This window comes from uncultured Roseobacter sp., assembly GCF_947499265.1.
GTDB lineage: Bacteria > Pseudomonadota > Alphaproteobacteria > Rhodobacterales > Rhodobacteraceae > Roseobacter.
In genome coordinates, this window is the sequence record NZ_CANMNK010000008.1 from 111,984 (window position 1) to 213,772 (window position 101,789).

At 59.4% G+C, this 101,789-nt stretch carries 96 protein-coding genes, 1 tRNA gene and 1 other RNA gene (1 of these 98 only partly in view); 60 read left to right on the plus strand and 38 right to left on the minus strand.

The annotated features are described in order from the left end of the window. From purC to Q1A63_RS21160, 6 genes are all read left to right on the plus strand, one after another. A protein-coding gene (gene purC, locus Q1A63_RS21135) for a phosphoribosylaminoimidazolesuccinocarboxamide synthase (protein ID WP_298975628.1) crosses the window boundary here: on the plus strand, positions 1-667 show its 3' portion. 95 nt of this gene lie to the left of the window's left edge; only the last 667 of its 762 coding nucleotides appear in the window; the start codon falls outside the window, past its left edge; its stop codon occupies positions 665-667. A 36-nt stretch (positions 668-703) separates the two neighbouring features. Next, the gene (gene purS / locus Q1A63_RS21140; protein WP_298975625.1) at positions 704-934 is read left to right on the plus strand and encodes a phosphoribosylformylglycinamidine synthase subunit PurS; all 231 of its coding nucleotides are present in this window, start codon (positions 704-706) and stop codon (positions 932-934) included. Beyond that, complete coding sequence (gene purQ / locus Q1A63_RS21145) at positions 934-1,602, plus strand: phosphoribosylformylglycinamidine synthase subunit PurQ (protein WP_298975621.1); 669 nt, start codon at positions 934-936, stop codon at positions 1,600-1,602. Before purS ends, purQ begins: the two co-directional genes overlap by 1 nt. Before the next feature lie 37 nt (positions 1,603-1,639). Continuing rightward, positions 1,640-3,400 (plus strand): ATP-binding protein, encoded by a 1,761-nt coding sequence (locus Q1A63_RS21150; RefSeq protein WP_298975619.1) that lies wholly within the window; start codon positions 1,640-1,642, stop codon positions 3,398-3,400. Positions 3,401-3,403: 3 nt separating this feature from the next. After that, positions 3,404-4,738 carry a sigma-54 dependent transcriptional regulator gene (locus Q1A63_RS21155; RefSeq protein ID WP_298975618.1) on the plus strand — a complete coding sequence of 445 codons (1,335 nt, stop codon included), beginning with the start codon at positions 3,404-3,406 and terminating at the stop codon, positions 4,736-4,738. A 478-nt stretch (positions 4,739-5,216) separates the two neighbouring features. Continuing rightward, positions 5,217-7,934 (plus strand): ribonuclease E/G, encoded by a 2,718-nt coding sequence (locus tag Q1A63_RS21160; protein ID WP_298975616.1) that lies wholly within the window; start codon positions 5,217-5,219, stop codon positions 7,932-7,934. Positions 7,935-7,991: 57 nt separating this feature from the next. Here Q1A63_RS21160 and Q1A63_RS21165 read toward each other — a convergent pair whose 3' ends face one another. Next, positions 7,992-8,222 carry a sulfurtransferase TusA family protein gene (locus Q1A63_RS21165; protein ID WP_298975613.1) on the minus strand — a complete coding sequence of 77 codons (231 nt, stop codon included), beginning with the start codon at positions 8,220-8,222 and terminating at the stop codon, positions 7,992-7,994. A gap of 92 nt (positions 8,223-8,314) precedes the next feature. On the opposite strand from Q1A63_RS21165, the gene Q1A63_RS21170 reads away from it, so the two are divergent. From Q1A63_RS21170 to Q1A63_RS21185, 4 genes are all read left to right on the plus strand, one after another. Continuing rightward, positions 8,315-9,067 carry a cytochrome c biogenesis protein CcdA gene (locus Q1A63_RS21170; RefSeq protein WP_298975610.1) on the plus strand — a complete coding sequence of 251 codons (753 nt, stop codon included), beginning with the start codon at positions 8,315-8,317 and terminating at the stop codon, positions 9,065-9,067. Positions 9,068-9,123: 56 nt separating this feature from the next. Continuing rightward, positions 9,124-10,362, plus strand: a complete 1,239-nt coding sequence (locus Q1A63_RS21175; RefSeq protein WP_299632440.1) for a hypothetical protein — start codon at positions 9,124-9,126, stop codon at positions 10,360-10,362. Continuing rightward, a complete protein-coding gene (locus Q1A63_RS21180) occupies positions 10,359-11,711 on the plus strand; it encodes a cytochrome P450 (protein WP_299632441.1) in 1,353 nt (450 codons plus the stop codon). Before Q1A63_RS21175 ends, Q1A63_RS21180 begins: the two co-directional genes overlap by 4 nt. A 69-nt stretch (positions 11,712-11,780) precedes the next feature. Next, positions 11,781-12,671 carry a fructose bisphosphate aldolase gene (locus Q1A63_RS21185; RefSeq protein ID WP_299632443.1) on the plus strand — a complete coding sequence of 297 codons (891 nt, stop codon included), beginning with the start codon at positions 11,781-11,783 and terminating at the stop codon, positions 12,669-12,671. On the opposite strand, the gene Q1A63_RS21190 is transcribed toward Q1A63_RS21185, so the two are convergent. The 3 genes from Q1A63_RS21190 to fumC are packed head-to-tail and all read right to left on the minus strand — an operon-like array spanning position 12,653 to position 14,459. Beyond that, the gene (locus tag Q1A63_RS21190; protein WP_299504991.1) at positions 12,653-12,898 is read right to left on the minus strand and encodes a ribbon-helix-helix domain-containing protein; all 246 of its coding nucleotides are present in this window, start codon (positions 12,896-12,898) and stop codon (positions 12,653-12,655) included. The genes Q1A63_RS21185 and Q1A63_RS21190 overlap by 19 nt on opposite strands. After that, on the minus strand, positions 12,895-13,071 hold the full coding sequence (locus Q1A63_RS21195) for a DUF4169 family protein (protein ID WP_298975597.1): 177 nt from the start codon (positions 13,069-13,071) through the stop codon (positions 12,895-12,897). The genes Q1A63_RS21190 and Q1A63_RS21195 overlap by 4 nt, the downstream gene beginning before the upstream one ends. Beyond that, on the minus strand, positions 13,068-14,459 hold the full coding sequence (gene fumC, locus Q1A63_RS21200) for a class II fumarate hydratase (RefSeq protein ID WP_298975595.1): 1,392 nt from the start codon (positions 14,457-14,459) through the stop codon (positions 13,068-13,070). Before fumC ends, Q1A63_RS21195 begins: the two co-directional genes overlap by 4 nt. A gap of 244 nt (positions 14,460-14,703) precedes the next feature. On the opposite strand from fumC, the gene Q1A63_RS21205 reads away from it, so the two are divergent. After that, a complete protein-coding gene (locus Q1A63_RS21205; RefSeq protein ID WP_298975592.1) occupies positions 14,704-15,240 on the plus strand; it encodes a hypothetical protein in 537 nt (178 codons plus the stop codon). A gap of 40 nt (positions 15,241-15,280) precedes the next feature. Here the strand turns inward: Q1A63_RS21205 and Q1A63_RS21210 are convergent, their stop codons facing one another. The 8 genes from Q1A63_RS21210 to Q1A63_RS21245 form a co-directional block, all read right to left on the minus strand. Further along, complete coding sequence (locus Q1A63_RS21210; protein ID WP_298975590.1) at positions 15,281-15,796, minus strand: ClpXP protease specificity-enhancing factor SspB; 516 nt, start codon at positions 15,794-15,796, stop codon at positions 15,281-15,283. Positions 15,797-15,888: 92 nt separating this feature from the next. Next, positions 15,889-17,136, minus strand: a complete 1,248-nt coding sequence (gene chrA, locus Q1A63_RS21215; RefSeq protein WP_298975587.1) for a chromate efflux transporter — start codon at positions 17,134-17,136, stop codon at positions 15,889-15,891. Next, entirely contained in the window at positions 17,133-17,939 is an 807-nt protein-coding gene (locus Q1A63_RS21220) for a chromate resistance protein ChrB domain-containing protein (RefSeq protein WP_298975584.1), read from the minus strand. Before Q1A63_RS21220 ends, chrA begins: the two co-directional genes overlap by 4 nt. A 126-nt stretch (positions 17,940-18,065) precedes the next feature. Further along, a complete protein-coding gene (locus tag Q1A63_RS21225; RefSeq protein WP_298975581.1) occupies positions 18,066-18,509 on the minus strand; it encodes an ester cyclase in 444 nt (147 codons plus the stop codon). 70 nt (positions 18,510-18,579) lie between these two features. Continuing rightward, positions 18,580-18,927: a transfer-messenger RNA gene (gene ssrA / locus Q1A63_RS21230) on the minus strand. 156 nt (positions 18,928-19,083) lie between these two features. Next, positions 19,084-19,437 carry a DUF4345 family protein gene (locus Q1A63_RS21235; RefSeq protein ID WP_298975578.1) on the minus strand — a complete coding sequence of 118 codons (354 nt, stop codon included), beginning with the start codon at positions 19,435-19,437 and terminating at the stop codon, positions 19,084-19,086. A 55-nt stretch (positions 19,438-19,492) separates the two neighbouring features. Next, entirely contained in the window at positions 19,493-20,227 is a 735-nt protein-coding gene (locus Q1A63_RS21240; RefSeq protein WP_298975575.1) for a leishmanolysin-related zinc metalloendopeptidase, read from the minus strand. Between the two features lie 150 nt (positions 20,228-20,377). Beyond that, on the minus strand, positions 20,378-21,109 hold the full coding sequence (locus Q1A63_RS21245) for an FCD domain-containing protein (RefSeq protein WP_298975571.1): 732 nt from the start codon (positions 21,107-21,109) through the stop codon (positions 20,378-20,380). 85 nt (positions 21,110-21,194) lie between these two features. Here Q1A63_RS21245 and Q1A63_RS21250 point away from each other — a divergent pair, with 85 nt between their 5' ends. The 5 genes from Q1A63_RS21250 (at position 21,195) to acuI (ending at position 25,352) form a co-directional block, all read left to right on the plus strand. After that, positions 21,195-21,956: a DUF2182 domain-containing protein gene (locus tag Q1A63_RS21250; RefSeq protein WP_299632445.1), complete on the plus strand. Its 762-nt coding sequence runs from the start codon at positions 21,195-21,197 to the stop codon at positions 21,954-21,956. Between the two features lie 3 nt (positions 21,957-21,959). Beyond that, on the plus strand, positions 21,960-22,667 hold the full coding sequence (locus Q1A63_RS21255) for a DUF1326 domain-containing protein (protein WP_299409305.1): 708 nt from the start codon (positions 21,960-21,962) through the stop codon (positions 22,665-22,667). Continuing rightward, a complete protein-coding gene (locus Q1A63_RS21260; protein WP_299409302.1) occupies positions 22,664-23,173 on the plus strand; it encodes a DinB family protein in 510 nt (169 codons plus the stop codon). Before Q1A63_RS21255 ends, Q1A63_RS21260 begins: the two co-directional genes overlap by 4 nt. 1 nt (position 23,174) lies before the next feature. Continuing rightward, positions 23,175-24,278 carry a dimethylsulfoniopropionate demethylase gene (locus Q1A63_RS21265; protein WP_299409299.1) on the plus strand — a complete coding sequence of 368 codons (1,104 nt, stop codon included), beginning with the start codon at positions 23,175-23,177 and terminating at the stop codon, positions 24,276-24,278. An 81-nt stretch (positions 24,279-24,359) separates the two neighbouring features. Continuing rightward, the gene (gene acuI / locus Q1A63_RS21270) at positions 24,360-25,352 is read left to right on the plus strand and encodes an acryloyl-CoA reductase (RefSeq protein ID WP_298975557.1); all 993 of its coding nucleotides are present in this window, start codon (positions 24,360-24,362) and stop codon (positions 25,350-25,352) included. Positions 25,353-25,533: 181 nt separating this feature from the next. Here the strand turns inward: acuI and Q1A63_RS21275 are convergent, their stop codons facing one another. The 3 genes from Q1A63_RS21275 to Q1A63_RS21285 all read right to left on the minus strand — a co-directional run bounded on the left by Q1A63_RS21275 (position 25,534) and on the right by Q1A63_RS21285 (position 28,368). Further along, positions 25,534-26,919, minus strand: coding sequence for a PepSY domain-containing protein (locus tag Q1A63_RS21275; protein ID WP_298975556.1), 1,386 nt, complete (start codon positions 26,917-26,919; stop codon positions 25,534-25,536). Between the two features lie 71 nt (positions 26,920-26,990). Further along, entirely contained in the window at positions 26,991-27,350 is a 360-nt protein-coding gene (locus tag Q1A63_RS21280; RefSeq protein WP_298975555.1) for a hypothetical protein, read from the minus strand. A 145-nt stretch (positions 27,351-27,495) separates the two neighbouring features. Beyond that, complete coding sequence (locus Q1A63_RS21285; protein WP_298975553.1) at positions 27,496-28,368, minus strand: LysR family transcriptional regulator; 873 nt, start codon at positions 28,366-28,368, stop codon at positions 27,496-27,498. Positions 28,369-28,451: 83 nt separating this feature from the next. On the opposite strand from Q1A63_RS21285, the gene Q1A63_RS21290 reads away from it, so the two are divergent. Then, positions 28,452-28,748 carry a YciI family protein gene (locus Q1A63_RS21290; RefSeq protein ID WP_298975552.1) on the plus strand — a complete coding sequence of 99 codons (297 nt, stop codon included), beginning with the start codon at positions 28,452-28,454 and terminating at the stop codon, positions 28,746-28,748. A 167-nt stretch (positions 28,749-28,915) separates the two neighbouring features. On the opposite strand, the gene Q1A63_RS21295 is transcribed toward Q1A63_RS21290, so the two are convergent. After that, complete coding sequence (locus tag Q1A63_RS21295) at positions 28,916-30,757, minus strand: BCCT family transporter (protein WP_299632447.1); 1,842 nt, start codon at positions 30,755-30,757, stop codon at positions 28,916-28,918. Positions 30,758-31,041: 284 nt separating this feature from the next. On the opposite strand from Q1A63_RS21295, the gene Q1A63_RS21300 reads away from it, so the two are divergent. The 16 genes from Q1A63_RS21300 (at position 31,042) to Q1A63_RS21375 (ending at position 47,825) form a co-directional block, all read left to right on the plus strand. Then, positions 31,042-32,265, plus strand: coding sequence for an aminotransferase class V-fold PLP-dependent enzyme (locus tag Q1A63_RS21300; RefSeq protein ID WP_299632448.1), 1,224 nt, complete (start codon positions 31,042-31,044; stop codon positions 32,263-32,265). 68 nt (positions 32,266-32,333) lie between these two features. Then, positions 32,334-33,752 (plus strand): deoxyribodipyrimidine photo-lyase, encoded by a 1,419-nt coding sequence (locus Q1A63_RS21305; protein WP_299632449.1) that lies wholly within the window; start codon positions 32,334-32,336, stop codon positions 33,750-33,752. A gap of 73 nt (positions 33,753-33,825) precedes the next feature. Beyond that, the gene (locus tag Q1A63_RS21310; protein WP_298975546.1) at positions 33,826-35,034 is read left to right on the plus strand and encodes a cyclopropane-fatty-acyl-phospholipid synthase family protein; all 1,209 of its coding nucleotides are present in this window, start codon (positions 33,826-33,828) and stop codon (positions 35,032-35,034) included. Positions 35,035-35,059: 25 nt separating this feature from the next. Then, positions 35,060-35,500 (plus strand): TrgA family protein, encoded by a 441-nt coding sequence (locus Q1A63_RS21315; RefSeq protein ID WP_298975545.1) that lies wholly within the window; start codon positions 35,060-35,062, stop codon positions 35,498-35,500. Positions 35,501-35,516: 16 nt separating this feature from the next. Next, a complete protein-coding gene (locus Q1A63_RS21320; protein ID WP_298975544.1) occupies positions 35,517-36,623 on the plus strand; it encodes an NUDIX domain-containing protein in 1,107 nt (368 codons plus the stop codon). A gap of 55 nt (positions 36,624-36,678) precedes the next feature. After that, the gene (locus Q1A63_RS21325; RefSeq protein ID WP_298975543.1) at positions 36,679-37,716 is read left to right on the plus strand and encodes a cysteine synthase A; all 1,038 of its coding nucleotides are present in this window, start codon (positions 36,679-36,681) and stop codon (positions 37,714-37,716) included. Continuing rightward, positions 37,713-40,040, plus strand: coding sequence for a DUF3772 domain-containing protein (locus tag Q1A63_RS21330; RefSeq protein WP_298975542.1), 2,328 nt, complete (start codon positions 37,713-37,715; stop codon positions 40,038-40,040). Before Q1A63_RS21325 ends, Q1A63_RS21330 begins: the two co-directional genes overlap by 4 nt. Further along, positions 40,037-40,756: an alanyl-tRNA editing protein gene (locus tag Q1A63_RS21335; RefSeq protein WP_298975541.1), complete on the plus strand. Its 720-nt coding sequence runs from the start codon at positions 40,037-40,039 to the stop codon at positions 40,754-40,756. The genes Q1A63_RS21330 and Q1A63_RS21335 overlap by 4 nt, the downstream gene beginning before the upstream one ends. Before the next feature lie 70 nt (positions 40,757-40,826). Next, a tRNA-Ser gene (locus tag Q1A63_RS21340) sits at positions 40,827-40,916 on the plus strand. A gap of 149 nt (positions 40,917-41,065) precedes the next feature. Then, complete coding sequence (locus Q1A63_RS21345) at positions 41,066-41,326, plus strand: Arm DNA-binding domain-containing protein (protein ID WP_299632450.1); 261 nt, start codon at positions 41,066-41,068, stop codon at positions 41,324-41,326. Next, complete coding sequence (locus Q1A63_RS21350; protein WP_298975539.1) at positions 41,295-41,678, plus strand: hypothetical protein; 384 nt, start codon at positions 41,295-41,297, stop codon at positions 41,676-41,678. The genes Q1A63_RS21345 and Q1A63_RS21350 overlap by 32 nt, the downstream gene beginning before the upstream one ends. A gap of 12 nt (positions 41,679-41,690) precedes the next feature. Beyond that, the gene (locus tag Q1A63_RS21355; protein ID WP_299632451.1) at positions 41,691-43,268 is read left to right on the plus strand and encodes a GMC family oxidoreductase; all 1,578 of its coding nucleotides are present in this window, start codon (positions 41,691-41,693) and stop codon (positions 43,266-43,268) included. Between the two features lie 87 nt (positions 43,269-43,355). After that, the gene (locus Q1A63_RS21360; protein WP_299632452.1) at positions 43,356-43,952 is read left to right on the plus strand and encodes a VOC family protein; all 597 of its coding nucleotides are present in this window, start codon (positions 43,356-43,358) and stop codon (positions 43,950-43,952) included. A 56-nt stretch (positions 43,953-44,008) separates the two neighbouring features. After that, positions 44,009-45,256 (plus strand): HupE/UreJ family protein, encoded by a 1,248-nt coding sequence (locus Q1A63_RS21365; protein WP_299632453.1) that lies wholly within the window; start codon positions 44,009-44,011, stop codon positions 45,254-45,256. Between the two features lie 18 nt (positions 45,257-45,274). Beyond that, complete coding sequence (lpdA, locus tag Q1A63_RS21370) at positions 45,275-46,669, plus strand: dihydrolipoyl dehydrogenase (protein ID WP_299632454.1); 1,395 nt, start codon at positions 45,275-45,277, stop codon at positions 46,667-46,669. A gap of 103 nt (positions 46,670-46,772) precedes the next feature. After that, positions 46,773-47,825, plus strand: a complete 1,053-nt coding sequence (locus tag Q1A63_RS21375; RefSeq protein WP_298975534.1) for a 2,3-butanediol dehydrogenase — start codon at positions 46,773-46,775, stop codon at positions 47,823-47,825. Positions 47,826-48,172: 347 nt separating this feature from the next. On the opposite strand, the gene Q1A63_RS21380 is transcribed toward Q1A63_RS21375, so the two are convergent. From Q1A63_RS21380 to Q1A63_RS21390, 3 genes are all read right to left on the minus strand, one after another. Continuing rightward, positions 48,173-50,059, minus strand: a complete 1,887-nt coding sequence (locus Q1A63_RS21380; RefSeq protein ID WP_299632455.1) for a sigma 54-interacting transcriptional regulator — start codon at positions 50,057-50,059, stop codon at positions 48,173-48,175. 44 nt (positions 50,060-50,103) lie between these two features. After that, positions 50,104-50,901 carry an SDR family NAD(P)-dependent oxidoreductase gene (locus Q1A63_RS21385; protein WP_298975532.1) on the minus strand — a complete coding sequence of 266 codons (798 nt, stop codon included), beginning with the start codon at positions 50,899-50,901 and terminating at the stop codon, positions 50,104-50,106. Positions 50,902-50,962: 61 nt separating this feature from the next. Further along, positions 50,963-51,739, minus strand: a complete 777-nt coding sequence (locus tag Q1A63_RS21390; protein WP_299632456.1) for a CmcJ/NvfI family oxidoreductase — start codon at positions 51,737-51,739, stop codon at positions 50,963-50,965. Between the two features lie 108 nt (positions 51,740-51,847). Between Q1A63_RS21390 and Q1A63_RS21395 the strand changes: the two genes are divergently transcribed. Then, positions 51,848-52,753 (plus strand): LysR family transcriptional regulator, encoded by a 906-nt coding sequence (locus tag Q1A63_RS21395; RefSeq protein WP_299632457.1) that lies wholly within the window; start codon positions 51,848-51,850, stop codon positions 52,751-52,753. Positions 52,754-53,045: 292 nt separating this feature from the next. Here the strand turns inward: Q1A63_RS21395 and Q1A63_RS21400 are convergent, their stop codons facing one another. Next, entirely contained in the window at positions 53,046-55,346 is a 2,301-nt protein-coding gene (locus Q1A63_RS21400) for a SulP family inorganic anion transporter (RefSeq protein WP_298975530.1), read from the minus strand. A gap of 643 nt (positions 55,347-55,989) precedes the next feature. Here Q1A63_RS21400 and Q1A63_RS21405 point away from each other — a divergent pair. Next, positions 55,990-57,771, plus strand: a complete 1,782-nt coding sequence (locus Q1A63_RS21405) for a helix-turn-helix domain-containing protein (protein ID WP_298975528.1) — start codon at positions 55,990-55,992, stop codon at positions 57,769-57,771. 128 nt (positions 57,772-57,899) lie between these two features. Here Q1A63_RS21405 and Q1A63_RS21410 read toward each other — a convergent pair whose 3' ends face one another. The 4 genes from Q1A63_RS21410 to Q1A63_RS21425 form a co-directional block, all read right to left on the minus strand. Continuing rightward, positions 57,900-58,178: a hypothetical protein gene (locus Q1A63_RS21410; RefSeq protein WP_299632458.1), complete on the minus strand. Its 279-nt coding sequence runs from the start codon at positions 58,176-58,178 to the stop codon at positions 57,900-57,902. Positions 58,179-58,391: 213 nt separating this feature from the next. Next, positions 58,392-58,691, minus strand: coding sequence for a hypothetical protein (locus tag Q1A63_RS21415; RefSeq protein WP_299409202.1), 300 nt, complete (start codon positions 58,689-58,691; stop codon positions 58,392-58,394). A 121-nt stretch (positions 58,692-58,812) separates the two neighbouring features. Next, complete coding sequence (locus Q1A63_RS21420; protein ID WP_299632459.1) at positions 58,813-59,292, minus strand: protein tyrosine phosphatase family protein; 480 nt, start codon at positions 59,290-59,292, stop codon at positions 58,813-58,815. 176 nt (positions 59,293-59,468) lie between these two features. After that, positions 59,469-59,939 (minus strand): DUF4231 domain-containing protein, encoded by a 471-nt coding sequence (locus Q1A63_RS21425; protein WP_298975521.1) that lies wholly within the window; start codon positions 59,937-59,939, stop codon positions 59,469-59,471. A 195-nt stretch (positions 59,940-60,134) separates the two neighbouring features. On the opposite strand from Q1A63_RS21425, the gene Q1A63_RS21430 reads away from it, so the two are divergent. The 6 genes from Q1A63_RS21430 to Q1A63_RS21455 all read left to right on the plus strand — a co-directional run bounded on the left by Q1A63_RS21430 (position 60,135) and on the right by Q1A63_RS21455 (position 67,166). Then, positions 60,135-61,007 (plus strand): DUF2189 domain-containing protein, encoded by an 873-nt coding sequence (locus Q1A63_RS21430; protein WP_299632460.1) that lies wholly within the window; start codon positions 60,135-60,137, stop codon positions 61,005-61,007. A 498-nt stretch (positions 61,008-61,505) separates the two neighbouring features. Next, positions 61,506-63,197, plus strand: a complete 1,692-nt coding sequence (locus tag Q1A63_RS21435) for a hypothetical protein (protein WP_298975518.1) — start codon at positions 61,506-61,508, stop codon at positions 63,195-63,197. 122 nt (positions 63,198-63,319) lie between these two features. Continuing rightward, positions 63,320-63,595 (plus strand): hypothetical protein, encoded by a 276-nt coding sequence (locus tag Q1A63_RS21440; protein ID WP_298975515.1) that lies wholly within the window; start codon positions 63,320-63,322, stop codon positions 63,593-63,595. 3 nt (positions 63,596-63,598) lie between these two features. Beyond that, a complete protein-coding gene (locus tag Q1A63_RS21445) occupies positions 63,599-64,672 on the plus strand; it encodes a hypothetical protein (protein WP_298975514.1) in 1,074 nt (357 codons plus the stop codon). Continuing rightward, entirely contained in the window at positions 64,669-66,735 is a 2,067-nt protein-coding gene (locus Q1A63_RS21450) for a glycosyltransferase (RefSeq protein WP_298975513.1), read from the plus strand. Before Q1A63_RS21445 ends, Q1A63_RS21450 begins: the two co-directional genes overlap by 4 nt. Then, complete coding sequence (locus tag Q1A63_RS21455) at positions 66,732-67,166, plus strand: hypothetical protein (RefSeq protein WP_298975512.1); 435 nt, start codon at positions 66,732-66,734, stop codon at positions 67,164-67,166. The genes Q1A63_RS21450 and Q1A63_RS21455 overlap by 4 nt, the downstream gene beginning before the upstream one ends. Before the next feature lie 199 nt (positions 67,167-67,365). Here the strand turns inward: Q1A63_RS21455 and Q1A63_RS21460 are convergent, their stop codons facing one another. Then, on the minus strand, positions 67,366-67,911 hold the full coding sequence (locus Q1A63_RS21460; protein WP_298975678.1) for a DUF882 domain-containing protein: 546 nt from the start codon (positions 67,909-67,911) through the stop codon (positions 67,366-67,368). Between the two features lie 326 nt (positions 67,912-68,237). Between Q1A63_RS21460 and Q1A63_RS21465 the strand changes: the two genes are divergently transcribed. The 4 genes from Q1A63_RS21465 to Q1A63_RS21480 are packed head-to-tail and all read left to right on the plus strand — an operon-like array spanning position 68,238 to position 72,493. Further along, positions 68,238-69,851, plus strand: coding sequence for a L,D-transpeptidase family protein (locus tag Q1A63_RS21465; RefSeq protein ID WP_299632461.1), 1,614 nt, complete (start codon positions 68,238-68,240; stop codon positions 69,849-69,851). Between the two features lie 34 nt (positions 69,852-69,885). Continuing rightward, a complete protein-coding gene (gene lpxD, locus Q1A63_RS21470) occupies positions 69,886-70,986 on the plus strand; it encodes a UDP-3-O-(3-hydroxymyristoyl)glucosamine N-acyltransferase (RefSeq protein ID WP_298975508.1) in 1,101 nt (366 codons plus the stop codon). 33 nt (positions 70,987-71,019) lie between these two features. Continuing rightward, on the plus strand, positions 71,020-71,277 hold the full coding sequence (locus Q1A63_RS21475) for an acyl carrier protein (protein ID WP_298975506.1): 258 nt from the start codon (positions 71,020-71,022) through the stop codon (positions 71,275-71,277). Between the two features lie 7 nt (positions 71,278-71,284). Continuing rightward, a complete protein-coding gene (locus Q1A63_RS21480; RefSeq protein WP_298975504.1) occupies positions 71,285-72,493 on the plus strand; it encodes a beta-ketoacyl-[acyl-carrier-protein] synthase family protein in 1,209 nt (402 codons plus the stop codon). A 47-nt stretch (positions 72,494-72,540) separates the two neighbouring features. Here the strand turns inward: Q1A63_RS21480 and Q1A63_RS21485 are convergent, their stop codons facing one another. Then, positions 72,541-73,164 (minus strand): invasion associated locus B family protein, encoded by a 624-nt coding sequence (locus Q1A63_RS21485; RefSeq protein ID WP_298975503.1) that lies wholly within the window; start codon positions 73,162-73,164, stop codon positions 72,541-72,543. Between the two features lie 426 nt (positions 73,165-73,590). Between Q1A63_RS21485 and Q1A63_RS21490 the strand changes: the two genes are divergently transcribed. Further along, positions 73,591-75,138: a helicase HerA-like domain-containing protein gene (locus tag Q1A63_RS21490; protein WP_298975502.1), complete on the plus strand. Its 1,548-nt coding sequence runs from the start codon at positions 73,591-73,593 to the stop codon at positions 75,136-75,138. An 89-nt stretch (positions 75,139-75,227) separates the two neighbouring features. Here the strand turns inward: Q1A63_RS21490 and Q1A63_RS21495 are convergent, their stop codons facing one another. The 6 genes from Q1A63_RS21495 to Q1A63_RS21520 form a co-directional block, all read right to left on the minus strand. Next, a complete protein-coding gene (locus Q1A63_RS21495) occupies positions 75,228-76,532 on the minus strand; it encodes a branched-chain amino acid ABC transporter permease (RefSeq protein WP_298975501.1) in 1,305 nt (434 codons plus the stop codon). Then, positions 76,529-77,539, minus strand: a complete 1,011-nt coding sequence (locus tag Q1A63_RS21500) for a branched-chain amino acid ABC transporter permease (protein WP_299632462.1) — start codon at positions 77,537-77,539, stop codon at positions 76,529-76,531. Before Q1A63_RS21500 ends, Q1A63_RS21495 begins: the two co-directional genes overlap by 4 nt. Continuing rightward, positions 77,539-77,931 (minus strand): hypothetical protein, encoded by a 393-nt coding sequence (locus tag Q1A63_RS21505; protein WP_299632463.1) that lies wholly within the window; start codon positions 77,929-77,931, stop codon positions 77,539-77,541. The genes Q1A63_RS21500 and Q1A63_RS21505 overlap by 1 nt, the downstream gene beginning before the upstream one ends. A 113-nt stretch (positions 77,932-78,044) precedes the next feature. Continuing rightward, positions 78,045-78,869, minus strand: a complete 825-nt coding sequence (locus Q1A63_RS21510; protein WP_299409169.1) for an ABC transporter ATP-binding protein — start codon at positions 78,867-78,869, stop codon at positions 78,045-78,047. An 88-nt stretch (positions 78,870-78,957) separates the two neighbouring features. Beyond that, entirely contained in the window at positions 78,958-79,740 is a 783-nt protein-coding gene (locus tag Q1A63_RS21515; RefSeq protein ID WP_299409166.1) for an ABC transporter ATP-binding protein, read from the minus strand. Between the two features lie 94 nt (positions 79,741-79,834). Continuing rightward, positions 79,835-81,025: an ABC transporter substrate-binding protein gene (locus Q1A63_RS21520; RefSeq protein ID WP_298975494.1), complete on the minus strand. Its 1,191-nt coding sequence runs from the start codon at positions 81,023-81,025 to the stop codon at positions 79,835-79,837. A gap of 192 nt (positions 81,026-81,217) precedes the next feature. Between Q1A63_RS21520 and Q1A63_RS21525 the strand changes: the two genes are divergently transcribed. Next, positions 81,218-82,291: a PQQ-dependent sugar dehydrogenase gene (locus Q1A63_RS21525; protein ID WP_298975676.1), complete on the plus strand. Its 1,074-nt coding sequence runs from the start codon at positions 81,218-81,220 to the stop codon at positions 82,289-82,291. On the opposite strand, the gene Q1A63_RS21530 is transcribed toward Q1A63_RS21525, so the two are convergent. Beyond that, positions 82,288-83,292, minus strand: a complete 1,005-nt coding sequence (locus Q1A63_RS21530) for a GlxA family transcriptional regulator (protein ID WP_298975492.1) — start codon at positions 83,290-83,292, stop codon at positions 82,288-82,290. The two genes, Q1A63_RS21525 and Q1A63_RS21530, sit on opposite strands and share 4 nt — an antisense overlap. A 191-nt stretch (positions 83,293-83,483) precedes the next feature. Here Q1A63_RS21530 and Q1A63_RS21535 point away from each other — a divergent pair, with 191 nt between their 5' ends. After that, positions 83,484-84,854 (plus strand): class II 3-deoxy-7-phosphoheptulonate synthase, encoded by a 1,371-nt coding sequence (locus Q1A63_RS21535; RefSeq protein WP_298975490.1) that lies wholly within the window; start codon positions 83,484-83,486, stop codon positions 84,852-84,854. A gap of 138 nt (positions 84,855-84,992) precedes the next feature. On the opposite strand, the gene Q1A63_RS21540 is transcribed toward Q1A63_RS21535, so the two are convergent. Next, entirely contained in the window at positions 84,993-85,694 is a 702-nt protein-coding gene (locus Q1A63_RS21540) for a PAS domain-containing protein (protein WP_299632464.1), read from the minus strand. Between the two features lie 259 nt (positions 85,695-85,953). Between Q1A63_RS21540 and Q1A63_RS21545 the strand changes: the two genes are divergently transcribed. From Q1A63_RS21545 to phoB, 11 genes are all read left to right on the plus strand, one after another. Next, positions 85,954-86,844, plus strand: coding sequence for a YicC/YloC family endoribonuclease (locus Q1A63_RS21545; protein ID WP_298975486.1), 891 nt, complete (start codon positions 85,954-85,956; stop codon positions 86,842-86,844). A 3-nt stretch (positions 86,845-86,847) separates the two neighbouring features. Beyond that, positions 86,848-87,492, plus strand: coding sequence for a guanylate kinase (gene gmk, locus Q1A63_RS21550; protein WP_298975483.1), 645 nt, complete (start codon positions 86,848-86,850; stop codon positions 87,490-87,492). After that, positions 87,489-88,016: a gamma carbonic anhydrase family protein gene (locus Q1A63_RS21555; RefSeq protein WP_298975482.1), complete on the plus strand. Its 528-nt coding sequence runs from the start codon at positions 87,489-87,491 to the stop codon at positions 88,014-88,016. The genes gmk and Q1A63_RS21555 overlap by 4 nt, the downstream gene beginning before the upstream one ends. A 1-nt stretch (position 88,017) precedes the next feature. Beyond that, entirely contained in the window at positions 88,018-89,205 is a 1,188-nt protein-coding gene (locus Q1A63_RS21560; RefSeq protein WP_298975481.1) for an aminotransferase class I/II-fold pyridoxal phosphate-dependent enzyme, read from the plus strand. Positions 89,206-89,218: 13 nt separating this feature from the next. After that, positions 89,219-90,268 (plus strand): ATP-binding protein, encoded by a 1,050-nt coding sequence (locus Q1A63_RS21565; RefSeq protein WP_298975480.1) that lies wholly within the window; start codon positions 89,219-89,221, stop codon positions 90,266-90,268. A gap of 229 nt (positions 90,269-90,497) precedes the next feature. Next, the gene (locus Q1A63_RS21570; protein ID WP_298975479.1) at positions 90,498-91,538 is read left to right on the plus strand and encodes a substrate-binding domain-containing protein; all 1,041 of its coding nucleotides are present in this window, start codon (positions 90,498-90,500) and stop codon (positions 91,536-91,538) included. A 105-nt stretch (positions 91,539-91,643) separates the two neighbouring features. After that, positions 91,644-93,116 carry a phosphate ABC transporter permease subunit PstC gene (gene pstC / locus Q1A63_RS21575; protein ID WP_298975478.1) on the plus strand — a complete coding sequence of 491 codons (1,473 nt, stop codon included), beginning with the start codon at positions 91,644-91,646 and terminating at the stop codon, positions 93,114-93,116. Then, positions 93,113-94,468 (plus strand): phosphate ABC transporter permease PstA, encoded by a 1,356-nt coding sequence (gene pstA, locus Q1A63_RS21580; protein WP_299632466.1) that lies wholly within the window; start codon positions 93,113-93,115, stop codon positions 94,466-94,468. The genes pstC and pstA overlap by 4 nt, the downstream gene beginning before the upstream one ends. Before the next feature lie 15 nt (positions 94,469-94,483). Continuing rightward, complete coding sequence (gene pstB / locus Q1A63_RS21585; protein ID WP_299409138.1) at positions 94,484-95,281, plus strand: phosphate ABC transporter ATP-binding protein PstB; 798 nt, start codon at positions 94,484-94,486, stop codon at positions 95,279-95,281. Between the two features lie 5 nt (positions 95,282-95,286). Next, a complete protein-coding gene (gene phoU, locus Q1A63_RS21590; protein WP_298975474.1) occupies positions 95,287-95,994 on the plus strand; it encodes a phosphate signaling complex protein PhoU in 708 nt (235 codons plus the stop codon). Positions 95,995-96,000: 6 nt separating this feature from the next. Further along, entirely contained in the window at positions 96,001-96,690 is a 690-nt protein-coding gene (gene phoB, locus Q1A63_RS21595) for a phosphate regulon transcriptional regulator PhoB (protein ID WP_299632467.1), read from the plus strand. A 7-nt stretch (positions 96,691-96,697) separates the two neighbouring features. Here the strand turns inward: phoB and Q1A63_RS21600 are convergent, their stop codons facing one another. The 4 genes from Q1A63_RS21600 to Q1A63_RS21615 all read right to left on the minus strand — a co-directional run bounded on the left by Q1A63_RS21600 (position 96,698) and on the right by Q1A63_RS21615 (position 100,535). Next, complete coding sequence (locus Q1A63_RS21600; RefSeq protein ID WP_298975472.1) at positions 96,698-97,534, minus strand: 3-keto-5-aminohexanoate cleavage protein; 837 nt, start codon at positions 97,532-97,534, stop codon at positions 96,698-96,700. Then, a complete protein-coding gene (pcaG, locus tag Q1A63_RS21605; RefSeq protein ID WP_298975471.1) occupies positions 97,527-98,117 on the minus strand; it encodes a protocatechuate 3,4-dioxygenase subunit alpha in 591 nt (196 codons plus the stop codon). The genes Q1A63_RS21600 and pcaG overlap by 8 nt, the downstream gene beginning before the upstream one ends. Beyond that, positions 98,117-98,851 carry a protocatechuate 3,4-dioxygenase subunit beta gene (pcaH, locus tag Q1A63_RS21610; RefSeq protein WP_298975469.1) on the minus strand — a complete coding sequence of 245 codons (735 nt, stop codon included), beginning with the start codon at positions 98,849-98,851 and terminating at the stop codon, positions 98,117-98,119. The genes pcaG and pcaH overlap by 1 nt, the downstream gene beginning before the upstream one ends. 826 nt (positions 98,852-99,677) lie before the next feature. Next, positions 99,678-100,535 (minus strand): isocitrate lyase/phosphoenolpyruvate mutase family protein, encoded by an 858-nt coding sequence (locus tag Q1A63_RS21615; protein ID WP_366524389.1) that lies wholly within the window; start codon positions 100,533-100,535, stop codon positions 99,678-99,680. A gap of 352 nt (positions 100,536-100,887) precedes the next feature. On the opposite strand from Q1A63_RS21615, the gene Q1A63_RS21620 reads away from it, so the two are divergent. Continuing rightward, positions 100,888-101,538: a LysE family translocator gene (locus Q1A63_RS21620; protein WP_298975465.1), complete on the plus strand. Its 651-nt coding sequence runs from the start codon at positions 100,888-100,890 to the stop codon at positions 101,536-101,538. The last annotated feature ends 251 nt before the right edge of the window (positions 101,539-101,789 follow it).

Here is a 101,789-nt window from a genome sequence, read left to right on the forward strand (position 1 = left end):
AACGGCCTTCAACGCCGAGAAAAAAGCCGTGATCGAGGGCAAGGGTGTGCTGAACAACCGCCTGTCGGAGTTTTTCATGACCGGTCTGGGACAGATCGGCGTGCCCAACCATTTCATCAAACGGCTCAACATGCGCGAGCAACTGGTGCGGCAGGTGGAAATCGTGCCGCTTGAGATCATCGTGCGCAACTACGCGGCGGGCACCATGTCCAAACGGCTCGGCATTGAGGAAGGCACCCAGCTGCCGCGCCCGATTGTCGAATATTGCTACAAGGATGACGCCTTGGGTGATCCGCTGGTGACCGAAGAGCATATCGCGGCCTTTGGCTGGGCCAGCCAGCAGGATATGGACGATATCCTGAGCCTGGCGCTGCGGGTGAATGATTTTCTGTCCGGTGTGATGATGGCCGTGGGCATTCGTCTGGTCGATTTCAAAATCGAGGTCGGGCGGATTTTCGACGGTGATTTCCAGCGTCTGATCATCGCGGATGAGATCAGCCCGGACAGTTGCCGGCTTTGGGACATCGAAACCGGGCAAAAGCTGGACAAGGACGTCTTTCGCCGCGATCTCGGCGATCTCAAGGACGCCTATACCGAGGTTGCGCGCCGTTTGGGGGTCATGCCCAAGAACGCGCAGCCTATGACGAAACCAACATTGATCAACTGAGGCGCAAGCCGCTTTCGAAGGGGTGAGGGAAACAGCATGAAAGCACGGGTGCATGTGATGCTGAAAAACGGCGTATTGGACCCGCAGGGTGAGGCCGTGCGCCACGCCTTAGGCGCGCTGGGGTTTGACGGGGTCAACGGGGTGCGGCAGGGCAAGGTGATCGAACTGGACCTGGCCGAAGACGCGACAGAGGCCGATGTGACCGCGATGTGCGAGAAACTATTGGCCAATACGGTGATCGAATCCTATTCGGTGGAGCTGATCTGATGCACGCAGCGGTTGTCGTTTTTCCGGGATCGAACTGTGATCGGGACTTGGCTGTTGCATTTGAGGCAGCAGGCGCAAAGGTCAGTATGGTCTGGCACAAGGACAGCGCGCTGCCCTCTGGCGTCGATATTGTCGGCATTCCGGGCGGGTTTTCCTTTGGCGACTATCTGCGCTGTGGCGCGATTGCGGCCAACTCGCCGATCTGCCGGTCTGTGGCGGATCACGCAACGCGCGGCGGCTATGCTCTGGGCATTTGCAACGGCTTTCAGGTGTTGACGGAAACGGGTCTGTTGCCCGGCGCACTACTGCGCAATGCGGGCTTGAAGTACATCTGTCAAACCGTTGGATTGAAAACGGAAACCTCCGATTCAGTCTATACGCAAGGATACAATGCGGGCGATGTGATTGACATTCCAATCGCCCACCACGACGGCAACTATTATGCGGATGACGCAACGATTGCGCGCCTGCAGGGCGAAGATCGGATTGCCTTCACCTACACTCAGAACCCGAACGGCGCGCGGGCGAATATCGCGGGTATTCTGTCGGAAAACCGGCGCGTGCTCGGCATGATGCCGCACCCGGAACGGGCCGCGGATGTCGGCCATGGCGGCACGGACGGGCAGGCGCTCTTCCGCGCATTGGCAAATGCGCTCGTGACAGCGTGACTTGAGCAGGGCTTGCGCTTTCGCGTAGTCTCCGTCCATGGAAACCTCTGCCGATCCCAACAGCCAGACACCGCCGATCAACTGGCGCGTCCGTTTGGCGCTCGGGCTGCTGCTGGCCTTGGCGATTGTGGTTGTTTCCGTCACCAACAAGATGCTGACAGACCGGTTTACCGAAAGCACGCGCAATCGCGCGGAATTGCGGCTGGCGCTCTATAGTGGAAACCTGCTGTCAGAACTGCGCCAAAACGCGATTGTGCCGCAGCTTCTGGCCCGGGATGCAGAACTGATCGGCGCGCTGAATTCTGCCGATTACACGGCCTCGACCCGGCGATTGATTTCCTTTGTGGAAGAGATCGGGGCCGCCTCGCTGATGTTGTTTGATATTGACGGGCGTACCGTTGCGGCCACGGATCGCAACCGTCTGGGCGCCTCGCACCGTGCGGAATCCTATTTCGTTGATGCCATCCGGTCCAACGCAACGATCTTCACGGTGGCCGAAACCGAAGCCGGTGGATACCGCTTTGTCTATACGCGCCGGGTGCAATCCGGCTCGGATGTGCTGGGCGTGATCGCCGTCGAGGTTGATCTGCAGAAATTCGGACGCGCCTGGGCCGGGATTTCGGATGCGGTGATCGTGACCGACAGCACCGGCAACATCATTCTGACAACCGAGCCGCGGTGGCGCGGTCGGACCGAAGAAGAGGCACTGGTGCGACATACACCTGAAAACGCCATCCAGCGCGCCATTCAGGCGACAGCGGATTGGACAGCCCTGCCGCCCGACGCCTATTTGCAGGGCGAGGCGGTGATGCGGCTGGAAACGCGCATTCCCTTCCGCGGTTGGCGCATGGCCTCTTTCACCACCTATGCCTCGGTGCGCGAACGCGTGAACGCAGTTTTGGCACTCGAAATCATGGGTTTCGCAATTCTGCTGGCGCTTAGTTTTTATGCATTGAGCCGCCGCAATGCCCTACGCATGGCGTTGTTTCAGCGGGAATCCGCCGAGCTGCGTGCGTTGAATGTTGCGCTGCAGCGGGAAATCGCTGAGCGCAAACGGGTGCAGGAAACGCTCGCCGTCGCCGAGCAAACACTTGAGCAATCCAGCAAGCTGGCGGCTTTGGGCGAGATGTCTGCCGCTGTCTCTCACGAGCTGAACCAGCCGCTGGCGGCGATGAAAACCTACCTCGCGGGTGCGCGGCTTTTGCTGCGCCGCAACCGGCAGGAGGAGGCGTTGTCCTCCTTTGGCCGCATCGATGATCTGATCGAACGCATGGGGGGCATTACCCGCCAGCTGAAATCCTACGCCCGCAAGGGGCAGGAGGCGTTTTCCCCTGTAGATATGGGCGATGCGCTGGCTTCGGCCCTGTCTATGATGGAGCCGCAGCTGCGTCAGCGGCATGTGCAGATCAGCCGGATTGTGCCCGATAACCCGGTTCAGGTCATGGGGGACCGGCTGCGGATCGAGCAGGTTATGGTAAACCTCTTGCGCAACGCCCTTGATGCTACCAAATCAGAACGGAACCCCAAGGTGGATATTATGTTATCTGCAGGGGAGACGGCGACCCTGACGGTGCGCGACAATGGCCCTGGCATCGAAGATCTCGATCAATTGTTCGAGCCATTTTACACGACAAAACAGCCCGGAGACGGCGTCGGGCTGGGTCTTGCGATCTCTTCTGGTATCGTTAACGACCTAGGAGGACGGCTCACCGCACGGAACGGACAGGCGGGTGGCGCAGTTTTTGAAATGCAGCTGCCCATAATGGACAGCGACCAGAGTACTCAAGCGGCGGAGTAAGCCATGACCCAAGCAATGAAAATCGCAATCGTAGATGATGAACAGGATATGCGGCAATCGATCAGCCAATGGCTGGCCCTGTCCGGATATGACACTGAAACCTTTGGCAGCGCCGAGGATGCGCTCAAGGTTCTGGGGCCTGACTATCCCGGCATCGTCATTTCCGACATCAAGATGCCCGGCATGGATGGCATGCAGTTTCTCAAGAAGCTGATGGGCAATGACTCTGCACTGCCCGTCATCATGATCACCGGTCACGGCGATGTGCCCATGGCGGTGGAGGCGATGCGCGTCGGCGCCTTTGATTTCCTTGAAAAGCCGTTCAACCCCGACCGGATGAACGAATTGGCCAAGAAAGCCACCGGCGCGCGGCGCTTGGTGATGGACAACCGCGCGCTGCGCCGCGAGCTCAGCGACGGCGGTCAGCTGATGAAAAAGCTGATCGGCCAGAGCCCGGTCATGGAACGGCTGCGCGAAGATATCCTCGATCTGGGGCAGGCCGATGGTCACGTGCTGATTGATGGCGAGACCGGCACCGGCAAGACGCTGGTGGCGCATGCGCTGCATGCGGTGGGCTCCCGCGCGGGCAAGAAATTCGTGCTGGTGAGCTGCGGCGCCTATGAAGAGGAGGCGCTGAGCAAGCGGCTCTTTGGTCCGATGCAGCCCGAAGACGCCCAATTGCCCGCGATCGAAGAGGCGCGCGGGGGCACGCTGGTGCTCGAAGACATCGAAGCGCTGACAGAGACCCTGCAGGCCCGTCTGCTGAGCGTGATCAACGAGCAGGGGGCCCCGGCCGAAACCCGGATCGTTGCCATTTCCAACCTGCAGGAAGCGGGCCGCACCTCAGAGGATGCCTTGCGCGCCGATCTTTTCTACCGTCTGGCCGCGCTGCGCATCACCGTGCCACCGCTGCGGCAACGTGGTGAGGACATCCTGACGCTCTTCACCCGGCTGAGCGAGCAATTCTCCGATGAATATGGCTGTGACGCACCGCAGGTCTCTGCACAGGAGGCCGCACAGCTCTTGCAGGCGCCATGGCCGGGGAACGTGCGCCAGCTGATCAATGTGGCCGAACGCGCCGTACTGCAATCGCGCCGCGGCTCGGGCACCATCGCCTCGCTGCTGATGAACGATCATGAAGACATGCAGCCGGTGATGACCACCGAGGGCAAGCCCCTGAAAGAATATGTGGAAGCCTTTGAGCGCATGCTGATCGACAACACCATGCGCCGCCATCGCGGGTCCATTGCCTCCGTGATGGATGAACTCTGCCTGCCGCGACGCACGTTAAACGAGAAAATGGCGAAATACGGCCTGCAACGCTCGGACTATCTCTGAGCCCGGCCAAATTCCGCGCTCTTAACGAAAAATCGCGTAAAATCTTGAGGGTAGGGTCGTTTTGCGGCCCTATTTTCACATTCCCCATTGTGTTTTGGCGCGTGCTGGCCTTATTTAGGAGTGTGGAGACGCGTCACAGGCTGACGCACCCCTCCTTATGAGTTTCGCTGCCTTGGGCGCGGTGTGGGACGTATCACATCACCAAAGCAGACCGATTGGGCCGGAAACGGCCAACGAACCGCTGATGTGATCCAAGGCTCCGAGCCTGAGACACACAGTATATAATGGATACGAGGCCGCGAACCGCGCGCCCGTGTCGGAGAAGAAACGCGATGACGCGCGCCGATGCAATGAGCAGAACCACCATGGCCCCATCAGGCCGGGTGCGCCGTGCGTCTCAAATCGCCCTGACAAGACATATCCCGCATCTCTCTGATCCTCCGGGGTCGGGGCGACTGCGGCTGTGCAATTTGGAAATATGGCTAAGAAAATGCTTATCGATGCCACCCACGCGGAGGAAACCCGCGTCGTGGTGGTGGACGGAAACAAGGTCGAGGAGTTCGACTTTGAATCTGAAAACAAACGCCAGCTTGCTGGCAACATCTATCTCGCAAAAGTAACCCGGGTCGAGCCGTCGCTGCAGGCGGCCTTCGTAGATTATGGCGGCAATCGCCATGGGTTCCTCGCGTTTTCGGAAATCCACCCGGATTATTATCAGATCCCGGTCGCGGACCGCCAGGCGCTGATGGAAGAAGAACGTGCCTATGCCGAAGCGCAAAAGGCCAAGGAAGACGAAGACGAAAAGCCCAAGCGCCGCTCGCGCAGCCGTAGCCGGTCCAAGGCGAAGGCGGCAGAAGCGGCCAGCGAAGATGCAACCGCGTCGAAAGAGGTCGATACCGATCAAATTGATGGGATGCAGACCATCGATCTGGACGATGAGGAAGGCTCCTCGCCGATGGAGCGCGTGGCGGAAACGCCGGTCGAAGAACCCATTGATGAGCCCGACACCGATGCACCTGATGCGCCCGATGCGGCGGCGGAGACAGCAGCTGAGGAGGGGGCCAGTGACGACGCTCCTGAGGCGGCGGCTACCGAAGCAGAAGACGACTCTGACGATGATGGGGACGACGAAACCCCTCTGCGCAAGGCAGATGCCTCGGCCAAGGATGATACTATCGAATCCGTGGCAGATGACGATGATCAGGAAGACATCCGCCCGGCGCGCAAACCGCGCCCCCGCAGGTATAAAATCCAGGAAGTCATCAAGGTCCGCCAGATCCTGCTGGTGCAGGTCGTCAAGGAAGAGCGTGGCAACAAGGGCGCGGCGCTGACCACCTACCTCAGCCTCGCCGGACGTTATTGCGTGTTGATGCCCAACACTGCGCGTGGGGGCGGGATTTCCCGCAAGATCACCAATGCCGCAGACCGCAAGAAGCTCAAGGAAATCGCCAATGAGATCGAGGTGCCGGAAGGCGCCGGCCTCATCGTGCGGACCGCCGGGGCGAAACGCACCAAGGCGGAGATCAAGCGCGACTATGAATATCTGCAGCGGCTCTGGGAGCAGATCCGCGAGCTGACGCTGAAATCGATAGCACCCGCGAAGATCTACGAAGAAGGCGATCTGATCAAACGCTCGATCCGCGACCTTTACAACCGCGAGATCGACGAGGTGTTTGTCGAGGGTGAGCGCGGCTACCGCATCGCCAAGGACTTCATGAAAATGATCATGCCGTCCCATGCGAAAAACGTGAAGCTCTACGCCGAGACGCTGCCGCTCTTTGCGCGCTATCAGGTGGAAAGCTATCTGGCGGGCATGTTCAATCCGACGGTGCAGCTGCCCTCGGGCGGCTATATCGTGATCGGCGTGACCGAGGCGCTGGTGGCCATCGACGTGAACTCCGGTCGCGCGACCAAGGAAGGCTCGATCGAGCAGACCGCGACCAAGACCAACCTGGAAGCCGCCGATGAGGTGGCGCGCCAGCTGCGTCTGCGCGACCTTGCAGGCCTGATCGTCATCGACTTCATCGACATGGACGAGCGCAAGAACAATGCTGCCGTCGAAAAGCGCATGAAGGAAAAGTTGAAAACCGACCGCGCCCGCATTCAGGTCGGCCGCATTTCCGGCTTTGGCCTGATGGAAATGTCGCGCCAGCGTCTGCGTCCGGGCATGATCGAAGCCACCACGCAGCCCTGTCAGGCTTGCCACGGCACCGGTCTCATCCGGTCTGATGACAATCTCGCCTTGTCGATCCTGCGGCAAATCGAGGAAGAGGGCACGCGCAAACGGTCGCGCGAGGTGCTGGTGCGGGCGCCCGTGGGCATTGCCAACTTCCTGATGAACCAGAAACGCGAGCACATCGCCCAGATCGAGGCGCGCTATGGGCTGTCGGTGCGGATCGAAGGAGATCCCGTGCTGGTCAGCCCCGATTTCAGCCTTGAAAAGTTCAAGACAGCGACCCGCGTGGTACATGCCGCGGCAGCCCCTGTCGTGTCTGTCGACACGTCGATCATGGATCAGGTGGACGCAACAGAGGACGATGACGTCGTTGCCGAAGAAGCCCCAGCACCACAAGGCGCCGATCAGCCGCGTCATGGTGGCGACGAGGGCGACGGCGAGGGCAAGCCGAAGCGCCGTCGGCGCCGTCGGCGTCGCAGCCGCAACAAATCGGGTGCTGCGGAAAACAACCAATCCGCAGAAGGGACCGACAAGCCTGCGCAGGAGGGCGATGCACCCCAGCCGGTAGAAAACGGGGCGGATACCTCCGTGGCAGCGGATCAACCGACAGAAACAGCGCCGGAAGCCACCCCAGACGCGCCGGCCGAAAAGCCCAAACGCCCCCGGACCCGGTCCCGGACAGCCAAAGCAAAGGCCGAGGCAGAAGCGGCTGCATCTGATGACGCCCAAGTGAGTGAAGCCCCCGCAGAGGCTGTTGCGCCAGATGCGGGCGAAGCACCCGAGGCAGAACCCAAACCGAAGCGGAAGCGCGCCAGCCGCGCCAAGAAGCCAAAGGTTGTGGAAGAGCCCGCGGCTGAAACGCCTGAGCCGGTTGCCGAGGCGGCGGAGGCAAAAGAAGCGCCCGCGCCGGAAGCGCCGGTAGAGGCTGAACCCGCCCCGGTCGCCAAGGAACCGGAGCCGGTTGCAGAAGCAGCACCCGCCAAGCCAAAGCGCAAGGGGTGGTGGTCGCTCGGCGGCTAACGGCCCGACACGCAACAACGAAAGGGCGCGTCACATGGGCGCGCCTTTTTCACATCTTCAGGATTTGCGGATCACATAGATTTGCACGGGGCCGTCGTTTTCCATGGAAACCAAGGCATGGCCCGCCTCTGCACAAAAGTGCGGGACATCGACAACAGCGGCAGGATCATCCGCGCGCATGGTCAATACTTCCCCCATGGCCAGGGCCTGCAGGCGTTTGCGCGCCTTGAGAACGGGCAGGGGGCAGAGCAGCCCGGTTGCATCGAGATCATATTTGCTATCGGCCATAACCCTCAGATAAGCGTGATGTTTCAGTCTGTCCACAAGGATGTGACTGCTGAGCGCGTGACCTGTTAAGGCTTATCCGTTAGGGGTGGATCATGTTTGGAATCGAGATCATCGACGCAGGCCTTTTGCCTGCCATGCTTGTGGCCCTTTTTGCCGGTGTCATCAGCTTTCTCAGCCCCTGTGTGCTGCCCATCGTCCCGCCCTATCTGGCCTATATGAGCGGCGTGTCCATCGGCGAGATGTCGGGAGAGACCGTTGCCCGGCGGCGGGCGGTGATCTCGGCGCTGTTCTTTGTGCTCGGGCTCAGCACGGTGTTTTTGATCCTCGGGTTCACGGCTTCAGCATTCGGGGCGTTTTTCCTGCAAAATCAGGTGCTGTTTGCCCAGGTGTCCGGTGTTGTGGTCATTGTCTTTGGCCTGCATTTTCTAGGTCTCTTTCGCATTCCGTTTCTGGATCAGGAGGCGCGCCTGGATGCGGGTGATCAGGGCGGATCGAGCTTTGGCGCCTATATCCTTGGTCTGGCCTTTGCTTTTGGCTGGACACCCTGCATCGGGCCGCAGCTGGGCGCGATCCTGTCACTGGCCGCCTCTGAGGCCTCGGTCAGCCGCGGCACGCTCCTCTTGGGCATCTACGCTGCAGGCCTGGGCATCCCGTTCCTGTTGGCCGCCATGTTCATGACCCGCGCCGTGGGCCTCATGAACCGGCTCAAGCGTCACATGAAAACCATCGAGCGGGTGATGGGCTCCTTGCTAATTGCCGTAGGGCTGGCGATGGTCACCGGCGCCTTCACCACCTTCTCATATTGGCTGCTGGAACAATTCCCGGCCTTGGCATTGCTGGGCTGATCCCCTTAGACTGTATGTCACCCCTGCGATGCTGCCGGGATGCATAAGGTCTGGTCATGGGCAGCACGTCTGACGCACGCGTAAAACGCCGCAAGGTTTTCTATATCCCCGGCTACGACCCCTTCCCGCCGCGCCGGTACCGCGAGCTTTACCGCAAAGAAGGGGCCGCCCAGGCTGCTATTTCCGGCTATGATCTTGAAATGCTCGGCGCGCTTGAAGGCGCTGATTTCGGATGGCGTGTGCAAACTGGCATCAACGGTCAGACCGTGCAGGCGGAGATTGAGGTGCTGATCTGGTCGGACCTCGTGCAGGAGAGCTTTCACGATTCCATTGTTCTGACCTATCTGGCGATGCTCCGCACGGCGTGGATCTACATTTCCACTGGCGCCCTCTGGCGGCTGATGCGATTGCGCAAGGGGCCGGTGATCGCGGCGCTCTATCCGGTTGCGATGCTCATCGCACAATTGGCAGCGGCCTGTGTGGTTTTCTGGGGCGTCAGCGCCGTGATGCATTGGGCGCTATCGGGCGTTGCGGCGCCATTTCTGGCATCTATCCTCTCACTGGCTCTTGGGCTTGCGGCAGCGGCCTTTCTACTCAGAGGATTCAGGTCCCATGACGGCAAGTTTTTCGCCTACTACCTGATGCATGATTTCGCCCACACTGCATCTGAACATGGTGCCTACCCCAGCGCATTGACCAACCGTCTGAACCGCTTCGAAGGCCGGATTTCAGAAGCCCTTGCGAGCGATGTGGACGAGGTTCTTATCGTCGGCCACTCCTCCGGTGCGCATCTCGCCGTGACCGTGCTATCCGATTTGCTGCGCACCCAAAGTGATACACCCAATGGCCCAGAGCTTGCCTTTCTGTCGCTGGGACAGGTGGTGCCAATGGTGTCTTTCCTGCCCGACGCGCATGAATTGCGGCGCGATCTGCGGTTCCTGTCTAAGCAAGAGGCGCTGACCTGGGTGGATGTCTCGGCGCCTGGGGACGGGTGCTCTTTCGCGCTCTGCGATCCGGTAAGCGTGTCCGGGCAGGCCACATCGGAAAAACGCTGGCCGCTGGTGTTTTCGGCAGCCTTTACCCAAAGCCTCTCTTCTGCGCGGTGGCGGGCGCTCAGATGGCGCTTTTTCCGCCTGCATTTCCAGTATCTCTGTGCTTTCGATCAGCCCAAGGATTACGACTACTTCCAGATCACGGGTGGTCCAATCACCCTGCGCGAACGCTATGCGAACCGGCCCGCATCGCGCTCCCGGATCGAAGACTCCGTCAGCAAATTCACCTCGGTCGGCCCATGACGCTGCCACCCAAACCCCCAAGCCGCGTGGATCGCGTCACGCTCTGGCAGTACATGCGCCTCTTTCGCCATGACATCCTGTCGGCGCAGCCGGAGCGGCTTTATCGGGCGTGGATGGCAGAGTTTCGCACGCCGTTTTTCCGCAGCTATATGGTCAACGATCCCGACCTGATCAAAACCTTTCTCAAGGACCGACCGATGGATTTCCCGAAATCTGATCGGGTCGGGTCCGGGCTGCGGCCCCTGCTGGGCAATTCGGTTTTCCTGACCAATGGGGATACCTGGCAACGGCAGCGGCGCATAATCGATCCGGCCTTCGAGGGGGGGCGGTTGCGGGAGACATTCCCGTCGATCTGTGCCGCCGCTGAGGCTGCTGCCGCGCGATTTGCGGACCACACGGGCGATGAGATCGAAATCGAGGTTGAAACCAGCCACGCCGCCGCAGACGTGATTTTTCGAACGCTGTTTTCGATGCCGATAGACACTGAGATCGCGCGGGATGTGTTTGAGGCATTTCGCACCTACCAGCGCAGCCAGCCCATCCTTAACCTTGCCGCTTTTCTGCCCCTGCCGGATTGGATGCCACGCGGTTACAAAAAGGTGACCCGGCAAAGTGCGGCGCGCATCCGGACGCTGATCCACCGCATCACAGATGACCGGCAGGCGGAGATTGATGCCGGCACAGCACCGCCCGACCTCGCCACCAAGATCATGACAACCCGCGACCCGCAAACCGGCGAGACCTTCGATGTTGATGAAATGGTCGATCAGGTGGCGATCTTCTTCCTTGCCGGGCATGAAACCAGCGCCTCGGCCTTGGCCTGGGCGCTTTATCTGCTGGCGCTTTACCCGGAGTGGCAGGATCGGGTGGCGGAAGAAGCGCGCGCGGCGGACCTCAGCGATTTTTCGCAACTGTCGCAGCTGAAGATCACCCGCGACGTCTTTCGTGAAACGCTGCGGCTTTATCCGCCGGTGCCGATGATGGTGCGCGAGACGCAAGGCCCGGAAACCTTCCGCAACAGGCCCGTGAAAAAGGGTGCGCAGGTGGTGATGAGCCAATGGCATCTGCACCGGCAGAACCGCCTGTGGGACGCGCCGGATGCGTTTCAGCCTGAGCGGTGGGAGACGGAGAATGGCAAAAATTGCGCCCGCGATGCCTATATGCCCTTCAGCGAAGGGCCGCGCGTGTGCCCGGGCGCCGGGTTTGCGATGATCGAAGGGGTCATGATGTTGGCCTATACTCTGCGCGATCTACGGGTCGAATTGACGGACCGCCCCCCGCCGATACCGGTTGCACATCTGACCGTCCGGGCGCGCGACGGCATCTGGTTGCGCATTGTCCGGCGCTAACATGTACCATCTGCCGTTCTTCTGTTTTAAGGAATGGCCAAGGGGCGGAATCAGAAGGAAAATTCGATCATGTCAGACCAGAACGCGATGCGAAACCAAATGAAATCCGGGGCGGGGTTTATTGCGGCCCTGGACCAATCCGGCGGCTCAACCCCCAAAGCGCTCGGCCTTTATGGCGTTGAGCCAACGGATTACTCTGGTGACGAGGAAATGTTCCGCGCCATGCATGACATGCGCGCCCGGATCATTCTGGCGGATGACTTCACCAACGAGAAGGTGATCGGCGCAATCCTGTTCGAACGGACCATGCACGACACAATCAACGACACACCTGTGGCTGAATTGCTGTGGCGCGACCGCGGCATCGTGCCCTTCCTGAAAATTGACAAGGGTCTGGAGGAACAGGCCGATGGGGTGCAAATCCTCAAGCCGATGCCGGGGCTGGAGGACACCCTGAAGGTTGCCAAATCCAAGGGCATTTTCGGGACAAAGGAACGTTCGGTCATTCATGACGCGGACGCCAAGGGCATCGCGGATATCGTGGCACAGCAGTTTGAGGTGGCCCGCACGGTGATTGCCGCAGACCTTGTGCCGATCCTGGAGCCGGAGGTGAACATCCATTCCGAGACAAAGGCCGAGGCCGAAGCGCTGCTGGAGGCGGAAATTGCAAAACATCTCAATACGCTGGATGACGGTGTTGATGTGATGCTCAAGCTGACCTTGCCGGATCAGCCGGGGCTTTACGATGGCTTGGCGGCACATCCGCGCGTGTTGCGTGTGGTGGCACTTTCGGGCGGCTATTCGACCGATGTGGCGTCGGCCAAGCTGGCGGAGAATAAGCACATGATCGCAAGCTTCAGCCGGGCGCTCACCGAAGGGCTGAACGTGAAAATGAGCGACGCTGAATTTGGTGCGGCACTGGGCGGTAACATCGACAAGATCTACCGGGCGTCGATCTGAGCTTCTGCCAATCGCTGCTGTAAATCGCGCAAAATATGCACGCGGATCGCGGAGGCCAGACCCATGGCGCTTCCGCGATCGACATCTATTTCTGCAATCAACACATTGATTGGCAGCGCCTTTCGTTCTGCTAGCGCGCGCAGCGCATGCCAGAATTCATCCTCAAGTGAAATCGACGTCCGGTGACCTTTCAGGGTCACCGAGTGTTTCACCGGGCGGCCGCTCATGTCTCCCGCTTATGCGCGTCCAGATTTCGGGCGATTTTCTCCGCCTTCGCCTTCAGCAGGTCCTTTTGCGCCTTAGTCTGGCCGAAATTCACCGCGTTCTCATCCGCGCGCGCCTTGCGAGAGGCGCGGTTGCGCTCTTTGCGGACCTTGTTGAGGTTCACCGGCGTGCTCATTTCGGGCCAATCATGTTTTCCGGACGCACCACACGTTCGAAGGTTTCGGCATCGACAAACCCAAGTGCAATGGCTTCTTCCTTCAGCGTGGTGCCGTTCTTATGCGCAGTCTTCGCAACCTTGGTCGCGTTGTCATAGCCGATCTCGGGTGCAAGCGCTGTGACCAGCATCAGGGATTCGCGCATCAGGCGTTCGATCCGGTCGGCATCGGCCTTGAGGCCCACCACCAGATTGTCGGTGAAGGCCGAGGCGGCATCGCCCAGAAGCTGCATGCTTTGCAACACGTTGTAGGCCATCATGGGTTTATAGACGTTCAGCTCGAAATGCCCCTGGCTGCCTGCAAATCCCACGGCGGCGTCATTGCCGAAAACATGGGCGCAAACCTGGGTGAGCGCCTCGCATTGGGTGGGGTTGACCTTGCCGGGCATGATGGAAGACCCCGGCTCGTTTTCCGGCAGCACCAGCTCGCCCAGACCGCAACGCGGGCCGGAGCCCAGAAGGCGAATGTCATTGGCGATTTTAAAGAGCGAAGCGGCCACCACCTTCAGCGCACCGGAGATTTCGACCATCGCGTCATGCGCGGCCAGCGCTTCGAACTTGTTGGGCGCGGTCACAAAGGGCAGGCCGGTGATCTCGGCCATATTGGCCGCCACGGTCACGTCCCACCCCTTGGTGGTGTTCAGCCCGGTGCCCACCGCGGTGCCGCCCTGCGCCAGCTCGTAAATTCGTCCCAACGCGTCCTTCACACGCTGGATGCCCATGGCGACCTGATGGGTATAGCCGGAGAATTCCTGACTCAGCGTCAGCGGCGTCGCGTCCTGCGTATGCGTGCGCCCGATTTTGATGATGCCGTCGAATTCCGCGACCTTGGCTTGTAGCGCGCCATGCAGCTTTTCCAAGCCCGGCAGCAGCACGTCCCGCGCGGTCATCGCGGTGGAGATATGCATCGCCGTGGGGAAGGTGTCGTTGGAGCTCTGCCCCATGTTGCAGTGGTCATTGGGGTGCACCGGGTCCTTGGAGCCGATCTCGCCACCCAGAATTTCGATGGCGCGGTTGGCGATCACCTCATTGGCATTCATGTTGGACTGGGTGCCCGAACCGGTCTGCCAGACAACCAGCGGGAAGTTGTCGTCGAACTTGCCCGCGACCACTTCGCCTGCCGCCTGTACGATGGCGTTGCCGCGCTCTGCGTCAAGCTTGCCCAGTTCGATATTGGCCTGTGCGCAGGCCTGCTTGATCACGCCAAGCGCGCGCACCACCGCAACGGGTTGTTTCTCCCAACCGATAGGGAAATTCATGATCGACCGCTGTGTCTGAGCACCCCAGTATTTGTCGGAAGGAACTTCCAACGGGCCAAAGCTATCGGTTTCTGTGCGGGTCTGAGACATGATATCATCCGTGTTCTGAAGCTAACTGCGGTGTATCGTTGCAGCCTGCGCGGTGCAACATGCTCTTGGTCAAAACGCGTTGCGGCATGAGCTTTTTCAAGTACATGAAAGCGCTCATGCCGCAATGCGCCGTTGAATAGACGCCCCGCGATGCTATCTTGATAAGTGCAAGAAGCTCGTCTCAACCCGCAAATTTGCGCCTCCGCGCTCAAAAAGGACCACCGAAATGATCTCAGACCATCGAATGCTTAGTTGGTTTGCGGCACGTATGGTTCTGGCGGTGGGGCTGATGATCTGCGCAACCCTGGCTCAGGCTGACATTGCGCGCTTTGTTGGCAGCTACGAAGGGTCGGCCGCCGTAAAATCCGCCGATGGTAGCAAGCGGCAGCGCGATATGAGCGTGCAGATTTTCGAAACCGATGATGGTTTCAAGGTCAACTGGACCTCGACCACCTATCGACCGGACGGATCCAGCAAGGAAAAATCCTATTCTATCGAATTTGTGCCCTCTGATCGCGGTGATGTGTTCGCCTCGGCGATGAAGCGCAATGTCTTTGGACATGATGTGCAACTCGACCCGATGAAGGGAGAGCCCTACGTCTGGAGCCGCATCGACGGTGATACGCTAAGCGTCTATTCGCTCTTCGTGGCTGAGGATGGCGGGTATGAAATTCAGCAGTTCAACAGAACATTGGCCGACGGCGGTCTTCAGTTGGAATATCAAAGCGTGCGCAACGGCACGATCCAGCGCACGGTATCCACATTTCTGGAAAAACAGTAGACCAGCAGCGTCGTCCGGATTTGTCCTGACAGATTGATCGTTATTTGCGAAAGCTGTCCAGCGATACGATCTCTGCGTCTTTCGCCGGGTCCTTGGCGGTTTCCTCAACCTTCACCGGTGGTTTGGCGGGCGGCTTCACCGCGGGGACGGGCGCGGTTGGGATGGTCGATACCTCCGTGCCGGGCGCGGCCTCGTCTTCCTCTTCCTGCGTCTCGAACCGCAGGCCGAACTCCACAGAGGGGTCCACGAAGGTCTTGATTGCGTCATAGGGGATATAGAGCGGCTCAGGCGCATCGCCGAAATTCAGGGTGACGGAAAACCCGTCTTCTCCTACATCCAGATTGTCATACCAATGCTGCATTACCACGGTCATTTCACCGGGATATCTGTCAGACAGCCAATCGGCCAATTCGGCATCCGGGTGGCTGGTGTCGAAGGTGATGAAAAAGTGGTGCGCTCCGGGCAGACCATTCGCCGACACATCCTCAAGCACCTTTTTGATGAGGCCGCGCATGGCCTCATGCATCAGGTTACCATAATCAATGCTGCGGCTCATCGTGATCCTCTGAGCTGTCCGGGGTCCATTAAGGGAAGCATAGCCGATTCCCGCGTGGAGGAAAGAGGCTGCATGCGGAAATCGGCGCAGGCTCAGAGGAAGCTGAGCGCGAGACCCGCAAGTGCCATAAACGCCAGCGTTTCGACCATGCCACGTTTCACGCCAAGCAGCAGACCGGCGGCCAGAATGGTCAGGCCAAGTGCCGCTAAATTCATCGACGCAACCTCAGGAACCGGCATCGCGCTCCAGGCCGCGGTGCCCACATCGGCAAAAAGCACATGGATCGCAAACCAGATCGCAAGGTTAAGAATGACGCCGACAACCGCCGCCGTGATGGCGGATAGGGCCGCAGAGAGACGGGGCTTTTGAGATATCTTGTCGAGATAGGGGCCCGCCAGAAAGATCCACAAAAAGCACGGCGTGAAAGTCACCCAGAGCGCGATGGCCCCCGCCGCGAGGGCGAGGCCGATGCCGCCCTGGCCAAACCCGGCAAGCAAGGCCACAAACTCCGTGACCAGAATGAGGGGCCCCGGTGTGGTCTCCGCCAGCCCCAGCGCGTCGATCATCTGCGCCGTGGTGATCCAGCCAAAATCCTGCACCACCGTCTGGGTCATATAGGCCAGAACCGCATAGGCACCGCCAAATGTCACCACGGCGAGCTTTGAAAAGAAGAGCGCAATCTGGGTCAGGAAGGTCTGTTTGGTGATCCAGAGGATCAGGACGGGCAGGGCCCAGAGGCTGCCCCAGATCAAACAGGTCACCAGCGTGCGGGGCGGCGCGCTTGGCGGCAGCGCGGTGTCGGTTGGGGCCGCGTTTTGCGTCACTGCACCGTAGAGGGCTGCGGCGGCGATGATCAGCGGAAAGGGCAGACCAAAGACAAACAGCGCCACGAAGGCGGCTCCCGCCAGCCCCCATGCCGACCTTGTTGTCAGAGCTTTGCCTGAAACCTTCAGCAAGGCCTGGAGGACGATGACAATGACCGCTGCCTTGATCCCTTCGAAAGCGGCCTGCACCAGCGGCACTTGTCCATAGAGCGCATAGCCAAGTGCCAGCGCCAGAATGACAAGAGCGCCCGGTATGACAAAGAGCAGCCCCGCGATCAGACCACCCAGGGTACCGCGCAGACGCCAACCGGCATAGGTGGCCAGTTGCATCGCCTCCGGCCCCGGCAGAAGCATGCAAAGCGACAGGGCGCGCAGAAAGCCGTCTTCGCTCAGCCAGGCGCGGGTTTCCACCAATTCGCGATGCATCAGCGCGATCTGCGCTGCAGGCCCGCCAAAGGACAGAAGGCCAATGCGTCCGAAAACGCGCGTTAATTCCTGCAAGGAGGGGGCAGTCATGCCGCATCCTCCTGCCAGTCGTGCGTTTCATTCTGACCGTCACGGGCCCAGCGGTAAAGCGCGTCATAGATCACCATTCCGGCGTCCAGTTGCGCCTGATCATCCGCATGGGCACGTGACAAGCCAACGGAGAGCGCCAGCAATCCGGCGCATTCCGGTGCCAAGGCGTGCTTGTTGGTATCCGCGCCCCGAATGACCCGCGCCATTTTATCCAAAGCCGGGGAGCGCAGGCCGAAGCCTTCGACCATTGCATCGAATGTGCACAGGGGGCCTGCGTGGGTCCAGGGCGCGTCGGGCATATCAAAAGCCGTTGCATCGAATTTCTCCGCAACAGCCGCAACATCGGAAGGCGGCACAAACAGAAATTGCGCGTGAGGGTCGACAAATCGCCGGATCAACCAGGGGCAGGCGATGCGGTCGATCTTGGGACGGTGCCGGGTGACCCAACGCGTATGGGGCCCGGTGCGGCGAAGCGCGGCCTCCGGCACCCGGGGCAGATCGGCGGCGCGCCAGCCCATGTTTCCCCCTTCGAGCACTTCTGCGCCAACGCCATGGGCTCTGAGCAGGGCGGCGGCCCCCTGGCTGAGCTTGAGCCCCTTTTGACAGACAACGACGACGCGTTTGCCCGCCAGCTCCGGCATCCGGTCTTCGATAGAGATGTGGGGACACCGGCGCGCCGTGGGGATCAGATAGGGGTCGTTGTCAAAGTCCTCTTGCAGGCAGACATCGATGATCTCGGGCGCGGTTGGCGTCCCGATCAGGCGCATGAGTGAAGCGGGGGAAATAGAGGCAAATTGAGCCATGAATGCATCCTTTTGTCAGACGATCAGGATGCGATACTTGGGCCTGAGCCTCACGGGGCGATCGCGAACTCCCCATGTGCACAGAGGTGGCACAGAAGCCAACGGATCGTCAATAACAGAAAGGGGTCATTCCAGTTTGGTGCCACCAAGCAGCAGCGCATGGGTGTTTTCAGGCAGCTGGCCTAACTGCTCGAAAAAGCGGATGAAGTCGAAGGATGGATAGCTTTCCGCCTTCAGGGGCCCGTCAAACCGCAGCATGATCTGCTGATAGACCTTGACCGGCTGTCCCGAAAGCGCATTCAGGCAGCGGATTTCGAGCATCGCGCTCAGCCAGTCACCCTCTTCGATGCTATGCACAATCGTGACCTTGATGTCGGTCACGAAACTGCGCAACACGCTCACCCACTCGCGGATTTCGGCGGGTTCTATCCCGAAGTTCGGGACGATGTACTGATTATGGGGTTCGGAAACAAAGTAGTCTTCGATGACATCCAGTTTGCCATCCTCCCAGACCTCCTTGTACCACTGTTTTAGGATTTCAGCTTTGGTCAAAACAGTCCCCCGGGACATTTACAGGCCAAAAGCTAACACTCAAGCTCTTGCGAAAACCTTAACGGGAACAGTCCGGCAGCGGGAGGAAAGTGCAGGCTTCTGTTGCCAGGTGCCTGCGAACCCCGCCTTACGTCGCTAAACGCAAGGAGTTAGGTTTCAGTATCTCAGGTCGCTTACGCGGCCATTGCTACTGGAGCACGATTGTCATTTGCAATTGTACATGTTTCGCCGATAACGGTGGCAGACAGCCGAGACAAAGCAAACCCCTTTAGACGTTCGTCGATCCTGTTTCGGCCCCATGATCCCCAAATGAAGGATGTTGGTGGAGCCGCCGGGTACCGCCCCCGGGTCCGATCCGCTTATTACGAGCGCGTTTATGTCCATAGTCCCGAAGGACCTCTTTGACATAAGCGAGTGACCGGGAAATCTCAAGGGGGAAGCGGGGGGCTTGTGTTTTACGTATTTGGTGCGTCGGTCTGAGAAATAGCTTTGTAAATCAGAATCTAAAGAATCTTTCTTAATGTGATCAGGTACTGCGCAACATGGTCACGCTCAACACGTTCCAGCAGTGTTTTTCGCAAATGACAGCGCGTCAGAGTGGGTTCGCGATGAAAAGTGCTGTGGCCAGCGCCGCCTCAATACCGCCGAAGATCAGCACTTTGACGACGGGCGGCTTGTCAAAAATCAACGACAGAACACGCCCGAGAGCGGCACCGGTGAAGGCAAAACCGATCATCAGATAGGCAACGGGATTGTCCAGCCAGAGCGCGGCCAACCCGGAGATCACAAAAAGCCCGCCTACCGAAGCGCGCATCTCACTGAGACCCACGGTCGATGTGGTGGTCTGTAAATCCAGCGTGGCCGCGGTGTAGCGGGGGGCCAGAAACCCAAACAGGCCGAATGCGATGGTCAGCAAGCAGGCGAGCGTATTCAATGTGTCAATCATGCCCTGTCACGTAGTTGTACATCACCGGGCCGACAAGGGTTGCTGCCCCACGCCGCTATTGCAGCACAACCGGTTCGGGTCGGCCCATGCGGCACAGATCGCACACCCGCACGGCTTCGGTAATGCCCATCTCGGCCAGATCGCGAAAGGAGGGCAGGGTGAAATCATCCGCCACGCTCAGGTCCACATCATATCCCAAATCCTGAAACGATGCGACGGACAGGCGGCTGATCGGCCGTTGCGCGCCGGAGAGGAACCCGGTCAGCAGCTCATCACCGAAGATCAGCTCGCGCCAATGGCCTTCGCGGGTGCCGGCGCCACCGGTGTTGGCGATAGGGACCGTTTCGCCGGTGCCGCCAAGCGCGCTATATTCCCGCGTGGCCACAGGACCGATAAACCGCGGGTCATTGGTGCCGCTGGCCTGCACCAGACCCGACCGCGCCCAAAGTGTGCCAAACCCCAGGACATGCGCCATCTCATGCAGCACCACATCCTCGAAACTGCCTTCGGCCTCCAGCCGCGCCACATCCGCCGTGTCGAATTGCATGATCCCGGCGACCGGCAACTCTGTATCCGGGCGCAAAACGGTTGGCCCGGCTTGGCCCAGAACGCCGCTGGCACCGTCAATGGGTTCGATCGAGGCCTCGATCAGCAGCCCGTTCAATTGTCGCCCGTCCAGGGTGACGGGGTCAAAACCGGTTTCGATCAATGTGTCCCACCGCGTTGCGGATCGGGTAAATGCTCCGCGTCTCGCATTGGAGATCGGCGTGGTGAATTCGACTGTGATCATCGGGTGCCTGCCTTTCATATCGCCGCAGGTGCGGCTGTTGTGAAACAGACATGGGCGGGCAGCTCGCGGTTTAAAACCAACCGCTGCAGGAACGGCAAACTCTTGCGGAAGTTGCCGGTTCAGGCTGGCGGCATTCGGCGCATGCGGCCGTCAGGACCGGGCGGCGCGGGAGGCAAAAACGCTTGCAGCGAGCGTTTGGGTTTCCGCCTCCAACGCCGTCAGGGCCGCACTGGTCGCAACCCCATCCTGTGCCTCGATCGCATCGGCAATATCGGTATGCAGCGCGATGATCCGGGCGCGGTCGCGGGCGGTGAAGGTGATCATGTTCATCAGGGGCTGCATGGCTTCGACGGCACCGGCCAGTTGATAGCTGAGCACCGGGTTTCCCGCACCATCGACCAGCGCACGGTGGAACGCCACATCGGAGGCACAAAAGGCCTCATCCGTCAGCCCCGGCTGGCCCTGCCGGTGAATTTCGGCGCGCATGGTTGCCAGATGATCTGCCGAACGCCGATCCGCGGAGAGCGGCGCACAGGCCCGTTCCAGCGCGTATCGCGCCTCGCAAGCGGTGCCAAAACTCACCGCGTTCATGCTTAGCAGAAGCGTTGAGGTGGTGATCTGCTGGGGGTAGGCGGCCTCGAAGCTCAACCGATTTACAAAAGCGCCGCCCGTGGCGCCGCGTTGCGTGCGGATAAGCGATTGCGCTGCCAGCCGCTTTAACGCCTCGCGTACCGTGGGGCGCGAGACCTCGAATTGCTCAGACAATTCCGCCTCCGACGGCAGGCGTTCATCGACGATCAACGTGCCATCGACAATTGCGTCGCGAATGGCCGCGGCAATCTGTGCGGAGAGGTCGGCGGGGTTGTCGGGGTCAATTTTCATATGTCTTACAATTAGTGTTTGCTCGATTTCTAAATGTCTGGCATTTGATTGGCAAGGAAGAAGGACTCACCCCTTGCACGGTTTGATGCGATCCACTCTCTGGCTGAGCTTTTTCGCTGCCATTCTGGCGGCGTGGTGGGTAATGTACGCGATGAGTCTGGACATGGATCTCGACCTGCTGGGGCGTCCCGGTGAGATGGGCGCGGCGATGGCTGCGATGGATCCGCGCATGCCCATGTATATGCCGATGGCCAATTTCGGCCCGCTGTTCTGGATGTGGGCGATCATGATGGCGGCGATGATGCTGCCGACGCTTGTGCCGACCTTGCGCGTCTACGAGGACCTGATGGTGAGTGCTAACGGCACGCGGACCGGGTGGCTGGGCGTGCTGCTGGGCTATTTCATCGTCTGGGTGGTTTTTGCTGCGGCGATCACCGGCGCGCAACTGGCACTCCTTTTTGGCGGCGTGATCGACATGCTGGGCATTGCACGGAGCGCTTGGGTGGGCGGCGGTTTGCTGCTGATCGTAGGGCTTTTTCAGTTTACCCGCGCCAAGGAAATCTGCCATGGTGTTTGTCACGCCCCCGCGATGTATTTTCTGGGCCACTGGCGTACCGGCTTTGCGGGCGGGCTGCGGATGGGGCTGGGGCTCGGCGCGTTTTGCGTCGGTTGCTGCTGGGGTTTCATGGCACTGGGCTTTGTCGGCGGGGTGATGAACCTCGCCTGGATGGGGCTTGCCACGCTTTTCATGGTCATTGAGAAACTGCCACAGATTGGCCACCTGGTGACAAAGCCGATGGGAATTTTACTGTGCCTTGCGGGGCTTGCAGTGATGATAGGAGGATAGAAGATGGCGCGGAACAAAAAGGCGGATGCCGATAAGCTGCCGATCAGCCAGCGGATTGATCAGCGGATGCCGAACCCCAAGCGGCGGCAGACTAGCCCGACCGACTGGGCGATCAAGGGCGAGCTCTTTCTGAACTGCTCCTGCACGGTGTTTTGCCCCTGCGTCGTATCACTGGGGGCGCATCCGCCCACGGAAGGCCACTGCCATGCTTGGATGGCGATTGCCATTGATGAGGGGCATTATGAAGGCGAAGACCTTGCCGGCCTGAACATCGGGCTGCTGGTCGACATACCGGGGCGTATGGGTGAGGGGAACTGGAAGGTTGCGGCTTATGTGGATGAGCGCGCCACCGGCAAGGCCTACAACGGGATTTTGCAGATCTTCTCGGGCGCGGCTGGCGGCACCACCGGGCTTTTCACCATGCTGGTGAGCGAGATCATCGGCGCCGAACGTGCACCGGTTGAGATCGTGCGCGACGGCAACCGGCGCAGCATCATGATCGGGCGCAAGATTCAGGGCGAGATCGAGATGGTCGCGGGCAAGGACCCCGAGCATCCGGTGATGGTGAGCAATTCGAAATACTGGATGGGTCCGGACATCATCGCCGCCACCGGCCTCAAAAGCCGGGTGCGCGACTACGGTCGGGTCTGGGATTTCGGTGGAAAATCGGCGGAGATCTGTCCGATTGATTGGAAAGGCCCCAAACCGTGATCGATCCGGCCTACGCACAGACGATGGCGCGCTACAATCGCTGGCAGAACGATCAGTTGACGCCGGTGCTGCAGGCCCTATCGCCTGAAGAACTGACAAAGGACCGCGGCGCTTTCTTCGGCTCGCTGCTGGCCACGGCTAACCATCTGCTCTGGGGGGATACGATCTGGATGAGCCGGTTTGATGCATCGGTGGCCCCCCCGGCTGTTCCTGCCAAGGAGCATGCAACGCTGCACCCGACCATCGCCTCCTGGGCGGCGGACCGGTTTCGCATGGATGGTCGGATATCCCAATGGGCCGACCGGTTGCGGGCCTTGGACCTGCGCGAAGATCTCATCTGGTCATCAGCGACCCTGGGCCGCGAGATGCGGACGCCGATGACAGCTGCTGTTGTGCATTTCTTCAACCATCAGACGCACCACCGCGGCCAGATCCATGCCATGCTGACGGCGATGGGGCAGAAGGCGCCGGTGACTGATCTGGCCTTTATGCCGGAGGATGCCTGAGATGGCGCTGATTTCTCATTCGCGCAGGCTGCGCCGCACGCCGTTTTCCCAAGGTGTGGAGGCTGCCGGTGTCAAAGCCTACACGGTTTACAATCACATGCTTTTGCCGACGATGTTCGAGAGCGTGGAGGCGGATTATCACCACCTGAAAAATCATGTGCAGGTGTGGGATGTCTCGGTGGAACGGCAGGTGGAGTTGCGCGGGCCCGATGCGGCACGGCTGATGCAGATGCTGACGCCGCGCGACCTGCGTAGCATGCTGCCCGGGCGCTGTTTCTACGTGCCCATTGTTGATGAAACCGGCGGTATGCTGAACGATCCGGTGGCGGTAAAGCTTGCCGAAGACCGTTGGTGGATCTCGATTGCCGACAGCGATTTGCTGCTCTGGGTCAAGGGGATCGCGAATGGCTACCGGCTCGATGTGCTGATCGACGAGCCCGATGTCTCGCCACTTGCCGTGCAAGGCCCCAAGGCCGAAGATCTGATGGCGCGCATCTTTGGCGAGACCATTCGCGACGTGCGGTTTTTCCGCTTTGGTCTTTTCGAGTTCGAAGGCCGCGAACTGGTGGTTGCGCGGTCAGGGTATTCCAAGCAGGGCGGGTTTGAGATCTACGTTGAGGGCAGCGATCTGGCGATGCCGCTTTGGCATGCGCTTTTTCGCGCTGGTGAAGATCTGAATGTCCGTGCAGGCTGCCCCAATGCCATCGAGAGGATCGAGGGCGGATTGCTGTCTTATGGCAACGACATGACCGACGACAACACTCCGCATGAATGCGGCCTGGGGCGGTTCTGCGACACGCAAACGGCGATTGGCTGTATTGGTCGGGACGCGCTGCTGAGGGTGGCCAAGGAGGGCCCGGTGCAGCAGGTTCAGGCGATTGCCATTGAGGGTGACGCGGTGCCGCTTTGCGATCGGATCTGGCCGCTTTACGGGGGTGGGCGCCGCGTGGGTCAGATCACTTCCGCGATCTGGAGCCCGGATTTTGCCACCAATGTCGCCATCGGTATGGTGCGGATGACCCATTGGGACAGCGGCACGAAACTGGAAGTTGAGACACCGGATGGCATGCGCGTGGCGACCGTACAGCCCGGGTTCTGGGCGTAGCCTTTGCGGGACCGTCGGAGCCTCCGGCGGGGATATTTTGAGCCAGAAGAAACAGGGGACAGCCCCCGGAATGGAGACGTGATGTTCAAGGCACTTGTGGTGAACAAGGATGAGGAAAGCGGCAAAACGTCTGCTGCAGTCGAGGAGATGACGGTTGCGCAATTGCCTGCGGGTGATGTGACCGTTGCGGTCGAGTTTTCCACGGTGAACTACAAGGACGGGCTGTGCATTGGCCCCGGCGGCGGTTTGGTGCGTAATTATCCGCATGTGCCGGGGATCGATTTTGCAGGCACGGTCGAGGCGTCGGATGATGACCGCTACAAACCGGGCGACAAAGTGGTGCTGACCGGGTGGCGCGTGGGCGAGATGCATTGGGGGGGCTATGCGCAAAAGGCGCGGGTCAAGGCGGATTGGCTGGTGCCGTTGCCCGAGGGGCTGGACACGCGTGCGGCCATGGCGGTGGGCACTGCGGGGTTCACGGCGATGCTGTCGGTCATGGCGTTGGAGGATCACGGGTTGAAACCCGGCGATGGTCCGGTGCTTGTGACCGGCGCTGCCGGTGGTGTTGGGTCGGTTGCAGTGGCGTTGCTAGCGGCACTGGGGCATGAGGTGGCCGGTGTCACCGGGCGGCCGGAGACGGCAGATTATCTGAACTCTCTTGGCGCCAGCCAGATTGTCGTGCGGGAAGAGATCAACGAGACCGTCAAACGCCCGCTAGAGGCGGAAACCTGGGCCGGCTGTGTGGACGCCGTTGGCGGCGCCATGCTGGCCCGTGTTCTGGGGCAGATGAAATACGGCGCGTCTGTTGCGGCTGTTGGTCTTGCCGGGGGGGCGGGGCTGCCTGCAACCGTCATTCCATTCCTGCTGCGGGGTGTGAACCTGCTGGGCATCGATTCCGTGATGCAACCCTATGAAAACCGTGTCCGCGCCTGGCAGCGGATCGCGTCTGATCTGCCGATGGACAAGCTTGAGGCAATGGTGATGCCCGCGACGCTGGACGACCTGCCGAAGCTTGGCGGCGATATCCTGAAAGGGCAGATCAAGGGCCGCGTCGTCGTTGATGTGAACGCCTGAGACGGTCGGCAGCGCGCTTACGGGATGCGATATCGTGTGTTGCCGTTGAGCAGCGTGAGACGGCGCACCGATGCTCTGGAACGCGGTGTGCGCTATCGCGCAAAATCTGCCCCTCTTAGGGAGTACGGATATTCAATAAAAAGATCGCGGCGCAGCGCATGGGCACGCTGCGCCGCCGCATTTACGTCAAGCTATGGCGGAGCTTCGGCAGCTTTGACAAGATGAATATGTCAACCGCGAGGGTGGTCAAGAGCGCCAGCCCGGCCATCGGGAAAGCCATCGACACCCCAAGACCCACGAGAACCGCGCCCTGCCAGACGGGCATCTCCTTGGGCATCGGCGGGGCTGCCAAACGGCCAGCCCTGGCGGGGCGCCGCTTCCACCACATGACCACAGAAGAGACGCAGAGAAACAGCACGGAGAGGCACACCAGCGTGTTTGCCAGCACGCTCCACAACCCCAGCGTCCCCATATGCAGCGCAATGCCCACAGCCATCGCCTTGCCCGCAAGCGAATAATCTTCGTAGCGCACATCGGCCAGGATGTTCCCGCTGTGTTGATCCACATGCACGGTGCGATCCGACATCGGATCGGTGCTGTCGGTGCTCATTGAATCGCGGCTCAGCGTCCAGACACCGGTATCTCCGCTCGGCAGGTTCATCTGATACCGCGCGTCAAACCCGAGCGCGCGGGCCAGGGCATCGACGCTGTCGATCGTAACCACGGCGCCGGTGATCCCGGCAACGCCCGCGTCGCTGCCCGAGGCGGGCATTGGCGTTAGCTCCAGCGCCCAAGGTACCTCGCGCCGGGCGTGGTTCATATTGGCATGCGTGTCGTCGGAAAGCGGCACGGCATCCCATTTCTCAGCCGGGAACTGACTCCAGGCCTGGACCATTTTGCCTCCCCATATTCCGGCCCAAGCAAGGCCGGACACAAGGAAGAACACCAAAATGACCGAGATCCAGATGCCTACAACCCCGTGCAGGGATTTCCACAGCGACCGTCCGCGCGCAAGGGTGGGCAAAAGGGCTGCGCGCCAGCCCGTGCCGCGCGGCCACCACATGTAAAGACCGGTGGCAATCAGCACCAGCGTCAGCGATGCGGCGGTTTCCAGGAACCGGTCCCCAGTGACGCCGAGCATCAGGTCGCTGTGGATGCCGTCAAAAAAGTCATACCAGCCGGCGCGACGGGGAAAGGTCTCGATCACCTGGGCGGTAAACGGATCGACCGCGACCATTATCGCGTCCCCCTGGCTGTCGACGCGGAACAATGCGGCGACATCATGCGTGCGCGGGGCGACGTATTGCTTCAGAACGCCTTCGGGCACGACGGCCACCGCAGCGTCCGCCTGTTGCGAAACCGGGGTGGGGCTGTCTTGTGGCACAACCGCCGTGCGTTCGCCATCACGCCCGTCCAACCAGGCAATCCAAAGCATCATCATGCCGGTGAACGCCAGGATGGTCAGAAAGGGGATGACGAACAGGCCAGCGTAGAAATGCCAGCGCCAGGCGGCGAAGTAGAGTTTGTTTGCGGTGCCATCGGGCAGCGCATCGGTAGGGAATGTCATGTTTGGGGTCTCCAAGCCAGTAACCCGTCTCTGGGACGGGAGGGTCGCATTTGAACTGTGATTTTGTCAGATCAGGCTTGAGGGGGCGCGCGGGTCAATCGGGCCGGATCGAGGCCCTGGCTTTGGCGCAGGCGTTTCGAGACGAAGGCCAGCGTTCGGGTCTCTGCTAGAACGGCCAAGGTTGCGAGGCTGCCATGATGCGGCAGCGCGAGGTTGTCGACGATGCGGCAGGCTTCACAATCGGTGGGCATCATCGGACCCTGTCCATCGATTTCACCGCAAATGTCGGCGAGCGATCCGCCTGCGGCAACATATTCCGCAAGTTCCGGCGACAGCGTGGCGCGGCCAAAGGTATGCGCGAACCCAACTGAAACCAATGCAAAGACCAAGACAAGCTTGGTTAGAACACTTGCAAGAAAGGGCAGAGACATGCGCATAGCTGGATCAATAGCCAGATATCTGCGGTTGCACTAGAGGGTATTCGGTGCCGTGTGGCAATCCGGTCGCTGAGTGCAAGAGAAGCCGTCAGATCAGGTTTTTTTGGACAGTATCTCTCTGCGCTGAGATCAGCGAGCCCTATTCAAACAGGCTCGTTTGGGTCAGCCAATCGACCGTGGCCTCCATACGCGGCATGCCGCGCGTATCACGGTGCCGCATCAACCAGACATCGCGATACATCTCCTGTGCCAGCTGATCTTCAAGCCTTTCCAGCTGCGGCGCGTTGCGCGCAACCGCATCGGGCAGCACCGAACGAACAGGCATGTGAAGGGTGGTTTCATAGGCGGCCTCAAGATCGTGCATGAGCAGGCTGGAGAGCCTGCCACCTGAAGCCTTAGCCAGCATTTCGGTCCAGGACGCCTGCGGCAAATGCCGCGCGATGGATTCGTAGCCCAGCCAGGGACGGTCGCCCGTTGGCACATCTGCGAACCCTGTCGCCGTAAAGGCGGAAAAAATCACCCGACCCAGCCGCTGCGCGAGCACCGCGTCGCCGCCCTCTTTGGGCTTGCCAAACCGGATCGCCAGATCAACCTCTCGACGCGTGAGGCTGAGGTTGCGGTTGTCCGGCACAAGGCTGACCTGAAGGGCGGGGTGGGCTGTGGTGAAACCCGAAAGGCGAGGAATGACAAACCGGTTGAGTAAAAATGGGGACGCCGTCAGTCTGACCGTGCCGCTGAGAATCGTATCTTGACCCAGTGCAGCCTCCGCCTGAATCGCGTGGCGTTCCATCGCATCGGCGTGATTTGCCAGCGTCTGCCCGCTTTCGGTAAGGCCAACCGTGCCATCCCGGTCCCGTATCAGCAGGGCGACACCGGCCCCGTCTTCCAACATCTTGAGCCTGCGCGACACGGTGGTGGCGTTGACGCCCAGAAGCGTCGCAGCGCCTGAGAGGGATTGCGCGCGGGCGAGCGCAAGTAGAATTCGAAGATCATTCCAGGGCAGGGACTGCATGTTTGCAGGTATCTACTGCATTCATCCGAATTGTAAATGCATATCCGCAGATCGATACTGCCCGCGATATCCAGGAGGCAGCGATGCTCTTTATTGTTCATTTCCATGACAACGAAACCGCAGAACCCGACCTGCGCGCACGGTATATGGCGGCGCATCTGGCGTTTCTGGGTGATCATAAGGACCAGATCCACGCCGCAGGCCCGCTGAAAGAGCAAGACGGGCAGATCAAAAGCGGGCTCTGGCTGGTCGATGTGGAAAGCACTGACGCCGCATGGGCGCTGGTGCATGCTGATCCGTTCTGGCCGACCGGTCTGAGGGATCGGGTAGAGATCAAGCAGTGGATGCAGGTCTTTGCCGATGGTGAGGCGCTGATCTGACCCCGTTGCGCCGATCTTGACGCCAGGTGCGATCTGCTCTTTCGACCTGAATTCGCGCTCCACCGACTTCAGCAACAGGATTAAACCGCCGAGGCTAGCGGGCAGGGCGGTAAGTAAAAAAGGGCGCCCGAAGATACAGGCGCCCTGTGCCGCTTCTTGAGCAGATCTTACTCTGCAGGCTGCGCTTCGGCCTCCGAGGCATCCCCGGCTTTGTCGCGGCGTCCGTCGTTGAAGAGCGCCTTGATCAGCGCGGCCACCATCAGCACCATGACCATGGTAAAGGGCAGCGCCCCTATTATCATCGCGTTTTGCAGCGCGCCAAGGCCACCGCCACCCGCCAGCAGCAAAGTACCGATCACCAGTGTCAGGATAACGCCCCAGATGATGCGATGCTTGACGCCGGTTTCTTCGGCACCACCGGACATGATCGTATTCATCACCAGGATGCCCGAGTCCGCGGAGGTCACGAGGAAAGTCATGATCAGCACTACGCACATGATGATGATCCCCTGCAGAAAGCCGCCCGAGAGCATGTTTTCCAGCGTCACAAACAGCTTTGCCGAGTTGGAGGCTCCGATGATGGCTCCTTCTGCGGCCCCGTTGATCTCCAGATCGATCGCGGTGCCCCCAAGGATGGTCATCCAGGCAAAACACACCAATGCTGGCGCGATCACTGCGCCCAGCACGAATTCCCGCACCGTGCGGCCCTTGGAAATCCGCGCAAGGAACAGGCCCACGAAGGGCGAAAAGGCAATCCACCAGGCCCAGTAGAAGGTCGTCCACCCAGCCTGCCAGCCAAAGAGTCGACCCTGGGCGCCGGTATCGTAGGCGGCTTCGAGGTCGGCCGCGGGCAGGGCTGCTGCAGCCCCTTCCAGACCGCCGGTGAAGCCCTCAAGCGAGCCCCAGGGATCGGTTGCGGCACTATAGACCGCCCCCAGTTCCTCGGCGGGCAGCGCCTGCACCGTGGCAGGTGCCGCTGTGGCGAAGGCTGTTTCGCTGAGCGGGGTGTAGGCTTCAAAACTGAGGTTCACGAAGGCCAGAAGGTAGTCGACCAGGGCCGTCGCATAGGTGGTCAGCGCAAAGAGAAAAGAGCCGAAGATCACAAAGGTCAGCAGCAGGATCAGGGAGAGTACCAGATTGAGGTTGGAGAGGTATTTCACCCCCCGCCCGACGCCGGATACCGCTGAGATGATCGACATGCCCATGATCACCACGAGGGCTGCGATCAGGCCTGCCTTGGCGGGAACGGGTGTGTCGCCAGTGCTGTCCATCATCCATTCCATGCCGGTGATCGAATAGACCCCGTCAACCAATTGGCTGACGCCATAACCGATGGTCACCGAGACGCCGAGGATTGTGGCCACCACGCCCAGAACATCGATGATATGGCCGAAAAATCCATTGGCGAAACGCCCGATCAACGGGGTCAGCGCAGAGCGGATCGTCAGCGGCATGCCACGTGTGTAAGCGTAATAGGCGAGGCTGAGACCCGTCACCACATAGATCGCCCAGGCGTGAAACCCGTAGTGCAGGAAGGTGTAGCGAAAGGTTGATTTCAATGCCTCAGGCGTATTGCCTGTCACCTCGCCAGCAACGACGATGGGGTTGGAGCCCCAAAGGCCCAGCGGCTCAGCCGTCGCAAAAGTCATCAGACCGACGCCGAGACCGGCGCCGAACATCATCGAAAACCAAGAGAAATTGGTGAACTCCGGTTTTTGCCCCTGAGGTCCGAGCACGCGGCTGCCGGTGGATGGGATCAAGGCAATGATGATCAGGAAAAATGCAAAAACGCCAACCGACAGAATATAGAAGGTGTTGAAAGACAGCAGCAGCGCGCTGTTGATCGAAGAGAGCATCGCCCCGGCACCCGCCGGAAAGACCAGGGCCCAGAGGACCAAAAGCACCATGCTGACTTTCGAGATCAGCGCGATGGGAAGGCTATAGCCTTCATAGAAACCGGCATCCTGAGTATTGATCTCAAGATCCGTAAACGGTGGTTTTACAGACATTCCAGGGTTCCTCTGTTGAAACGCGGCCATCTTGGCGGGCCGTCATTTGTGTCTGACCGTGGCATTGGGGGGCGTTCCAAACGTGCCCATTGCCTCCCAGTCGCCGGTCATTTGGTGGCGGGTGGTCAGCCACCCGTTATACGAGTGTGACAACGGTCCTGGGGTTTGAGTGGCCGGGGCGCGACACAAAATGCGAATAAACGACGCCTTTTGACGGTGGTTGACGCGGCGTCGAGGCAGATTGAGTTCTTGACCTGTCCTGCGCGTCAGGGGACCTTGCGGCCATGAAACTAGATATTGACTTCGTGCGCGGCCAATTCCCCGCCTTTGAAACCGCCTCCCTGCAGGGGCAGGCATTCTTTGAAAACGCGGGGGGGTCCTATACCTGCGCGCCGGTGATCGACCGCCTCACTCGGTTCTACCATGAGCGCAAAGTGCAACCCTACGCGCCTTATCCCGCCAGCCGTTTGGGGGGCGCGGAAATGGACGAAGCCCGGCAACGGCTGGCGGCCATCCTGGGCGTCGAGAGTGATGAGTTGAGCTTTGGTCCCTCCACGACGCAGAACGCTTACGTGCTGGCGCAGGCCTTTGCCGAGATGATGGCGCCCGGCGAGGCCATCGTGGTGACCAATCAGGACCACGAGGCAAACTCCGGACCCTGGCGCAGGCTCGCCGCGCGGGGTCTGGACATTCGCGAATGGCAGGTGGATCCGGAGACCGGGCACCTGAATCCCGAAGACCTCGAAGACCTGCTGGACGATAGCGTACGGTTGGTCTGTTTCCCGCATTGCTCCAATGTTGTGGGGGAGATCAACCCGGTCACGGAAATCACTGCGCTGGCCCACGCCGCGGGCGCGTTCACCTGTGTGGACGGGGTCTCTTATGCGCCGCATGGGTTGCCCGATGTGGGGCGTCTGGGCCCGGACATCTATCTGTTTTCCGCCTATAAAACCTATGGGCCGCACCAGGGCATCATGGTGATGCGACGGACTTTGGGAAACCTGCTGCCCAATCAGGGGCATCACTTCAACGGTGACAGCCTCTATAAACGGTTCACCCCCGCGGGGCCGGATCATGCACAAGTCGCGGCCTGTGCAGGCATGGCGGATTACATCGACGCGCTTTATGCGCATCATTTTGACCAGGACGCAGACCCAAGCGCACGGGGGCAGGCCGTGCATGATCTGATGCGCGCCCATGAAAAAGAGCTGCTGGCCCCGTTGCTGGAGGCAGTGACGGCAAGAAACTCCGTACGCCTGATCGGGCCTGCGGACGCAGGCAACCGGGCTCCCACGGTGGCGCTGGCGCTGAACCGGCCCGGCGAAGAGGTTGCCGCTAAGCTGTCTTCGCACGGCATCATGGCAGGTGGCGGGGATTTCTACGCGGGCCGGGTGCTGAACGCGATGGGCGTGGATGAAACGGCGGGCGTGCTGCGGCTCAGCTTCACCCATTACACGGCGCCGCATGAAATAGATCAGCTGTTGGGCGCACTTGACGCAGAGTTATGATCCTTGACGGTGATCCAAAGCCCGCTGGCTTGCGTAGCCCTCAATATGAAACGTGAAGGCCGCACTGCGTGAGTTCATCTCCCATTCTTGTCTGGTTTCGCCGTGACCTGCGGCTGAGCGATCATCCGGCCCTGAACGCGGCCTGCGCGACCGGGCGACCGGTGATCCCGGTGTTCATCCATGATGATACAGTAGAGGCTCTGGGGGCCGCGCCGAAATGGCGGCTGGGGCTGGGGCTGGAAGCTTTTGACAAGAGCCTGCGCGCAAAGGGTAGCCGCCTGATCCTGCGCCGCGGCGATGCGCTGGAACACCTGCAAAACCTCATGCGCGAAACCGGCGCCAGCGCGGTTTATTGGTCGAGGCTCTATGATCCGGCTGCCGTTGCGCGCGACACCGGCGTGAAATCCGTGTTGAAAGAGCAGGGGGTCGAGGCCAGGTCCTTCGGCGGCCACCTGATGTTCGAACCCTGGACGGTCGAGACCAAAACCGGCGGCTTTTACAAGGTCTATACGCCGTTCTGGAATATGGTGAGGACGCGCGAGGTCGAACCACCCCTGCCGGCGCCCGCAACCCTACCCGTGCCATCCAACTGGCCAGAGAGTGACACGCTTTCTGATTGGCAGATGGGCAGGGCGATGGATCGCGGGGCGGAGATTGTCCGCCCACATGTGCGGTTGGGTGAGCAGGCCGCACAAACCCGACTGGCGATGTTTGTGGACCGGATCGTCGATGGCTATGATACAACACGCGATTTGCCCGGCGTCGATGGCACCTCCGGCCTGTCGCAAAACCTCAGCCTCGGAGAGATCAGCCCGCACCAATGCTGGCACGCCGGACAGCGGGCGCGGCAGGAGGGTAAGACGGGCGCCGAGACCTTTCTCAAGGAGTTGGTCTGGCGCGAGTTCGCCTACCATCTGATGCACCACACGCCGCATCTGCTGACGGGAAACTGGAAAGAAGCCTGGGATGCCTTTCCCTGGCACCGGGATCCGAATGCCCCCGCCGTCATGGCCTGGAAGCAAGGGCGCACCGGCATCCAGTTTGTCGATGCCGCGATGCGCGAAATGTATGTCACCGGCACGATGCACAATCGCGGGCGTATGATCGTGGCCAGCTACCTGACCAAACACCTGCTGACCCATTGGCAGATCGGCATGGATTGGTTCGAAGACTGTTTGGTCGATTGGGACCCGGCCAGCAACGCCATGGGCTGGCAGTGGTCCGCAGGTTCCGGACCGGATGCAACGCCCTATTTCCGCGTGTTCAACCCGGTCACGCAACTCGATAAATTTGACAAGAACCGAGACTACGTCAGCCGCTGGATTGCCGAAGGCCGATCCCGTCCCAGCGCGCAGGCGCTTTCCTATTTCGACGCCATCCCGCTAAGCTGGAAGATGACCCCGAAAGACGCCTTTCCCGCCCCGGTAGTAGCCGCGGATGAGGGCAGAAAAGTCGCACTGAATGCCTATGAAAACAAAGGCTTCTGAAACCCTTGATCGCGCGTTTGCGTGTCCCCTAACATTGGGTTAACGCCCGACCTTCACTACAAGCGGAATGCATATGATCCTGACCACAACCGATGGCCAACACAACCTGCCGCGATACTTCACGCGGGTGTTTGCCATGGCGCAGCAGATGAACAACGGCCGGGTTGATTTTGTCGTGCCGGATGGCCGCCGGTTCCGCGCAGAGGGGCAGAACCCCGGCCCGATTGCGGAACTGGTCATCCACAATGACGACCTCTTTGCACGTCTGATCCGCGAGGGTGATCTTGGGTTCTGTGACGCCTATCTGGATGAATGGTGGTCAACGCCGGATCTGCAGGCTTTCATGGATCTGGTGCATGCGGACAACGAAGACATCTACGATGGCTTCCCCGGCATGATTCTGGTGCGCAATTATGAAAAATTTAGGTTCTGGCTGCAGCGGAACCATAAAAACCAGGCACGCAAAAACATCAGTTATCACTATGATCTGGGCAATGAGTTCTACGGTTTGTGGCTGGATGACACCATGACCTATTCCTCTGCGATGTTCCGCACCGGGCAGGAGAGCACCGAGAAAGCACAGATCGCCAAATACAAATCAATGGTGGATGAAATGGGCGCGCAGCCGGGGGATCACATCCTTGAGATCGGCTGCGGTTGGGGGGGCTTTGCGGAATATGCCGCCAAGGAGCGCGGCTTAAAGGTGACCGGGCTTACCATTTCAGAAGAGCAGTTTAAGTACGCGCGGGAACGCATTGAAAAAGCTGGACTTTCTGATCATGTAAATTTCAAGCTACAGGACTATCGCGACGAAAAGGGGCTCTATGATGGCATCGCCAGCATCGAGATGTTCGAGGCCGTGGGTGAAAAATACTGGCCCGCCTATTTCGATGTCGTACGCGAACGCCTGAAGCCCGGTAAAATGGCGACGTTGCAGATCATCACCGTCGCGGATCGGCGGTGGAGCGTGTACCGGCGCGGGGTCGATTTCATCCAGAAATACATCTTTCCCGGTGGCATGCTGCCCAGCCCCACGGCGCTGCGGGATCAGGTGAAAAACGCAGGTCTGGGCGTTGAGCGATCTGTCGAATTTGGCCACAGTTATTCCATAACTTTGCGCCGATGGCACGATACGTTCAACGAGAAATGGGATCAGGTGAGCAACCTTGGCTTCGATGAACGCTTTCGTCGGATGTGGAATTTTTACCTGACCTCATGCGCGGCGACATTCGATAGTGCGAACTGCGATGTCACGCAAATCACTGTGAAGCGGCCTGGCTAGGTCGTAGCCTGAGAGGTAAGACCAGATGCCTGACGCAGCCCGGCTGATCGCCGCCCTTTGCATCTGTTGTGTGGGATATGTCGTGTCGGTGGTTTTCATGCCGCTGATGCCTGAAAGCACGAATTTCGGCTATTTCATCTATGTGAACGCCTGCATCGGTATCTTTGTCGGCTGGACCGTCATGGGCAAACGTGCCGGGCGGGGGGTGACGGCCGCAATCAACAACGGCTTTGGTGGGGTGCTGATGCTGGTGCTCTGGTGTCTCTTCATTCACTCCAGCTACCAGATGTTCGACCGGGCCATGGCCAATTGGTACAATGGCGCCTTCGACGCACTTCTGGCGATTTTCAAGTTCATGGCGGAATATGGTCTGGTGATGCTCAACCCGCTTGTGATCTTCTCGCTGTTTGCGGGCGGACTTTTGTCCGGACTGGCCACGGAATACGCTTGGCGGACGTGGCGCTGACGCGTAAGCACGCGTCATGAAACCCTTGTTTTTCTTTGGAACACTGCGTCACCCGGCGCTTCTGCAAGCCGTGCTGGGAGAGGTTGCACATATCGAACTGACCCCGGCCATTTTACCCGGCTATGCCATAAAGGCGGCTGCAGAAGGCCCGTTCCCCATGATTCTGCCCATAGGGGGTGGCGAAGGCGCGGGCCTCTTGGCAGAAGGGATCACGGAGGCCGATCTGGCGCGTTTGGATTACTACGAAAGCGCGTTTGGCTATGATCTTGTCGATGTCACGCTACAGGATGGACGTGCCGCGCGGACCTATATGCCCCAAGAAAACCTTTGGACGCCGCAGGGACCCTGGTCGCTTGACGACTGGGCACGCGATTGGGGCGCAATCAGCGTGATCGCCGCGCAGGAGGTCATGAGCTACATGGGCCAAAAATCACCCGGCGAGATTGCGACGATGTTTCCGATGATCCGGGCGCGCGCCTGGTCACAGGTCAATGCCGCGCAAAGCCGTCACAGCGCGGACATGCTGCACGGGCGCATCGACATGGCAGAGCGGACCCGGAAATATGCGCGCTACTTCGCAGTGGATGAGCTCAGGCTACGACATCAGCGATTTGACGGCACGATGTCGGAGAAAATGCTGCGGGCAGTCTTCATCGCTGCGGATGCTGCATTGGTGCTGCCCTACGATCCGGTGCGCGACAGGGTTTTGCTCATCGAACAGATGCGGGTCGGCCCACTGGCGCGAGGTGACAAATCGCTCTGGCATCTAGAGCCGATCGCGGGCCGTCTCGATCCGGGCGAACCCGCACAGACCGCCGCGCGGCGCGAAGCCGTGGAAGAAGCCGGCGTAGAATTGGGCGCCTTGCACGAGGTGGCGGAATGCTATTGCTCCCCGGGAAATTCGACGGAGTTTTACTACATCTACGTAGGTCTTGCCGATCTGCCCGATGACATCACGGGCGTTGGCGGGCTGGCAGATGAAGATGAGGACATCCGCTCCCATCTGATGGATTTCGATGAATTGATGCGGCTCTGCGACAACCAGTTGATCGCCAATGCGCCGCTGGTTCTGATGGCCTATTGGCTGGCCAGACATCGCGCCGGTTTGCGCGCCGCCTCTTGAGGTCCCGCCAGTGCACCGCTAGGTGTGGAGGACGCATCTAAAAGGGGGCACGTGCATGCAAGTTGCAAGCGATCTGGCCGGGGCCATTGGAAATACACCGCTGATCCGATTGAAGCAGGCGAGTGACGCCACGGGATGCGAAATTCTGGGCAAGGCCGAGTTCATGAACCCGGGCCAATCCGTCAAGGATCGCGCAGCACTTTTCATCATCAAGGACGCGGTGGAAAAGGGGCTGTTGAAACCCGGCGGCACCATCGTTGAGGGCACGGCTGGCAACACCGGTATCGGTCTGGCGCTGGTTGGGGCCTCCATGGGTTTCAAGACGGTGATCGTGATCCCCGAGACGCAGAGCCAGGAGAAAAAGGACATGCTGCGCCTTGCCGGTGCGGAACTGGTGCAAGTGCCTGCCGCGCCGTATCGCAACCCCAACAACTTCGTGCGCTATTCCGAGCGTCTGGCCACTGAGCTTGCACGGACCACCAATGAGGGCGTGATCTGGGCCAATCAATTCGACAACGTGGCCAACCGACGGGCGCATGTCGAAACCACCGGGCCGGAAATTTGGGAACAGACCGGCGGCAAGGTCGATGGCTTCATCTGTGCAGTGGGCTCGGGCGGGACCCTGGCGGGGGTGTCGGAAGCCTTGAAACCCAAGGGCGTCAAGATCGGCCTGGCGGATCCAGATGGCGCATCGCTTCACAATTTTTACACCAAGGGCGAGCTGGCGATGTCCGAAGGGTCATCAATCAACGAAGGGATCGGTCAGATCCGAATTACCAAGAACCTCGAAGGCTTTACCCCGGATTTCAGCTACAACATCCATGACGCCGAAGCACTGCCAATCGTCTTTGATCTGCTAGAACACGAAGGGCTATGCCTCGGTGGGTCGTCCGGCATCAATATCGCGGGGGCGATACGACTGGCACGCGACCTGGGGCCGGGGCACACGATTGTCACCATTCTGTGCGACTTTGGCACCCGCTATCAATCCAAGCTGTTCAATCCCGAATTCCTGCGAGAAAAAGGTCTGCCCACACCGGGATGGATCGAGCGGCCCCCGGCAAGCATTCCCGGCGTATTCGAAGACGTATGACCCGGCTGTTGCGCGCCTTTGCGATTGTTCTGATCTGGCTCGGGGTCCTCTGGGGGCAGGGGAGCTTTGCCCAGGATGCGGCGAGCGCAGATATCGCGCAAAACCTGCAGACCTGGGATGAGGTCGCCTCATTGGCCGAAGCCGCGATTGACCGGAATGTTGCCAGCAATGAGCGCTTTGAACGCCTGCGCGCTGAAATCGCCGAATACCGGGCTGACTTTACCGCAGGCACCAGGATCAATGCCGAACGTATTGCCACGCTGCGCGGGCAAATAGATGCCCTGGGACCTGTTCCCGAAACAGGTGATGAACCCACCGATATCAGCTCGCGCCGCGCGCAGTTGGAAGAACAGCTCGAAATGCTTCAGGCGCCGGTGCGCGTGTCAGAGGAAGCGTTTCGCCGTGCTGATGGCCTGATCCGCGAGATCGATACCATCATCCGCGAGCGGCAGGCGGACCGATTGCTGTCGCTGGGTCCATCGCCGCTCAATCCCATACATTGGCCAAAAGCCATTGAGGATCTGTTCGGCATTCTGGGTGCCGTCGGTCAGGAAACCGCCAGCATCACCGACGCGGCACAGATGGGGCAGCTCAAAGGCAACGCGCCGCTTGTGCTGTTCCTGCTGGCGCTGGCGCTGGCCCTGATCATTCGCGGTCGCGCCTGGGCGGGCATGGCCCTGAACACCCTGCGCCGCTGGGGGGGGCGTGGCTCTGGCGTCTGGCGCTTTCTGGTCTCCCTCCTGCGGATTTTCCTGCCGCTGACCGGTTTGCTGATCCTGACCCATGCGCTGCGGCTGACCGGTTTGATGGGCACCCGGATCGACCAAATTCTGGAGGCTTTGCCTGCCTTTGGTTTCGTCCTCCTGGGGTTTCGCTGGCTCGCCGAGCGGCTGTTTTCAAAGATCGACGAGGAGGCGCTGATCCCGCTCGCGCCCAGCAAGCGGACCGCCGCGCGGTTCTACATGCTGATCCTGTCCATCCTCTTTGTATCACGCGGTGTCTTTGAGCTTTTCCTTGGCTTCACCGAGGTGGATGCGGCTACAGATGCGGTTTTGACCTTTCCCATCGTGGTGCTGATCGGGATGACGCTGGCCTCCATTGGCAATCTCTTGCGCGGCTGGTCGGTGGACAGCGACCCGGACGCCGAGACCGCTCCCCGCGGTACTGGCCTCGCGCGGGTTGTCAGGCTGTTGGGCACCGCGCTCATCGTTGTTTCCGTGGTGTCGCCCCTTATGGCCGCCGTGGGTTATGCCGAGGCGGGCAACGCCTTGCTCTATCCGACCTTGGTCAGCCTGTTGATCCTGGGCTTTGTGCTCACGCTCCAGCGGTTTTCGGCGGACGTCTACGGCTTGATCACGGGCGAGGGCGACGGTGCGCGCGACGCCCTTGTCCCAGTGCTGGTGGGGTTTGCATTGGTGGTCGCCTCCTTGCCCTTGCTGGCACTGGCCTGGGGCGCGCGCGTGGCCGATCTCACCGAGGTCTGGGCCACGTTCAGCCGCGGTTTCCAGCTCGGCAACACGCGTATTTCACCCGGTGACTTCCTGACCTTTGCGGTCATCTTCGTTGCCGGATATTCCGTTACCCGACTGGTACAAAGCACCCTGCGCGTCAATGTTCTGCCCAAGACCAAGATCGATATCGGCGGGCAGAACGCGATTGTATCGGGCCTGGGATACGTCGGTATCTTTTTGGCCGCGATCCTGGCGATCACCGGCGCAGGCATTGATCTTTCGTCGCTGGCCATCGTTGCCGGTGCTTTATCCGTGGGCATCGGCTTTGGCTTGCAGACCATCGTGTCGAATTTTGTCTCAGGTATCATCCTGCTGATCGAACGCCCGATATCGGAAGGCGATTGGATCGAAGTGGGCGGCCAGATGGGCTACGTGCGCGATATCTCCGTGCGCTCCACGCGGATCGAAACCTTTGACCGCACCGATGTCATCGTCCCCAACGCCGACCTCGTCTCGGGCACGGTCACCAACTACACGCGCGGCAACAAGGTCGGTCGCTTGATTGTATCTGTCGGTGTGGCCTATGGCACCGATACACGGCGGGTCGAGGGGATCTTGCGCGAGATTGCCGAGGACCAGCCCATGGTGCTGCGCAACCCGCCGCCGCTGATCCTGTTCAACAACTTCGGCGCGGATTCACTGGAGTTCGAAATCCGGGTGATCCTGCGGGATGTGAACTGGATCATGGCCGTGAAGAATGACATCAACCACGCCATTGCGAAACGGTTCAGCGACGAGGATATCGAGATACCATTCGCCCAGCGGGACGTTTGGCTGCGTAATCCCGAAACACTGAAAGACGCCAAGTCATGACGCAGATGCTGTTTCGCGAAGACGCTTATGCGCAGGAAGCTGCAGCATCGGTGGTAGGTCACACCGAGGAGGGCGGTATCGTGCTGGACCGCACGGTGTTCTATCCAGCGGGTGGCGGACAGCCCGGCGATAGCGGCATTCTGACATGGCAGGATCACGCCTTGACCGTCGCGACCACTGTCAAGGGCCCTGCCGACACGATCGTGCTGGTGCCCGCGGACGCCGAGGTCTTGCCCGCGATTGGGCAAGAGATTGCCCAGAGGTTGGATTGGGACCGGCGGCACCGTCACATGCGCGTGCATACTGCGCTGCACCTGTTATCTGTGGCGATCCCCTTCGGTGTGACCGGTGGTGCCATCAGCGCGCAGCATGGGCGGCTTGATTTCAACATGGCCGATCCGCTCGACGACAAGGACGCGGTTGAAAAGACGCTCAACGACATGGTGGCCACCGATGCGCGGGTTTGCGAAAGCTGGATCACGGAAGCGGAGTTGGATGCGCAACCTGATCTTGTCAAAACCATGTCCGTGCAGCCGCCGCGCGGTGCCGGGCGTATCCGGCTCATTCGGATTGGGGACGAAGCAACGCCACTGGATCTGCAACCTTGCGGCGGCACGCATGTGGCGCGCCTGGGCGAGATCGGTGCGGTGAGGCTCGGCAAGACCGAGAAAAAGGGACGCATGAACCGGCGCGTCTATCTGCACCTCGACGGTTAAATCGGGGATCGCATGATTAACGATTTTGCCCCTTGCGCATCCGGTTGCAGGCGCGCTACACCGCCGCAACGGAGCGGTGGCCGAGTGGTCGAAGGCGCACGCCTGGAAAGTGTGTAGGCGGGAGACCGTCTCCAGGGTTCGAATCCCTGTCGCTCCGCCACTACCACGTTTTCCCGAATTTAGATGTGCTACCTTGGGCGGCTTTTTCTTTGTTTGATAAGCGGTTGCGCTGTTTCATCATTTCCTTGAGTTTCTTTCGATGGTGTCTATATTCTTTCCTTGAGTGGTAGAGAATGTGGTATTTTAGGAATGGCCCTGTCCGGCAAGCTGACAAAGAAACTGGTCGAAAACCTTGGCCCCGGGCGGCATGGCGACGGGAACGGCCTTTACCTTGTGGTCGATCCGTCTGGTGCGCGGCGCTGGGTTCTGCGGGTGGTGGTCAAGGGCCAGAAGAACAAGAAGGGCGCGCCGCTGCGGACGGACTTTGGTTTGGGGGGTGCGGATATCGTCACGATCAATCAAGCGCGTGAACGGGCGCTTGAGTATCGACGTTTATCAGGCCATCGCTGACGGTGTGAGCGCCGGCGCAGATGCTGACGAAGCGAATGCAACCGCATTGAAAGCCGGTTTGGGTGAAGTCGTCGCGCAGGCACAGGCGCTGTTCGGCAGCAGCTATGTCGACATCCCGGACGATGACGCGCGCGAGGGAATTCTGCGCACATTCCAGAATGAAGGCTTCTTCCAGGGCGTCCGCTGGGCGGCCTACTTCGGCATCTACAACAACCCCGATGTCTGGCTGAAGTTTGGCTATCAGGGCTCGTCTGTGGAGCACGGTGACTACATCGACCGCGGGTTCTCCGACATCACGTTTGTTCCCGAGGGGCCGACCCTCGAGGAGCGCATGGCGCAGGTCAAAGGGTAGGGGGCACAGAAGATGGCTACATTCGATCTGAATGACGAAGGCGTTGTTGTCATTGTCGGCTCAGGCGCCGGCGGCGGCACGGTCGCAAATGAACTGGCGCAGAAGGGGATCAAATCGGTAGTGCTTGAGGCCGGTCCGCGTTTTGACTCCAGCGATATGGTCAATGACGAGTGGGGGGCGTTCCAGAAACTCTCCTGGCTCGACAAGCGGTATTCTGCAGGGGGATGGCATGGTGCGGTCAACCACCAGAACCTGCCAGCCTGGATTGTAAAGGGCTATGGGGGCTCGACCGTTCACTGGGCCGGCGTCGCGCTGCGCTTCAAGGAGTACGAGTTCAAAACCCGCTCAACCTACGGCGAGATTGCCGACGCCAACATCGAAGACTGGCCTGTGTCCCTGGAGGAGATGACGCCTTACTATGAGAAGGCCGAGATCAAGATGGGTGTCACCGGCAAGACCACTGGCATGCCGCATCTGCCCTGGAACAACGGCTTCCGCGTGTTGGCGGAAGGGTGCCGCCGGACCGGGCGTACGGACTACGATTCCGGACCGATGGCGATTAATTCGATTGAGCGCGACGGGCGGCCAGCCTGTCAGCAAATTGGGTTCTGCATGCAGGGCTGCGCCATTGGTGCAAAATGGTCCACCATGGTCACCGAGCTGCCGCAAGCCGAAGACACGGAGTATTGCGAGATCCGGACGGGTGCCATGGCCTTGAAGGTCGAACACGATGACAGCGGCAAGGTCACGGGTGTGCTTTACGCAGATGCGGAGGGCAACCAACAGCTGCAAAAGGCGCGCGTGGTCTGTGTGGCGGGCAACTCGATTGAAAGCCCCCGGCTTTTGCTCAACTCCGCATCCGCGATGTTCCCCGACGGTCTGGCGAACTCCTCTGGCCAGGTCGGTAAGAACTACATGGTGCACACCACCGGTGGCGTCTATGCCGCGATGCCCGAACCGGTCCACATGTTTCGAGGCACTTCGGTGGCGGGGATCGTCGGCGACGATGTCTATCACGATCCGTCGCGGGGCTTCTCCGGCGGGTTCTATCTGGAGTTTCTCTCGCTCGGGCTACCCTTCATGGCCGCCTTCATGGAGCCTGGCAACACGGGCTGGGGCAAGAGCGTCGCGCAGGGTCTGGAGCAGTACGACCACATGTCGGGCGTCTGGGTGCTGGGCGAAGATCTGGCGCAAGATCAAAACGGCGTGACGCTGCATGACAGCGAGGTCGATCAATATGGCCTGGCCGTACCTGTCGTCGCCAAGACGCCGCACATCAACGACGTCAACATGACGAACTACATGTTCGAGACCTCGGCGCAGATCTATGAGGCCGTCGGCGCGACTGATGTCTATGAACTGCCCGCCTATCCGGCCTCTCACAACATGGGGACAAACCGGATGCATGCGGAAGCCTCGAAAGGCGTCGTGAATGCCTTTGGCCAATCCCATGACATCGCGAACCTGTTTGTCTCGGACGGCAGCCAATTCACCTCATCGGGGGCCTGCAATCCCACGCTGACGATCGTGGCGCTTGCCATCCGTCAGGCGGAGTACATCGCCCAGGAGATGAACGCCCAAAACATATAGGATTCCGGGCCTCCCTGAGCGCGGTTCGGTCTTCGGGTCGGGCCGTGCTTGGAGGCCAGACACACTCACCAACACACGGAGGACATCATGATCACAGAACTCTCGAAGCTGACTTGCGCTGCTCTTATGGCGGCGAGCATCCCACTTGCGGCCCAGGCCGAACTGCCGGGCATGCGCGGCACCCAACATATCGGCATCACGGTCCCGAACGTGGATGAGGCGGTCGACTTCCTCGTCGACGTCATGGGGTGCGAAGCCTTCTTCTCGTTCGGGCCTTTTGGTCCCTTCGATGATGACTGGATGACGAAGAACCTCAACGTCAACCCGCGTGCTGTCATCGAAGTTATCACGATGGTGCGCTGTGGGAATGGCCCCGCGCTGGAAGTGTTCCAGTATACCTCGCCGGACCAGGACGCCAATCCGCCTAAGAACAGCGATATCGGGGGCTATCACATCGCCTTCTATGTCGACGACATCAATGTGGCGACCGATTACCTGATCGAGAACGGTGTGCAGGTTCTTGAGCGGCCCCACCCGTTAACCGGCACCGGCCTTGAAGGCATGGAGTGGGTCTATTTCCTCGCACCCTGGGGCATGCAGATGGAAATCGTCAGCGCGCCGGACGGCATCATCGACGAGAGGGAAAACAACCGCAGCTTCTGGGATCCGAAGTCGGATTCCTGAAACGGCGCTTCTGCTCGGCTCTCCCTAGCCGGGCAGACCACTCAGAGAGGCGAGGCATGCGTATTCTAAACAGATCTGCTTGCGCGCTGCTGGTCATTGTTTCGGCCGCGTGCCTTCAAGTGATCCCAGACCGCGCTGCGGCGCATTTCAGCTACTCCGATCCCCGCGTCGTCCATATCATCGAGACCGAGGCGGGCGAGGTGGCGATCCTAATGCGGATGCCTGCGCCTCTCGCGCTCTTGCCCGGAGATTGGCAAGGTGCCGCGGACAACCGTTTGCCGCCCTTCGGCGCGCGCGTCGGAGACCAGATTGTGCTCGACCCGCGGACATTGCGCACCGAGGAGGCCGCCCTTCACCAGCTCTTATCGGAGGGGCTGACCATCTGGATCGACGGATCAAACCAAAGCGCCACAATCGGTCGGACCAAACTCTGGCATGATGCGGACCGTCCGACATTCGGCACTGCGAAATCCGCGTCAAAGACCTTGGACAGAGAGGCGCCGTCAACGCTCCTGCCATATTTCGACACGACCCTTGATGTCGAGTTCCTCATCGCCGACGGCAGTCTGACATCACCGCTCCGCATCACTTCCGATCTGGGACGGAATTTTCAGGTGATGGAGCAGTTCGGCACGGTCGTGAAACTGCATCGCGACAGCGGGACGGAAACCCGTGCGATGATCGGTGTCTTGGACGCCGAATTCGACGGCGTAGTGACGCCGCTGCAGCGCCTCGTTTCCATCGCGTGGATCGGGGCGGAGCACATTTATTTGGGCTTTGACCACCTTGCGATGATCCTCCTGATTGCTATTGCCGCAATCAGCTGGCGACAGGCCCTGCTGTGGGCCTCCGCGTTCACAGTCGGCCATGTAGTGACACTCGCCGCGGGCCTCTATGGCTACGCGCCGCAAGCCGCCTGGTTCATTCCCGCCATCGAGTTGCTGATCGTGTCATCCATCGTTGCAGCTGGCATCGCCATCGTCTTGAGACTGCCCCACGTTATGAACTGGCCAGCGCTTTTTGTGGTTGGCCTGATCCATGGGTATGGCTTTGCGGCGGCGGCCTCGGTGGCGCTCTTTGCAGGCGACATCGATGCTCCAGCTCTTTTAGCCTTCGCTGTTGGCCTCGAACTCTGCAAGCTTGTCGTCTATCTCGTCCTCCTTCCGATCATCATTTTGCTCGACCGGCTGGTCAAATCGAACGGGCTGCGCTGGCGCATGCCTGTGGCCCTTGTTCTCGCAGGTGCCGCCAGCGTTTCGGTCCTTCAACAACTCATGCAGGTTACCGGCTTCTCGGTCGCCTGACGTAACAAGGAGCATCTCATGTCCGACCAGAACTACGATATGATCGTCATTGGGGCCGGGCCCGGCGGCTATGTTGCCGCCATACGGGGCGCGCAACTGGGCCTGAATGTCGCCTGTATCGAGCGGGAGCACCTTGGCGGCATCTGCCTCAATTGGGGCTGTATTACGACCAAAGCCATGCTGCGCTCTGCCGAGGTGCTGCATCTTGCCCAGAGGGGCAAGGACTTTGGGGTGAACATCGACGCCCCGACGCCTGATCTGGAGGCCATCGTCAAACGCTCCCGCGCTGTGGCGAAACAACTCTCCAATGGCGTGGGGTATCTATTTCGCAAGAACAAGGTGACCAGTATTATGGGCCAGGCCCGTCTGGCCGGGAAAGGCAAAGTCGTTGTGACTACGGACGATGGGGAGCAGGTGCTGCACTCAGCCAGCATCATTGTGGCCACCGGAGCGCGCGCCCGGCAACTGCCCGATCTGGAGAGCGACGGGAAACGCGTTTGGGCCTACAAGCACGCGCTGCAGCCGCCCCATGAACCCAAAAAACTTCTGGTCATCGGATCAGGGGCCATCGGGATCGAGTTCGCCAGTTTCTACAATGGCATCGGCGCCGACGTGACGGTGGTTGAGGTGATGGAGCGCCTCCTTCCGGTTGAGGACGCCGAGATCGCGGCGTTTGCCAAGAAGGCGTTTGAGAGGCGGGGGATGACGATATTGGAAGGCGCCAAGGTTGCCCGGCTAGACCGCCACGACGATAAGGTCGTCGTCCACATCGAGACACCAGACGGTATCACCGCAGAGGAATTCGATACTGTCATCTCTGCCGTGGGGATCGTCGGCAATGTCGAGGGGCTGGGTCTGAGCGGAGCGGGTGTGAAGGTAGACCGCAGCCACATCATGACCGATCCCTATTGCCGGACCGGCGTGGAGGGTCTCTATGCCATCGGGGATGTCGTGGCCGGCCCCTGGCTGGCCCATAAGGCGAGCCATGAAGGTGTGATGGTGGCCGAAATGATTGCCGGTCGAGAAGGTCATCCCGTGAAACCAGAGACCATCGCCAGCTGCACCTATTGCAACCCTCAGATCGCCAGCGTGGGCCTGACGGAGGCGCAAGCAAAAGCAGCCGGATATGAGGTCCGTGTGGGCCGCTTCCCTTTTCAGGCCAATGGCAAGGCCATCGCGCTCGGCGACTCTCAAGGCCTGATCAAGACCGTGTTCGATGCTCAAACCGACGCGCTTCTGGGCGCACATATGGTCGGCGCAGAGGTTACGGAACTCATTCAAGGGTATGTCATCGGGCAAAAGCTTGAGACGACTGGCCAGGATCTGATGGAGACCGTCTTTCCCCATCCCACCTTGAGCGAGATGATGCATGAAAGCGTGCTCGATGCCTATGACCGGGTGATCCACTACTGATCGGGATCAATGCAGGACCGGGGCGGCCTGTCATAAACGCTCCCAAACACCAAGTACGACCACTTTCCAAAGCAAATCTAAGCAGCAACGAAAGGAGCGACTGATGAAAGCAGCACGTTGGCATGGTGCGAAGGACATTCGCGTCGAAGAGGTCCCCGAACCCGAACCGCAAAAAGGCCAGGTCAAGATCAAGGTGGCCTGGGCCGGGATTTGCGGCAGCGATCTTCATGAATACCTGGCCGGTCCGATCTTTATTCCGATTGAGGCGGAGCACCCGCTCAGCCACGATAAGGCACCAATCATCATGGGGCATGAATACTGCGGCGAGGTCGTCAGTCTTGGTGAAGGCGTCGAAGGTTTCTCCGTGGGCGACAGGGTCGCCATTGAGCCGATCTATCGCTGCGAGGAGTGCCCGGGCAGTTGTGATGGGAAATATAATCTGTGTGAAAAGCTCGGGTTCATGGGGCTCTCTGGTGGGGTTGCGGGGTTCTCCTCCTATTCCGTCGTGCCTGCCAACATGGTGCATAGGATGCCCGATAGCCTTTCCATCGAACAAGGCGCGCTGGTGGAGCCTGCGGCTGTGGCGCTGCACGCCATTCGGCAGAGCAGCATTCAGGCGGGAGACAAGGCCGCTGTCTTCGGCGCCGGGCCCATCGGGCTTTTGGTGATTGAAGCACTGCGCATCGCCGGTGCGTCTGAGATCTATGTGGTTGAGCCGTCGGAGACCCGGCGGCAGAAGGCCCTCGAACTTGGTGCGAAGGAAGCCTTCGATCCTACGGCGGTGGATCCGGTCGAGCGCATTCAGTCGCACACGAAAGGTGGTGCGCATGTGGCCTTTGAGGTGACCGGGGTGCCCTCGGTTCTGCCACAGGCGATCAATTCTACGAAAGTGGCGGGCCAGACCTTGGTGGTGTCCATCTGGGAAACCGAAGCCAGCTTCCACCCCAATACGGTCGTCATCCAGGAACGGGAGATCAAAGGCACACTTGCCTATCGGAACATCTATCCCGCGGTGATGTCTCTGATGGAACAGGGGCATTTCTCGGCAGAGAAGCTGGTGACGAAACGTATCGGCCTTGATGATATCGTCTCAGAGGGCTTCGAGACGCTTGTCGCGGAAAAGTCCCAGATCAAGATTTTGGTCGAGGCGCCCTGAGGGGTCAGTCTTGCTGCGGTCCTCACCTGGGACCGCAGTGCCATCTCACCCCGCATTGAGCCGCCAGGCCAACATCAAGGCGATCAGTCGATGTTGTCTGTCAGGTCAGGCGCTACCTCAGGCCGGTCATCGACGCGTTGGAGATCCGCAGATCGACTTCTGGGCGACGCAGCACGAACGGACGCCTGGACCGCCTCACACCTCTCCGAAGGTTAGGTAACAGCACTCGGCAAATGGGTCACCGTCTCGAGACTAGCAGGGGGCCCACGGCAGTTACCAAGTCTTTGGGGTGCTTACATGGAGCTTGATCCAAAGGGTTGACGACAGTGTTTCGGCTGGCGCTGAGGTTAGTTCGGGCGCGCGATCCCGTGCTGCTTGATCTTGCGATTAAGTGTTGCACGTCCAATGCCCAAAACGCGGGCCGCTTTGGACACATTCCAATGTGTGCTGTTCAACGCATCCAAAAGCATAGATCTTTCGTCGTATGCTGGTCGGATTGGTCGACGAAATTCGTCATTAGCGCATTGCCGTCTTGGTGACCGCTTTGTAATCCTTGACTGGAATGGCTGGAGTTCCACCGGCGAAATACGAGTCCCGGTGCCCTCGAGAAGGGCTTGCTGCAAGACATTGCGCAATTCGCGGACATTGCCCGGCCAATCGTAAGTGGCGAGCATCTCTTGGGCTTCTTGTGTAATCTGGATTTCAGCCCCAGCGATCTGCGATCCTACATGGAGCGCGAGTTCGGGCAACCCCTCACGTTCTCGTAGCGGCGGAAGTTCGATAACCGTCCCGGCCAGAAGATAGTAGAGGTCTTCGCGAAACCGCCCTTGCTCAACGACATCCGAAAGGCTGTTTCGGCTCAGCGCCACGATCCGCAGCCCCGGTTCCGCGTGTTGTCGGTCCCAAAGCAAGATGTCACGTTCGAGCTCATCGAGAAGTGTACGCAACCCCGCTTGCGAAAACGACGGCAGTTCACTGACGTTGTCGAGCACCAAGACGGTGGTTCCCTGTTCTCCACACCCCAGGGCCTGGATCACGCGCGCCTGTCCGAAGAAGTTCTTCACAAGCTCCCGACTGTCTTGCGCGTCCCACATCGAAGCGCAGTCGAGCGTGACGATTTGCTCTTCCCCGAACCCAAGCGACCGACCGACCGCAGCCGTCAATGCAGACTTTCCAGTCCCTGACTCGCCTTCAATCAGAATGGGTGTTGCCCGCCCGATGTGAGATTGGATCCTTTCGCAGTTGGTCGCCATCGCACAACTGCCGCGGGACAAATCATCCAGGGTCGGACCCATCTGGACCCGTAGATTGCTGACAGGTTGCTTCGCCAACCCGGGTCGCCAGCCAGGTACGGCCCCAGAAACTTCATGCGGGCCGCGGACGGTGAAGCTCAACCCAGGTTGTCGATCAGCGGTGACGCTCTGCACCCGACGCGGCACGGACATTGCTGCCTCGGAGACAGCCCCAAACACGCCGTCGAACTGCCGTCCACGCAGATCCGTCTCAATATGTATCCCGGCCAGTTCATGCGCGCGGGCCGTACAGCCGAGGATGACACCCTTCTCGTCGATCGCTACCAAACCATTTTGTCTCAGAAGATCGCCAGAGCCCGCGGCGGCAACGGTCACAATGGTATGCCGGTCGTATTTGTCTTCAAACAATTTGCTCTGGATCTTTCCAACGGCAGACAGCAGCAGCTTCTTTGCAATCAAGTAGTCGGTCGGACTGCCCCTGTCGAAAGCCGACAGGCTGACAGCCCCAATCGTTTCGTTGTCGGCGTTGAGCATTGGGACGGCAGTGCAGGCAAAAGGGGTCAGGCTGTTATGGTAATGCTGAGATCCGCGAACGGTCACAGCATCACCCGCACCCATCGCAATAGATACACCGTTGGTGCCGGCGACGCGCTCGTCCCAACACGATCCCAGGCCGATACCATTGGTCTCAAAGGCCTCACGGGTTGAAGAGGGGCTTTCACACCGGACGACAATGCCATCGGCGTCAGTGATGACGAGACAATGACCAGAATCCATGCCGAGCCTGGACAACTCACCAAAGATCTCAAGTTCTCCACCGCTCCGCTCGAGAAGTTCGTCCAGTCGCGGCGTTACTTCAGACGCCTGTAACCGCAACACTGGTTTCGCTGTTGTTCTCACCAACCCATGCTTGAGCTCGCATCTTTCCCAAGATGCTTTGATGATATCCTCAAAGCACTCACCTTGTGCAGGCTCACCCATGGTTTCATCCTCCCACTGCAGGTTAACGCAATTAGAGGGGCGCGTTATCCACGGAGCAAGCGCTGCTCAGCGATCTGCGCAAGCGCCGACATGAATTCGCCGACGTGTCTTGGGTTGCTTGCTGCTGCATCTACCGTCGCGAACCGTCCGCTATCGTTGTCGAAGTAGCGGCCAGAGGCATCTGCGAAGTCCGGACCCGTCGCAGCGCGGACCAGGACATCCGCTCCAATGCTCAGGTCATTGCCCGCCACGCCGAAGCCCTCCTTGACCATTTTGGATGCCAAGAGCGAACCGGGGTTCACGGCGACGAACACGGGGCCTTGTTTCATCTGCTTTGCCATCTCGGCAGTCCAGAGTGTGATCCCCAGCTTGCTTTGAGCATAGGCCTCCATATCCCCCATCGGGCGGAAGCTGGTCATGGCGAAGACGTCAACAGGGGCTTGGGCCGCAGAAGACAGGTTCACGACACGCCCCTCCTTTGGAATAATCGGCAAGAGGCGGCGGGTCAGGATGTAAGGTGCAATGGTATTGACGTCGAAACGGATATCGCGACCAGCTTCGGTGCGGGCCTTTGGCGCCTTGAGAACCCCGGCATTGTTGATCAGCACATCCAGCCTAGTGTGGTCGGCGAGGATGGCTTCTGCCATGGCTTCAACCTCGCCCATCTTACTCAGATCCGCGCGATAGCCCTTGGGGGTGCCTGCCACCTCGGCGGCGGCCTTTTCAATTTTGTCGTCGCTCCGACCATGCAACAAAACAGTGTGACCTGCGGCCGCCAGCTTCTGCGCAGTCAGCAGACCGATACCATCGGTTGAGCCGGTTATAAGAATAGTTTTGGTCATGTGTTCGTCCTCTGCGTGTTTTGCCCGATGGAGCTTGAGGGGTTCGACCGTCGTTGCGGTCTCAGTAGCGCACCAAAGTACGGCTTTCTATGCTCCTGCGGATGGTCGTGACGGCGGGATCTTCGACCATATCAATTGCACTGTGAGCCACGGATGGCAGGTCGCGGTTATCGTAAATGTTAAAGAAGGCCACCTCGTCCGGAGTCATCTTGGATTGATAGACCCACTCATGCTCCGTGTTCGCGGCCAGACCCATAATGTGGCCGCGACGGTCAGGATAGATCAAGTCGATGAGGATCCAGTCTTCCGGCTTGACGGACATGGGCCGGACAAAGCCCAAGGGGGCCGAATTGATCGTCGTCCCAACGGGCCGCCAAATGTTGATAAACGCATAATGACCCTTGGACCACTCCGCCGCGCGGTCTGCGCCAAGGATGTCCACAAGCCGCTTTTCGGCGCCTTCCGTGCTGTAGTCGCTGTGAACGTTCCGGGCGGGTTTGCGGTCAGAGTTTGGATCGTCCTCCCGCACGGTATGGTCGAAAACAATGACCTCCTTGACCCCCAGCTTCTCGCGAAGCAATTCGGAGAGCTCTACGTCATACGTCAGCTGCCAGTTCCCGCTAGCGAAGTCCTGCACAGCAGAGGGGTGGGTCTCAAAAGCAATCCCATCCCGTGCGAAGGAGATCGGCTTTCCGTCCTCGCGGGCATCTTGGATTGTGACCCTCGTAGAAACTAGCTCTGGCGAGACCAGGTTCCCGACGATGCCGTCAGCGTCTATCTCGAACGCCTGACTTTCCGGTTTGTGCACATGATAGTTTACGACCCCAGTGCGTGGCATAGTGGTTCTCCATTTCAAATTTGCGCGCCTGAGCCGAACATAACCATTGAAGAATTCGAATAAATTGCCCAAAGGTGAGTTTTAAATTCGGATTTTGGATATAATCACATGGATACAGAAGCGCTCCGCCTTTTTGTGCTGGCCGCCGAGAAGCTGAACATCAGCGCTGCTGGCAGAGACCTGGGCATGGCCCCAGCCGTTTCAAGCGCTCGACTGGCAAAGCTTGAAAAAACCGTCGGTGCGGACTTGCTGCATCGGTCCACCCGAAAAGTTGCGTTGTCACTGGAAGGTGCTGAGTTCTTGCCCTTCGCGCGCGAAATCATTGCGCAAGAGGAGGCGGCTATGGCAGCCCTCGGCAAGGGAGAGACAGAGATTTCCGGGACGCTGAGGTTCACTGCTCCCAGCTCTTTTGCACAACTCTACATTGCCCCAATTGTCGCAGAGTTTCTGAGACGATATCCCGGAATCACATTGGATATGCGGTTGTCGGACGCCGAATTTGATCTCATTGACGGCAGTTTTGATCTCGCACTGCGAAACATGGTGCTTGACGATTCGAGCATGAAGGGCCGCAAAATCGCAGATGACACAAGGGTTCTATGCGCTGCACCAGCTTACATCGAGGCGTTTGGACTTCCTGAAGGTCCTGATGATCTGGCAAAGCACCAGCTTATCGCATTCAAAAATCTGACGGCGCGCACCCTCCACGGGCCGGATGGGCGATCAGGCATATTTGAGCCACGAATGGCAAACGGCAGACTGATAATCGATAACGGCACGAACCTTAAGGCGGCTACAGTACACGGGGCCGGTATTTCAATAAACTCAATTTGGAACGTTGATGAGGAGTTGCGTGATGGACGGCTTCGACAGGTCTTACCTGGTTGGACCGCTCAAGCGGATACAGCACTTTGGTTGGTCTATCCAAAATCGAATGTTCTGTCACCGAAGGTCCGGGTGTTTCTCGATTACCTGATCGACCAATGCAGCGGCAGCATTTGGGCCGTCCCGTGAGTCACTGGGCTTCGCGTCGATCATCGAAACCAGCTTCCGTCCCAATTGAACCATTTTTCATTGAAACACTTCGAACCGGGCTTGACCTTCCGAAGCCATTGGACCCGCTAGACCCCATCTCAACCCGACGTCCGGCACAGTTCAACCACGCATAAAAGCTGAAGCATATCTGCCTCCAAAATTGGCTCCGCACCATCCATTCCACCGGCAAAACAAAACCGGTTCTGACACATTCTTGAGGGGCTAGGAGACTTTCAAAGAGCAGCTGTGCCTGTCGCAAACCCCCGCGCCACTAATCGGTCAATGATTTCACGACGCGGTTTGATTGGTCGAGGCGTTCGGCGATTGTGCGCAAAAAATAGCTGTTGAGGGCATGGGCCAATTGCGGCTCTACCTGCGCCATGCGCGACAGATGCTGCTGACGCAACCGCCAGACCGTGGCAGCTGTTTCAGCGGTGGCCGATGCCGTCCGTGCGCGTTGCAAAAAGAAGGACATCTCCCCCACAATCGTACCCGGACCGAGGGTTCGCAGGTGAACGGGCCGATCATCCTCAGTGTTAAGGTGAACCTTGATGGAGCCGCTCTCGATGAAATAGATGTCCGCGCAACCCTCTCCCTGCTGGATCAGCGCGGACTGCGGCGCGAGCTCGATTTTCTCCAGATAGGGCTGCAGGGTCTGAAACGCCTCCGGGTGGCCAAGCGCGCGCGCCATCTGGTCCGCGATGCGGTGTGTTTGGTGTTTGCTGGGGCGGTCCTGCCAGTCGTGCAGCAGGCGGTCTTCGCACCACGCAAGCGCCTGATCCACTTCCTCAAAGTAAAGAAGGGGCGGTGCATCTGTGCCCCCCAAGAGCAGCCTGTTCAACCGTTCGGAGATGGGCGGTTTCAACCCGCAGACGATCAACCGCCCTTCCTTCGCCCGTATGATACCGCAGATTTTGGTAAGGCTCTGCACCGCGGATGAGTCAAACCCGGTAACATCCCGGCAGTCCAGGACCAGAAACCGAATGGCGGAATCCTCGGGTTTGGCAAAGCACTCCCCGACGCGCCGATGCAGCTTGTGAACACTGCCGAAGAAAATGAACCCCTGCAGGCGCAGGACAAGCGTTTGAGCTCCGGATGTCCGAAGGTAGTTCTGATCGTCGGGATCATGCTCGACCCGGCTGTGATAGGTTTCGCCGGTGATGGCATATTTGACGACGTCGACGCGCGCATATTCCAGGGTAAAGAGCGCGGCTGCGGCAAAGACACCGACCACAACACCCTCCAGCAATCCAACCGTCACGATCAGCAAAACAATCAGTAAAACAACAAGATACTCCCGGCGCGACACTCTGGCGGACACGCTGATCAGCCAATCCACGAGCAGCCCGCCACCGATCCAGAGCAAAAGCCCCCCAAAGAGCGGGATCGGGATGAAGCTGAGCAGAGTTTCTCCGAAAAACAGGACTGCGGCGCAGACCCCGGCCACCAATACGCCCGTGATGCGATAGGGCGCGCCCATGTGATGGGCCAATATGGTCAGCCCCAGGCCCTGAAACCCAGCCGCGCCGCCGCCCGCGCCGGCCAGCATGTTGGCAAAGCCCGCAGCGCGCAGTTCGCGGTCCAGATCAATATCGCGGCGGACAGAAAGCTCGATACCGCTCGACGCAAACAGCAGGGCGGCGGCGCTGATCGCCAGAAGCGCTGTCATCTTGGGAATTTCCGACCAGATGATGGCCCAATCGGCCTGCGCCAGCGGGTTGCCATAAAAGGGCAGGCTGATGCTGCCGTCCTGCGCTGGTTCAAAGAGCCAGCCCTGTCGCTGCAACTCTGCCGTGGACAGGTCCAGCATCCAGGCACCTGCGTGGAACAAAAGCAGGAAGGTGGCGATGGCCAGGGGCAGCACCAGCGGGCTGCCGCTGCGCCGGGCCGCAAGATCTACGACAAACGCGAAGACTACCGCCGGGAGCCATTTGATCAGGTTTGCAGTTTCCAACAGGGCGGGCAGGCTCTGCGCGGTGACGGGCGCGCCTAGCACCACGGCCATCGCGCCCGAGACGATCAACCAGCCCATACCTGCCAGAAAACCGGCCAGTACGGGGTAGGGAATGAACCGGATCAGCCGACCCAACTGAAACGCGCCCATCGCAAAAAGCGCCACACCCGTCATGGCCGTCGCCAGCCCGATCATGACGATGATGGTGGCCAGTGTCTCCGCCTCACCATGTGTCGCGAACATACGGGTGTGGATGGAGGCCGCGATCACCGCGAGGGTGACAACCGTGACCTCCTGCGTCACCGACACCATCCCCGGACAGGAACTGAAGAGTGCGATGACCGCGCTCAGGACGATGGTTCCAAAAAGGCAGATGCCGATGGCCAGCGTGATATGTGTGCTGAGAACGGTGGAGAACAGCAAAGCCGCCGCCGAGATGGCAAACATGGCGGTGAGCAGGCCGCAGATCAGCCCGGCGGAGAGGATCGCGGGCAGGTCGCGCAGCCAGGCTCCGGAGGGTCGAGTTGCCGCCGTCGCCGCCACATCGCGACTGTCACCAGCGACGCGGCTGTCGCTGATCGTCGGTCCGAAAGCCTCCGCGTGAGCATGGTCATCCATAACGTGCGATACGACGTCAACGACGCCGTCCTTTGCATTTCATTTCGGTCTCAGCCGGTCGCGGATGTCGCTCGCCGCACCTGCACCGCGCTCAAAACGGCGGATGCTGTGAACAAAAGAAAGCCTCGTGCGGGCAACGGTACGGCAGATGTCTGAGTCTTGGTGAACCGCGCAAATGTTGCAGGGGGAGCCGTTGAGAAGCCCGAGGAATGCGCAGTGGCGGTAGTCAAATTGAAACTGTCTGCAGGACCTGATCCAGGCTGATTTCCAAAGAGGGTCACAGATGCTCTGGCCGCGAAGCCCGATCTGGCGGTGAGCGCGGCGAGAGCGAGGGTTTTAATGATCACATCAATGTCTCCTTTAAAATGGTCCTGCTCGACAGGTGTCCGGAACATTTCATGCGCACGAAAAATGCCGTGTGCGACTGCGCGCTGTGCAAGACGCGGGTCGCCCACGGGCGCATGGCCTGTACGTGCCTCACGGAAGTTCCCGTCAGAGTTGAAGTGCGCGTCAATTACAGGCATCATCAAAGCCAGTTTTGTTGCGCGAAGAAAACGGGGTGGCGGTCATTTGACCCAAACGCGCTCAAATTTGTCCCAAATGAAGGCAGTTGGGCGCGGCGAATTCGCATACAAGACTGGAAATGAAGACTGTCGATTGGGGGCCGATGATCAGGACATATGTGATTGCCTGCGTTCTGCTTTTGCTGTCGCTCAGCGCCGGATCCACCGGGGCAGAAGGCACCGCAGGGCCAGCCGCTGCCTGCTTGCAGGCGGGAGATGTGCCTCCCATGGCGCACGCGTTATCCGATGCGCCGGATGATCGGTTGCGTCCGCTGCGGGCGGAGTATTTTCTCGATCATACGGCCGCCATCGGGCCGGACAGCATAATCGCTCAAGCTTTCCAGCCCCGCACCTGCAGCGGCATTTTTGCCGCGCCATTGCCCTCCCAGGCGCTGTGGCTGAGATTTGCGCTGTCGAACCCGCATGACGGCACACGCCACTGGGTGATCGGCCTGATGGAGACGATCTTTGACGAGGTGATCCTCTTCGAAGAACAGGGCGGGACGCTGTCCGAAGTAGCGCGAACCGGTCGCACCGTTGACCTTGCGGACAGGGATAACACCGCCATCCGGACGGGTTTCGACGTTACCATGCAGCCGGAGGATGACCGGGTGTTCTATCTGCGTCTTGGTGGCACCTTCGCCCCCACCATCACCGCGGTGATCATGTCCGCAGACCTATTCTTCGGCTGGAGCACGCTGAAATTGATCATGACCGCCCTTTTTCTGGGATATGTCGCGACAATCGCGCTTTTCAGCCTGATCGTGTTCCGGCAGATCGATGTGCGTTTCTATCAATACTATACGCTCTACGTCCTGTGCCTGTTTATCTATTCGTTCATCTATGATGGCTGGCTGAGCAAATTCTTCGGCGTGACGCTTCCTGTGACCACACTTGCGCCGGTCACTGAATTCTTCGCCGGGCTGGGTACCTTGGCGATTGTGCAATACTGCCGCGTCTTGCTAAATGTCCAAGAAGATACATGGGTTTGGCAGCGTCTCTTCACGTTGCTGTCGGCAGTGGTGATCGTCGTGATCGGGCTGGCGGTGGTGGACCCTTGGCAGCTCTCCGGGCCGCTGCATCTGATCTACTTCATCAGCCCGTTGATCCTGCTGACCATCGCGATCCGCAAGATCATGGCCGGGCTGCCACAGGCCAAACCCATTGCCTGCGCGTTGTTGTCGTTGAGTTTGGGGCTCTTCATTGCGGTCTATTTTTTCATCTTTCCGATGAACATCACCGGCGCGACCTATGCCTATGATCTGGTGCTGCTGCGCCCGTTGTCCTGGGGCTACTATCTGGCCATTGTCGGTGAAACGCTGTTCATGATGATGGCCATCTCGACCATGGTGCGCGCCATGCAAACAGAGCGGCGCTCGGCGGTCGTCGAACTCGCAACGCTTGGACAGCAGGTCAAAGACATCAAGCAACAGCACCGTGAAGCGGAAAAGACAACAACCGCGCGCCTGGAGGCGCTGGAGACCGCTCTGGCGGATGATCCGGAGAACAAAGAGCACCTGTCCGCCCGGCAGCAGTTTCTGGAGCAGGCCACGGAAAGCGTTCTCGATCACATCGCCGATCAGGAGTTTGGCGTCGAGAGGCTGGCCTCCGCACTGGCCGTCAGTCAAAAGACACTTGGCCGCCGGTTGAAGGCGGCGAACGGGCAGTCGCCTGCGTCTTTCATCCGGTCTGTGCGTCTCAATTTTGCGCGCAATCTGATCCTGCTGGATCAATACAATACGGTCGCAGAGGTCGCCCACGCTGCCGGTTTTTCCAGTGTCAGCAACTTTGCCAAACATTATCGGCAAGAGTTTGGCGAGGCCCCAAGCAGGTCAATCAGCGTTCTGAGAAGCATTCAATAGCGCGCCGCATGGAGCAAATATCTCAAGGGCATATCCTTGAACGCAGCTTGGTTCGCATTAAGGGCGGAAGAATTGCCGCCATTTCTGCGGAACGTCAGGGGCAACCGCCGTCCATAGGGCGAAACGGATCAGAAGCGTGTCTCGTTATACTCGTCGATCAGGTTCCGCGCCTTGAGCTCACAATCATTGGGGCTGTCAAGAATGCACGTGCGGGCAAGACCTCTGTAAACAACGCTGGTCTGCGAATAGGTGCCATTCGGACCCTCCAGCAGGCGCGTTCTCAACTCATATCGTTCGCCGCCGTAGAACCCGCCCTCCAAGACCGCAGGGGTACGTGTTTCTTCGCTGATGGTCGCACATGCGCTCAGCATCATAGTCGCCGCGATGACAATAATTCTCAGGGACATAACTCTACTCCGTACTTTTAACCACAAACCAAACATAGAGCGCAGAAGCGCTCGAAACAGTTCCTTTTTCCGGTGATGTCACGGATTTGATCTCGCGTCAGGTGGTTTGTGGCGCACCTTGTTGCCTAATTCCGCTTATGAAGCGCTAGTTTCTGATGAGGAGTAAAGCCGTCTGTTGGGGATGTCTTTGCGGTACGGCTGCGAAAAATTCTTCTAGCAGCTGTTGCCAGCTTGGCCGCGGGCCAACTCCGACCTGTCCGCATAGACAAAACCGCGGACCTGCGGCCCTTCGAAAGACATGATATGTCCGGCTTTTCGCGCGAAACACGCGCAATTCACGTCACTTCTGTTGGATCGGCAGTAGGCCAATTCGCCAATGACATGGGTTTGATAGGCTGCGTCCGCTTCTACAGCGGGGCCGCGTGTCGTCAACGGTGGGAACAAGAAGCCAACCACCACCACACAGGCAATGCCTGCGGCAACATAGAGGGAGAACGCGCTTTCACCAGCCATTGGCACCTCGAGACGCCCCCAAATACTGTATTTCAGATAAGAAACTCGCTCAAGACATTGAAAACGAGCGATTTAAGTAAAATCCTCTCGTTACTTTGCAGCCATGTGCGGGGGTTCTGGGTCAGTAGTCGTCCCCTGAATACCTGTTGGGCAGATGAACACTCTGCGCGTCCCCGATGAACGCGGCCCAAACGCCCCCAGGGCGCCAAATGCCGTCCATCAACTCAAAGGCCGCCTCTTTCGAAAGGCTGCGGCCGGATTGCGCATGGCGATAGAAAAAAGCGGTCACCCTTGCGTTGTAGATGCAATGCACATGTACCGGCTGATCCTCAAGCTGCTCCAGCGCCGCGCAGAAGGCATCGAAGTCGTCCTGCGTCGGGTTCTCGAAATCCACCGGAATGTAGACATATTCCATCCCCAGGGCGGTTACCGTCCCCGCTTCGTCCGCTAGCGCGCCCTTGTTGGAATGCGGCCCGAGGTTAATGATGTGGGTCACCCCCAAATCCTTGATTTTGGAGAGTTGGTTTTCCGTGGGCTGACCGGACAGGCTGATTTTGTCATTGATCCGACGCCAGTTCAGGATTTCGGGTATATTCCGCATGGTTTTCTCCAATCACATGCTGGTTTGGCCTTGGTGGCTGAGAAGCAGGGTTTCATGCGCATTAAAACTGGAGCCGGTATCCCGGAAATCCACTTTCGTACGAGAGGTCGCGCGAGGCCTTGGCCGCTCGCCCCAGCTTGAACGACCCTTCGCGCCGATATCCCCTCAGGGCGCATTTACGTCTGCGGCGCGGCACCCTCGCTGTTTTTGAACTGAGCGACCCAATTCGTGTGCTCTTCTGAAATCATCGCCTCGACTCTTTCGGCCAAAAGCCGCGTGCGCTTTTCCACATCCGCATCGGTATAGGGCCCGGACCCGGCCATGTAGAGATACTTTTCATGCCGCAGCGCCTCACAGGAGGAGCGATATTTCTGCCAGTTTTGCCGGTAGCTTCCCAGCTCCTGAAACCCCTCCAGCACCAGAACAAGCGCACCCAGCGCGCCGGGCACAACGGCCTTGGTAGGGTCGATCAAGGACACAACCGGAATAGCCGCCGCGATTATGATTTGCAGGGATTTCAAGGCGAAATACCGGCGTTGCGACGTTACGCTTTTGGCATCGTACCAGGCGATCTGGTTTTCAAGACGCGGGTAATTGCTGTCGTCTGCGGGTGTGGAATGCGCGGTGGTTTTATCCTCTGGTGGCACTAATCATCTCCAGTCTTCAAAACCTCAACACTACGCGGCTCTTTGCGCCGACGCCACTATGTTGTCCCGGTTCAGAGGGCCGCGCCCCACTGTGCACGACAACGCGCGCCAAATGTGGTACACTCGCTTCAATTGATCTCTTTGGAACGACCTACAACTCTTTTCACTGCTCCGACCGGAGCGACGGAGGATGGCATGGTTCAGACAATTGGTAACCCACTCTCTTGGATTGCTCAGGCTTTTGGCGGCAGCGCTCAGGGCATCAGTACCGGCGTGCAGGAATTGGGGGGCGCAGAGGATGGTCAGGTGCAGATCCGCGACATTGATCTGTCTCATCTCAAGGAAGCGCTCAGCAAAGGACGTGCAGATTTTCTGGCCCTGCGCACGGATGTGATTTTCATCGTGGTGATCTATCCGATCGTGGGCTTGATGCTGACCTGGTTTGCGCTGAACAATCAGGTCCTCTATTTGCTGTTCCCGCTGGTTTCGGGCTTTGCGCTGTTGGGGCCGGTTGCAGCGGTTGGGCTTTACGAAATGAGCCGACGACGGGAGCAGAGGGTGAAAACCGGGTGGGGGGATGGCTTCAGGGTTGTGACCTCTCCGTCCATTTTCCCTATTCTCGTATTGGGCGGGTTCCTGGCCGCGATATTTTTTGTCTGGATGATCTGCGCGCACTTCATTTATGGCCTGACCCTGGGGCCCGGGACACCGGACTCAATTTCAGGTTTCTTGCAGGATGCGCTTACAACTTTTCCGGGTTGGATGATGATTTTGGTGGGCAGTGGTGTCGGCTTTGTCTTTGCCGCTGTTGTCTTGGCGATTAGCTTTGTCTCTTTTCCGCTTCTTGTGGACCGCAGCGTCGGATTGCCGGTTGCGGTGGTCACCTCACTGAACATCGCCAAGCGTAATCCAAGGACCGTTGCCGCCTGGGGCGCCATTGTGGTGGCGCTGCTTTCCATTGGCGTCATCACCCTCTTTGTGGGGCTCATCTTCGTGTTGCCGATCCTGGGGCACGCCACGTGGCACCTCTATCGGCAGGCGGTGGTGCCACTGTCCGACGCTTCTTGATCGCTGGCTGAAGATATCGGGTGACTAATCCTCAGCTGGGGGTTCCTATTGCCTTGTTTTACATGGTGAAATGGCGCTCTTTGCCGTCATCGATGTACTCTTGACGTTGCGTGGTGGCAATATTTTCCCGTTATCTTTGTGCCCGTAGCCGTTTTGAAAGCGGGATACGCTTGCCATTGATGGTGCTCGGGCTTTTCAGCGTCGCGCGGCCTTAACATAATCGAAAATCCTTACTCATTTTGATCTGACGCTTTCTGACAATTCGGGCATTGACCGCCATATGGGCAGATGATCGGCTGCATGTTGCTGGCCGGATCTGAATTCCGCAGCCGGACCAGATGCACAGGCTGTATTTTCCTGTAAAATGACATCATCACAGGAACAAAACGCGGTGACCCACGGAGGGAATTTGCAAAACCCTAGATTGTATATAAACTCGATTAATATTTTTGGGATTCGTTTGAATAGTTCTTTGAAAGCAGTCTGGGGGCTGTGAAAATGTCGGATTTGGCCAAAGAAGAGAGCGCAGAAAGCGCTGGCAAATCACAAAGCGCGTCGAAAGTAACCGCACATGATCTTCTGTCCACCGATTGGGAGGACAGATTGGCGGAAGCACGTGCCAAGCGTCAAAAACTGCTCGAAGCCAAAGGAAAATCCGGCAAGAAGCCCGTGGTGAAACGCCCGCGCTTTCTGGACGAAGAGGGGATGCAGCCCTTTGCCCCCGTCGCGCCGCGGCCGATGGCCGCCCCCGTGCCAGATGCGATGGATGAAGATCCGACACCTGCGCAGGCTGATCCGGCGCAAGAGGCGGCCAGTCTGGCCGCAGCATTCCGCGAAGAGGGGGTGGTGACACAACCGGTACGTGGAAAGCTTTTTCCAGCATCCATCCCGCGGGTCGCGACCGTGGTATTCGCCTGTTTCTTCGGGCTTGGATTTGGCATGGTCCTGAGCTTTGGCGCGGTTGTCGGCATGGGTTGGGTCTCGCTGACGGATGTTGCCCCGCAGCAAAATCTTGCCAGCCCGGACATCAAACCCGAAGCGCCAAGCATTTTCTCCGGCTCTGGCCTGAGCCTGCCTGTCGTGTCGACGATCGGCCAAAATGCAGACCTCAGTTTGCCAAAGCTCACGGCTGTTCAGACAGGTCCGCCCGGCATGCCCAGGCTCTTCGCCGCGTCGGCAGCTGACAATGCACCCGCCGATGTCCTGTCGCCGGGTCCGCGGCTGAACATCATCGCCCTGACTTCGGAACCGCTCACATATGCCGAGATACACACCGGACCGATCGATCTGGCGTTTGCAAGCCCTGTGCGCGGCGATGCGGTACAGCTGCTGACAGGCACAGAACGGATGACAGATGCGCTTCCGGTTTTACCTGAGGTTAGCAATGTTAAACCTTTGACATTCCTGGCAAGTCTGAATGCTCCGATCCGGGAAAGCCAGGTCCTGGCAAAAGCATTTGCTGCGCAGACCGCGCCGATCCGGATGCCCGTGCCGCAGATGTATGAAAGCATGAAAGGCGATCCGCCAGCGACCGTCTGGTCGGAGCCGCTGAAATTGGATGTTTTCTATCCGAATGTGGTGGATTGGGCGTCCATTGACCTCGCAGAGCCGGTGACAGGATTGGACGGATCGCAAGCGGACGTGCCGCCGATCAGAGCGCAGAACGCGAGCGTGCTGCCGACGGAAACGGTTTCATTCAAACTGCCAGACGTCGGCGGTCCGCCTATCAGCCGACCTGATCTGGCGTTCCGGCTCGGCTTTCGCGGTGACAAGGCCGCACAATTCAGCCTCGTTACCTTTGCGCCCACAAACGTGAAGAGCGATGCCTTGGACCGTAACGCCGAGATCCTGACCGCAACCGGCTTTCCGGTTGCATCCGTCAACCGTGTCAATTTCAAAGTGTCCAAAACCCACGTCCGTTATTACAGCCCTCAGGACGAACAGGTCGCGCAAGCCGTTGCCGCTGAGGTCGGTGGCATTGCCCGCGATTTCACCGGCGCACGCAACTCTGCACCGCCCGGTCGCATTGAAGTCTGGATGGCAGGCAACAGAGCTTTCGCAAGCACAAACAACCGGCCCAAGAGAACGCCCACCGCTGCACAAAGACGCGCCTCTTTGAAGGCGCAACTGGAAAACAGGCTGGTCAACAGTCTGCGGCGCGGGGAACACCTTGGGACGCGGTCGCCCTAGACCGGGGCAGGGAATAATCGCCCAAGGTTCCCCTGCCCAGACACGCAAGTAGATGACAAGTTTTAGAAGTAATCATTTCGGATGAAGCCGTGGCCAATAACAATCTAATCGCAGTCGTAACAATGCTCGTGCTCATGGGGTCATCCGGTGCGGCACAGCAGGAGCCCTCAATCGACGAATTGCTGACCATCGAGAAACTCATTGACGGTGGAGACTGGCGCGCGCTTTACACCTACGTCCAGGCCAACCCGAGGCTCACCGCGGGTAGTAGCCCCTTGGCGTCGGAACTGCGCTCCTTTGTTGATGATGCAAAACGCGGGCTGCTTAACAGGTTCGACGCGCCCCCCGGCAATCAAGCGGCAGCTTCGACCGCGACGTCAAACCAGCGCATCTACTGAGCCATGAACTCCGTTCAAAGCGCAGCGCCCGACCTCAGGATCGCCTATGTTCTTGATCCTCGATTTCCGGGCGGCACGTCCTCGGCAGTTGCCGCCGAGTTGGAGGTCGTCTCCACCATGGCGCAGGTGCAGGTTTTTGGTTTGGAGACAGATATGTTTTCAGGTCAGAGGGTCGCGCCCCAGTTGAGCAATACCCTGTTGCGCTTGAACATCCCCTTCCACTGGGCAAGCGGGGACATCGCAGCGGATATCGTGATTTTTCACAACCCATCCTGCCTGAAATTTCAAGACAGTCTCGGCGTCACCATCCTGGCGCGCAATCTGGTGGTGGTGACCCACGAAAATTTTCTGCGGCCCGGCGGTGCAGAAGCTTTCGATGTGGCGAAATGCCTTGATCAAATTGCTGCCGCATCCGTCACGCTGGACCGGCGGATTGCGCCAATTTCCGCGTGGAACAGATCGACCGTGACGGGTTGGGACGCGGCAAACAGGTTGGGGGCAGGGTGGTCGCTACTGGACACGGACTGGTTCAATATCTGCGCCTTTGACATGATCCCGCCGACATCCAGCCCGCGTGATCGCAGGGGCCGTCATTCGCGCCCCGGCCTGGAAAAATTTCCGCAGCGTGACGTGCTGGAGATGTGTTTTCCACAAACCGCTGCGATCAACACCATCCTTGGGGCCGACAGCCTGATGCAAGCAGATGATCTGCCATCGCATTGGAGCGTCCACCCTTTCGGCGGGCTGACCCTGCAGCAGTATTTTGATGAAATCGACTTTCTGGTCTACTACACCGCGCCCACATGGCGCGAAAGCTTCGGCCGTGTCATTGCCGAAGCCGTGGCCGCCGGCAAAATCGCAATCACCGATCCAGAAACCGCCCGCACATTCGAGGGTGCGGCCATCAGCGCCGCCCCCGAAGAAATTGATCAGATCATAGCAAACTATATTGCTGCACCGGATCGTTATCGGGCCGATGTGCTGTCGGGTCAGCAAAAACTGGCGCGCTTCTCCGCAGCGGCATTCAAATCGAGAATGGGCAATTTTCTGACCGGCTGTGCAGGAGTAACACCATGATCTTGCTGTGTTGCGGCCAGATTTCCGCAAAACACTTTGACGCGCTTTTGCTCCTGGGACTGCAGTTAGACAAATCTGGGCATCCGGTTGCGATAGACGACCGGTTTTTACCGGAGAATGTCACCAAACAAAACAAATACGAAATGGCCCCGTTCCTGGCGGATTTCGCTGATATTGCGCCAAAATCGGTGGTTCTGATCGGGGCCGAAACCATCTCAACCGAGGTGCAGACGATATTGGGTACCATGCATCTGGGGGAGGACATTCCGATCTGGGTGCTGGGGCAGTTTTCACAGCATCAGGATGCGATCAGCGCGCGGAATAAAATTGCCTATGCCACCGGTCGGGAGCCAAAGCTGCTCGATCTGTCCAGCCCGCAGCGGCCATCGCTGATGGAGGGTGCGATTGCACCTCAGTTCACCGAAATTGGCGACAGCCCTTCGCAGGCGGAGGGCAAAGCGGTGCGCGTGCTTGTCTACATCCCCTGCGAAGATATCAAGGAACAGGATACCACGCTGAGCGACCTTTGCGTGGTCAACTACAGCCCGAACATACATCTGCAGATTTTGACGAATTCCAAGGGCAAGGATCTGATCCGAAGATCGCGGCATGGGAGCTTGTCGGTTTTCAGCTACGCCGAACTGCCGCCTACGGAATTGCTGCACTACTTCGATGTGCTGGTGTTCTTGGGGACCAATGTTCCGGGCGAGCGCATGGCAGCACTTGCGCTTGATGCGATGGGGGCTGGCAAAGTGGTGATCGATTGCACCACCTCTTCGGGGTTCAGCGCGGTAGGCGCGCCCGTTCTGAAAGGTCCCGAACATGTCGCGGCCTTGCCCGGCTACCTGCAGGAAACCGTATCGCAGAACCGGATGGAAATTGGCCGCCGCACACAGCAAAGCGCCTGGCTGCACCCCTTTGATATCACCGGGCTGGAGCGTGAATTGCAGCTGGAACGCCCCGCCGCTTTGGAACCTGCGTCAGACCCGCACACGGTGTTTTTCCCCACCAACGGGAATGGCATGGGGCACGCGCAGCGATGTGCGTTGATCGGTGAGGCGATGCAAACCGAGCATGCCCGCCGGTTTGTGGCTTTTCCCAGTTGCGTCGAAATGCTGCGCAACCGCGGATTTTCCTGCGTGCCGATGGTCCCGCGCAGCGCCGATCACAGCGTGGAATATGCCGCAGATCTCGTCAATTATCTGCGGCTGCGCAGCACGCTTCGGCCGGGCGACCAGCTTGTATTTGACGGCGGGTATGTGTTCGATTCCGTCTACCGGCTGATTTCGCGTTTGCAAAACCCTGCAGTCTGGATTCGGCGTGGACTGTGGCGCCCGGGTCAGATCAATCCCATCGCGCTCGAACGGGAGCGCGCCTTTTCAAAAGTGATCGTGCCAACGGAAGCATTCGCGGAACTGAACACCGACTATTCCTCCGGCGATCACATTCACAAGGTCGGGCCCATCGTACAGCAGAAAGAAATCGCGCCGGAACAGTCGCAAAATCTGCGGGAGCGTCTGAGTGCGCAGTTTGAGCGCAAGATCGACACGCTGGTTGTGACGATGCTTGGCGGTGGGGTGGCGTCAGAGCGCACCGCGCAAACGCAATTCCTGTGCAGCCTGTTGGAACGGCGGGTCAATTGCCTGCATCTGGTGGTCGCCTGGCCCAATGCGGTGGTGCCAAGCGGGCTTTACGGCTGGCACAACAGCCGTGTCATCCACACCGAGCGCACGCTTGATCTTTGTCAGGCGGCGGATCTCACCATATCGGCGACCGGCTACAATTCATTTCATGAGCTTATCTACGCGCAGGTCCCGGCAATCCTGATCCCGCAGTCAGCGCCCTATCTGGACGATCAGGAACGGCGCGCGCGGGCCGCTTTTGAACGCGGATTGGCGGGTTTTGTGCAGGAGGTCGAATTGATGAGCCTTGAGCGCGAAGTCACCGCTTTTCTGGACAATGGAAAGTCTGACGTGGTGCGACAGGCCCTGCGCGCTGTAACCCTGCCGGAGCCGGGTAATCACGCGGCGGCGAAACTCATAGAACAGGGGTCTGTGCGATGACACCGGAGCAGGACTATCATACGACCCTTGCGCATCTTTCGCGCCATGAACCTCTGGCGCTCGACAGGCTGGTATTCGATGCCGCGACCCCCGCACCGGACGCTGAGGTGCATCTTGCTCGCTTCCCGCCATCTGCGGCGATCTGGGACACGCCGGCAGACCGGCAGTCGCGCATTGGGATTAGGATCACAGCACCGGTCGAGAATGCGGATTTTCTGGCCGGGCGGCTGGCATCCATCGCGGTGGAGCGGCAAATCTTCCCGGTCTTTCTGAGTTATATCGTAACATGTGGCATGCAGCGATTTGGTTTCCGGGTCGAGCAGCTGTCAGGGGTACCCAAAGAGGCGCAAGATCACTTCGAAGCGCAGCTCACACGCTTTTGGCGCCTGGCGATGATCGTTGATGCATCCGAGATCGACAGGTTGGGGTAACGCGCACGGACTGCGCTGAAGATACCCAACTTCCGCTGCGTCTCGCGAAACCACCCCTTACCCGGTCGACACGTCATAAACGCTCATTTTAACATAAATCGCACCTAAGTTCCGACCTCTGGACGGCAAACAGTGGCGCACAAAAAAGGCGGCACGTTTTGGCCGCCGTCTTTGCAAGATATCGCGTATCGGGTCCGGATTAGCGGCCCCAGGTGCGTACCACTCCGCAGTCCATATGGACGAAATTGGAGCGTGAGTATTTACCAACTCCACCGCCTTTGCAGGCCTGTGCCGCACGCGCGACCTGAGCCACGGATCGGCTCGACAACCGCAGGTCCGCTGCCTGACCTTTGACATGCAGCGAATTCTTGGCAACCGCCCGGCTGCGTGATCGCAACATCGCATTGGTCTGCGGGCTGCGATATCCCGAAAGCAGCATGTAGGGTTCGCTGGCATCCAGAAGATTATGCGCCGCCGACATGATATCGATTGTGCGCAGGTCCATGGACTTCACACCATCCGTACGCCAATCGCGCATGAAGTGATTGATTTCCTTGACAGCTTCGGGCACATATTTGCCCTCGATCCAATAGATCATGTCGATCCGTTCACCGGTGCGACCGGAGTACATTCGGATCCGTCTGATATCACCCCCGCCACGCAGAAACCCTGCCGCGGATGCAAATGTTGGTGCTGCCGTTACTGCCGTTGCCGCAAACGCTGTCAATAGCGCCCGGCGTGACATACTCAGTGAGCCGTCGTTCGTCATTAGGTTTTCGCCCCGTATTCTGCCTTTACCCGTGATGTTACACGAGGGTGTCATCTCTTCCCCAGATGCAACATTGGTATGTCATAGCGCCGATTGTTAACCAAGTCCTGAAAGCCAGAGCGGTTCTTTTTGACCAATTTTAGGCAAAATATCGCCAATCTTGAGAAACGTCGGAACAAATCGCTTTTGCGATGCATGGTTGCATCATTTTCACGTTTCCTTGACCGAAAACCTAAATGTTATTGGACAGCTGCGCTTGCGATGGTCAAACACATACCGATATTTTATTGAGTGAGGTCCTCATGCCATCTTTGGTCTTGTCCAATCGCCGTTTTCTGAATTTCTTGGCAGTCACGTTGATTGCCTTATCAAGTTTGATTTTTGCGGCACCGGCCAAAGCGCAGGGAACAGCATTCAAACAGGCGGTGGCAGAGGCGGCCGCCCGCGATAAGGACATCGCCGCCTTTTACCAAGCAAATGGCTATGAGGGCATCTGGACCGGCAAAGGCCGTGATCGCAGTCGCCGCGCGGCACTCATTCAGGCGCTCAGCGCGGCGGACAATCATGGTCTGCCTGCGGCGCGCTATGACGTGAAGGGCCTGCAGGCGAAAATGAAGGCCGCCCGTACACCGCGCGATCTTGGCCTTGTGGAGGTCGAGATCAGCCGCGTCTTCCTGCAGTTTGCCCGTGATATGCAAACCGGCGTTCTGATCCCGGCGCGCGTCAACAAAGCCATCGTGCGCAAGGTGCCGTATCGCGACCGTCAATCCTATCTGGTGAATTTCGTCAAGTCGTCGCCCAAGGGCTTTTTCCGGGCACTGGCCCCGAAAACCACCGAATACACCGGGCTGATGAAGGAAAAACTGCGGCTTGAGAGGTTGCTGGCGCAGGGTGGATGGGGGCCAACCGTGCCCTCGAAGACCCTGAAACCCGGTGCCACGGGTGCGGCTGTGGTGGCACTGCGCGACCGCCTGGTGCGCATGGGCTATATGAAACGCAATGCCGGTCAGTCCTATGACGCCAAAATGACCGCCGCCGTGCAGCGGTTCCAGGGCACGCACGGCCTGGCGCAAGACGGCGTGGCCGGGCCAGGCACGATGCAGGAAATCAACACCTCGGTTCAGACCCGCCTGCAATCGGTCATCGTGGCCATGGAGCGCGAGCGCTGGCTCAACCAGGAACGCGGTCGTCGTCATGTCGAGGTCAACCTGACCGACTTCTCCGCCAAGATCATCGACAATGGCAAGGTGACCTTTGAAACCCGTTCCGTGATCGGACACCGCGAGCGGGATCGTCAGTCGCCCGAATTCTCGGACGTCATGGAATTCATGGTGATCAACCCAAGCTGGTATGTACCGCGGTCCATTGTGACCAAGGAATATCTGCCGGAATTGCAAAAGAACCCCAACGCGGTGAACCATATCGAGATCACCGACCGTCAGGGCCGCCGGGTCGACCGCACCGCAGTGGACTTTACACAATTCACCGCGCGCACCTTCCCCTTTGCAATGCGCCAGCCGCCCAGCCGCGGCAATGCCCTGGGCTTGGTGAAGTTCATGTTCCCGAACCCGTACAACATCTACCTGCACGACACACCGGCGAAGAACCTCTTCTCGCGCGAAACCCGCGCCTACAGCCATGGGTGCATCCGTCTGGCAGACCCCTTCGACTTTGCCTATGCGTTGCTGGCCAAGCAGACCAATGATCCCAAAGGTCTGTTCCAGGCGAAGCTTGCCACCGGCAAGGAGCAACAGGTCGATCTGAAGCAACCGGTGCCGGTGCACATCATCTACCGGACCGCCTTCATCGATGGCAAAGGCCGCGCCGAATTCCGCCGCGACATCTATGGTCGTGATTCGCAAATCTGGAATGCCCTGTCCAAAGCAGGGGTGGCATTGCGGGCTGTTCAGGGTTAAATCAATCCCCTGAGCAGCTTGGGGGCCCATCGCCATGACCGAAACGACGTATAGCGTCGAGGAGATTGCCACAGCGCTTGAGGCCGACGCTTATGGCGATACCGCATTGCGGATCGGGCGCGCCTCGGAACCCAAGAGTGCAAAAGCCGATGATCTGGCGATTGCCACCAGCAAGACCTATGCGGAGGCGATCAGTGACGGACAGGCACAGGCAGCGCTGCTGTGGCAGGGCGCCGATTGGCAGGCGCTTGGCCTGAAGGCTGCGATCATTCCCAGACGCCCCCGGTATGCCATGTCCAGCCTGACGCAATTGCTGGATCCGGGGCAGGGGTATGCCGCTGAGATCCACCCCAGCGCCGTGATCGACCCATCGGCAGAGCTTGGGGAAGGCGTGCATGTCGGCCCGCTTGCCGTGGTGTCTGCGGGCGCCCGGATCGGCGCGGGCAGCGTGATCGGGCCACAGTGTTTTATCGGTTGGAATGCAAAGCTTGGCGAAAAGGCATACCTGCGCGAGGCGGTCTCGATCGGCGCGCGGGTGACCATCGGTGACAGATTTATTGCGCAACCCGGTGCCCGCATTGGCGGCGACGGGTTTTCCTATGCGACACCGGATACCTCGGGCGTCGAGGCGGCGCGCGCCACGCTGGGCGATCAGCAGGATACCAGCGCTCAGTCCTGGGAACGCATCCACTCGCTGGGGGCTGTGACCATCGGCGATGATGTGGAAGTTGGCGCCAATGCGACCATCGACTATGGCACGATCCGCGACACGCGGGTCGGCGACCGTACGAAGATCGATAACCTTGTGCACATCGGGCACAACTGTGTCGTCGGCAACGACTGCCTGCTCTGCGGACAGGTCGGCATCGCCGGGTCCGTGCGGGTGGGCAACAACGTGGTGCTGGGCGGTCAGGTGGGCGTCAGCGACAATATCTTCATCGGGGACGGGGTCATTGCCGGGGGCGCCAGCAAGATCTTTTCCAATGTGCCTGCCGGGCGCACCATTTTGGGCTCTCCCGCCACCAAAATGGAAACCCAGATGGAAAGCTACAAGGCGATCAGGCGCCTGCCACGGGTGATGCGCGACATCGCTGCCTTGCAGAAAGCGGTTTTCAAACCGGACGCGAAGGACTAAATCCACCTCAGGCGACGAAAGAGGACAGGACGCGTGAGCATCAAGGACAAAGTCATAGCCATCATCGCGGATCAAGCTGTGCTTGAGCCCTCCGATGTCACTCTGCAAAGCACGCTTGAGGACCTCGGCATCGACAGCCTGGGGCTGGTGGAGAGCATTTTCGCGATCGAGGAAGAATTTGATATCTCGGTGCCGTTTAACGCCAATGACCCCAAAGCGTCGGATTTCGACATCTCCACCGTGGCGTCGATTGTCGCCGGGATCGAACGGTTGAAAGCCGAACAGAGTTGATGCAGCCATGAAACGCGTCGTGATCACCGGTGCCGGCACCATCAACGCGCTTGGGCATGACGTGGCCACCACCATGGCGGCAATGCGGGCGGGCACCTGCGGCATTGGGGCGCTCGATCTGCGGGATGTCGACCGGCTGTCGATCCAGATCGGGGGACAGGTGCGCGGGTTTGAGGCCGAAGGGCGCTACAACCGTCAGCAGATGTCACTCTATGATCGCTTTACGCAATTCACGCTTGCTTCCGCCAAGGAGGCCATCGACCAGTCCGGGCTGGTGTTCAGTGGCGAGCTGGCCGCCAAATCAGGTGTTGTTCTGGGCACGGCGGGCGGCGGCGTCAGCACCTGGGATGACAATTACCGCTCCGTCTACGAGGACGGCAAAAACCGCGTGCACCCCTTTGTGGTGCCCAAGCTGATGAACAACGCGGCTGCCAGTCATGTCAGCATGGAGTATAACCTCAAGGGCCCGTCTTTCACCGTGTCGACCGCCTGCGCCTCATCCAATCACGCGATGGCGCAGGCCTTTACCATGGTCCGCTCGGGGCTTGCGCCAGCGATGGTCACGGGCGGGTCTGAATCCATGCTCTGCTTTGGTGGCGTCAAGGCCTGGGAGGGGTTGCGCGTTATGTCACGCGATGCCTGCCGCCCGTTTTCCGCCAACCGAAACGGCATGGTGCAGGGCGAGGGGGCAGGCGTCTTTGTCTTCGAGGAATATGAACATGCCCGCGCCCGAGGGGCCGACATCCTTTGCGAAGTGGCCGGGTTTGCCATGTCCTCAGACGCCAGCGATATCGTGATGCCCTCGAAGAACGGTGCAGCGCGCGCAATGTCCGGCGCGTTGCAGGATGCACGGATCAATCGCGAAGATGTGGGCTACATCAACGCGCATGGCACCGGCACCGCAGCCAATGACAAGACCGAATGCGCAGCCGTTGCGGATGTCTTCGGGCCACATGCTGACAAGCTGATGATCAGTTCAACGAAATCGATGCACGGGCACCTGATTGGCGGCACCGGGGCGGTGGAGCTGCTGGCCTGCATCATGGCGCTGCGCGACGGTGTGATCGCGCCAACCATCGGCTATGAGGAGCCGGACCCGGAATGTGCTCTGGACGTGGTGCCCAACGAGGCGCGCGAAGCATCGGTCAAGGTTGCGATCTCGAACGCCTTTGCTTTTGGCGGGATGAACGCCGTCCTAGCCCTGCGCGCGGCATGAAGAAGGCCGCCCCGAAACCGGCGCGGCCCTGATTTCGATCTTACGGCTTACTGGTCGATCACAGAGACCACATCGTAGCTGGCGGTGAACCCGCTCAGCGAGAGGGAGACATTGACCCGCTGATCCTGCGCCACAATCGGCACGATGGAGATCACCGCCTCACCGCCCCGTTTGAAGCTGTTGATGTCTTCATCCGTCAGACCGATCCGGGCATAGCATCCAACGCGATTGCAAAAGGCGAAGGGGTAACGTTTCGCCGGTTTGTCATCGATCTTGATGGTCAGCTGACCCGCCAGTGAGGTTTCCAGCGGCACCACCACGGTGGCCCCTGCCTGTGCCTGTCCGCCCTCAGGCAGCTTGAACAGGGTGAACTCGGAAATCGGTGTGCCCTCTTCGTTGGAGAGAAGCTGATACATCTGGCAAGGGTCCTCACCGTTTTCGGTCTTGATGCACCGCATGTCCCAATCGCCGAACTCTTCCTTGATATAGGTTTCCCCAACCTGCGGGCCTTCCGGGGCGGTCTCCCCAAGGCTCAGCTCATTGGGCGTCGACGGGGCCTCTTCAGGCGTTTCCTCTGTCGTATCCGATTGCGCGATGGCCATTGTCGAGGCAAATGCAATCGGCAATGCAAGGGCCAGACTACGGGCCAAAATCGATGTATATTTGGGCATGTTCGCTCCGCTTTCACTGCTTTTCTGCGGTGTAGCACGCGTATCGGGCAGTGTCAGGTCCGATGGCTGGAAATCGCCACCCGGGCCATCATTTTTTTGTGGGCAGACCTAAATAAGAAAAGGGATGCGCGAGGCATCCCTTCCCAAATTGGTCTTCTCCCCGTCGGACTGGCCGACTTATTGCGCAGAGGCTACGAAACGTCACCCATGGCGTCAACCAGAAAGTCGGCGGAATTCTTAAATGTTACCATAACCTATCCGCAGTTGAAAAAAGGGCCGTACCGAAAATCGGCACGGCCAGTCTGACAGGGAGGATGTCCGAGCCGGGAAGGACATAATCACCGACCCGAACAAATTCACTATGGCTCTCAAAGGTTAAAATCGTATGGTCAATCCAAGAAAATATGACTTGGGGGATTTTCGGGCATGACAGCGGATATTTTGATCGGCGGCGGTGGGCCGGACTACGGCGTGCAACAACATCTCAGCCTTGGCTATGCCAACCGGCACGGGTTGATTGCGGGCGCGACCGGCACCGGCAAAACCGTCACCTTGCAAATTTTGGCAGAAGGTTTTTCCAAGGCCGGCGTGCCGGTTTTTCTCTCAGATGTGAAAGGCGATCTGTCAGGCCTCGCCAAATCCGGGTCCGAGGCGCACAAGCTGCACACGCCCTTCATGGAGCGGGCGGGCAAGATCGGGTTTTCCGATTTCACCTATGAAGCTTTCCCCGTGACCTTCTGGGATCTATTTGGCGATCAGGGTCACCCGGTGCGCACCACCGTGTCCGAGATGGGCCCGCTGTTGTTGGCACGGCTGCTGGAACTGACCGAGGCGCAGGAAGGCATTCTCAACATCGCCTTCCGTCTGGCCGATGAAGAAGGCCTGCCGCTGCTCGATCTCAAAGACCTGCAATCGCTGCTGGTCTGGATTGGTGAAAACGCCAAGGAGCTGTCCCTGCGCTACGGCAATGTCTCCAGCGCCTCGATCGGTGCGATCCAGCGGCGCTTGCTGGTGCTGGAAAACCAGGGCGGCACCGGCCTTTTCGGGGAACCGGCGCTGGCGCTCTCCGATCTCATGCGACTGGATGCAAAGGGGCGTGGGGAGATCAATATCCTCGCCGCGGACAAATTGATGGGCGCGCCCGGTCTTTACGCCACCTTCCTGCTCTGGCTCCTGTCTGAGCTGTTCGAGGAACTGCCCGAGGTAGGCGATCCGGACAAACCCAAGCTGGTGTTTTTCTTTGACGAGGCGCATCTGCTCTTTGACGACGCGCCAAAGGCGCTGGTGGATAAGGTCGAGCAGGTCGCGCGCCTCATCCGCTCGAAGGGGGTGGGGGTTTATTTCATCACCCAGAACCCTGCTGACGTACCGGAAGATATTCTGGGTCAGTTGGGCAACCGGATCCAGCATGCGCTGCGCGCCTTCACGGCCAAAGACCGCAAAGAGCTGCGCATGGCTGCAGAAACCTACCGCGAAAACCCCGCGTTCAAGACCGAGGAGGCGATCCGCGAGGTGGGTGTCGGCGAGGCGGTCACCTCCATGCTGCAACGCAAGGGCGTGCCGGGGATTGTGGAGCGCACATTGATCCGCCCACCATCCTCCCAACTCGGCCCCATTACCAATGCAGAACGCGCAGCACTCATGGCAGCCTCTGACATGGCCGGCAAATATGACACCGCCATAGATCGCAGCTCCGCCTTTGAAATCCTGAAATCACGCGCAGACGCGGCAGCAGCCGAAGCAGCAAAAGCGGAAGAGGCAGCAGAAGAAGGCTCGCCGCAACTGCGTGAATTCAATGCGGCGCGGCGCTATTCCGGTGGGCGGGTGGCGCGCTCCACCTCGCGGCGCAGCACTACCCGACAAAGCCAGAGCATCGGCGGCGCGGTGGCAAGTGTGGTGATCAAAGAATTGAAGGGCACCACCGGGCGGCGCATCGTGCGCGGCATCCTCGGCGGTCTCTTCAAAGGTCGCTGAGGCTGACCCTTCTCTTGGCCTTAAATATCCAAATGCCCCACCGCCAGGTGGGGCTATCATAGCGTCGCCCAGCGTCAGCAGGGCGTCCTTTACTTTTCCGGGATCAACCCCCGCGGGCTGAACCTTAAGACCAGCAGCAACAGCACCCCGATGGTCAGCAAGCGCATATGCGCCGCGGATTCGATCAGATGCGCCTTGACCGCGCTGCCATCCGGCATGCTGGCCGTAATCCATTCCATGACGGCCAGTCCGATGGATTCGCCCTGATCCCACATCAGATAGATCACCATCCCCCCCAGCACAGCGCCGAGGTTGTTGCCGGAGCCGCCGACAATCACCATGACCCAAATCAGGAAGGTAAAGCGCAAAGGCTGGTAGGTGCCGGGCGTCAACTGCCCGTCCAGCGTGGTCAGCATCGCCCCGGCGATGCCGCAGATGGCAGAGCCCAGAATGAACACCTGCAAATGCCGAGCGGTCACATCCTTGCCCATGGCTTCGGCGGCGACCTCATTGTCACGGATCGCGCGCATCATGCGACCCCAGGGGCTGTTCAGCGCCATTTGCGCCAGCCACAACAGCAGCACCAGGACAAAGGCGAAAAGCCCGCAATAAAGCAGTTTCACATAGATCGTTGAGGCGATGACCGCATCGACCCCAATGCCTGCTGCCCGGTCGACAAAGGCTGCGTTGTTTTGCAAATCGATCTCGTAGGGCACCGGGCGAGGCACGCCCACGACGTTCTTTACGCCGCGCGACAGCCAGTCTTCATTCTTGAGGATCGCAATGATGATCTCGGCAATCCCCAGCGTGGCAATAGCCAGGTAGTCCGAGCGCAGCCCCAGCGCTGTTTTACCGATGAGCCACGCAGCCCCGGCGGCCAGCAGCCCCCCCACGGGCCAGGCGATGATCACCGGCAGGCCGAGCCCGCCCAGATACCCGGTGAGCGCCGGATCAATGGCCTCCACCGCTTCGACCGAGGGATCAAAGAGGCCGCGATATATCATGAAACCGGCAATCAGAATGCCCAGCACCACCAGCGTGCGCAGCCAGCCTTTGGCCATACGACCGGCCACAAGGATCGCCCCCCCGATGGTCAGCGCCCCCAGAAAAAGGCTCGCCACGATACCATAGCCCCCCGCGGTCCATGCCCCGGGGGTCACCGGCATGCCGACCAACACCGCCGCCAGACCGCCCAAAGCGACAAACCCCATGATCCCGACGTTGAAGAGCCCCGCAAACCCCCATTGCAGGTTCACCCCCAACGCCATGATCGCAGAAATCAGCCCCATATTGAGCACGAAGAGCGCGGCATTCCAGCCCTGGAACTGCGCAATCACCGGGATCATCGCAAAAACCACCGCAAAGAGGATCGTGTTTTTCAAAGCTGAACTCATACCGCTTTCCCCTGGAACAGGCCCGTGGGTTTCACCAGCAGGACAATCAGCAGGATCACGAAGCTTACCGCTAGTTTGTAATCCGTGGACAAAAGCTGCACCAACGTGTCCGGCGCCATGCTTTCAGGCAGGACGTAAGTCGCGACTTTCTTCCAGGCATAGGTCACCGTGACCTCGGAAAAGGCGATGACAAAGCCCCCCGCAATCGCCCCCAGCGGGTTGCCCAGACCACCGACAATAGCACTGGCAAAGATCGGCAGCAGCAGCTGGAAATAGGTGAAGGGTTTGAAGCTCTTGTCGAGCCCGTAGAGCACACCCGCAATAGTCGCCAGCCCCGCCACGATCAGCCAGGTGATCATCACCACACGCTCCGGGTTGATGCCCGACAGCAGGGCCAGATCCTCATTGTCCGAATAGGCGCGCATCGATTTACCGGTACGCGTGCGGTTGAGAAACCAAAAGAGCAGGGCGACCACGATCACCGCCGTCAGAATGGTGATGCCTTGCGTGGTCTTGAACGCCAGCCCCTCGCGCAGGCCGGTCATCTCCCTAAAGGTCCGGGCCGAGATGATGAAGCGTTCGCCATCCAGAAACCGCTGATCATCCGGCCCGATGATGAACCGCACCAGCCCATTGAGCACGAAGGTCACGCCAAGGCTGACAATGACAAAAATCACCGGCTTGGCCTTCTGCGCGCGGTAAAACCGATAGACGATGCGGTCGGTGGTCAGCACCAGCGCCATGCATCCGAGAATGCCAAAGGGCAGGGCGAGCAGGGCGGTGGGCAGCGGCCCAAGGCTCACGCCCCAGCTTTGAAACAGCCAGGTGACCAACACGGTCACCATCGCCCCAAAGGCCATCGTGTCCCCATGGGCAAAGTTCGAGAACCGTAAGATTCCGTAGATGAGCGTGACCCCCAGCGCCCCAAGTGCGAGCTGCGAACCATAGGCTACAGCGGGGATGATCACGAAGTTCGACAGGGCGATGAAAGCGTTGAGGAAGTCCATTAGCCCTGCACCTCGCAGGTCCCAATGTAACTCTCAACGATGTGTTCGGTTGTGCCATGCAAGGTTAGTCGCGCGTTTCCTGTGGCACGATCCAAGGAAAGAATCCCAAGCCTGTCGCCGTAGCTTGGTAGAATTACAGTAGACTGGCCGTACAGAAACGTCCGCGTGGCTTCACTGGAGTCAATTGGGCCAAACCAATACCCATTGGACAATGTGGCTGGCTCATCGACACTTTCGTTTTCGATCACATCGGCGGTCATCAAGATACCTTGGGCATCTACACTTTGACACGTGTCTTCGTTGCAATACTCGGAGAAGGAGCAGGCTTCAGAATATACTTTTCCAACTTCTTCCAGACGATTGCGGGCGTCTTGCAACTGTGTTTCAGACATCTCCGCGAATGGGGCCGCCGCGCTCGGGTTCGAAAAAGCGACCAGTAAGATCAATGTACAAAGAGAATTGACGGCTCCAGCTCGCCGTTTTGCTAAACTCAAGAGACCCATCCTCACCCCCCCAAAAACGATTTGCGCACATCCGGGTCTGCCAGCAATTCCTTGCCCGTCCCCGTATACGCATTCCGCCCTTGCACCAGCACATAACCCTTGTCGGCGATCTCCAGCGCCTGCCGTGCGTTCTGTTCCACCATCAGGATCGGGATACCCGTGCGCGCCACCTCGATGATCCGGTCAAAGAGCTCATCCATCACAATCGGTGACACCCCCGCCGTCGGCTCATCCAGCATCAATACCTTGGGCTGGGTCATCAGCGCCCGACCAACAGCCACCTGCTGACGCTGTCCACCTGACAATTCGCCCGCCGCCTGGTGGCGCTTTTCCTTGAGGATCGGAAACAGATCATAGATCTGCGCCATGGTGCCCGAGATGTCATCGGTGCGGATAAACGCGCCCATCTCCAGGTTTTCCTCAACGGTCATGGAGGTGAAGATGTTCGAGGTCTGCGGCACGAACCCCATCCCCTTGGCCACCCGGTCCTGCGGGCTGAGCGCGGTGATGTCCTCGCCGTCCAGCTTCACATGGCCCTCTCGCAGGTTCAGCATGCCAAAGACCGCCTTCATCCCGGTGGACTTGCCCGCGCCATTGGGGCCGACAATCACGGCAATCTCGCCCCGGTCCACCGCAATGGTGCAATCGTGCAGAATATCGGGGCCCGCCCCGTAGCCGCCGGTCATTTTCTCACCGATCAGAAACGGCCCACCCGCGGAGGCATAAGCCTTGCCGCCAGGTTTCACCGGCGTCGCGGTGCCCATGCCCTTGGGGTTGCCCAGTGACAGGTCCTTGTTGCCACGATCCGAATAGGGATCCGCACTCATCCGAACCACTCCCGTTTCTTCTGGCCGAAAATATCCCCGCCGGAGGCATAAAATCCGCCGCGCAGCGGCCAGCACGTCGGGCGAATGCTCATGCGCCCACCTTGTCTTTGTTCTTCAGGCCGGTGCCCAGGTAGGCCTCGATCACCTGTTCGTTAGCCTTGATCTCATCCAGCGTGCCCTGTGCCAGCACCTTGCCCTCCGCCATGCAGATCACCGGGTCGCACAGGCGCCCGATGAAATCCATGTCGTGCTCGATCACCACGAAGGTATAACCACGTTCCTGGTTGAGCCGGATGATCGCGTCACCAATGGTGTTGAGCAGGGTGCGGTTCACGCCCGCGCCAACTTCATCCAGAAAGACGATCTTGGCATCCACCATCATCGTGCGGCCAAGCTCCAGGAGCTTTTTCTGCCCGCCGGAGATCTGCCCCGCCTTGTGGTCCGCCAAATGCTCGACGGTCAGGAATTCCAGCACCTCATCGGCCTTGGCCCTGAGCGCGCGTTCTTCATCCGCAATCCGTTTGCGACCAAACCACGTGTTCCATAAGGTTTCCCCCGATTGCGCGCCGGGCACCATCATCAGGTTCTCGCGGCAGGTCATGGAGGAAAACTCATGGGCAATCTGGAAGGTGCGCAGCAACCCTTTGTGAAAAAGCGTGTGCGGTGGCAGCCCGGTAATGTCTTCTCCAGCCATCGTAACAGTGCCGGAGGTCGGTTGAAGAACGCCCGCGATCACATTGAAAAGGGTGGTTTTTCCGGCGCCGTTTGGGCCGATCAAGCCGGTGATGGAACCTTGCTCAATCTCCAGCGTAGCACCGTCGACGGCGTGAAAGCCACCAAAGTGTTTGTGAATGTCGTCAACGACGATCATATGTTTTCCCCGTCAGCACTCTATCGCGGTGCCTTTTATGTAGGAACAGCCCGAGGCGCGGGGCTCCGGGCTGTTCAATGTCTCTCAGCGCAGGTTATTTGAACCCGATGGTCGTGTTCTTGCCGTCCTGCACTTCGATCATGCGGTAGGTCCCTGCGGATTCGCCGGGGCCGATCAACTCAACCGCGGAGGCGCCAACATAGTCCACATCGCCACCCTCGCGGATGATGTCGAGCGCTTTGCCCAACTCACCCGGGTAGATTTTCTCGCCCGGTGCGTTGGCCACGTCGAGGATGTGCTTGCCATAATCGGCCGGGTCCGTGCTGTCGGCGGCTTGCATCGCCAGCATGAAGAGCGCCGCGGCATCATAGCTTTCGGGCGTATAGGGCGAGGTTGCATCAAACGCATCACCCGCCATGGCGGTAAGCTTTTCGATGCCTTCACCGCCGGAACCGGCAATCTGGCCGTAAGAGCCGTTCAGCGCGTCACCAACATTGGCGGGCAGGCTGTCGCCGATCATGCCACCGGGCAGACCAAAGGTTTCAAAGGCGCCGGTATCCAGCGCTGCGTTGATGATGCCCAGACCACCCTGATCCAGATAGCCCGCAACGACCAGCAGATCGCCACCGGCGGAGGCCAGCGCGCCCATCTCGGCGGAATAGTCGGCTTTGCCGTCTTCATGCGCGGCCACGATGGTCACTTCACCGCCAACGGCTTTGAAGTTGCTCTCGATCGCGTCGGCAAGACCCTTGCCGTAGTCGTTGTTGGTGTAGGTCAGAGCAATGGATTTCACGCCGCGTTCCTGCAGGATTTCCGCCATCACCTGACCTTCACGCGCATCCGAAGGGGCGGTGCGGAAGAACAGGTCATTGTCCTCGACCGTGGACAGGCCGGGGGAGGTCGCGGAAGGTGAGATCATCACCATGCCGTTCGGGATCGCGACGTTCTGCAGGATCGCGCCGGTGACACCGGAACAGTCGCCGCCGATGATGCCGTTGGCGCCATCGGCGATCAGTTTCTCACCGTTGGACGTGCTGAGACCATTATCGATACAGCCGGTGTCCGCACGCATTGGTGTGACCTTCGCCGCGTCCAGCAGCTTGCCGCTTTCGGTGACTTCGGTCATCGCCAGTTCCGCACCTGCCGCCATCGGGCCGGTCAGCGATTCAATGGGGCCGGTGAAGCCGATCAGAATGCCGAGTTTGACTTCTTTCGCGTGGCCACCTGCCAGTGCAGATGTCGCCACAAGCGCTGCGGCCGTCGAGGCCAAAAGCAGTTTTTTCATTGTTTTCTCCCATATTGGAACGTGTCGTTCGCTGCGCAGATTAGGCGTGGTTTGCTCAAAAGAAAAGCGCTTTTCCACCCCCTCACATTGTGCGGAGCGGACCTTGAGATCAGGGTCTGCAACCCTAAGTTTTGGCAAGACAATGTGCATGAGGAGATATCGCCAATGACCCTTTGGAAATGCTTTTCCCTGATGGTCTTCCTGGGTCTTGGCAGCGCGGCGCTGGCACAGGATCAATCCCGTGCTGAAATCAGCCCTGTCATCACCGGGCTTGATACCCCCTGGGGGTTGGCGCTGTTGCCCGATGGCGGGGCGCTGGTTACCGAAATCGACGGCAGGGTCATCCATTGGGATGGCAGCAGCACCCGCGAGGTCGCAGGCGCGCCGCGCGTTGTGGACCGGGGGCAGGGCGGTCTGCTCGACATTACGCTGGCCCGTGACTTTGCCCAAACGCGCGATGTATTTCTGACCTATTCCAAGCCAATGGAGGGCGGCGCCGGCACCGCATTGGCGGTGGCGCAGCTGTCGCAGGATGGCAGCCGGTTGGAAAACCTGCGTGATATTTTCCAAATGTCGACAGGCACCTCGGCAGGCCAGCATTTCGGCAGCCGTGTGGTTGAGGCACCGGATGGCACGCTCTTTGTCACCATCGGGGATCGCGGGGACCGGCCCTCGGCGCAGGATCGCAGCCGCCACAATGGCTCCATCGTGCGCGTCAATCGTGACGGCTCCGTGCCGAGTGACAATCCTTTTGTCGGGCAATCGGACGTACGCCCGGAAATCTGGTCTTACGGGCATCGCAATCCGCAGGGGGCGGCGCTGGACGCACAGGGCACGCTGTGGACGGCGGAGCACGGTGCCCGCGGCGGCGATGAGGTGAACAGGATCAAGAAGGGCGCCAATTACGGCTGGCCGGTGATCTCTTACGGACGGCATTACTCCGGCCTCAAGATCGGCGAGGGCACGTCGAAGCCGGGCATGGAACAGCCCGCGCATTATTGGGATCCCTCGATCGCCCCCTCCGGGTTGATCGTCTATCAGGGCGATATGTTTCCCGAATGGCAGGGCGATATGTTCGTCGGCTCGCTGAAGTTTGACTACATCTCCCGACTGGCGCTTCGGGGGGAGACGGCGCGCGAAGTGCAGCAGATCGAGGCGGATGCCACCGAGCGTGTGCGCGATCTGGTAGAGGCCCCAGACGGCAGCATCTGGTTTATCTCCGCAGGAAACGGCGCGGTGTACCGCATTGCCCGGCCAGACGCCTAGACCGACAGGCGTGTCGCATGGCTGCCACGCTCGCGGTAGGGCGTGGTATCATAGTGCGAGCGGTAGCATTTGGAGAAATGGCTGGGGGATGCAAATCCACAGGCCAGTGCGACGTTGATCACGCTCATATCGGTCTGCATCAGCAGGTTGCGTGCTTTTTGCAGGCGCAGTTCCATATAGTACCGCTTTGGTGAGCGGTTGAGATACCGGCGGAAGAGGCGTTCCAGCTGCCGCGTGCTCATGCCCACATTCTTGGCCAGAATAGACGGGCTGATCGGTTCCTCGATGTTGCCTTCCATCATCTGGATGACCTTGCTGAGCTTGGGATGCCGCACGCCGATGCGCGTCGGCACGGAGAGCCGCTGGGTGTCCTGATCGGTGCGGATCGAGGCATAGATCAACTGATCGGCCACCATATTGGCAAGCTCTTCGCCCTGGTGATCGGCAATCAGCTTCAGCATCAGGTCAATCGAGGATGTCCCCCCCGCCGTGGTCATTCGATTGCCGTCCACGACAAAGACGGATTTCGTGAGGTCCACCTCCTGGAATTCCTCCGAGAAACTGTCCTGGTTTTCCCAATGGATCGTGGCGCGCTTGCCTTCCAGCAGCCCCGCCTTGGCCAGCGTATAGGCTGCGGTACACAACCCACCGATCAACAGCCCCTTGCGTGCCTCGCGGCGCAACCAGCCCAGCACCCGTTTGGTCGTTGCCGCCTGCACATCGATGCCGCCACAGATCATCACCGTGTCGTCGCGGTTCAGGTCATCGAGATCGCCATCCAGCTTGAACCCGCTGCCCGCAGAGCAATAGATGATATCGCCGCCTTCGCCGACAATATGCCACTCATAGAGCTTCTTGTTGGCCATGCGGTTGGCAATGCGCAGACTCTCTACGGCGGCGGCAAAGCAGAGCAGGGTAAAGTCATCCAGCAAGACAAATACGAAACGTTTTGGCTTGTCTTCGGGCGGATCATTCCGCGTGGCGGGACGTTGCTGGGACATTGCCGTCTCTTGGTTTTCTTGTGTCAGACTCGAATCTGGATATATCCAGTCGCATCGCTCACTTGGTCATGGCCCGAATGCCACGTCAAGGGGACGAATTTGTGATATGGTCACTCGTGCAAGGCTTTTGTATAGAGAGCGCTGAGATGTGAGCGCTCGCAGGAATGCGGGCTCAACCCGGAGTGGAAAAGATGACAGAATGGACGAAATCAAGCTGGCGCGCCAAACCGCGGATCCAGATGCCGGATTATCCGGATCAGGCCGCGCTGGAAGCGGTTGAGGCACAGCTTGCCCGGTTTCCATTGCTGGTGTTTGCCGGTGAAGCGCGCCGTTTGAGAACGCACCTTGCAGCGGCAGGTCGCGGCGAGGCGTTTTTGCTGCAGGGCGGCGATTGCGCCGAGAGCTTTGATCAATTCAGCTCGGATGCGATCCGCGACACCTTCAAGGTGATGCTGCAGATGGCCACCGTGCTGACCTATGGTGCCAAGGTGCCGGTCATCAAGGTGGGCCGCATGGCGGGCCAGTTTGCCAAGCCGCGTTCAGCACCGACTGAAACCGTCGACGGTGTGGAATTGCCCAGCTACCGGGGTGATATCATCAACGAGCTCGATTTCACGACCAAAGCCCGCATTCCGGACCCGGAAAAGATGCTGCGCGCCTACACGCAAGCGGCCGCGACGCTGAACCTCATTCGCGCGTTCTCCACCGGGGGCTATGCGGACATCCATCAGGTGCACGCCTGGACGCTCGGCTTTACCGAACACGAGAAGGTCGAGCGCTACCGCGATATCGCCAACCGGATCTCCGACACGCTGGATTTCATGTCAGCGGCCGGGGTCACGCCGGAGACGGCGCATACGCTGCAGTCGGTGGAGTTCTACACCAGCCATGAATCGCTGCTGTTGGAATATGAAGAGGCGCTGACCCGCGTGGACAGCACCACCGGCAAATGGCTGGCAGGTTCCGGTCATATGATTTGGATCGGCGACCGGACACGCCAGCCGGACGGGGCGCATGTGGAGTTTGCCAGCGGTGTACAGAACCCCATCGGTCTGAAGGCAGGACCGTCGATGACCTCTGACGATCTCAAGGTGCTGATGGCCAAGCTGAACCCCGAAAACGAAGAGGGCCGCCTGACCCTGATCGCGCGCTTTGGTGCGGGATCGGTGGGTGAACACCTGCCGCGGCTGATCAAGACCGTGCGCGAGGAAGGTGCCAATGTGACCTGGGTCTGCGACGCGATGCATGGCAATACCATCAAATCCTCTACCGGATATAAAACGCGTCCCTTCGACTCCGTGCTGCGGGAGGTCCGCGAGTTCTTTGGCGTGCATGCCGCCGAGGGCACCGTGCCGGGGGGTGTGCATTTCGAGATGACCGGGCAAGACGTGACCGAGTGCACCGGAGGTGTCCGCGCCGTCAGCGATGAAGACCTGTCAGATCGCTACCATACCGCCTGCGACCCGCGCCTGAATGCCAGCCAATCGCTGGAACTGGCGTTCCTTGTGGCGGATGAATTGTCCAACCGTCGGGCAGCGCATCGGGATCAGGCCGCCGTCTGATCCGGAATATAGCTGCGTAAATTGGCCCGCCCTCCAATTGGAGGGCGGGCTTTTTTGTGGGCAGCCCAAACCAAAACCGCCCGCACATTCTGTGCGAGCGGCCTTCCTGATCAAAGGAATTTGGTACTTAAATTCTGCTCAATCGTCAGATTTTACGAGACGCAGGTAAGGCGCGCTCTGACGCGGGATGTCACTCTTGAACTGCGCTCTCGGTTCATTGAACCCAGGCGCGGTGCTTGGGGTCTTTGGCTTGGCAACCGGCGCCCTTCTTGGAAGGTCAACGCTGGACCCATCCGTCACAATCGGACGCAGGGAGGTGCGTGTGACATCAAAGCGGCGCGGGCTGCGACCGCTTTCGCCGACAGACACCAAAGCGCCCAGGATGCGGCTGACATCGCCAAGATCGCTTTTCAACGGCATCAGGACCATGCGCGCTTCAAGCGGCGGCATCCCGGCAGTCTGTTCAGAATGCAGTTGCAGGGTGCAGGTGGCGGGTGTCTCGAAAACCTCTTCGAGAATGTCGCTCAGCTGTCGGCGCGATCCCGGCGTGATGAAGGAGGTCAGGGGCATGCCGCGCACTTCCATCCCCATCAGATCGCTCAGGTGGCTGCCTGCAATGCGCAGACGCGCAATGCCGGGTGCGATTCTCTCGACGATAAAGGAATATTCCAGCGCCTGCTCGATGCCACGCGGATCAATCTCCGAGCGGTTGGGCATCAAACGACCGCCACGCAATGCTTCCCAATAGGCCTCCAATTGGGCCAATGGCGCAAAGCCGCTATGTGACGCGTTCTGGTTCATCGAAAATACATTGTGCGTGTTTTGACCGCCGTTGTCCATTGCCGCCCCCTTCACTAATACTGCACTTGGTGCAGGTGTTATCTAATACGAAGGTACTGAAGTCACTGTTTTATGACAGTACCAAACTGGTTACTGAAGTTTTAATACCAACAATTTTCTACAAACGGTGGGATATCTTTAGATTTGGTTAACTGATGATCGCCAATCGCGGACCCGGCAAAGCCCCGCCTAGGGGTTGCCCTGTCCCGCCAATTCGCCATAAGGCTCGTCAGGAACCACAGGGCTAAAGGATGCCTCCATGATCCGATCCATGACCGGTTTTGCCTCCGCAACGGGCAGTTTGCCGCCGCATTCCTGGGCGTGGGAACTGCGCGCGGTCAACGGCAAGGGGTTGGATCTGAGGTTGCGCGTGCCCGATTGGATCGACGGGCTGGAGGCCGGGCTGCGCAAAATGCTGGGCGCGTCTGTCGACCGCGGCAATGTCACCCTGTCGCTGCGGCTGGCGCGGGAGGAACACGCGGGTGCCTTGCAGATCAATGAGGCACAGCTGACCGCCGTTCTGGAGGCGATGGCGGTGATCGAGGCACGGGCGATGGAGGCCGGTATCTCGCTGGGTCCATCAACCTCGTCAGAGGTCGTCGCCCTGCGCGGCGTGCTGGAACAAAGCATGGTGGACGATGATGCCGCACCGCTGGCCAAAGCGCTGTTGGCAGAGGCGGAGACGTTGATCCAGGCGTTCAACGCCATGCGGGACGCCGAAGGAACCGCATTGCATGGCGTCCTGCAGGAGCAATTGAATGAGGTTGCGGCATTGACGCAGGAGGCCGCAACCCTGGCCCAGGCACGCAGCGATGCCATGACCGATACGCTCAAACGCAACCTTGCAAAGGTGATGGACAACGTTGATGGCGCGGATCCCGACCGGGTGGCGCAGGAGTTGGCCCTGATCGCCGTGAAATCCGATGTTACCGAAGAGATTGACCGGCTGGGCGCCCATGTCGATGCAGCACGCGCGCTGATCGGGCAGGGCGGTCCGGTCGGGCGCAAGCTGGATTTCCTGATGCAGGAGTTCAACCGAGAGGCCAATACACTGTGCTCAAAGGCGCAAAGCACCGAGCTCACCCGCTGTGGCCTTGCGCTCAAGGCTGTGATCGATCAGATGCGCGAACAGGTGCAGAATGTGGAGTAAGACATGACTGCAACGCGCCGTGGCCTTTTGATCATCCTCAGCTCACCCTCCGGGGCCGGTAAATCAACGCTGGCAAAGCGGCTGCGGGTCTGGGACCCGTCGATCCGGTTTTCGATTTCCGCCACAACGCGGCATCCACGCGAAGAAGAAACCCCCGGCCAGGACTACCATTTCGTCGAAGAGGCGCAATTCAAGCAATGGGTCCGGGAAGATGAGATGCTGGAGCACGCCCGTGTTTTTGGCAACTACTACGGGTCGCCCAAACCCCCCGTGGTCGAGGCGATTGAAGCCGGGCGCGACGTGCTTTTCGACATCGACTGGCAAGGCGCGCAGCAGATCGGCAAATCGGCGCTGCATCAACATGTGTTGTCGATCTTTATCCTGCCGCCGTCGATCACCGAACTGCGGCGACGGCTGGTCTCGCGCGGCCAGGACGATGCCGAAACCATCGCGCGCCGGATGAGCAAGAGCTGGGATGAGATCAGCCACTGGGATGGATATGATTACGTGCTGGTCAATGATGATCTTGACGCCACAGAGGATCAGTTGAAAACAATCATCACTGCAGAGCGTTTACGCGCTACTCAGCAGCCCGGTCTGCTGGACCATGTGCGCGGGCTGCAAACCGAATTCGAGGATTTGTCATGACGATCTATGCGCTGGGGGACAAGACCCCACATCTGCACGCCGACACATGGGTGGCCCCGGACGCCAATCTGATGGGCATGGTCGTGCTGGAAGAAGGCGCGTCGGTCTGGTTCGGCACCACCATCCGCGCAGATCATGAAGAGATCCGTGTCGGCAAGGGGTCCAACGTGCAGGAAAACTGTGTCTTTCATATCGATGCCGGGTATCCGCTGACTGTCGGTCAGAATTGCACGATCGGGCACAAGGTCATGCTGCATGGCTGCACCATCGGCAACAACAGCCTGATCGGTATGGGGGCCACGGTGCTTAACGGTGCGAAAATCGGTGAGAATTGCCTGATCGGGGCGGGCGCATTGATCACGGAAAACAAGGAAATTCCCGATGGCAGCCTGGTGATGGGTGTCCCTGGCAAGGTTGTGCGGGAGCTTGATGCTGCAGCGATCCAGGGGATCACGCAAAGCGCGCTGCATTACCAGCACAACATGCGCCGGTTTCGAGATGAACTGCACGCCGTAAAGGACTGATATGAAGAACGAAACCGGGTCTTTGATGCGCCCCGATGCGCTGCCTGAAAGCGCGAGCAGGCCAGTTGTGACCCCGCTCAGCCCCTCTGTCGTCTATGCCTCGGACACGCCGGATATGCTGGATCAGCAGTATGAAGGCGCGCTGCACGGCTATACCTACGCGCGCGAAGGGCACCCGAATGCGGATGTGGTCGCCAAACGGCTGGATCGGATGGAGCAGGCCCCGCACCCCGGTGTCGTGACCTCCTCGGGCATGGCGGCGGTGTCGGCGGTGCTGCTGGGCCTCACAAAATCGGGCGATCATGTGCTGGGGGGCAATCAGCTTTACGGCAGATCGCTGCGCATGATGACCGATGATTTACCGCGCCTCGGGATTGCCACATCGATGGCCGATCCCGGTGACATTGACGCGATGCGGGCCGCCCTGCGGCCCGAGACGCGCATGATCCTGATCGAAGCGGTATCCAACCCCACGCTGCGTATCGCGGACATTGCCGGTTTGGCCGCACTGGCGCAGGAAAAAGACATTCTGCTGGTGGTGGACAATACTTTCACGACGCCGCGCGCCTTCCGGCCTTTTGAGCACGGCGCGGATATCGTGATCCATTCGGTCACCAAGCTGCTGGCGGGCCATTCCGACGTGATGCTGGGCTATGTGGCAGCGCGGGATCAAACCCTCAATGACCGCCTGCGCATATTCACCGTCACCGCCGGCATGAACCCAAGCCCCTTTGACTGCTGGCTGGCGGAGCGGGGTATGCTGTCCTTTGATCTGCGTTTTGACCGCGCGCAGGCAACGGCAACCCATCTGGCAGATCATCTCGTAACATTGCCCGGCGTGACGCGGGTGATCTACCCCGGTCGCTCCGATCACCCCGATCATGATCGGGCCGCTGCACTGTTGGGCGGGCAATTCTGCAATATGGTCAGCTTTGAGCTGGAAGGTGACAGATCAACGGCCAATGCTTTCACACGGGCCGCAGCGGGGTTGAGTTTTGCCCCGACCTTGGGCGATGTCGGAACGACGATTTCGCACCCTGCATCCTCTTCACACCGTGCCCTGACCGCCGAAAAACGCGCCGAGCTGGGCATGTCGGAGGGGTTTTTCCGGGTCTCGGTCGGACTTGAGGACGCGGAGGCGCTCTGCACGATTTTCACGCAGGCCATCGCGGACGCGCACAACAGCTGAGGGGAGCCATCAGATGAGCCAGACCCTGTCCCAGCTTCTGGCCGCTGTGCCACTGCCTGCGCTCGCCATTGATGGGGGTGAGCGTATCGTGGCCTCCAACGCGGATGCGCGCACGCTGGTCGGTCAGGGGATCGACGGGCGAAACTACGTGACGATGCTGCGCCAACCCGCCTTGCTGGACACAATCGCGGCGATCCTGCGCGACAACCGCCCACGGGTGTCGCAATATCTGTTCAACGACGGGGTGCAGGACACGAATTATCAGGTCACGGCGCGGGTGGTTGAGGAATTCAACGTGGTTCTGCTGTGTTTTCAGGACGTGACCCACCTGGAACAGGCAGGCCAGATGCGCCGCGATTTTGTGGCCAACGTCAGCCATGAATTACGCACGCCGCTGACCGCGCTGATGGGGTTTATCGAGACTCTGCGGGGGCCAGCAAAGGATGACGCGGCGGCGCGCGACCGGTTTCTTGACATCATGGAGGGGGAGGCCGGGCGCATGAACCGTCTGGTCGGCGATCTGCTTTCGCTAAGCCGGGTGGAGGGGGATGAGCGGGTGCGCCCACGCGATGTGGTCAATCTGCCAGATATACTGTCCTCCGTGCTGCGCACTTTGAAACAACTGGCGGATGAGGCGCATGTCACGCTGGAGTTTGCGGATGGTGATGTGCCGGTCGAGCTGATCGGCGACCCGGATCAGCTGATGCAGGTGTTTACCAACCTGATCGAGAACGCGATCAAATACGGCGCTTCGGGCAAACGTGTCACTGTGCGGATTGAACTGATGGACCGCGACCCGGCGCTGCGGGCGCCTGGCGTTCGGGTCCATGTGATCGACTACGGGCCGGGGATCGACGCGATCCACCTGCCGCGCTTGACAGAACGGTTTTACCGTGCGGACAGCCACCGCAGCCGGGCCATGGGCGGCACCGGTCTTGGACTGGCGATTGTCAAACACATCATCAACCGGCATCGCGGACGGCTTCGGGTGGAGAGTGAACTGGGCGATGGCGCGCAATTCACGGTTGTTTTGCCATTACCTGTTTCGTCACAGTCGACGTAAACGACTCACCAAGGCATCGCATCCGACTGTTTGCAAGATTCCAGGCCACGGGCATGCTTCAAATAATATGAAATAAAAACAATATACTAATAGATGCGCTTATCGCAGAAATCTTCTGTCATAAAACCGTTACATAACTGTCACAAAAGCATTGTGTCGGGTCCGTATCACGGCTTTCAAGATCGCCAAGGGGGTGATCAGATTCGAAATGTTAATGACAGGAGATCTCATGTCGTTCGTAAAACTCACCACGTCCGCGCTGGCCATTGCGGCCGTTTCCGCAACCACCGCTGCCGCGCGTGATCAGGTGCAAGTTGCCGGTTCTTCAACCGTGCTGCCATATGCGTCCATCGTAGCAGAAGCCTTTGGCGAAAACTTTGAATTCCCGACACCCGTCGTTGAATCCGGTGGGTCCTCGGCTGGCCTCAAGCGCTTTTGCCAGGGCGTCGGCACGGAGCACACAGACATTGCAAACGCCTCCCGCGCCATCCGCGAAAAAGAGATCAAGGCCTGCGCCGAAAACGGGGTGACGGACATCATCGAAGTCCGCATCGGCTATGACGGCATCGTCTTTGCCAGCCAAATCGACGGCCCGGCCTACACGGCCTTCACCCAGTCCGACATCTTCAACGCTCTGGCGCCAAAAGTCATGGTCGACGGCGCGCTGGTCGACAACCCATACACAAAATGGTCCGACTTCAACGCCGATCTGCCAGACGCGGAAATCCTCGCGTTCATCCCGGGCACCAAGCACGGCACCCGCGAAGTTTTCGAAGAGAAAGTGATCGCGGCAGGCTGCGAAGCAACCGGCGCAATGGAAGCCATGGTTGCCGGAGGCATGAGCGAGGATGACGCGGAAGACGCCTGCCTCGAAGTGCGTACCGATGGCCGGTCCGTGGACATCGACGGTGACTACACCGAAACACTCGCGTCCATCGACGCCAACTCCAACGCCATCGGCGTCTTTGGTTTGGCGTTCTACGAAAACAACACCGACAAGCTCAAAGTGGCCACCATGTCGGGTGTTGAACCAACAACCGAAACAATCGCCGCCGGTGACTATCCGGTTTCGCGCCCCTTGTTCTTTTATATCAAGAAAGCACATATCGGCGTCATCCCCGGCCTGAAAGAATATGCTGAGTTCTTCGTCTCCGACGAAATCGCCGGTCCCGATGGTCCGCTGGCAGCCTACGGTCTGGTGTCCGATCCTGAGCTGACAAGCACGCAAGAAGGTGTTTCCGGCGAGCAGGTTATGGGCGGCGGCAGCTGATCCGACCCTTCGATGGGAACGATAAGATAGCGATGAGCGGCGGATATCGCCGCTCATCACGCTTCGGTGGCGCCGGGCCGTCACACTGAGAGTTTTGGGGGACACATGCCTTTACTTTGGCTTACCATCGTCGTGCTTGCCCTGTCTGCGGCCGGTTTTATCCTGGGTCGCCAGCGCGCGCTTGCGAGCGCGGGTGGCAACAGTCGGATGCTGCATTCGCTGCCGATTTACTACGGCTCGAATGCCTTTATGAAGTCGGTGGTTCCCGCGATTGGATTGATGCTGATTTGGCTGCTGGTGCAGCCCCTCGTGATCGAAAACCGCATCGCTGAAATGATCCCGGCCTCCGAGGTTCCGGAAGGTTCGAACATTGGCCTGCTGATGTCGGAAGTGCGCCGCACTGCTGACGGTCTGAACAACGCCGTTGTCGCGGGCGTGCTGGATGAAGAGACCGCCAGTAACGCACGCGCCGATTTCACCGACATGACACAGCGCCTGAAAGACGCAGGCCAGGTGGTGACCAATCGCATCACCCAGCCGGTTCTGCGGGCGGCGCAGGCGTATCGGGAAATGAGCGCCAGTTCAAACATGCTCATGACCATCGCCGTGCTGATTGTGGCTTTGCTGGGAACAGGCTGGGGCGTGATGCAAAGCGGGCGCGACTTCCGCGCGCGCAACGTGGTGGAGCAGGGCATTCTCGCCATCCTGATCGCCGCCGCTTCGGTCGCTATTCTAACCACCGTCGGGATCATCCTGTCGCTAATCTTCAACACGGTCGAATTCTTCCGGCTCTATCCGGCAGTTGATTTTTTCACCCTTCTGGAATGGGCGCCGAGTTTCTCCGGGCGCGGCGGCGCGTCGAGCCTGGGTATCCTGCCATTGCTATGGGGTACGATCTACATCTCCATCGTGGCGTTGATCGTGGCCGTGCCAATCGGTCTCTATTCTGCGATCTACCTGTCGGAATATGCCTCACCAAGAGTGCGCGGCATTGCCAAGCCAATGCTTGAAATCCTCGCCGGGATCCCGACCATCGTTTACGGTCTCTTCGCCTTGCTCACCATCGGGCCGCTGCTGATGAGTGTCTTCGGCGACAATGGTGTCGGATGGATGGGCGGGGGTCGTTCTGTCATGACGGCAGGCATCGCGATGGGCATCATGCTGATCCCCTTTGTCAGCTCGCTGTCGGATGACATCATCAATGCGGTGCCACAATCCCTGCGCGACGGATCCTACGGGCTGGGCGCGACCCGGTCTGAAACCATCCGGCAGGTGGTTCTGCCAGCGGCATTGCCCGGCATCGTCGGCGCGATCCTCCTGGCCGCCAGCCGCGCGATTGGCGAGACGATGATTGTCGTCTTGGGGGCAGGGGCCGCTGCACGGCTGTCGCTCAACCCCTTTGAGGCAATGACCACCGTGACCGCCAAGATCGTTTCACAGCTGACCGGTGACAGCGATTTTGCCTCGCCCGAAGCGCTGGTCGCCTTTGCCCTTGGCATTACCCTCTTTGTTCTGACCCTCGGGTTGAACGTCTTTGCCCTTTATATTGTACGCAAGTACCGGGAGCAGTACGAATGACCGAAGCAAGCATGCCCGCCCCGTCAGCGCCGCGCCAACGCGTGTCCCTTACCGCGCCGGACGCGCGCACCCAGAAACGCAAGGCCGCCGAAGCGCGGTTCCGCATGTATGGGGTCGCAGGCATTGCCACTGGGATCTTTTTTCTGATCGTGCTGCTGGTATCCATCGTGGGCAGCGGGACGGGGGCGTTCCAGCAAACCTTCCTCAACGTCTCGGTCTACCTCGACCCCGCGAAGCTTGATAAGAACGGCAATCGCGATCCGGCAGACATCAGGAAGGTATCGACCTTCGGCTACACGCCCCTGATCCAGGATGCCCTGCTCAAGCAGGTGCAGGACAATGGGATTGAAACGCCACTTGAAAAGCGTGGTGACATGAAGGCGATGATTTCCGCATCGGCCGCCGCACAGGTGCGCGATGTCGTCATCGATAACCCGGACCTGATCGGCGAAACAGTCGACTTCCGCATTCTCGCCTCCAGCCGCGTGGACGGATATCTGAAAGACCGCGTCAAACGCGAGGATGTGGCCCGCGACAAGAACATCGATGCAGAGCATTTGGACCTTGTCGACGCGCTTATCCCGCTGGGTGTGGTCAAAAAGACCTTCAACATGGATTTCATCACCGGCGCAGATGCCTCCGAAAGCCGGGCTGAGGCGGCGGGCATCGGGGTGTCGATGATCGGGTCGTTCTTCATGATGCTGGTGGTGCTGGTTCTGGCCTTGCCGATCGGTGTGGCGGCCTCAATCTACCTTGAGGAATTCGCACCCAAGAACCGGATCACCGACCTGATCGAGGTGAACATTGCCAACCTCGCGGCGGTGCCGTCCATCGTTTTTGGTATCCTTGGCCTCTCGGTGTTCATCCAGTTCATGCATCTGCCCCAATCAGCACCGCTGGTGGGCGGCATGGTGCTGACGCTGATGACGTTGCCGACGATCATCATCTCGACCCGCGCCTCGCTCAAGGCGGTGCCGCCATCGATCCGCGATGCGGCATTGGGGGTAGGGGCGTCGAAAATGCAATCGGTCTTTCACCATGTGCTGCCGCTCGCAGCCCCCGGCATCCTGACCGGCACAATCATCGGGCTGGCGCAGGCGCTGGGGGAAACCGCGCCTCTGCTTTTGATCGGTATGGTTGGCTTTATCGCCTCAAACGCCCCTGACAGCATTGCCAGCGGCCTGCTGGATCCAAACTCCGCCATGCCCGCGCAAATCTACGAATGGGCGAAACGTGCGGACCCGGCCTATTACGAACGCGCCTGGGGTGGCATTATCATCCTGCTGATTTTCCTGATCACAATGAATACCATCGCTGTGATCCTGCGCCGCCGCTTCGAGCGCCGGTGGTAAAAGGGGGACTTTGAAATGAACGACATGAGAATACTGGAGAGAGACGTGGACACGAACACGATCAAGATCGCGGCGCGGGGCGTCCAAGTCTATTACGGTGATAATCATGCGATCAAGGACGTGGATGTCGACATTCAGGACAAGACCGTGACCGCGTTCATTGGTCCTTCGGGCTGCGGCAAGTCCACATTTTTGCGCTGTCTCAATCGGATGAACGACACAATTGATGTCTGCCGTGTCGAAGGCGATATCCGCATCGACGCGGAAGACATCTATGACAAAAAGGTCGATCCGGTGCAGTTGCGCGCCAAGGTCGGCATGGTGTTTCAGAAACCGAACCCGTTCCCGAAGTCGATTTACGACAATGTGGCGTATGGCCCGCGCATCCACGGGCTTGCCCAAAGCAAATCGGATCTCGATGACATCGTTGAAAGCGCGCTGCGGCGGGCGGCGATCTGGGACGAGGTCAAGGATCGGTTGACCGCTGCGGGCACCGGCCTCTCAGGTGGGCAACAGCAACGTCTGTGCATCGCGCGCGCCGTAGCCACCGAACCCGAAGTGCTGCTGATGGATGAGCCCTGTTCGGCGCTTGACCCCATTGCCACGGCGCAGGTCGAGGAACTGATCGACGAGTTGCGGCAAAGCTATTCGGTGGTTATCGTCACGCACTCCATGCAGCAAGCCGCGCGGGTCAGCCAGAAAACCGCTTTCTTCCATCTCGGCAACCTTGTCGAATATGGCGAGACAGGCACCATCTTCACCAACCCCGAAGACCCCCGCACCGAGAGTTACATTACTGGTCGAATTGGATAAACATCATGCAAGATCAACACATTGCTTCTGCTTTCGACCGTGATCTGGAAGCCATCCAGGCGCAGATCATGAAAATGGGCGGTTTGGTCGAAGCCTCCATCCGGGACGGTGCGTTGTCCCTGGAAACCCGCGACGAAGAGCTGGCCGAAAAGGTACGCAAAGCGGACCGGGCCATTGATGAGCTGGAGGAAATGATCAACGAGGAAGCCGCCCGCGTCATTGCGTTGCGCGCGCCCACCGCGCGTGATTTGCGGCTCGTGCTCTCGGTGATCAAGATCAGCGCCAATCTCGAACGGATCGGCGACTACGCGAAAAACATGGCAAAGCGGACCGGAGTTTTGTCGCAGATGGCACCGGTGGACGACAGCGCCGGTGCGCTGCGGCGTATGGCGCGCGAAGTTGAACAGATGCTCAAGGATGCGCTCGACGCCTACATTCAGCGGGATGCCGAGCTCGCCATGGACGTGATCAATCACGACCGTGATGTCGACCAGATGTATAACGCGCTCTTTCGTGAATTCCTGACCTTCATGATGGAAGACCCGCGCAACATCACCGCCTGTATGCACCTGCATTTCATTGCGAAAAACGTGGAACGCATGGGCGATCACGTCACGTCCATCGCGGAGCAGGTTGTCTATCTGGTGACGGGTGAGCACCCCGAGGATGCCCGCCCGAAAGCCGACAAAACATCACTGGTAGCAGAAGGGTAAGGTTTTATGTCTGCCGATCAACCACGTGTTCTGGTCGTCGAGGATGAACCCGCACAACGTGAGGTTCTGGCCTATAATCTGGAGGCCGAGGGGTTCGCCGTCAGCCGCGCCGAAAACGGTGAGGAGGCCTTGATGCTGGTCGACGAAACCGCCCCGGACGTCATTGTTCTGGATTGGATGATGCCGAACCTGTCGGGCATCGAGGTCTGTCGCAGGCTCAAGATCAAATCGGAGACCCGCAGCATCCCGATCATCATGCTCTCGGCGCGTTCCGAAGAGGTGGACCGGGTGCGCGGGCTGGAAACCGGGGCCGATGACTATGTGATCAAACCCTATTCGGTGATCGAATTGATGGCGCGTGTGCGCAGCCAGTTGCGCCGTGTGCGGCCCGCCGCGTCGGGTGAGCGGCTGGAATATGAAGACATCGTGCTGGATTCCACCAGCCACCGGGTGAACCGGGGTAAGAGCGAATTAAAGCTGGGACCGACAGAATTCCGCCTGCTGTCGACCTTCATGGAAAAGCCCGGGCGCGTATTCTCGCGCGAGCAATTGCTGGATCGGGTCTGGGGGCGTGACATCTACGTCGATACCCGCACAGTGGACGTGCACATCGGACGCCTGCGCAAGGCTCTGACGCAATATGGTGGCTCCGATCCGCTGCGCACCGTGCGCGGCGCCGGGTACGCGTTGGGGTAGGGGCCTCTCAGGCGGCGACCGGACGCAGGCGCAGGATGTCGCGCGCCTGCTGCCAGGTGGCGACGGGGCGCTCGTATTTCTCGCAGAGGTCCGCCGCACGTTTGATCAGCGCAGCATTCGAGGGCGCAAGCGTCGCGCGGTCCAGCCGCACGTTGTCTTCCAGACCTGCCCGCGTGTGCCCCCCCGCAGCGATGGCCCATTCGTTCACTTCGATCTGTGCCGGACCGATCCCAGCCGCGCACCAGGCCGCATCTGGCGCGCGTGACTTCACCGTTTGCACGTAGAAATCAAAGACCTGTTTGTCCGCGGGCATTGCGTTTTTCACACCCATGACAAATTGCACATAAAGGCGCCCGTGCAGCTTGCCAGCCTCATGCATTTTGATCGCGTGCAGAATATGCGATAGATCGAAGGCCTCGATTTCAGGTGTCACCTCATAGGTGCGCATCTCACCCGACAGCCATTCGACAAGGTCCGGGGGGTTCTCGTAAACGCGTGTCGGGAAATTGTTTGACCCCACCGACAAAGACGCCATGTCCGGTCGCAGCGGCAGCATGCCACCCCGTGCCGCACCCGCACCAGATCGCCCGCCAGTGGAAAATTGGATGATCATGCCTGGGCAATGCTTTTCCAGACCTTCCTTGAGGGCTGCGAATTTATCCGGATCGGAGGAGGGGGTCTGGTCATCATTGCGCACATGCGCATGGCAGATGGCGGCCCCCGCCTCAAAGGCTTCCTGCGTGCTTTCGATCTGCTCGGAGACGGAGATCGGAACCGCCGGATTGGCTGCTTTGGTGGGCACGCTGCCGGTGATGGCAACGCATAAGATACATGGGTCAGACATCGAAAAATACCGTTTCTTGAGGGCCTTGCAGGTGGATGTTAAACTGATACATGCCATCGCTTTCGCGCGTCGCAATCAGGGTCGAGACGCGGTTTCTGTGCTCGATCCGCGCCAGCACGGGGTCGTCGGCATTTGCGACTTCTTCTTCTGGAAAATACATGCGCGTGTGCAGGCCGATGTTGATGCCGCGCGCCACCACCCAGAAGGTGATATGCGGGGCCATCATGTGCCCGTCGCGATGCGGAACAGGCCCGGGTTTGATCGTGTCAAACCGCCAAATGCCGGTTTCATCATCACCCGCTTTTCGCCCCCAGCCGGAAAAATTCGGATCCGGATCGCCACTAGCATAGATGCCATTTGTATCCGCCTGCCAGATTTCAACCATCGCGTCCTTAAGAGCATTTCCGGTGCCATCAAAGACTGTCCCAATGATGCTTATCCGGTCGCCAAGGGTGTTTTCATTCACCATCTGCGCGCCCAAGTCTTGCGCGTAAACACCTGAAATCCCGCAAAAATTTGGAACACATCCAATGTGAACATAAGGCCCGGCTGTTTGCGAAGCACTTTCATGCAGTTTCGTCATCACATGCCCTCCGGCCTGTTTTCGAAATAGCTGGCGCGGCGGCCGCGCAACACAATGTCAAAACGATACGCACGAGCATCCATCGGGATGGTATTTTCCATGTCCAGAGGCGCGATCAACCCCTCAATCGCCGCGCGGTCCGGGATCGTCGCCACGATGGGACAACGCCAGATCAGCGGGTCTCCCTCAAAGTACATCTGCGTGATCATGCGCTGTGCAAAGCTTTGACCAAAAACGGAAAAATGGATATGTGCAGGGCGCCAATCATTGCCGCCATTGGGCCAGGGATAAGGTCCGGGTTTGACCGTACGGAAGTGATATGCGCCGGTTTCATCGGTGATCATCCGGCCACATCCGCCGAAATTTGGGTCCAAAGGCGCCAGATATCCTTCTTTCTTATGCCGATAGCGGCCACCAGCGTTGGCTTGCCAAACTTCAATCAACGCACCGGGAACAGCACGACCGGTTTCGTCCAGCACACGACCATGAACGATGATGCGCTGTCCGATCGCCGTTTCGCCCGGTGCCGCGAAGTTCTGCAGCAGATCATTGTCGAGCGGTCCCAGCAGGTCATGTCCAAAGCGCGGGCCGGTGTCTTCGCTTAAAGTGCTTTGCAGAGAAATCTTCGCGCGTTCCGGTGAGCGGGTCACACTGGTTTTATACGCGGGAGTGCGGGCCGGCGGCTGACGTGTCCAGTCACGCGCGATGAAACCACCTTTGCCATATGCTGTCATGATCTCTGTGTCACACTATTATTTGAATTCGGGACGACCGTGGCGGCCAAGTGCACTTGTAGTCTGCTGATCTTGTATCCTGGCACTTTAGCTCTCACGATCGTTCGGCGTTCATGATCTGGAACATATAGGTGATAAGCTCCAGCAGAAGAAAGCCGCAAATTTAGTATCGTCGCCATCTTATTGATTTTTATGATTTAAGACAAATATTTTATTTACATAATACTGATTATAAATATTATCGATATACGACTGTGCGTATGTCAGTTTCCCTATCCTCTTCGGCCAACAAAAACTGAATCAGGGACGCTTTTGGAGGTGAGCCCCATTCCCCTGCCCCAATATCAGTCGGTTACAAAGCCCAGATCGCAACGGCAGTGCCAATCTTCTCTTTCGTTGAGCCACTCGTGCGTTCGTGTTGACACCATCTGCCGCAAATCAATGACAGTCAGCAAAGCGTGGTTAATCTTCTCTGTATCGCCCTTTGCATATGCACGTTAAATGAGGCCCAACTGCGCGGAAAGATTGTGCGCCAGCATTTCGTCTGAGACGTCATTTGTCATCACATCATTGGTTTTTCACTAAATCATATGCCCAATCTGCTTTGGCTCTGTTCAAGTTTAGGTTTCCTTCACCACTGATCGAAGAACAAGAAATCTCGTTTGCAAACTCATCCTCCCTCTAACAATTCGGCTCCCTGCTCTTTGCTGCCATTGATTGCGGGTTAGACGTGCTGAAATGCAGAGATGCAAAGCTGACGTTCCCGCCATTCGCTGCACGTATAAAATCGTGGTATGATCGAACCTACCCAGTGCGAACAGGTCGTTCAATCCCGCTCAGCGCAGTGGTCTTGGGACATCAGACTTGCCAAAACCGCATCCGGAATGGCGTCTTGTGCATACTCGAATGTGCCGCTGCCGCGCACCTCCTCGGCTGCGCGTTTGAGCGCGCCGAACGCGGCCCTTGCAAGGGAACCACCGACGCTAATGCGCCGGACTCCTGCCTCGGAGAGTTCGGCCACCGAATAGCTTTGACCGCTGAGTCCCATGACCACATTCACAGGCTTGTCGACCTCCCGGCACACCGTTCGGATTGCCTCAATATCTGGCAATCCAGGGGCATAAAGCACATTGGCACCGGCTTCCGAAAAGGCTTGCAAGCGTTTGATCGTATCTTTGAGATCGGGCCGACCCCAAAGGTAATTTTCTGCGCGCGCTGTCAGAAAAAATGGCAACGCCGCCGCAGTCTCGGCGGCAGCGCGAATGCGCTCGACTGCCAGAGCAAGATCGAAGATTGGCTCATCCGGATTGCCTGTTGCGTCCTCAATGGACCCACCGACCAACCCGATGCCAGAGGCGATGCGAATGGTATCGGCACAGGTTTCGGGGGCCCTGCCGAAGCCATCTTCCAGATCGGCTGAGACCGGAAGATCGCAGGCTCCGGCGATCTGCGCTGCATTGGCGATCAACTCATCCCGGCTTAGACCTGCGAAGGAATCGCGTTTTCCAACCGAGAAAGCGTAGCCGGCGCTGGTCGTCGCCAGAGCTTCGAACCCCAAACTCGCCAACAACCTTGTCGAACCGACATCCCATGGATTTGGCATAACGAAGGCTTCAGTTCGATGGTGAAGCGATCGGAAAGCTTCAAACTTTTTATCCTGATCCATTCGTTCCCTTAACGACATCCCGTGCACGATACTTGTAAAACATATATCGAACGACTGTCACGACCTCGGTCATTCTAGACTCACTCCGTACCTCGGAGGTGGTGCAGCATTCCAGCTATTGCTCGCATCAGGCACCAAAGAGGACGGCCCATTTCCGACATTTAGCGGTTGGCTACAATGCCGCGGTCGCAGCCCGAATAGTGGACGTTGGCGCACGATCCCAGCTTCCTGGACATTGCGATGGGTGAGACGCTGTACTAAGTGAGCTTTCGCTGCGCTAGCCCGAAGATCCACTTCAGCCGGGTATTGCTAACACGACGCTGTATAAATCTGGCTCGCCAGGCCCAAAGCGATGTGCTTTGCTATCTTCATGCATATCGATCCGATTACCCTGTCCGCCTTTTCGCTCGCCGTCGTCGTCCTGGCGCTGACGCCAGGCCCTGACCTCTTTCTGATCTTAGGACGCGGGCTTGCGCAGGGTCGCATGGCAGCGATCTTTACCGTGCTTGGCTTTCTTCTCGCTGGCGTTGTGCAGGTGCCGCTCCTAGCTCTCGGCCTTGCAACCCTGATCGCAGAGAACCCCGTCCTATTCGACTTGATCCGCTACGCGGGCGGCGCTTATCTCATCTGGAGAGGTGCGAAGATGCTCTTTGGCCCGGTACCCGACCCTGCTGGCGACGGCTCCGCAACAGTCTCTCGGGGCGAGGCGTTGCGCGAGGGTTTCGTGGCGAGCCTTGTTAATCCAAAGGGACACGCGTTCATGCTCGCCTTCCTGCCCCAGTTCGTGGACCCCACGGCAGGATCGGTCGCTGTCCAGTTCGTAGTCCTTGGCCTGGTGATGCGCGTCGTCGCCTTCATGGTGGAGGTGACACTGGCTACATTCTCGGGAACTGTCGGTGCCGTCCTGCGTCGCTCACGACGCGCGCGCATCGCGTTGGAGCGCATTGCTGGCCTGCTCATCGTCGCGATCGGAGTCCGGCTCCTCCTTCTGGAGCCCCCCGAACTGCGAGAAGCAAAGTAAGATTCTCCTCACTGAGTGCCCGACATGCCGCGGCTTCCGCGTCTGCTGACCTGTCATAGGACGTCCAAATCCAAGGTCTGGTTTGGGCTGACACCCGTCAACCGACCGAAACCTTCAGATGTCGCCTCAGAGCCCAAAGTGACCAGTGCTGCGACCGTGTCGAATGGCTCCTTCTTTGAATTTCAGAGGTGTCAGGTTATCCTGCCCGCATTGAGCAGCAATTGCGCAATTCGGCGTTTCCTTTGCAGCAA

Excerpts from the sequence above, each read along its gene's own strand:
- purS (WP_298975625.1), top strand. The coding sequence starts at position 704 with ATGAAAGCACGGGTGCATGTGATGCTGAAAAACGGCGTATTGGACCCG.
- purQ (WP_298975621.1), top strand. The coding sequence starts at position 934 with ATGCACGCAGCGGTTGTCGTTTTTCCGGGATCGAACTGTGATCGGGAC.
- Q1A63_RS21150 (WP_298975619.1), top strand. The coding sequence starts at position 1,640 with ATGGAAACCTCTGCCGATCCCAACAGCCAGACACCGCCGATCAACTGG.
- Q1A63_RS21155 (WP_298975618.1), top strand. The coding sequence starts at position 3,404 with ATGACCCAAGCAATGAAAATCGCAATCGTAGATGATGAACAGGATATG.
- Q1A63_RS21160 (WP_298975616.1), top strand. The coding sequence starts at position 5,217 with ATGGCTAAGAAAATGCTTATCGATGCCACCCACGCGGAGGAAACCCGC.
- Q1A63_RS21165 (WP_298975613.1), bottom strand. The coding sequence starts at position 8,222 with ATGGCCGATAGCAAATATGATCTCGATGCAACCGGGCTGCTCTGCCCC.
- Q1A63_RS21170 (WP_298975610.1), top strand. The coding sequence starts at position 8,315 with ATGTTTGGAATCGAGATCATCGACGCAGGCCTTTTGCCTGCCATGCTT.
- Q1A63_RS21175 (WP_299632440.1), top strand. The coding sequence starts at position 9,124 with ATGGGCAGCACGTCTGACGCACGCGTAAAACGCCGCAAGGTTTTCTAT.
- Q1A63_RS21180 (WP_299632441.1), top strand. The coding sequence starts at position 10,359 with ATGACGCTGCCACCCAAACCCCCAAGCCGCGTGGATCGCGTCACGCTC.
- Q1A63_RS21185 (WP_299632443.1), top strand. The coding sequence starts at position 11,781 with ATGTCAGACCAGAACGCGATGCGAAACCAAATGAAATCCGGGGCGGGG.
- Q1A63_RS21190 (WP_299504991.1), bottom strand. The coding sequence starts at position 12,898 with ATGAGCGGCCGCCCGGTGAAACACTCGGTGACCCTGAAAGGTCACCGG.
- Q1A63_RS21195 (WP_298975597.1), bottom strand. The coding sequence starts at position 13,071 with ATGAGCACGCCGGTGAACCTCAACAAGGTCCGCAAAGAGCGCAACCGC.
- fumC (WP_298975595.1), bottom strand. The coding sequence starts at position 14,459 with ATGTCTCAGACCCGCACAGAAACCGATAGCTTTGGCCCGTTGGAAGTT.
- Q1A63_RS21205 (WP_298975592.1), top strand. The coding sequence starts at position 14,704 with ATGCTTAGTTGGTTTGCGGCACGTATGGTTCTGGCGGTGGGGCTGATG.
- Q1A63_RS21210 (WP_298975590.1), bottom strand. The coding sequence starts at position 15,796 with ATGAGCCGCAGCATTGATTATGGTAACCTGATGCATGAGGCCATGCGC.
- chrA (WP_298975587.1), bottom strand. The coding sequence starts at position 17,136 with ATGACTGCCCCCTCCTTGCAGGAATTAACGCGCGTTTTCGGACGCATT.
- Q1A63_RS21220 (WP_298975584.1), bottom strand. The coding sequence starts at position 17,939 with ATGGCTCAATTTGCCTCTATTTCCCCCGCTTCACTCATGCGCCTGATC.
- Q1A63_RS21225 (WP_298975581.1), bottom strand. The coding sequence starts at position 18,509 with ATGTCCCGGGGGACTGTTTTGACCAAAGCTGAAATCCTAAAACAGTGG.
- Q1A63_RS21235 (WP_298975578.1), bottom strand. The coding sequence starts at position 19,437 with ATGATTGACACATTGAATACGCTCGCCTGCTTGCTGACCATCGCATTC.
- Q1A63_RS21240 (WP_298975575.1), bottom strand. The coding sequence starts at position 20,227 with ATGATCACAGTCGAATTCACCACGCCGATCTCCAATGCGAGACGCGGA.
- Q1A63_RS21245 (WP_298975571.1), bottom strand. The coding sequence starts at position 21,109 with ATGAAAATTGACCCCGACAACCCCGCCGACCTCTCCGCACAGATTGCC.
- Q1A63_RS21250 (WP_299632445.1), top strand. The coding sequence starts at position 21,195 with ATGCGATCCACTCTCTGGCTGAGCTTTTTCGCTGCCATTCTGGCGGCG.
- Q1A63_RS21255 (WP_299409305.1), top strand. The coding sequence starts at position 21,960 with ATGGCGCGGAACAAAAAGGCGGATGCCGATAAGCTGCCGATCAGCCAG.
- Q1A63_RS21265 (WP_299409299.1), top strand. The coding sequence starts at position 23,175 with ATGGCGCTGATTTCTCATTCGCGCAGGCTGCGCCGCACGCCGTTTTCC.
- acuI (WP_298975557.1), top strand. The coding sequence starts at position 24,360 with ATGTTCAAGGCACTTGTGGTGAACAAGGATGAGGAAAGCGGCAAAACG.
- Q1A63_RS21275 (WP_298975556.1), bottom strand. The coding sequence starts at position 26,919 with ATGACATTCCCTACCGATGCGCTGCCCGATGGCACCGCAAACAAACTC.
- Q1A63_RS21280 (WP_298975555.1), bottom strand. The coding sequence starts at position 27,350 with ATGTCTCTGCCCTTTCTTGCAAGTGTTCTAACCAAGCTTGTCTTGGTC.
- Q1A63_RS21285 (WP_298975553.1), bottom strand. The coding sequence starts at position 28,368 with ATGCAGTCCCTGCCCTGGAATGATCTTCGAATTCTACTTGCGCTCGCC.
- Q1A63_RS21290 (WP_298975552.1), top strand. The coding sequence starts at position 28,452 with ATGCTCTTTATTGTTCATTTCCATGACAACGAAACCGCAGAACCCGAC.
- Q1A63_RS21295 (WP_299632447.1), bottom strand. The coding sequence starts at position 30,757 with ATGTCTGTAAAACCACCGTTTACGGATCTTGAGATCAATACTCAGGAT.
- Q1A63_RS21300 (WP_299632448.1), top strand. The coding sequence starts at position 31,042 with ATGAAACTAGATATTGACTTCGTGCGCGGCCAATTCCCCGCCTTTGAA.
- Q1A63_RS21310 (WP_298975546.1), top strand. The coding sequence starts at position 33,826 with ATGATCCTGACCACAACCGATGGCCAACACAACCTGCCGCGATACTTC.
- Q1A63_RS21315 (WP_298975545.1), top strand. The coding sequence starts at position 35,060 with ATGCCTGACGCAGCCCGGCTGATCGCCGCCCTTTGCATCTGTTGTGTG.
- Q1A63_RS21320 (WP_298975544.1), top strand. The coding sequence starts at position 35,517 with ATGAAACCCTTGTTTTTCTTTGGAACACTGCGTCACCCGGCGCTTCTG.
- Q1A63_RS21325 (WP_298975543.1), top strand. The coding sequence starts at position 36,679 with ATGCAAGTTGCAAGCGATCTGGCCGGGGCCATTGGAAATACACCGCTG.
- Q1A63_RS21330 (WP_298975542.1), top strand. The coding sequence starts at position 37,713 with ATGACCCGGCTGTTGCGCGCCTTTGCGATTGTTCTGATCTGGCTCGGG.
- Q1A63_RS21335 (WP_298975541.1), top strand. The coding sequence starts at position 40,037 with ATGACGCAGATGCTGTTTCGCGAAGACGCTTATGCGCAGGAAGCTGCA.
- Q1A63_RS21345 (WP_299632450.1), top strand. The coding sequence starts at position 41,066 with ATGGCCCTGTCCGGCAAGCTGACAAAGAAACTGGTCGAAAACCTTGGC.
- Q1A63_RS21355 (WP_299632451.1), top strand. The coding sequence starts at position 41,691 with ATGGCTACATTCGATCTGAATGACGAAGGCGTTGTTGTCATTGTCGGC.
- Q1A63_RS21360 (WP_299632452.1), top strand. The coding sequence starts at position 43,356 with ATGATCACAGAACTCTCGAAGCTGACTTGCGCTGCTCTTATGGCGGCG.
- Q1A63_RS21365 (WP_299632453.1), top strand. The coding sequence starts at position 44,009 with ATGCGTATTCTAAACAGATCTGCTTGCGCGCTGCTGGTCATTGTTTCG.
- lpdA (WP_299632454.1), top strand. The coding sequence starts at position 45,275 with ATGTCCGACCAGAACTACGATATGATCGTCATTGGGGCCGGGCCCGGC.
- Q1A63_RS21375 (WP_298975534.1), top strand. The coding sequence starts at position 46,773 with ATGAAAGCAGCACGTTGGCATGGTGCGAAGGACATTCGCGTCGAAGAG.
- Q1A63_RS21380 (WP_299632455.1), bottom strand. The coding sequence starts at position 50,059 with ATGGGTGAGCCTGCACAAGGTGAGTGCTTTGAGGATATCATCAAAGCA.
- Q1A63_RS21385 (WP_298975532.1), bottom strand. The coding sequence starts at position 50,901 with ATGACCAAAACTATTCTTATAACCGGCTCAACCGATGGTATCGGTCTG.
- Q1A63_RS21390 (WP_299632456.1), bottom strand. The coding sequence starts at position 51,739 with ATGCCACGCACTGGGGTCGTAAACTATCATGTGCACAAACCGGAAAGT.
- Q1A63_RS21395 (WP_299632457.1), top strand. The coding sequence starts at position 51,848 with ATGGATACAGAAGCGCTCCGCCTTTTTGTGCTGGCCGCCGAGAAGCTG.
- Q1A63_RS21400 (WP_298975530.1), bottom strand. The coding sequence starts at position 55,346 with ATGGATGACCATGCTCACGCGGAGGCTTTCGGACCGACGATCAGCGAC.
- Q1A63_RS21405 (WP_298975528.1), top strand. The coding sequence starts at position 55,990 with ATGAAGACTGTCGATTGGGGGCCGATGATCAGGACATATGTGATTGCC.
- Q1A63_RS21410 (WP_299632458.1), bottom strand. The coding sequence starts at position 58,178 with ATGTCCCTGAGAATTATTGTCATCGCGGCGACTATGATGCTGAGCGCA.
- Q1A63_RS21415 (WP_299409202.1), bottom strand. The coding sequence starts at position 58,691 with ATGGCTGGTGAAAGCGCGTTCTCCCTCTATGTTGCCGCAGGCATTGCC.
- Q1A63_RS21420 (WP_299632459.1), bottom strand. The coding sequence starts at position 59,292 with ATGCGGAATATACCCGAAATCCTGAACTGGCGTCGGATCAATGACAAA.
- Q1A63_RS21430 (WP_299632460.1), top strand. The coding sequence starts at position 60,135 with ATGGTTCAGACAATTGGTAACCCACTCTCTTGGATTGCTCAGGCTTTT.
- Q1A63_RS21435 (WP_298975518.1), top strand. The coding sequence starts at position 61,506 with ATGTCGGATTTGGCCAAAGAAGAGAGCGCAGAAAGCGCTGGCAAATCA.
- Q1A63_RS21440 (WP_298975515.1), top strand. The coding sequence starts at position 63,320 with ATGCTCGTGCTCATGGGGTCATCCGGTGCGGCACAGCAGGAGCCCTCA.
- Q1A63_RS21445 (WP_298975514.1), top strand. The coding sequence starts at position 63,599 with ATGAACTCCGTTCAAAGCGCAGCGCCCGACCTCAGGATCGCCTATGTT.
- Q1A63_RS21450 (WP_298975513.1), top strand. The coding sequence starts at position 64,669 with ATGATCTTGCTGTGTTGCGGCCAGATTTCCGCAAAACACTTTGACGCG.
- Q1A63_RS21455 (WP_298975512.1), top strand. The coding sequence starts at position 66,732 with ATGACACCGGAGCAGGACTATCATACGACCCTTGCGCATCTTTCGCGC.
- Q1A63_RS21460 (WP_298975678.1), bottom strand. The coding sequence starts at position 67,911 with ATGTCACGCCGGGCGCTATTGACAGCGTTTGCGGCAACGGCAGTAACG.
- Q1A63_RS21465 (WP_299632461.1), top strand. The coding sequence starts at position 68,238 with ATGCCATCTTTGGTCTTGTCCAATCGCCGTTTTCTGAATTTCTTGGCA.
- lpxD (WP_298975508.1), top strand. The coding sequence starts at position 69,886 with ATGACCGAAACGACGTATAGCGTCGAGGAGATTGCCACAGCGCTTGAG.
- Q1A63_RS21480 (WP_298975504.1), top strand. The coding sequence starts at position 71,285 with ATGAAACGCGTCGTGATCACCGGTGCCGGCACCATCAACGCGCTTGGG.
- Q1A63_RS21485 (WP_298975503.1), bottom strand. The coding sequence starts at position 73,164 with ATGCCCAAATATACATCGATTTTGGCCCGTAGTCTGGCCCTTGCATTG.
- Q1A63_RS21490 (WP_298975502.1), top strand. The coding sequence starts at position 73,591 with ATGACAGCGGATATTTTGATCGGCGGCGGTGGGCCGGACTACGGCGTG.
- Q1A63_RS21495 (WP_298975501.1), bottom strand. The coding sequence starts at position 76,532 with ATGAGTTCAGCTTTGAAAAACACGATCCTCTTTGCGGTGGTTTTTGCG.
- Q1A63_RS21500 (WP_299632462.1), bottom strand. The coding sequence starts at position 77,539 with ATGGACTTCCTCAACGCTTTCATCGCCCTGTCGAACTTCGTGATCATC.
- Q1A63_RS21505 (WP_299632463.1), bottom strand. The coding sequence starts at position 77,931 with ATGTCTGAAACACAGTTGCAAGACGCCCGCAATCGTCTGGAAGAAGTT.
- Q1A63_RS21510 (WP_299409169.1), bottom strand. The coding sequence starts at position 78,869 with ATGAGTGCGGATCCCTATTCGGATCGTGGCAACAAGGACCTGTCACTG.
- Q1A63_RS21515 (WP_299409166.1), bottom strand. The coding sequence starts at position 79,740 with ATGATCGTCGTTGACGACATTCACAAACACTTTGGTGGCTTTCACGCC.
- Q1A63_RS21520 (WP_298975494.1), bottom strand. The coding sequence starts at position 81,025 with ATGAAAAAACTGCTTTTGGCCTCGACGGCCGCAGCGCTTGTGGCGACA.
- Q1A63_RS21525 (WP_298975676.1), top strand. The coding sequence starts at position 81,218 with ATGGTCTTCCTGGGTCTTGGCAGCGCGGCGCTGGCACAGGATCAATCC.
- Q1A63_RS21530 (WP_298975492.1), bottom strand. The coding sequence starts at position 83,292 with ATGTCCCAGCAACGTCCCGCCACGCGGAATGATCCGCCCGAAGACAAG.
- Q1A63_RS21535 (WP_298975490.1), top strand. The coding sequence starts at position 83,484 with ATGACAGAATGGACGAAATCAAGCTGGCGCGCCAAACCGCGGATCCAG.
- Q1A63_RS21540 (WP_299632464.1), bottom strand. The coding sequence starts at position 85,694 with ATGGACAACGGCGGTCAAAACACGCACAATGTATTTTCGATGAACCAG.
- Q1A63_RS21545 (WP_298975486.1), top strand. The coding sequence starts at position 85,954 with ATGATCCGATCCATGACCGGTTTTGCCTCCGCAACGGGCAGTTTGCCG.
- gmk (WP_298975483.1), top strand. The coding sequence starts at position 86,848 with ATGACTGCAACGCGCCGTGGCCTTTTGATCATCCTCAGCTCACCCTCC.
- Q1A63_RS21555 (WP_298975482.1), top strand. The coding sequence starts at position 87,489 with ATGACGATCTATGCGCTGGGGGACAAGACCCCACATCTGCACGCCGAC.
- Q1A63_RS21560 (WP_298975481.1), top strand. The coding sequence starts at position 88,018 with ATGAAGAACGAAACCGGGTCTTTGATGCGCCCCGATGCGCTGCCTGAA.
- Q1A63_RS21565 (WP_298975480.1), top strand. The coding sequence starts at position 89,219 with ATGAGCCAGACCCTGTCCCAGCTTCTGGCCGCTGTGCCACTGCCTGCG.
- Q1A63_RS21570 (WP_298975479.1), top strand. The coding sequence starts at position 90,498 with ATGTCGTTCGTAAAACTCACCACGTCCGCGCTGGCCATTGCGGCCGTT.
- pstC (WP_298975478.1), top strand. The coding sequence starts at position 91,644 with ATGCCTTTACTTTGGCTTACCATCGTCGTGCTTGCCCTGTCTGCGGCC.
- pstA (WP_299632466.1), top strand. The coding sequence starts at position 93,113 with ATGACCGAAGCAAGCATGCCCGCCCCGTCAGCGCCGCGCCAACGCGTG.
- pstB (WP_299409138.1), top strand. The coding sequence starts at position 94,484 with ATGAACGACATGAGAATACTGGAGAGAGACGTGGACACGAACACGATC.
- phoU (WP_298975474.1), top strand. The coding sequence starts at position 95,287 with ATGCAAGATCAACACATTGCTTCTGCTTTCGACCGTGATCTGGAAGCC.
- phoB (WP_299632467.1), top strand. The coding sequence starts at position 96,001 with ATGTCTGCCGATCAACCACGTGTTCTGGTCGTCGAGGATGAACCCGCA.
- Q1A63_RS21600 (WP_298975472.1), bottom strand. The coding sequence starts at position 97,534 with ATGTCTGACCCATGTATCTTATGCGTTGCCATCACCGGCAGCGTGCCC.
- pcaG (WP_298975471.1), bottom strand. The coding sequence starts at position 98,117 with ATGACGAAACTGCATGAAAGTGCTTCGCAAACAGCCGGGCCTTATGTT.
- pcaH (WP_298975469.1), bottom strand. The coding sequence starts at position 98,851 with ATGACAGCATATGGCAAAGGTGGTTTCATCGCGCGTGACTGGACACGT.
- Q1A63_RS21615 (WP_366524389.1), bottom strand. The coding sequence starts at position 100,535 with ATGTCGTTAAGGGAACGAATGGATCAGGATAAAAAGTTTGAAGCTTTC.
- Q1A63_RS21620 (WP_298975465.1), top strand. The coding sequence starts at position 100,888 with ATGCATATCGATCCGATTACCCTGTCCGCCTTTTCGCTCGCCGTCGTC.